The organism is Enterobacter cloacae complex sp. IR5412, assembly GCF_049237385.1.
Lineage (GTDB): Bacteria > Pseudomonadota > Gammaproteobacteria > Enterobacterales > Enterobacteriaceae > Enterobacter > Enterobacter intestinihominis.
Genome location: NZ_JBMKHQ010000018.1, coordinates 3938 through 86098 on the forward strand (window position 1 = coordinate 3938; position 82161 = coordinate 86098).

An 82161-nucleotide genomic window follows, 5' to 3' on the forward strand; every position below is an offset into this window, starting at 1 on the left:
CGCTGCCGACTCATACCAGGCCTGAATAGCTTCATCATCCAGCCAGAAAGTTATGGAGCCACGGTTGATGAGGGCTTTATTGTAGGTGGGCCAGTTGGTGATTTTGAACTTTTGCTTTGCCACGGAACGGTCTGCGTTGTCGGGAAGATGCGTGATCTGATCCTTCAACTCAGCAAAAGTTCGATTTATTCAACAAAGCCGCGGTGATGCTTACGGTATGGTGGTTATCAAGTTTTATCCTGATTAGCACCCTTAATGGCTATTTCGATAATCAGGACCGCGATTTTCTGACAGGTAAACTTCAGCTCACCGAAGAGTTTCTTAAAACAGAGACGTTCCGGAACAAAACGGATATTAAGTCATTATCAGAAAAAATAAACGATGCGATGGTAGGGCACAATGGTTTATTCATTTCTATAAAAAACATGGAAAATGAAAAAATTGTTGAACTCTATGCCAAAAATTCTGTTGTTCCAGCGGTCCTGCTTAATAAGTCGGGTGATATTCTCGACTATATGATCCAGACGGAAGAAAATAACACCGTGTACCGCAGTATCTCGCGGCGGGTTGCCGTGACGCCGGAACAGGGTAAAAGCAAACATGTCATCATTACGGTTGCCACGGATACTGGGTATCACACCCTGTTTATGGATAAGCTCAGTACCTGGCTGTTCTGGTTCAATATCGGTCTGGTCTTTATTTCTGTTTTTCTGGGCTGGCTGACCACACGTATTGGTCTGAAACCGCTACGGGAAATGACCAGTCTGGCTTCCTCCATGACCGTACACAGCCTGGATCAGCGTCTTAATCCCGATTTGGCTCCGCCGGAAATTTCTGAGACCATGCAGGAGTTCAATAACATGTTCGATCGCCTGGAGGGGTCATTCCGGAAACTGTCAGATTTCTCGTCTGACATCGCGCATGAGCTGCGCACAGCGGTCAGTAATCTGATGATGCAGACGCAGTTTGCACTGGCTAAGGAAAGGGATGTTTCGCATTACCGCGAAATCTTATTCGCTTACCTGGAAGAACTGAAAAGGTTGTCACGAATGACCAGTGATATGCTTTTTCTGGCACGTTCAGAGCATGGTCTGCTGCAGCTGGATAAACATGATGTGGATCTGGCCGCCGAACTGAATGAATTACGTGAGCTGTTCGAGCCTCTGGCAGACGAAACAGGAAAGACAATCACCGTTGAAGGAGAGGGCGTTGTTGCCGGAGACAGCGATATGCTGCGACGTGCTTTCAGTAACCTGCTTTCCAATGCAATCAAGTATTCTCCCGATAACACCTGTACAGCGATACACCTTGAGCGTGACAGTGACTGTGTGAACGTGATGATTACGAATACGATGTCCGGCCAGGTTCCCGCTAATCTGGAACGTTTGTTTGATCGGTTCTATCGAGCTGATTCATCAAGGGTCCACAACACGGAAGGCGCGGGGCTGGGATTATCAATTACAAGGTCGATCATTCATGCTCATGGCGGCGAGCTGTCAGCAGAACAGCAGGGGCGGGAAATTGTGTTCAGTGTGCGCCTGTTAATGGATTAATCCCGTTCTTCAGGAGAAACCTGGAAGGTGACAAAATTGTCATCATTCAGTCACGCGATAAACAGAGGCGGTTTTTTATAATCATACATAAATCAGGAGCAGAGTGATAACGCAATCGCCTGGTTCCTGGAGTGATGAATAACCCGCCCTGAGATCAAATGCTTTCTCTGTTATAAGCCGTTGATTGTTTGGGTATGAAAACACCGGAGACCCAACCATGAAAAAGATCCTTGTATCATTTGTTGCCATTATGGCTGTCGCTTCATCCGCCATGGCTGCAGAGACAATGAACATGCATGACCAGGTAAATAATGCCCAGGCACCCGCCCATCAGATGCAGTCAACCTCTGAAAAAAGCGCTGTTCAGGGAGACAGTATGACAATGATGGATATGAGCGGACACGATCAGGCTGCAATGTCCCATGAAATGATGCAAAACGGCAACGCTTCTGCCCACCAGGACATGGCGGAGATGCATAAAAAAATGATGAAAGGCAAACCAGGGGCCACCAACGAATCAGCAACGTCATTTTCAGAAATGAACGAGCATGAAAAAGCCGCTGTTGTGCACGAGAAGGCGAATAATGGTCAGTCTTCCGTTATTCATCAGCAGCAGGCTGAAAAGCATCGCAGCCAGATCACCCAGAATTAACCCGCAGCTCCACTTGTTAGACCCTCATTTGACGCCGAAGTCACTGGCTTACGCTCCCGTCCGGGAGCGTTTTTTTTATTCTTTCATTTATCATTGAGTCTTATGGGAATGGATTTAATCAGTTACTTAATCCCTGCCTCAGCAACAAGTCCCGGAAAGAGCAGCTTTATATTCCGGGTTTTTCTGCTCATAACCTCAACGGTGGCGCTTAGGATGTACTTTGTAAGTACCCAGAGTGTGTGTCATCAGTACCGGTGTTAATGCACCAGCCCATTCCAGCCATGTATACCCATGTAAATCCCAACAGCAGCAATCAGGGCGCTTGAAATATAGGGGGCTCTTCTGGCGATGGTATTGAAGCCACTCCAGCGTTTGGCGACCTGACGAACGCTGATCGCCGCACCCACTCCAACCGTTACGAGGGTCAATGCCAGGCCGATACTGAAACAAACAACCAGTGTGGCACCCAGCGTAAGCGCTTTAAGCTGAAGGCAGATCAACAATACAGTTATAGCTGCCGGGCAAGGGATAAGCCCTCCTGTCAGTCCAAATATCAGGATTTGCCCGTTGGTTACTTCTTTCCCGTCGAAGCGGCGTTTTATGTCATTGGCATGAGCCAGTTCGTGAGCGTCCTGATACTCTTTCGAATTCACATCCAGCCCATCAAGCTCAGAGTGGTCATGGTCATGGTCGTGTTCAGCGAACGCCACATCATAGTCATGGACATGACCACGATGTCCCAGAGACAGACGTACGTTGAAACTGTGAGGCTCAGGGATGGGAGATGTTGACTCCAGATAATCACCATGATCAACAAATTCAAAAGTCTGAGAGATCGTACTGTTTTCCCGAAGTGTGGTTAATGAGATATCTTCAGAAGCCCATCTTTGGCCACTAAGAGTGCGTAGCCGCCAGTGGGGAAGTTGTCCTTCTTCAAAAATGGACAGTTCAACTTTTCCATGGCCAGTATCGATCAACCTTGTTTCGTCATGGTGATGATGTTCATTCTCCTGCATTCCCTCCAGCCAGTTTTTCTCACCGCTCCAGGTTCGCCAGAACATCCAAAAAGCCGTACCAAGGATGATCACTGAAGAGACCATCTGTAGCCAGGGTTCGGCTGATTCTGCGGTAAATTTATTACTGATATACATCCCTCCAAAAGCAATCAGCCATACGACTGCAGTGTGCGACAATGTTGCCGCGACACCCAGCATCACGGCCTGACGTACGGTGCCTTTTATAGCAATGATGAATGCTGCCATCATTGTTTTGGAGTGCCCGGGCTCCAGTCCATGAAGCGCGCCAAGCAGAATGGCGCTGGGGATGAAAAACCATGCGTTGCCTTGCTGAAGAAGTGTCGTAAATTCGTTCATGAGAATCATTCTTGGTTATTAAGTGTAGGCCGGATTCTACTCCCCCCCAGTAAAATATACTACCCCCCAGTAGAATAACGCTGGTATAGTTACATAAAATATCCAGGAGAGTGAGAGCCCACATGTCACATACCATCCGCGATAAACAAAAACTGAAAGCACGTACAAGCAAGATCCAGGGGCAGGTTGCTGCGCTGAAAAAAATGCTTGATGAACCTCACGAATGTGCCGCTGTACTGCAACAAATAGCCGCCATACGTGGTGCCGTGAATGGTTTATTGCGTGAAGTGATTAAAGGACATTTGACTGAACATATTGTTCATGAAAGTGAAGAACAGAAACGAGAAGAAGACCTGGACGTTGTGCTGAAGGTTCTGGATTCTTACATCAAGTGACAGTTTGGCTAAAAGCCCTGAGCATTAATTTATCTAAATAACACGTTATCAAGTGACGGTTTTGGGCTGTTTGTAGCGGCATAGTGAGTTTGTTTAATCAATGAGCTTTAAGATGCCCCCCTTCATGCAAGGCAACGCGTACATTTCTGGTACATCTACTTCCCTTACTTTGCTCAGGGCAACCCACATTGTTAAAGCCTCTACTCGCTGACCATCAAAATCACCCAACGTCAGATAATGGAAAAAAATTTTGGATGACATTTTGAAACGTGTCCTCTGCTGTGAACGTCGAGAGATGCTACGCGAGAAAGGAGATGACCTACTTAGTATCCTGTTAAGTAGGTCTATCTGAAGAAGTAGACAACTTTAAAGTCTTTTTCATGTTAAAGGAGACAACTTTAATGTCTGTGTACACCTACCTTTGCTCAAATCAAAATGTTCTGACATACCAAAATGGAGTGTAAAATGACTCAAAACCAGGGTTCTGAGCCAGTACCGGCGAGCCGGACAGGGCAGCTCATCAGCGCCCGGGATATGGCCATGCAGAAATTCGAAGAAGGGATGCGGTTAATCTCGGAAGCGTCGGAACTGTGCGGTCTCTCTCTCTTCACCAGCAGAATTATGCAGCCCAACGCATTTGGTCTTCCGTCGTCACTGGATCGCACCATCGAGGAGGGGCGTAAGGAAATTGACCGTAAAACGTGGAAAAGGCTCTTTGAAGAAACAGGTATGGACCGGTACTGGAACCATAAGCAAAAAGAAGCCTTTAACGAATCCCTTCGTACGGATCCGCCCGTCGCTTCCCTGGAGATTGTTAAGGGAACATTACAGCATGCACTGGCTAACAGACGAGACACCCTTGCAGAAGGTTTCGTTGATGTTCTCAACAAGCTTGACCGAAGTTTCAAAAGCAATGCCAGGCAATATACAATGCCAAAAAAGCTTGTTCTTCGGGGGATTTTTCCTGGTGTGAACGTGCTGAGGTACAACGGTTTCTCGCAGGACAATCACTTTTGTTTACGCGACTTTGAGAATATTGTATGCATCTGTTCTGATACTCCAACACCTGCAACCGGCGGTGGGCTGAGTATGGTCGACAGGCTGACGGCCATGAGAAATACAGAATTCACAGGCGAGTTCAGTGATGAGAATGGCTGGCGGTGTCGCCTGTTTGAGAATGGAAACGTTCATATTTGCATCGACAGTATCTCGCTTCTGAATGCTCTGAACGATCTTATCAGCATATATTTTGCAAACCAGCTTCCGGCCGCAGGAAAAAAATGATGATTGAAAATGATAAAGAAAAAAGCCTGAACGATGCTACCCCGCCAGAGGTGCAGAATGACATCCGCAGCGAATCCACTGAAAAATCAAAGGAAATGGGTCGTTCAAGGTACTCATCTATCGCGATGATCGATTACTTCAATGCAATCGAACGTCTGTGCAAAGAGAAAGAAATTAACCCGGAAAATATCGATCTGAGCTTCAAAGTTCACTGGCTCAGAAACGCTGTTGGCGGCTCGTTTGCAAGGTCACAGGAGATGTTCGCGGAGTACCAGAAGTATGTTAAAGAGGTTCCTGAAGAGGCCCGTTACCTGGATATACCCGATGAGGTAAAGGTTGCACTCGGCGATATTATCTCGTACATCACCTGGCACTACCGTAGAAGCTATACCGCAATACAGAATGATAGTGTTAAAAAAGCTGAAGCACGTAGCATGCAGCTGGAGGAGGAGGTAACGCAGCTGTTACAGCGGCTTGAGCAAAGCGCTACCGATATGGATGAGCTGAAACTTGAGAATCAGGCACTACAGGGTCGATTAGAGATCCGGGACAGTACCGTCAAGGAGTTAGAAACAAGGCTGAATGTTGCCGAAGCAGAACTCGAAACCTGCCATCACCAGTTAGATAGCACACGGCATGAATTGAGCCTCGCACAGCAGTCAAATGACTCACTCTCCCAGCAACTGGCTGAACGTAAAACAGAGATCGCTGGTCACCTTGAATATCAAAAAAAGCTGAACGAAGAGATCAACACGCAGCGTTCTGATAACGCCGGTCTTTCCAGACAATGCGACCAGTTAAGTCAGACTGTGTCAGATACAAAGGCAGAGAGGGACAGGTTTGAACAGGAATTGATTGCTGCACAGAACCTTTGTACTGAGCTGAAAAGTGCACTGTCCGGGAAAGAGGGTGACCTGGTGGCGGTGAATGCCGAGCTTACTGAACTCCATAAACTAAACGAGTCGCTGAGCGCCGACCTGAATAAAGTAACTTTGGTCAGCCAGGGCTATGAAGCGGAAGTGGCTGAACAAAGCAATGAACTCAAAACGCTCCAGGCCAAAGTAATGAAGCTGGAAGCTACCCTGGAGGCGGAGAAAACAATCTCAGAATCCCTGAAAGGCACCATTGATACATTAACTGGTGCAATGGCAGGGGGAGGTACTGGAAAGTCAAAACAGCCGCGTAGCAGAAAAACATCATGATAAATGAAGCCAGGTTGATACACTTCTCTGCATCCCCTGGCACATAAGAACTTCTGCGGACATTCAGCCCGTCCGCAGGAGTTTTCGTCCTTCAGTCAACAAATGCACTACCTTTTTTGAGTCTCCACTTTCCAGAGCAGAAAACACGTTACCGATTCTACCAACAGCTTGTATCTGAGTGATAACCCCAGTCTTGTAATCATCTAGGATCCCTGACAGGAAAGCGTTCAGTTTTGTCTGTTCGCTTAGCGAAAGCATGTAGGACATTTTTTCTCCATTTTAAGCAGGTGTGTCAGTTGAAAGAGGTTTGCGTGATTCTGGAAAATGAGGCAGCACCATAGTTTCAGATGCTGTGGTCGCATCCCAGTGCCACCATCCATAAGGCCCATATTCACGGTTGTAATAATCTTTTTTGAGTTGCTTTCGGGCCAGATAAGCAGGAGTGGCCATACCAAATACTTCCATCGGGAACGGCTTATCGCTTTTTGTGTCGAGCAGGTAGAAGTCAGGGAACACCTCACTAATACTCGCATCATAACGCATGGGCTTAACGTACTGCCGGTGCTCTGCATCCAGCTTTTCTGCAACAACCGCCTCATAGGAGGAGTCCAGAGGTATCCAGTTCTCGCTAACGTGCATCAGCACAATTTGATGAGCTCTTACAGAAGGGCCTCTGCCGGTTACCGCAGCTGGTGACGTCAACGCAAAGACAACTATTTTCGCCCCGGATTTCCATGCTGCGTACTCCGATGAAAATCGTTTCTTTACGCTATCCCAATGGACTTCTGAATTGAAAAAAATCAGCGGTAGCCCCCCAAAATTCCGCAGGGGTAAAAATTTAAGTGGCTTCTCATGCTTTTCAGCATCGTAGCGAGGTAAAACTGACAGGAGCATGAGACGTTTATCACTCATCGCCTGTGATGAAAGACGCTGAATTTGCGACTGAGCGACAGGTTGTTTCGGGTCAGGTACACCAATGAATAAATGGTCACCTATGCAGGCTCTGCCGGTACGAATTTGTTTAGCGGTTTCAAGCAGACGATACCGTACCAGTGAATCGTTACGTTTCCCTGCCATTTTCGGGTACCAGACATTCAGACCAGACTCTGTCCACAAAAGACTAAGCAAGCCCAGGAGGGTCATTGAGGCCTGACCTCCTTCTGGTCGCTGAACATGGGGCAGGGGAGGCACTTCTGATTTTTCAGGAGGATCTTTCTCTGTCATACCGATACCGAGCCTTACAGCCATATCACCTTCGGTTGTAATCCGGACCACACCACTCGCATATCCTTTCAGGCCGGTATGCCGGGCATCAAGGGAGAAGAATACACAGGAAGGATCATGCTCAATGCCCGTGTTAGCGGCTTTGACGAGAATAAAGGCATCACCGTTCGGTAAAGCACGAACATAAAGTCGCTTTTCTCCTTTTCCACGACATCCGCAGGTGATGACTGATTTTTGACCTGAGGTGTGGTGTGCCTTTTTAAGAGCCGACTGCCACCCTTTAGCAAACTCATCCTGCGTTTGAAAGTCAGGTGAATACCTTTTGACGTTTGGATCGTCGTCGTAAGCAATCATCACTGCGAATTTTTGGCTCATAGTAGTCTCCTAAACAGGAAGTTTAATATCCCAACCAGAGCAACACTTCCTGAGCGTCATACTGTTCCTTTACGCCCATGTCGCTAAAGAATTCTTCGAAATCTGTTTCGGGAACGCAATGCCTGGACAGTTCTTGTAATGCTCGTTCTTTAGATACCGTCTCACCTTCAGCTGATTCGAAATACGTCATGGTTGACCTCTGACATTATTACAACAATCTTAAGCATTTAAATTGATGAAGGAGCTCAGGTCAGCTGACTTCGTCGTAAAACTGCCGCAAGCGCTGGGAGGCTGCAAATTCAATTCGTGACTTCAGCAGTTTGGCGACGGCCGCAAAGACATCAACGACCACGGAGTTCCCAAACTGTCTGTAAGCCTGTGTATTGGACACAGGGATACGGAAAACACTTTCCCCGGGTTTATCGAAGCCCATTAGCCTGCTGCATTCACGTGGCGTTAGCATGCGTGGCCGACGGTCCATGTTGTATGTGTTATGGAAATCAGTTTCTCCCAGTTCATGAGACCAGCCCCGATCAATAAGAATTTCAGATCCGTCTTTCATATAGCGGCTTGAGAGGGTTCTGGTGACACTATTAACATTGGAAGGATCTACTAGTCCAAAACCAAAACCATTGCCTTTTGCCGCATGTTTCTTTGCATAGTTGTATAAGTACTCCCAGAGTTTAGGGGAGAGGATGTATTTACTATCTACGCTCGGATCCAGTAAATCTGAGAGAGAAGGGCGCTTGTCCGGATAAAAGTCTTTAATGTCTCTCAGAGTAAAACCGTCTTTCAGACGTAGGTCGCGGCGAAAACCAATAAGGACGATACGTTCACGGTGCTGGGGTCGGAAATGACGGCCATCGATGACTTTAGGATCATCCGCGCCCGTGCTTTCGCTGTTTGCGACGTCGTAGCCAAGCTCATCGAGCGTTTTCATGATGATGTTAAAGGTATTACCCTTATCGTGACTCTTCAGATTTTTTACGTTTTCCAGAACAAAAATTGCAGGTTGTTTTGCCCGGATGATCCTGGCCACATCAAAGAAGAGCGTACCCTGAGTGTCGCACTCGAAACCGTGTTTGCGACCCATAGAGTTCTTTTTACTGACACCGGCGATGCTGAATGGCTGGCATGGAAATCCCGCAAGAAGAACATCATGATCCGGGATAGAGGCATCGATAAATTTGTATGCCTCGTCATCAGTAACCTCGGGCCGGTTGCTAAGAGTGATGTCACGGATGTCTGAATTGAAGCGGTGCTCGTTCTCATCGCAATACCAGTTCGCCCGGTAAGTACGGCTGGAATAAGTATTCCATTCGCTCGTGAAAAGACATTTACCACCGATGGCATCAAATCCGCTTCGCAGTCCACCTATCCCTGCAAACAGATCGATAAAGCTAAAGTGCCTGTCCTCATAATCAGCAGGTCGTGAAGGTATTAAAGTCTGTAGATAGCGTCCATCTGCGATACTCAGCTCACAATGCTCAGGTATGCATGTAACCTGACGTTTAAGGGATGCACGGGACCAATTACTGCCATTTTCATCATTTAATACCTGAGCCAGATATTTCAGGTCATAAATGGTCGAAGCTGTTAACAAAGTTTTGTGGATCAGAGATGGTGTTTTATCCACATCATTCAGGTCTGTCTCAAGATCATGAGTGTAACGTTTCATCCAAACTCTCTCAGGAATAATATCTTTGAGATAGATTAACACGCTTAATTTGGATTATTTTTTGGTTCAGGTTCTAAATTTATTGTGATTATTCTGCCTTTAAGTTGCAAAAAGATTGGTTTTAAGCCCGCCCATGAAATAATGACTTGTTAAAATACTGCCTGTAAATAGGCTTGTGGATACATGTCTGTACTCAACAAATCAAGGTGAAATGATGTTTTTTTTAACAAAGTTACTTTTGCCCATCATGATTGTTGTATTCCCAGTGGCGTCCTGGGGGAACTCAACAACTTTTGAGGCAAAGGTGGTTAAGATTGTTGACGGTGACACCATAACTGCGTTGGATGCTCAAAACACAACCATCAAAATACGGATGTATGGTATAGACGCTCCTGAATCTAAACAGGCTTTTGGCCAAAAAGCAAAACAGGCCTTAACCACAGCTATAGCAACTAAAATCGTTACCGTGATAGACCATGGTACGGATATCTATGGCCGTATGTTAGGTACCATCTGGTTAGATGGATATGATATCAATGCCTCTATGGTGGACAGTGGATATGCGTGGGTTTATCGGTTCGAAGATAACGCCATTGTCCCTGGCTATATCAAATATGAATCCGCAGCACAAAAGGAGGCAAAAGGGTTATGGGCAGACACCAACCCTGTCCCACCATGGCAGTGGAGACAGGCAAACGAAAAGCCCAGAAAGGTGAAAGGGAAGAAATAACCATGATGAAAGAGCCTCATCCGTTACTTCAGTTGGTACTAAACGATTCCGGTCGTCTAACCATGCCTGTTTATTATAGAGATCAACAGTATTGCCCGACTTGCCTTACAAAGGTGTTGAAGAGTGAGGATGGAAGTTTGGCGCACCTCGGGGAAATAAATCAAAATACATGTAGACCTTCTATTTCAGTAGTTGTGACAAAAGCAATTATTGAAATGTTATGTGACGGGGAAAAAATATTTGTAAATCCAATACGATACCGAGGCCGGGTGCTGGCACCCTCAGTAATTTTTTCTCCCGACACTCACACTTTCAAACCGTTTATAAATACAGACTATCAGCCTGTGGGAGCAAACTGGAAAAGTGAAAAGGGATATAAACTCGGTCTGTTTTATCTCAAAGATCGAGCCAACTCTATCAATAAAGAGGAATTTGATTTCATTGCCGTTATAGACCCTAAGGCAATGCAGAAAGAATTTATTTCGGCCTGGTCTGAGGTTGATGAAAAAAATCCATTGGAAACGCTGAAGCAGATCTTACGATCTAAAAACAACTCTTCTTTATGGGTAAAATGGCCTGGCAAAATTGAGCATGCGCAAAAAGGAAATTGCAACGAAAATTACTGGTTCGATTATCAATCTGATAATCAGGAAGTGAACTGTACGGTCTCTGTTGTAGGTATCGAAGGTAACAGTTCCGGTGAGACAATTTATAGATTGCAAACTTTGCTAAAGCGTAAGCTCAATGAATATCAACTGGTTCGGTCTTTAGGGACTATTATGCTTCTTGATAATACCGGGAATATGATTCCATCAAACCATCCTTATTTTGAAGTCATCTCAAAAGCATGTATAAATGGAGTGCGTGACTTTGTTCGTCAAAACCCGTGGGTAGTCTGACGGTCAACTATAAAGCATAATATAATTAGTAATAACAAGGAACAGACATGAATGAAAACTCAGTAATCTTAATAAGTTTATTTTGGTTTTTTTTTGGATCGAGTGTTGTAGCTGGTTTTATGGATGCATCATTATATTGCTGGATTTTTGCAGCCATAAGCGCATTGTTTCTTCTTTCGGTGATACAAACACCAAAGGAGTTAACGGTATCTATTCTTCTTGCGGTACTTATGGCAAGCTCCGCAGGTGTTTTCATTCTGGCTTATAAAGTCAAAACGAATGTCGTTTCACCAATCTATCTCTTAAAAAAGCCTACTGCATACATGGCTGAAATAGATAACCGAAGGATTCATGGTTACTAAATATTTTGCAATTGCATCATTTGACGGTCCGGGTTTATTTACCCACAGCATCGACTAATTCAAGAGGTTACATATGATAGTTTCAGAAGCAATTTTTTATTCTTCTATTATTTCCTGGGTTCTTTATTGGTGGTTTATTGGAAATATTACTAAAAAGGTAGGGATGCTTGTTGTTCCACTCACGCTTACCTTCGGATGTTACATTTATGCAATTCATTTGGATGATTCCGAACAGCAAACCAATTTACGTTGGGAGCAGATCGGTTTTATTACCTTTATAATTGTGATAATGTGGGCAGGAAAGTTTGTGATGAAAAGACTATCTGAATGATGATCTAATCCACACTTTTCGATATCTTAGAAAAGTAACTTTGTGAGCAAACAGTCATATGACATGCAAAACGCTGATCTCAAAGACAGATGATGGATACACATTTAGCATTTCACCTTACGAAGACGGGTACCGCTTATCAGTCTCGCCTGAAAATCGTCACAATGGTACCCAAAGCTTTGACGGCTGGTTCCCACGTTTTTTTTCCGAACCACAGTATGCCAAATCATCTTTAACTAAGTTTCTCGGTGAGTCCTTAGTATGGGAAGAAGATTCAAGTAATGCTCTATGAGATTACTTATTATAAATTTTTCTATTAATCTCCATGGAGTGATATATGAATTTGGCCTATTTTTTATTTTTGTCTATAACTGTTATGCTTACGAGCTTTATTATTAAATCACTTGTCGTATTGGTAAAGTTCAAATTACTTCGTGATGAACGTCTCGAATATACCAGCAATAAAAATATTGATGAGATGTACGATTTAATGAATGCGAAGGAAGAAATCCTCATAAGGCATCATAAGCAGATGTTGGCATTGCATCTTTCACTATTAATATTCGTTCTATTTATTGCTTACATTTACTAAAAATAATTTTATTCAACATTTCAACAAAGGGTTTTCAATGGAAAGCTTCGAAACTGAACAAATGATTCAATATGCTTTCTACATAAATATCGTAATAACGACTGGTTTGGCATGGTTTTGCTTGCGGTCAGGATTGCATTACAATTTTTTCAGAAAAGCAGAGAGTGCCAGAACAAAAGGGCTGAGTAGTACCTCTACTGAACACGGTCCAGCAATTGTGAGAATAAAGAAGCTACAAGCATTAGTAGATTTTATTAGTAACTGTGCTTTTCTAATCCTTTCAATTGGCACAGCTTATATTTTGTATTTTTGGATCCACAGTTAACTCATACAAGGTAACTTCGGCAAATAACAACTTCTAATGCAGGACTTTAATAACTATAACGGATGCTACATGAAAAACGACAGTTTAATTACGCGGTATAAAATACTTAAAGGCGAACGCGATGAGTCTATCTTCACCATAATAATCGCGCTAGTAGTAAAGCTGGGGCTGGTAGCCCTGGCATTCTATCTGTTGCTTGGTTCCACGATTGATTGGTCAAGCTGGAAAACCTATGCCGCCATGTTGATCTTTGGAGCATTTCTCTAAAAGGATGACCACGGCAATACCAGGTCAGACAACAAGGTCGTTAGCATGATCGTTGGAAGCAACGGAAGCACCTTGAAAAAGGTCGGCAGCACTATAAAATCCATCAGCAATGCACACAAATAAACTACTGGTATCTTAAAATGAAAGTGAAAGAGTTGATCGCCATGCTGAACGAAAGAGACCCTGAGGCAATTGTTCTGATTTCCGGCTATGAAACGATCGGCGGCACGGAAGTCGCAGAAGCTGATTTGCTCATTGATATGCAGTCAATATGCTTAGAACAGGCTGATAATCTCACAGGAAACCGTAAAGTTGTTTCTTCCGGTGGTGAAGATTCAGTTTGGTTAGGCTGGAAAGATGATTACCGTACAAAGGTGTTTTTAGAAGATGCCCAAATTCCTGATCAAGATGAATGACGGTCAGCGTTGGCTTCAAAGGCAATCTATCAGTACGTGAAACGTAAATGTTAAAAAATAACCACATATGAATCAATAACTTATGTCAAAGCTAAGTAGAGATGTCCGGGGTGGGGCAAAGTTCAAATGTCCTTTGATAATATTGAATTCCTGGATAAAAATCGCATCTTAACCTCTTCGTTTGAGTACCTTGTTGGGTTGACCCCGTATTCGCTTTATTTGTAGTATTGGGCTGCTTTGAAGTGTTTCATGTTCAAACGCGACGTGTTCTGTAAGTTCTTCCTGACAACAGAGCCGACAATATATACACATCCGCTATGGAGAATCTGACAACCGCTATGCGTATTACGCCACCCTGAGTTTTTCCTTCCTCTGTCGTACTGAGCAAGCCTCAGCACGCACTCAATAACATCCCGTCTGCGGATGTGCTTTACCGTACGTAAAAATGTAGCCCTCCAGGGCTGACTGTATCTAAAAACTGAGAAATTACTATGTTGCTGTCCTCGACGCGTAAGGACTGGCTGGGTAACGTCCGTGGTGACGTTCTGGCCGGTATTGTTGTCGCGCTCGCACTCATTCCAGAAGCGATCGCCTTTTCCATTATCGCCGGTGTTGATCCCCAGGTGGGCCTCTACTCGGCGTTCTGTATTCCTCTCGTTATGGCCTTCTTTGGCGGACGTCCGGCGATGATTTCGTCCTCCACCGGTGCAATGGCTCTCCTGATGGTGACGCTGGTGAAAGATCATGGCTTACAGTATTTACTGGCTGCCTCCATACTGACCGGGGTATTCCAGCTGATAGCCGGATATCTGAAGCTTGGCGGGCTGATGCGTTTTGTTTCACGCTCAGTGGTCACGGGGTTTGTTAATGCACTGGCAATACTGATTTTTATGGCCCAGTTGCCTGAGCTGACCAATGTGACATGGCATGTTTATGCCATGACTGCGGCAGGGCTGGGGATCATCTATCTCTTCCCTTATATCAACAAAACCATTCCTTCACCGCTTGTGTGCATCGTGGTGCTGACTGGGATTGCCATGTGGCTGCATCTGGATGTGCGAACCGTCGGGGATATGGGGAAACTTCCCGACAGTCTGCCGGTCTTCCTGCTCCCGGACGTGCCTTTAAATCTTCAGACGCTGCTCATCATCCTGCCATATTCTGCGGGGCTTGCGGTGGTTGGCCTGCTTGAGTCGATGATGACCGCCACTATCGTGGATGACATGACCGACACGCCAAGCGACAAAAACAGGGAGTGCAAAGCTCAGGGCATCGCGAACATCTGCACATCCTTTATCGGAGGAATGGCAGGCTGCGCGATGATTGGGCAATCTGTTATCAACGTAAAATCCGGTGGACGCGGACGACTTTCAACCCTCACGGCGGGCGTGGTGCTGCTTTGCCTGATTGTGTTCCTGCGCAACTGGGTCTCCCAAATTCCGATGGCAGCGCTGGTCGCGGTGATGATTATGGTTTCCATCGGGACATTCTCCTGGCGCTCCATTGCCAACCTGCGGACACACCCCCTTTCAACCAGCGTGGTCATGCTTGCCACCGTCGCGGTTGTGGTGGCAACACATAATCTGGCCTTCGGTGTGCTGACCGGTGTACTGATTGCTTCGCTCAATTTTGCCACTAAAGTATCCCGGTTCATGCGTGTAACCTCAGTTCTGGAGGGGACGAGCCGGACGTATACCGTCACCGGCCAGGTATTCTTTGCATCAGCAGACCGCTTTACGAGCCACTTTGATTTCCGTGAAGCGATTGAGAATGTGGTGATAGACGTTTCACATGCCCATTTCTGGGACATCACGTCCGTCAGCGCCCTGGATAAGGTGGTCATTAAGTTCCGTAGAGAGGGCGCCGGGGTTGAAATACGTGGGATGAATGAAGCCACCCGCACCATCGTTGACCGGTTTGGTGTTCACGATAAACCTGAAGAAGTCGAAAAACTGATGGGCGGTCATTAACAGACTGGAGGGAAAACTATGAATAATACTGTTACAGCCTGTGTGGACGGTTCACTTTCAACGCGGTCAGTGTGTGAATATGCGGCGTGGGCAGCCCGCACTTTGCAATCACAGCTAGCACTGTTGCACGTTATCGAAAAAGACAGCACCCCGGTAGTGTCAGACCTGACCGGCACTCTCGGCATAGACAGTCAGCAATTGCTGACCGATGAGCTGGTAGAAATTGAAGGGCAACGTAATCGCCTGCTGATGGCCCAGGGGAAAGCAATACTGGAAAGTTGTGCTGAACTGCTTCAAAAACAGGGAAGCCCGGATGTGCTTTTGATGCAAAAACACGGTACACCGGATGAAGTTCTGGCAGAGCTGAGCGACCTTCGTCTCATGGTGCTGGGGCGTCGGGGTAGCCAGCATCCGGTAGGCTCTCATCTGGAAAGCGTTATTCGTCTGCAAAAGAAACCCCTACTGGTTGTTCCGGAGAACTACTCAGTGCCTTCCAGAGTCATGCTGGCTTATGATGGCAGTGAAGAAAGCAGGAGTAACCTGGAACGTCTGACGATGAGTCCCTTACTCAGGGGGCTGGAGTGCCACCTTGTCATGGTAAACGGTAAGAAGGAAGAGCTGCTGACCGCACAGCAAATTTTACGTGACGCGGATATAGAAAACAGCACAACACATCTTACCGGGCAATCAGTCGGGGACGCGCTTATTCGTTACGCCGAGGAAAATGCTGTCGATCTGATAGTGATGGGGGCCTACGGTCATTCCAGGTTGCGGCAGTTCTTTATCGGTAGTCATACCTCCGAAATGCTGCAAAAGACGCAACAACCGCTTCTTATCCTCCGTTAGCACTGATTATCTTAAATAAAAAAGGGCGAGTTCTCTCGCCCTTCGTCACAAGAACACGTTTAGTTCAGCCGGTTACCTTTTTCATCAACTACCTTCTCACCGTCCTCTTTCGTGAACGCGCTTTTCTGCGCATCGGGAAGAATATCCAGCACGACTTCAGAAGGGCGGCATAGCCGGGTACCCAGCGGCGTTACCACGATAGGGCGATTGATCAGAACAGGGTGCTGCAACATAAAATCGATTAACTGCTCGTCAGTAAAGCGGTCTTCCGCCAGCCCTAACGCTTCAAAAGGTTCGACATTCTTACGCAGCAGCGCTCGTACCGTGATCCCCATATCCGCAATGAGTTTTACCAGCTCAGCTCGTGATGGTGGGGTTTCAAGATAATGAATAACGGTCGGCTCTGTACCGCTGTTGCGGATCATTTCAAGGGTATTGCGTGACGTGCCGCAGGCCGGGTTGTGATAAATGGTAATGTTGCTCATATCAGTATCTCATTACAAAGTGAAAGACAGACGAAGCGCCAGTGCTGCAAGCGTGACAAACAGCACGGGGATTGTCATGACAATGCCCACCCGGAAGTAATATCCCCAGGTAATTTTGATATTTTTCTGCGACAGAACGTGCAGCCACAGTAACGTTGCCAGACTGCCGATAGGGGTAATTTTTGGCCCCAGGTCGCTGCCGATGACGTTGGCGTAAATCATCGCTTCTTTGATAACACCGGTCGCTGTGCTGCCATCAATCGACAGCGCCCCGACCAGCACGGTCGGCATATTGTTCATCACTGATGACAGGAAGGCCGTCAGGAAGCCCGTACCCAGCGTTGCCGCCCACAATCCCTGCTCTGCCAGCTGATTCAGCAAGGAAGAGAGATAGTGGGTCAGACCGGCATTTCGTAAGCCGTAGACCACCAGGTACATCCCCAGCGAGAAGATAACGATTTGCCAGGGCGCACCACGCAGCACCTTACCGGTGTTAATGGCATGCCCTTTTTTCGCAACAGCAAACAGAAGCAATGCACCAGCGGCTGCGACCAAACTGACCGGTACGCCCAGCGGCTCCAGTCCGAAGAATCCCACCAGAAGCAACACCAGAACCAGCCAGCCGGTTTTAAAGGTATTCACATCACGTATAGCGTCTTTCGGTTCTTTCAACAGAGAAACGTCGTAAACGGCGGGAATGTCCTTACGGAAAAACAGATGCAGCATCACCAGCGTAGCCGCAATCGCGGCCAGGTTAACCGGGACCATCACGGCGGCATATTCTGAGAAACCAAGCTTAAAGAAATCCGCCGAGACGATATTCACCAGGTTTGAGACAATCAGTGGCAGGCTTGCCGTGTCAGCGATAAACCCTGCGGCCATGATAAACGCTAAGGTTGCTCCCCGGCTGAATCCCAGCGCCAGCAGCATCGCGATAACGATAGGTGTCAGGATCAGTGCCGCACCGTCGTTGGCAAACAGTGCCGCAACCATCGCACCAAGCAGGACGATCCAGGTGAAGAGCAGCCGCCCCCGGCCATTCCCCCAACGGGCAACGTGCAGCGCGGCCCATTCAAAGAAGCCGGATTCGTCGAGCAGAAGACTGATGATGATCACGGCGATAAAGGTGGCGGTCGCATTCCACACTATCTGCCAGACCACCGGAATATCCCCCAGATGAACGACGCCAGTCAGCAATGCCAGAATTGCGCCCAGTGAGGCACTCCAGCCAATCCCCAGCCCTCTGGGTTGCCAGATAACCAGGACGAGCGTGAATAAAAAGATAGCACCAGCCAGTAACATCAGAAACTCCATTCACATTTGTTTATTCGGATATATATATCGCCATCAGCAGGAGACAGATGCCACGCTACTGAGCTTGTTGCGTATGTTTTCTCGTTCACAGTTCCAGGCTGTATCAATAATACCCGCAGCCCATGCTGGCATGTGTGGCGACAGTCGGTAATGCACCCATTTTCCTTCGCGACGGTCGATGACCAGCTCGGCTTCACGTAAAAGGGCCATATGGCGAGAAATTTTTGGCTGAGACTCTGCGGTTGCCGCACAGATGTCACAGACGCACATTTCACCGGACTCCCTGAGAAGCATCACGATAGTTGAACGGGTCTCGTCGGCGAGCAGTTTAAAAAGCTGAACAGGCTGTAGCATGCTTAACCTCGTAAAAAAATAACAATACATATGGTATTTCATATGTGATAACTTTTAAAGCATAGCTTATGAAATGGAGATTTTTTATGACCGACTTACCAGCAATCGAACCGGCTTATTTTGATGATGCGCTTGCCAGCAAACTTACGGGCAACAACGAAACCATGCCGCGAATTCTCATCCTGTACGGTTCAGTACGAGAGCGGTCCTACAGTCGTTTTGCAGCGGAAGAGGCCGGGCGGTTGCTGGCAAAGATGGGGGCTGAGGTGAAAATATTTAACCCATCCGGTCTGCCGTTACCCGATGATGCGCCCGAAAGTCACCCCAAAGTGCTTGAACTCCGCGAGCTGGTCAGGTGGTGTGACGGAATGGTCTGGAGTTCTCCGGAAAGACATGGCGCCATGAGCTCGGTGATGAAGGCCCAGATTGACTGGATACCCCTGAGTGAAGGTGCTGTTCGTCCTTCCCAGGGTAAAACGCTGGCCGTCATGCAGGTTTGTGGTGGTTCACAGTCGTTTAACACGGTCAATCAGATGCGGATACTTGGCCGCTGGATGCGGATGTTCACCATCCCCAATCAGTCGTCAGTGCCAAAGGCATGGCAGGAATTTGATGATGAAGGGCGCATGAAACCCTCACCCTGGTATGACAGGATTGTCGACGTTACCGAAGAGTTGTTCAAAATGACGTTACTCCTGAAAGGGCACACAGCCTACCTGTCCGACCGCTACAGCGAAAGGAAAGAGAGTCATCAGGAGCTCGCGGCACGGGTCAATCAGGCCAAAATCTGACAGCCAGGCATGCCCGGATGGATTACCGGGCTTTAAATCGGTTTCTTCCCAAATATCTCTTCAGAGCGTGACTGAAGTTTCACCAGGGCATTGAACATATCGTCCTGATCCAGGGAACGCTGGGATTTCTTCGTCGTGGGAGCTTTACGCCTGCGAGAAGGGCCGTCTCCGGATGGTACGGATTGCGACCGGTTATTATCCCGCTCGGCCTGGACCAGCTGCGCCATTTCCAGGGCCCGCCCCAGACGTTTGTTATCCACAATGGCCCCCTGATCGATTTCAGAAAGCTTGTCATAGGTGGAGTAGGGAAGTGATACGCCATTAAGCCGGAGCTCTTTATGTCCATCCGGGTAATGCCAGACATCGATGTATTTACCAATCGCCCGACGACTGAATTCGCTGTCTTCAATCAGATAAAGGACTTTGTCGTATTGCACTGTGAGTGATTTCGACACTTTACGAGCTTCATGCCAGTTAAATACCATATCAAGATCGTCATCGACATCCAGTTCCCGATGAACATCAAACGCCTGGCGAGGCGCTTTTGCGAAACGACGGTTGTAATCGTTCATGAACTCTTCGGCAAATGCGTTCGCAGCTTCCATGGAACTGATGCCCTGGAGCCTGAGCTCCTTGACCAGTCGGTCCTGAAGCGTCAGGTGCGCCCGTTCAACGCGGCCTTTGGCAGCACTGGTTTCTGCACAAATGGTCTGAATGTTCAGTTCATGCATCGCACGGCCAAACTGGGTATCGCCGTCGCCGCCGGTTGCATTTTTATTGTTGATCCTGAATACGCTGGCTTTGTCGCTGTACAGCGCAAGCGGTTTGCCATGTTTTTCAATATAGCCCCGGGTCGCTTCAAAATAGGTGAAAGTAGACTCAGATTTCACGAAAAGAAGCTGCATTAAACGACTGGTTGCGTCATCAACGTAAACCAGTGCCGTACACTTAGGTCCCCGATTTTCAAACCAGTGGTGGTCGCAGCCGTCGATTTGTATGAGTTCACCGGCACAGGCACGGCGGTAACGAGGTTGCTGAATTTTTGGCGCACGTTGCTTACGTGGGACCCACAGACTGGCCTGAGTCATCAGCTTACGGACGGTTTCTTTGGAAAGATGAACACCGTGCACCTCAGACAGTTTTTCACAGGCCAGCGTCGGACCGAAATCGTTATAGCGTTCGCGAATAATGTTCAGCGCGTATGCGGCCAGTCCCTGAGGCAACTGGTTGTTACTGGATTTACCACGACGGCGGCTGGTCATGCCAATCGGACCATCTTCACGATAACGCGCAAGCAGACGACGGCACTGACGGTCGGAGATACCAAGCCGCTGAGCTGCCATTTGTGTTGTCAGACGCCGGTCGATGACATCCTGAATGATTTTGAGTCGGTTAACTTCATCCAATGTGAAAAACTCCGCTGCGAGAGCCGTCATGGTAATCCTTACTTGATTATACACGCCGGACATCTTAACTTAGCCATTATCGGACATTACAACTTTGCTACTACAACTTATGTCAAAGCAAGTTTAAAATGTCACCTCTTTGTGCAAGATAGAAAGGGCACTTTCAGCCTATGTAATCATATTAATGTGACTGCTGCGTTATCCCACTCAACCAATTAATAAAGCAAAAGTTAAATATGAAAGACTGGAATAAAAATATAACGAAAACATCTTAATATGGAAATATCTGTGTCAACGGGATCTTTAGTTATTGAATATCTGGTTCTAAATAGGTTCTACATTCAACGGGAAGGGAAACCAAATATCTATATGTTTTTTATAAATACCATTACGTGGCAAACAACAATCTGCATATTTTTTTAAAGAATCTCCACATGGACAAATATTTTCTGGCGATAATACTCCATCATGTTCTTTCGCCTTAAATCTCCAGGTCGTAATATTGAAAATTTGATGTGGGGATTGTATGTATTTGACAACACTAATTAAAGTTGAATAGTTATAATGATCACCATCATTGGAGAAAAAAACACTACATTTGTTAACGGGATTACTAACTATGTCATAAGTAATTAATTCAAAATCGATCACTTCATCAAAGCAAAGAACTCCATTATAAAGTTTATTTTTAACATGACCACAATCATTAATAAAACTACGGGTTGTATTACATACTGAACATTTCACTTCTTTTATTATTTCACGAGAACTACCGAAGATTTTATATGGGAATAACGCCTGCCAATTACATACCATTCTCGCTAAGAAGTTAACACCATAGAAATTAACCTCAGGCAGAAACTCATTATTTTCTTTAATATGTATTAAATCTATTTCTATCCTTTCAAGTTCTACCCATGCTTCATAAAAATCACCTCTTGTAAGTAGATTAATGACTTGAATATATTTTAAATGGGCTAGTAAAATTGTTTTGTATAAAAACAATCTGTTTGATTCATTATTCAAGCTCAAGGATTGAGCTTTTTTTAACTCAGCATTAAGATAATCAAGAATAGCACTATCTTCTTGAGTAATACACATCCAACGCTTTAACTTTTCGTGAATATTCATAATATCTATATAGATTTTTATTTGATTTTGTTAATTACTTTTAAAACATCGTCTACTTTTCCAGAAACAGTGTATTTCACATGTTTTCCTGATTTATTTTTTTTAATTATAGAGACTTTAACGTCTATATCTCTAGTTCCAAAGTTATCAATTTTTTTCTGAATATAATTTGAAACAAGATTTACTAAAAAAGGTATCATTACTGATGTGGCAAAGAAAGTGCCTAACGCTAACGTTATACTGTTTAATTGCAGGTACGAAACACCATTAGAATCTCCGTACACTTTAACATTAGAATGTGATTGCTTGGTGAACTGGAAAAAATCCAGTGCATTACCTCCAGTAATTTTTGAACTATCAAAAACGATCGCAATCTCATCATCTTGAGGTTCATATGAAGAAATGATTTTTACCTCTTCATCTTCATCACTCATTTCACTCAAAGTAATGGGGTTCATTCTCAACTCCTTGTTTTATATTTTTACATTCAAATTTTACTATACGACTGGTTAATTGCTCCTGTCCAACACACACCAGAGTTCATATGCTTAGCATACAAGGGACCAATGCCAGTAGCGACAGGCTAGTGTGTCAAAAAACCACATGAAGATCAATCTCCTGCGGAAAATTTGGCCGCAATTAGTTTCATTGTCCTTTCCATGCCTTGATAAACTGTCGCATCTGTAATGTTTAACCTTGCGAGTTCCTTAAGTATTCTAGCTTTGTTTCTGATCACTATTTTTTCTACTTTAAACTCTTGCATAGCATCATCAGGGTTTGAAACTAAATCGGGATAAACAGCATTATTCCCAAATAATAAGAATGCACCTGACTGTGATGACATCCTTTCATTATTATTTCTTCCTTTAACGAAAATTAACCTTTCCAAATCTGATGGTATAATTACATCTTTAAAATAAGGTTTTTCATCTTTAATGTAATGTATGAGTTTTTGACAAGCTTCAGTTTTATTGAAAGCCTCCTTGTCCATTTTACAATCCAGCTGATCTTTCAGTGTTTGACTTAGCATTGATATATTTGATATGCAACTTACTGTATCAGAGTCAAAGAATTTTATACGATCCCTTTTTGTTTTGAAAATAATAACATGTCCATCAACCTCATTTGTATTTTCATTATTACTAATGTCGCAACAAGCGAAATACAGAGCGATTAGTGGATTTGATGTTATATCCAACAAACGAGTTGGTAGTCCGTAGTGTTGCATCCTTACTAACTTGTCTAGCATTGTTTTATCATCAACAAACTCAGTTGGCCTTGCTGTTAGGGCTTCACGGACTAAATTTGATTCACTGTGCAAATGCTTGAAGTTACCTTTTTTGTTTTTCCTGAAAACTGATGGAGCCAACTCGTAAGATACATCAGAATGTCCACGATAAAATATTTCTGCATCTTCTTCATGATCTTGTTCTAAAACACGCGCCATGAAACTTTGAACATTATCTATTATTGGGTAGTTATCAACTTCATCAGGAAGTGCTTCAGTAGGAGGAAGTGGTGTACTTCTTGTCGTTATATTTAGAAGTGCTAATGTTTGATTTAAATCACGTGCTTTTATTCCCCAGTGAGTCCGTTTCAGCCCATATGCACCTAATTCTAAAGCTGTTTGATATAACTCTTTGTTTATCACTACGACATCATCTTGTGAGTGAGTGATTCTGAAATCAAACTCAACATTTTTGTTAACTGTTCGTAGATTTGAAATTACACCAAGTCGCAAAGTAATGTATTCAACATTGTCTCGGGAATAAAGTTCTGACATAAAAAGCGTAGGTAATTTCTCAATATAAGATAATGCTTTATCATTCAAAGGCGTTAACTTCAACCGGATGTCATCAGAGGTGCCTTCTAACATACGTGATATAGGAAAATCACAACTCCCACTAACCCGTTCATACATGGGCCAATGTTCAAAATAGTCAGGTTCTCCGCCCATAATTAGATTAAACATTAAAACTAAATCCTTATATTTTACTTAATGAATTATTTACAATCCAATCAATTGCGCCAGAGGTGCGAATCCAAGGCTTTATATTATGATTCACATAATAAATGGCTTCATCCATTCCACCTAACGTGATATATCCACTGTTAGACTTGATCTGTAATCTGCACTTCGATAACAAGCCGGGGATGTGTCTATTAGAATCAATCGCAGCTTTAGCGATATCATCGGCATCCGGGGATGACTGTCGGTAGGCGAGTAGGGCGCGTGTATACTGAAAAAACGAACGCATATCCCCAGGATAATCGTCCAGTAGCAAGGCCAGATCATCCACCATTTCAAGCTCAAGGTAATAGTTCGCTAATAAATGACGAATCCCCTGGTTATCGTTCGGGTTGAGCTTCAGCATTTCGCGGCTATGAGCCATAGCCGGATAAAAATTACCAGACTCCCATAAGGCCTCAGCCAAAGCTGCTTTTGCTCTCATATATGGACGTGTTTCGACAAATCCCCAGAAACGTCCTGCGAACTCCTGAAAATCCTCGCCAAGTGCAATGCTGGCTGCGTACAAAGCAGTCTCCAGCTTCCCGATTTTTGACTCAGGAGGTTCTTGAGATATCTCGCAGTAGAATGAGTATGCGTCAGCACAGAGCGGGGATTTCTTGATAGCTTTTCTGATGAGTTTCAGCACAACTTCCAGGTCATCATTTTCCCAGGCATCGAACATGAACTCCTGAGCCGCAACCAGATCTAGATGTAATTGCTCAGAGCTGACAGCAGTTTTATACAAATCAACGCGCTTTGTAGTCGGGAATTTAATCATCTCAAGTATCCTTTTGGGGACTCACTGTTCCGGTACTTTGCAGCACTGATGGTCGATTCTATCGCTTTGAACTTGCCACAAACAAGCTCGGGTCTGCCAGAACGGGATTGATAGCCCGGAGCTGTTCCTGGATGCGCACCTGAGCCTTACGGCTGGGCGATTTTTTGCTTCGTTCCCGTTTGCCTTCGCTTTCCCGCTCATCCTGTTTTACCTGAGCCAGTCGGAGTACAGTCCCGAGACGTTTGTTATCAACAATCTGCCCCTGGTCGACACAGGCCAGCTTATCAAATGCCTGGCACTTAAGGCTCCGGTGCCCATAGAGGAAGGCGAGGGTGCCATCGGGATAATCCAGTACTTTAATTTTTTCACCGGCAAGACGGCTATTTTCTTCTGTGGTGTCCATGAGATAAAGGATCTTATCGTACTGGAAGGTCAGTGATTTCGACACGGTACGAACATCATGCCAGGCAAAGATGTCTCTTAATTCATCGGGGCTTTCCTGCACCGGACGATGCAAATCTTTGGGGAACTTAGCCGGTCGTGAAAACCGGCTGTTAAAGTCAGCGATGAAAGTGGCAAGCCAGGCATTTGCGGCCTCAATGCCGGTTATACCTTCCAGACGCATTTCTTTGATCAGCCGATCCTGAAGTGTCTGATTCGCACGTTCCACGCGGCCTTTAGCTTCAGAGCTGTTGGCACAAATAAGCTCGATTGCCAGGTCATAAAGCACACGTCCGAACTGGGTAACGGTGGTATTGCGTTTCTCCGGACCACTGACGCGAAATATTGCGTGTTTGTCACTGTACAGCGATACCGGCTTCCCATGCTGCTCGATGTATTCCCGGGTTGCCAGCATGTAGTCAAAGGCTGTTTCTGACTCGCTGAACCGCAAATGCATCAGACGCCCGGTGGCATCATCGATAAAGACCAGCAGGCAGCATTTTGGCGCACGGCCTTCAAACCAGTCATGGTGGGAGCCGTCGATCTGGATAAGTTCACCCAGACAATCACGCCGATGTCGGGGTTGATAAACCCGTGACTTACGGCGAGCATGCGGGACCCAGAGTCCGTCAGACGTCATCCAGTTGCGGACGGTCTCGATTGAAAGCCGGATATTATGGCGCTCTCTGAGTTTTTCTGCGGCCAGTGTGGGCCCAAAGTCACTGTAGTTTTCACGTATCAGCGTGAGTACTCGTAGTTTGAGAGATTCGGTCAACCGGCGGTTGCTGGGCTGGCCGCGTTTGCGGCTGACAAGTCCTTCAGCACCAGAAACTCGGTAACGATTGATAAGTCGTTGCGCCTGACGTTCTGAAATGCCAAGCTGTGATGCTGCATCACGACGGCGTAGACGCTTTTCACAAACTGCCTGTATCACCGGTAGGCGGTGGATCTCTTTATCTGACATGGTCACCAACATGCGTTGAGCCCCTTAGAATTGCATTCAGTTTAGCTTACTCTAAGGTGACGTTTCTATCTGGATAAAAAGTGACATTACTAAATGGTTCTAACAACTTAAGTGCGCATAATCAGGATTATGTAAGATCAGCGTTAAGTAGTCGATTTATTTGAAAGTGACGTCGTCTTTAAGTTAAAATCACCTATAATCAATACCTACTGGAGCAGCTCATGGCTGACACCTACCTCCCCCCGGGCTTTAAAAAATGCAAATCATGTCAGCAAGTTAAACCCTTTGAACAGTTTGGAAAAGAGCTCAAGGGCAAGTTTGGCCTCAAGAGTAAATGCCGAGCGTGTATTAGCGAGAAAAACAAAACGTACGCAGCAGGCCCAGGGGCCGAAGTAAAGACGCAAAATAATAGGACCTACCAGGCAGAAAACAAGACTGAGCTCGCGGAGAAAATGCGCGTTAAGCGTGCGAAAGAAAAATTTGGTGATCGCTATAATTCCTACCTCGCTTCTTTAGAGTCCATGAAAAAACTCAAATAATGTAATCGCCAACGGAGGAATAATGAATGTACATCTGAAATATGATACGATAAAGCACTATCACTTTGATTGGCTAACGCCTGCTGGCGACTATCCTAATTCAGCGGTTATGCTCGTAGGTTTCCGTGATGGGCGCTGGATTATTGTTCAAGAGTTCGGAAATGATTATAGCTGCTTCGAGGGCGTTCTGAAGAATGGTGATGATCTTAATACGGAGCCTAAATTCTATTCCGACTTAGAAAGCGTAGCGGTTGCTGCTTTTGGCATGATGAAGCAGATATATCCCCAGTACCAAGATAGCACGTTAGAAGAATTCCTCGCTGGATAAAATATTCTAGAAACCAAACTCGCCTTATTCGAAGGAAACTGACTATGTATAGAAAGGTTTTAGCTCTTTCAGCCTTACTGATTTCTGCTTGTTCCACCGATAATCCTCATAAACAAAGTATGCACCACAATGATTTTGAGCTTTCGGACTCAGCTGTAAAAATTCAAATCAAGTCTGGAAATAAGACAATCTCCGGCTCAGGTACTTGGATCGATGAACAACATATTCTTACAGCTTCACATTTATGGCTTGATGCAAGCAAGGATTATAGTCTAAGTATAATAACAAGGAATGGGAGCCAACCAGCAACAGTTATCAATATTGATGATCCTAAGAACCGGGACCTCGCTCTTTTAAAAGTAGAAAAAAATACTATTGTCAAAGCCCCACCTAATTGGAAGCTTCCAGTATGTGATAATGTTCTAGCTCCAGGTGAGTCTGTTTGGGTTCTATCGGGAATGTATAATACGCTTTCAAATACGTATGCTTCCCCCGACTCAACCTACTATTATAAAGGAATAGTTGGTTCTGATGGTTTGACTGCTTTTTATCAAAATGGAGTTAGTGGAAGCGCTGTGTTAAACCAATCTAAGAGTTGCTTATATGGTGTTGTGAGTCAACAAGACATTAAAAAGATCAATGTCTATCAGATATATATTACGAAGATTACTACAAATGAAATTATACGCGGATTCATAGGTTATAAAAATAATTAAATGAGCGTAATCTTACAACAGGCAATTCCGACGTTATCTGCGTTGGTCTACCTATCTGAACCTTTAAAAGGAACGTCTATCATGTATAAACTTTTACCCGCAATACTAGTCTTTCTTTCGGTGTTCCTTGGACTAATCGCTCTACTCAGTGCTATCAAAAATGGTTCTGATGAATTGGCGGTATTCCTCATTACACTTTCGGCGTGGTTCGCTGCTTTAAGTAAGTTTTATTCACTTAAACTGTATAAAAATAGTTAGCCTGTGAATCCAAATACAGTTGACAAGTATCCAGCACTGCCCCCGTGATTTATTCAGGTTAGAAGCATTCCCGGAGTGCAGGCTGGGATTAGAAAAGTTACTTTTCTTACGATGTACCAACCAATAGGGCACGACTTATCGTAATGCCTAATTACATATTACCTGTTTAAGTCGATCTAATAATTTCATTGGAGCAGACATGTCCCCGGAATTGGTATCAGGCATTGCACGAGTGGCGCATGAAAAGCTACTTTCAGTTTTGACGGAGTGCGGCACAAAGAAGACGAAAGGCACATGCCTTTTTGCAAGCTATCTTGTATGTTATTTAGCAAAAACTAAAGGTCTAGATGCTGTTGTTCGTGGGGGTAACGGTGCAGATGATGGCGGTATATTTACAGAGAGTGGTGGCTTTGGCCATTATTGGTGTGAATTGAACTTCGAAGAAGTGCAATATTATATTGACATCACTTCCGAGCAGTTTGGGTTTCATCCATACATAGTGAAACGCGTCAACGATATAACAGGATGGCCACGATATATTCCTGGTGATCAGGAAACGGTCGATAGTCATTTAGAACAATTATTACGCGACGGCTATACAGAATAGGCTGCGTATACACTATCGCAGCCTTTCAGGCTCTTAACCCTTGTGACCAGTTAACGGAACCACTCAGGATGACGCTGCCGATCAACGTTGATAACCTGCGAATTAAATTCAACGACATCCGCTGGAGTAAGCATTAATTCATCAGGATTTACAATAAATGGTCTTAAAACCACTTCGCCACCGTCTTCTTTTGCACCGTAGATATTAATAAGAAAGTGCAGTCGTTGATTTCCGTCAGCATTGCGTTGCCATTCTCTAAAAGTCAAAGTCTGTTTAATATAGTTTGTTAAAAGAAATGCGAATTCAGATTCTTCCGTTTGTGAGATACCGTTTTTGTTAGACATTTTTTTTAGTATCTTTCCGAGCATGGATACACAGGCATCTAGGGAAGGTGCGAATAAGCAGGTCATTTCTTCCCAAGCTGACTCGCTGATTAAAATTTCGCGGATCTGGGCCGATTTTTTTCCCGCAAACACATCGAATCAGCCTATTTAGGCTATTTTTTCCACCATTTCTGGCGTTATTTCCGGTTTTTACTGAGATCTCTCCCACTGACGTATCATTTGGTCCACCCGAAACAGGTTGGCCAGGGTGAATAACATCGCCAGTTGGTTATCGTTTTTCAGCAGCCCCTTGTATCTGGCTTTCACGAAGCCGAACTGCCGCTTGATGATGCGAAACGGGTGCTCCACCTTGGCACGGATGCTGGCTTTCATGTATTCGATGTTGATGGCCGTTTTGTTCTTGCGCGGATGCTGCTTCAAGGTTTTTACCTTGCCGGGACGCTCGGCGATCAGCCAGTCCACATCCACCTCGGCCAGCTCCTCGCGCTGTGGCGCTCCTTGGTAGCCGGCATCGGCTGAGACAAATTGCTCCTCTCCATGAAGCAGATTACCCAGCTGATTGAGGTCATGCTCGTTGGCCGCGGTGGTGACTAGGCTGTGGGTCAGGCCACTCTTGGCATCGACACCAATGTGGGCCTTCATGCCAAAGTGCCACTGATTGCCTTTCTTGGTCTGATGCATCTCCGGATCGCGTTGCTGCTCTTTGTTCTTGCTAGAGCTGGGTGCCTCAATGATGGTGGCATCCACCAAAGTGCCTTGGGTCATCATGACGCCTGCTTCGGCCAGCCAGCGATTGATGGTCTTGAACAATTGACGGGCCAGTTGATGCTGCTCGAGCAGGTGGCGGAAATTCATGATGGTGGTGCGATCCGGCAGGGCGCTATCCAGGGATAATCGGGCAAACAGGCGCATGGAGGCGATTTCGTACAGGGCATCTTCCATGGCACCGTCGCTCAGGTTGTACCAATGCTGCATGCAGTGAATACGCAGCATGGTCTCCAGCGGATAGGGCCGTCGGCCATTGCCCGCCTTGGGATAAAACGGCTCGATGACAGCGGTCATATTCTGCCATGGCAGAATCTGCTCCATGCGGGAGAGGAAAATCTCTTTTCGGGTCTGACGGCGCTTAGTGCTGAATTCACTATCGGCGAAGGTGAGTTAATGGCTCATGATGTCCCTCTGGGATGCGCTCCGGATGAATATGATGATCTCATATCAGGAACTTGTTCGCACCTTCCCTAGACTTAACGATGTTAAAATTTTGGTTGTATTAAAATCCTCCTGCGAAAGTGAAATCATCCATGTATTATCTTTATGATAGTCGGTGATATAAATAAAATGAGATGTAAAAGGCGTTGAGTGATTGAACTCTCCTAAGTTCCATCCATACTGTCTCACTGTATTTGAGCTAAGTTCTTTGTCGGTAATGTTCATAATTCATACCTTTCGATAAAGTCTGTAATGATAATTAGCTATCTCAAAGGCCCAGAACAACTCTTGAAATAACCTCACTCGAAGAATTTATCATATTGAACACCCCTACCTAATAACCTTGCCGACTTAATAAATCACAATAGCCCTCCCCTGTCATTTTAAAACGCTACTTGAATTTTTGATAGCTTATAGTTGTTTTACGTTCTTTGTGATACTCATATGTCATCTTCTCTTTCCAGTACCAATCTTGTAAATCCTGCAAGTCTAGCCCATTTTTCTCACGTATGCTTTCGTGTAATTCGCTAAGCGCGAGTTTATCATTAGGTTTATAAATGGCTAATTTTTCTTCAAATAAATCCAGCCAACGTTTCCCCATCTTTCGACGCAAAACAAACACCATCGTGATAATTGTACTGAAATGCACAGCAATTAGTTCCAACTTATGCGATTGCTGACCAGATAAAATTACTATTGTAACAACAGGGATGGCCGTATATAAAGCAATCAAAGCGACCATAAGTTGATATGGTTTTTCCCGTATTACCATGTCCATGGGTAAACCAGAGGACGCTACTGCTTGCCAAAATCTTAAATACCTTCCGATGGACTTAAACCTTTTCCCGTTTTTATGCATAAACCTGTTTTTATTTACTATCATGTTAGACCTCTATTTTTCTGTAATTCTAGAAGAATGTTACCTTAACCCTTAACAGGGATAACACCGCATGTATTATCTCCATAATCAAAGCGCAGGGCCGGTAATAAAAAGTACCATACCATCGATGTGTAGTTCGTTCAGTGCATCCCTGTCCGTGGATAGCTTTCTAATGTTGTCAGGAGTTGCATCAATCGGGTATAAATCTTGCGTCAGTTTGACGAGATTCTTCTCAGTGCAGGTAAGACCGCCTTCAGCGAGAGTGCGCAGGTAATCACTAAACACGACTTCTTTTTCATCAGAGGTAAGTCGCTCGAAGTACCCCATATGTTCGGACGTGAAATTCTCATCTGCAATACTTCTCACTACTGAGATGATATCCGACCTTATGACCAACTCCCGCACCGCAGCATAAAAAATCCTGCCGTAATGTCCTGACACGTTTTCCTTTGCGAGCCACCAGCGCTCATCCGTGGTAACGGGTACTGTGGTCGGGGATGCCAGTAGCAGAACGGGGCTTAAACCGGATCGCGATAACCCTTCAGCAAAAGCTTCTTCAGGAAGACTGCTAACAGGCTTGCCTTGATAACGTGCTTCTACCATCTATGCTTCTCCTTTCTGATGTAGGCATGACTGCCTTCTATTTAAGCAATCAGTAAACCGGATTGAGCTGAGCAACGTTATCCTTCTCCCATCATTGCTTGCCACTTTTACCATAAGCGCCAAACAATTAGCCCCATTATTCCGGTTGTAAACTGAACCTTAACACTAACCAGTATGAATCGGTCATCTGGGGCAAAGTGTCCACCGGGTTGAAGTAGCCAGGTTGTTAGCGGCGGATGGAAAGCCAGTACGAATCCGTAAACTATAAAAGCCAAGCTCAGTAAAAGAAGGAGCATGCGCCCAATACGTTTGAGTTGATAAGATAAACTCGCGCTAGTTTTTCGTGGGGGTACGATATGGTCTTTCAACACTGTCTCCTTGCCAGCAAATGCCGAAGCGCTGGCATAAAGATTAAACAATTTTTATGCCAGTTACTCCGGCGAGATGGGTGATAATCCTCGTTGCCATCATAAAGCCTTATCTCTTTCAAATTTGAGCGATAAGGGGTCTTTGAGCCTGTAATGGCTTTTTGTTTGATGTTTTGATGGCACCTGCCCCCGCGTTTTACCATGACCGAAGTACATAGCGGCTCACACCTTCTGCTGGCTGTTGCCACTCGCTATTCTCCGTTGACGGTCTGAGGCGCGTCGAGCCCCGGGAGATGTTTTTCATCGCCTGCTCAAGAGTGTCCATCCTGTAGGTTTTGATGTTCACCCCTTCTTCAGAAATAGGCCCCAGCAGTTCCGTAACCTCACGCTCACCCTGATAAATATCGACCCACTGTGTAATATTCACCTTATCACCATTCGCATCAATGCCACGTCGGTTAAAGTGGTCAATTTCAAACTCACACACGGTTACCGGTACCAGCCCCTCCGGGCGCGGATACCCGAGTATTTCATCAAAACCAGGTTCCCCTTCATCAGTGACCAGATCAGGCGTCAAATAGAGTTTTCCGTTACGGGAAAAATGCGCAACATGGCAGGACCACTGGTCATTTAACATCGTTGGCATGCTTGTGAACATTCCTGAATACCACCGTCTGGCATTATCAACTGATTTGGTGACGAGGATTTCATCTGGTACTTCCCCGTTGTCCATGGTGTAAAAACTGAGAGACAGAGCGGTATTTCTGCGTGAAAGTAGCTTTTCTTTATTGACCTCTTTATTTTCAAATTTGGACAGGTATTCCTCAAGGAACAGCGCCTGCAACTCGGGTGTCGGCGCTTTCTGATAAAACCAGTCGGCCAGGTCTTTAGTGCCAATATAGATGAGGCTGGCTTTACCTTTTTCGCTCTTGACCGCAACAGGAGCCATTAGGCTTACTTGCTGTACGTACTCACTGGTTTCATTGATACTTTCATAGGCCTCAATCCACTGGCCAAGCAGATTGGTGTAAATCACCGGATCGTTCAGCTTTAAAAACTGCTTAAGAGCCTGAGCGCCACGGGAGCATGTATCAAAATAACGCTGCTTCTCTTCGAAGCTTTTGAAAGCAGTCTTTTTGCCCGACCATGTGGCCACCAGCTGTTCATCTTCGAACAGGGTGTTTTCAGCTGGTAAGAAGTGTTTCATTTTCGCAAAACGTTGATGAGTGACGTTTAAGACATTTCGGGATGTAGCAAGTACCATTCGATGAACCCAGGCATGCCCTTCCATCCGGTTGTCGCATTCAAAATTTGCTGGTGCGGCATATGCAACAAGTTTCCCTGAAGCATTTACCGATAACCTGACCAGCTCATAGCCTTTGCTGCTAATAAAATTACGAACCCCGGGAAGATGTTTGAGCCCCACATCAGCGAGCATATAGAGCTGGTTCAGGAGCTCTTTGGAGCCCTTCTCTGTACTCATGGCAGCTTCCAGCGTCGCCCCCCTGTTATCAGCTCGCCAGGCTACAATGCATCGATCTATCAACTCTGATCTCAGATTAGGCTGGCCAATATTTCCATCGGCCAGAGCCTGGCTCAGCATCTGCCGGTAAGGTTCTTCTGCCTCACGCTCGGCACGAATATAATTTAAAGCCATCTTGAAGAAGCGAATGTAAAACAGGTGATTAGACCTGAATTTACGTCTGTGAATGTACCATTCGAGCTCCTCCGCTTTAATGGTATCCATGCACAGGAAACCCAGTTCAGCATCATTCCTGCTGGACTCCTTAAATAAAGACAAATTCACCTTACAATTGAAATCTCGATCCGTTGAGTATCTGTTTACTGTTGCGTTGACACAGATATCGTCTCCCTGACGGAATGCAATAACCGGCTCATAGTTTTTATGGGTTCTCCCAAGCCATTTATAGCCAGAGTAGCTGTTGTCTTCCTGAACTGCTCCTGGTGCTGTCACTGGGTTCATCAACGAATCCCAGTTGCACATTACCCGGGATCCGGACTGAAGGCATGAGTTTGCCTGTTCAAGATAACTTTGCAGAGACGGCCGTGTCTCAGCCATACCCAAAAGGCCAGAACCGTCTTTGTCGTGCAGAAATTGGAAGTACCGTTCCTGGAACTCAAGGCTCAGAAAACTGTAAGGGGTATTGGTATCATAGAAATCACCAAATAGTTTGAGCCGGTGATCGAGGCCGCAGATAAGGATCAGGAAACGACGGTAGTGAAGTGCCATAAGATCATGCTGCTTCAGTCGGTCGGTATAACTGACGTCCTCAAACTTTATGGTGCTGCCATCAATCCCCTGGAAATGTGCTTCCTGTTCGCTGGCGGAAGGGAATAGCTGCGAAGCCCCAAGATGGCTTTCTACCGAAGAGTAAACCTGATGAATATTTTGACCGTCCCGGACCAGAAGGAATACAACCCGGTTCCTGTCATTGCGGACATGATTTTCCCAGGGATCGCGGTAATCGATATAACGTCGTGTTGTGGCCATACATACGATGGAACGTTCGGACGGAAAAATCTGCTCCACCAGCCCGGGGCTGGTTCGTAAAGTTTCATGAAATTTTTCCATATCAGAGAAGTCGAACCAGCTATCGAGATCGCACCATACGGCCAGCTCTTCATCCACCATCAGCTTTGCCTGAACGACCTGGAGCGGGAGGTGTGATGGAGCGGATTCACCCTTCACGATATTCACTACCTCAACGTCTTTGCCGGTATACAGTTCCAGACTGCCAACGCCATCGTGGATTTTCTTCACATATTCCATGGCTTCTTCTGTAGTGGCCAGACTTGCCGCTGCAACTTCCTCGAAATAGGGCAGCATTCTTTTGCTGGCATTAGCGATTGCCTGCGTTCGTTGTGTGATGATTTTGCTGATGGCTGTGCTGATCTGCCCTTCTTTTAAGGCCGCTTCTCTGATTTGTTCAATGCGGGTATCTGAAATACCAGAGGACAGAGCATTTTGAACTGATCCAATCGCCAGTGAGGTTACCGCCTGCTGCTCTTGTGGGGGCACTAACGCAACGCTAAGGCCCGTCACAGGGTTTTCACGGTCATCTGTACCTAATTGCTCAATCGCAAGGTCACGGAGCCCCTGAGCATCGCTCACGAGGGCTGTAAGCGATGCCTGTAGGCTATTCACTTCTTCCTGAGCTTGTCTGAGTTCAGCATCCCGGATTACCTTATGGTCGGGTTCAAATACAAAACTGGACAGAAAATCCTTAACCAGGAAGCGATGCTCTCGCATTTCTTTGCCACGTTCCCTACGGTTGCCGCTGCTGTCTTCAGTGACAATAGCTACAGTCTGACCGTAAACGCGGGGATGGGCGCGTAGAATCACTGTGTGCAGCTTATCTTCAACGTAACGCAAAGACGTAATGAGCAGCGTATCCCCTGCCACAATACCCTCTTCAGGGATGCTGTCAGTGGACGTCCAGTACTGACCCGCCAGCAAAGAATGAAATCGCTCTAAACGGTCAATGTTATTTTTGCTGACCAGGTCACCCATATACCTTTCCTTCCAGATTCGTATGTTAGGTGAATCATACCAGATTGCACTTACCGTCTAATAACTCAAAAAACACCAACTTCGGCATTCACTAGAAATGAATCCGTCCACTATTATTCATTAATTAAATAGATTCTTAGATATGAATAGCGCATTGCTTTTAAAGCAGGTTTCGCAAAGGGTTAAAAAAGGCTTCTTAAGTGAAGCCTTTAATAATAAATGCTACTTATCTTCAGAGGGATACATTTCCCAGTATTTATTACGTACATTAACAAGGCAATGGTCTGCTGTTTCTGAAGCGCCTTTGTCGCGGTTTACAAAGGCTTCTGCAACTTCATCCAACTTATCCGGTACCGTATTTAATGGTAATGCCTGCTTCAGGTTGGTGGTTACCAGTTCCTTTGCTTTATCATGATTAAGTTCAGTTCGGATGCTTGCATCTTTACAAATATCATCAACCTTACCATCAAGAATAATGTTTGGGATAGGTTCGTTTTCAACTTTATGTGTAGTATTAGCAGAGGAGCCAAAAGCGACTGACATCATCGCACACAGCAGAATATTTTTTAATTTCATAGTTCACTCCATTATGACTATTGATATCTACTTATGAAGTATTAGTTATATCATGTTTGCCGTCAAAACATAGAACCCACTGTTTTGACTTTAAACATATCATGCTACAACGTTTTTTTGCACGTGACTTTAGTAGGCATGATTTATGAGGTTTCAGCAGGACGTCAGATTGTTGTCGATCCAGTATTGATGCAAGCCTACCGTCCATTTCTTCGATAAGGCCGAAAGTAAAAGCGCTAAACCACAGCAGTTACCAGGAGTAAAAATTCGTATGGGATCTGGAGAACCGACTTTAACACTCATAATGAACTCCAGAATGTTGCCATGGCATAGACTATTTCTAAGCCTGACGATATCTGCTTCAGGTTTTTTACCAGCGTCTATCTTTGCCAACATATTCTTCTCGGCTGGAAATGACAGTAATTCTATCGGCATCCCTTCCTGCTTAGCCTTTCGCATTAAAGCGTTACTCATTACTGACGTACCATCTAAGTCCACCAGTACAGGAACTGACTGCTGAACGTTAACAGTTGATTTCAACTTCAGCGTAACCCTGAGTGATGTTTCGATCCCATTCAGAAAGCTCGTACAGGCCGGTAACCATAGACCATGATGCAGCGCCTCGGTTGCTTGTTTAAAAAACCAGTCAATCACGGGGACAGTGCAATGCTCATAATAGTGATTTACCTCGCTGAACCTTGCCATATAAGCATCGTACTCAGCCTGGTCTTCAGGAGATAAAAAATTTGGTGGGAGGAGCATCAGAATCCTTTCATCCTAGCTTGTATACCTTCTTCGTAGGCCAGCTCGCCATTATCGGTAAAAGATGGTTTTTGATGTTTATGATAAAGCTTAATTTTTCGTCAGGCTTGATAGCGTTACCGGAGAGATTTGATCTTTTCTCTTCAACTCGCAATACTGTTTATACATACAGTACAAGAATTCGAGTGTAGCTATGTCTGTTATCCTTGAGCACATTAGCAACAAGCCTTACGAAATGGCACCTTTTTTCAGTGATTTACTAAGCTGTGGAGTGATGAGTCCGTGCGCCGGGCATGAAGATAATGAATTAAATTTGCATGAATATGTAGTCCGCAACCGCCCCTCAACCTTCTTTGTCAGGGCGGCGGGCCTCAGTATGATCAATGCCGGTATCAATGATGGAGCAATACTGGTTGTGGATCGGTCTTTAACAGCACGACACGGCTCTATCGTCGTTGCGCTGGTGGATGGAGAGTTTACGGTAAAGATCTTACACACGTATCCTGAGCTGCTTTTGATGCCTTCTAATCCAGCCTATAAGCCGATACGTGTAAATCCTGAATCCCTTGAGATATGGGGCGTCGTCACCTTTGCACTGAATCAGTTCAGCCATGTACATGCACGTTGATATTAACGGAGCCTATGCGGCATTTGAGTGTGCGATGGATCCCAAGCTGTCAAAAAAGCCGCTCATCATAGCCAGCAATAACGATTCGTCCGTCATTGCAATGAATAAACTGGCTAAAAGCGTTGGTATTAAGCGTGGGACCCCAATTTTTAAGTGCAGGGATTTGATTCAGCAACACCGGATCGAAGTCCGGAGCTCTAACTTTACTTTGTATGAAGACTACTCAAATCGCTTCCATGAAACGCTGGAAAGCTTCGCGCCTCAATCGAGTCGATATAGCATAGATGAAAATTTCATGTTATTGAAAAACATGAACAAGATAATAGATTATGAAGATTACGGCCGGTTGATCAGAAGTACACTTCTTCATAATCTGTCCCTTACCTGTGGTGTGGGTTGTTCAAGCACCAAAACCCTCGCTAAATTATGCACCTATGCGAGCAAACGATGGGCAGCTACAGGCGGGGTTGTAGTTTTGACTGATCAGGCCAGGATCAGGAAGCTCCTGAGCCTGATCAGTACCAGAGAAATATGGGGTATTGGTCGAAAGATTAGTGAACGCCTGTCGGCTTTCGGGATCATCACTGCCGGTGATTTTTATAATAGCGACGTTCGCTTTTTACGTAAAAGCTTTGGCGTTGAAATCGAGCGTACCTGGCGGGAACTGCATGGCGAACCATGTTTCCGGCTGCACGAGTCTCCTCCTGTCAGGCAACAGATTATCGTTTCCAGAAGTTTTGGTCAGCGCCTTAATGAGATAGGCAAGCTACATGAGGCAGTTTCATTTTTTACCGCCCGGGCGGCAGAGCAGCTGCGCAAGGATGGCTCGTGGACCCGTCAAATCACAGTCTTCATTCAGAGTAGCAATTATGCGCAAGGTGAAAACCGCTACAGCAATTGTGGTATCGAGCCGCTTACCGCTACACAGGACACCCGCGATCTGGTTGATGCAGCCATGACCATCCTGAACCGCATTTACAGACCCGGGATAGCGTATGCGAAAGCAGGGGTAATGCTCTCCGCTATGACTGACGGCACAGAGCAACTCAGCCTGTTTGATACTCGCCCGGCCAGGCCTGGCAGTCAGGCACTGATGAAAGTTATGGACCGGTTCAATAAAGAAAAGCGCGGAGCTCTGTTTTTACTGGGGGAAGGCATTCAACAGGATTTTCGTATGAAGCAGGCCATGCTATCACCGAGATATACGACCCGCTGGGATGAATTACTCGTTGTAAAAGCGTAGCGGCCATGACCGGCATGGCCGTACTCATCAAATGTGAAAGTAACTTTAGGCCCCGCGAGCTTTTTCGATTGCGCCCTGCAAAGTTGCTGCGTCCATAGCCCCGGGGATAAATGTGGTAGTCGCCGCATTCGGCTTTTTCATATTCATAATGATGAAACCGGGTGTGCCGGTGATCCCGAGCGCTTCGCCCAGCTGCATATTGCCGGAGATCACGTTTTCATACCGGTTTTTTTCCCTGTCAGAAAACGTGCTGTTAAACCCTGACTTTTCCACCACAGTATTAAAGTCAGTGAGTTCGAATTTGCGTTGAGAGGTCATGAAGGTATGAGCCACAGCCATCAGGTTGTTGTGGTACTTACGATAGGCTTCAGCACCGAAATTCTGATAGACGTGCAGACCCGTAGCGGCCCCCATGGCAGATACAGGTTTTGAACCGGCAAAAATCGGGAATTCTTTAAAGAAGAATTTTACATCTTTGCTCTGATTCATTACCGATTCAACAACAGGTGTAACCCGCATGCAGTAAATACACTGATAGTCGAAGAACTCGATTACCGCGACGTCGGCGTCATCAGGGCCGATGTTTGGCGTCTCCTTGGTATCCAGCAGAGCTGGCGCATATGGAATTATTCGTTCCACTGAGGCACTCACGTTCTGATTTTCCAGCGCCTTACCTGCTTCCACTAAATAATGGGGATTTTTTACCAGGTAAGTAGCGGCAATTTTGCCAATTTCTTCCTCACTGAGCACCTTCGGTTTAAAATAAGTTGCCGTGATTAACGCCGAGGCAGCGGTAGCAATAACCGCAGAAATTAAAATCGTGGCCATCGGTTTTAAATAAAATTCTTTAGACATAGCTACCTTTATGCTTTTCAGCCTGTTAGTTATTAACCTGCGATGGATTATACTGGCCCGGTAAATCGGAATTATTCGTGAAACAATGCTTTTTGGAGATTAAAGGATGATTAGGCAGGGCTTTATACTCACAACCGCAATGCTTTTGAGTGGATGCGGATATCATTTCGCAAACCAGGTAGATGCGTACGATCTAATGCCTCGTCCTGTTACAAATAAAAGGTTTCAGATAGTCCCTCCGGACGAAAGTATTCAGTCCAGAATGTTTTCAGGCCGTTTTGCTGATGGATTAGCAAAAAAAGGAGTCATTATTTCCACTCACCAGCCAGATTATGTGCTCAGGTTCCGAATCAGCAGCTCACAGGAGAACATGCAGTATAGCGAGCAGCTTCTTACTGGGGTGACAGGCTACGTTGTAGATAAAAAGACAACGAGAACTGACAAGCATGGCGAATTGCATACTGACTATGACTACAAGCCAGTCGATGGGGTAATAGGCACTGAGACGATGTCGCAGATGCACTATATGCGACAGCTGGATGTCGAGGTATACCCGTCAGCGAAAGGAGCAAAGCAGGTTCTGAAAGTGAGTATGCAAAGCAATGCACCTGTGCCGTCAGACAGCATTGCTTATTCAGCAATGATCGACGCCTTTACTGATAAATTTGATGCGCCGCTGCGTTCCGGAAATTATGTTGCAGTGATCCCCTGGAACTGAAAGCAGACGGCGGGAAGAGAATGTTCAAAAGTGACTTTTGGACACGCACATTAACGTGGCTATCGCCCTCCCCCATTAAAATCATAAAGTCGGTAAAGATCGCCCATCGTGATGGAATTGGGCTTATTAATGAACAGATACTGTAACTGTTCTTTATGTTGAGTACTGGCAGCTGCATTCATAAGCACTTCCAGGTAGAACTTGTAGCCTATGCTTCGCTCTGAATACATATACTGGAACTGCATCAGTAAAATGCCTGACATAACATACAACAGCAGCAGACTGAGTAATACAGTGCTATCAGGCTGTTCCAGTGCCATACTGACATACCCTGAACCCAGAATGCACAGAAGCCACCCCGTCATTAGAGCAGGCACCCTACGACTCAGACGTTTATAACAACGTTTTATTACGGGATCCCGGAGATACTTTTTGTCAGGTATCCCCGTTGCTCTGATGACGAAGCTACTGAGTATCGACATCTTTTTTCCTTCTGGACGCTCTCAGTCAATAAATCAGGCCAGGCGCTCATTGAAAGCTACCACGAGCTGCGAATCGGGATTTTTTACCAGTTCGGGCCGGATAACTTTTAGTTGCCTCGTTGGGGCGAGCTCATCTGTAGGCCTGATGGTGGTATTACCCGGCCCCTTGCGGGTACTGTCGGTGTTTACCTTGAGCTTTTTATTTCCCAGGTAGCTTTCCATCTTTTTAGAGATGGTGTCACCTGTGGTCGCAACACCAGAGAGTTCCTTTAGATGTTCACCTTTATCCATTTGTACCGATGACATCAGAAATCCGATTCCGGGATCGTTTTCCGTTCCACAGGCTCCGTACTGACATTGTGCAGCGAAAACGGGCTGTACACCTACAGCAACCAGCATTAACGTACTCAGTAAAGTAGATTTCATACACACCTCTTACAGTCGGAAAAGTTACTTTTGCGCAGCGCCCATTTGGGTCACCAGGTTTTCCGGGCTCAGCCACCCCGTAAATAACTGCGGTTTGCCGCTTAGTGTCACCATGGTAGGAGTACCTTGCAGCGGGATTGTTGAGGCCACCTGGAAATGCGATTTGATAATGTTTAAGCAAGCCTCATCAGGACGTCCTTCCGGGATAGTTGAAACCGGATTCATCGCTGCATCCAGAGCTTCGTTTGGCTTTGCTGAACACCAGATTTTGGCCATGTTCCCGGCTACTACCGAGTTCAGTCCTGCACGTGGGAATGCAAGAAACTTAATCGAAATACCGGCATCAAGATAAGACTTCAGATCATGATGCAGTTTTTGGCAGTATCCACAGGTTATATCGGTAAAGATAGCAAGCCGGTATTTTTCGTTTGGTGATTTGTAGTCGATGGATTTTGTTTTGGATGCGAATTCCCGGACGCCCATTAAAATGGCCTGCTCAGTGGTGTTTACCACATCTTTACCTTTCACGTGGAATAAGCTTCCGGTAAAAATGTAATCTCCGTCTTTGCTCACGTAACTTACCCCCTCCCTGGAAATCACCGTAAAAATATCTTTTACTGGCGAGGGTTCGACGTGCTCGATTGAAAGCCCAATGGCTTTGAGCTTATCCCGGGCTGCATCTGGCAGTACCATTGTATTAACCGGCTCGGCATTCATCGTGAAGGCGGTACTTAATGAAAGAAGTAATACCGATGCCTTAATAATTTTTTTCATTTCCGCTCCTTAAATCGAGCACTAATATTATCACGCCCCAAAATTCCAGAATTTTGCTTAAACGCTTAAATCAACGGGTAAAGCCGAAAGAAAGTCGATAGATATATGGGAGAATAGATAAAACGTAGATTCAGTGGAGAAATCGTTGTGTTTACACCACCAGCAGATGATGTGAAACCTATTCCCGTTCCTGATGAGATTTACACTCAGTGCATTACGGATGCCGCCCGCTACTTCGGAATTGATGCTGAACTGGTTTTTACGTTGTTTGACAATGAAGGCGGTAAGGTTGGTACTTTCAGCAGGAATACTAACGGCACTTATGATATTGGCCCAATGCAGATCAACTCATCCAATCTACCTGAAATAAAAAAGCATTTCCCGACGGTAACGTGGCGGGTTCTGGCTTACGATGCTTGCGCAAGTTTCTGGGTTGGAACATGGTGGCTCTATAGAAAAATTGTTGATCGCAAGGGCAATGTGTTTGAAGGGATTGCAGATTACAACAGCAAAACCCCAAAGGTACGTGCAAAGTACATATTTAACTTCATGGTAAAGTACAATCGCCGGATCCAGCAGCGTAACGGGATGGGTGAGCTTTATCAATGGACCCAGCAACCTCCTCGATACAATGGCCATATAGCTAAAAATGTCCCGGAGCAAAACCCGACTCCTGTTGTTAAATAAATACAACCCGATATTACAGAAGATCATCGAGTGGCTTGGGTAAACCACCACAAATATTTCACACTGACTCAGGAGTAATATATTGTCTTCTTCTGCAAGAAATTTATTTAAGATTCTCTCTTCTTTCTTGATCCAGAAAAACCCTCATCATGAAGAAGTATGTGTTCATGAAGAAACAACAGCTGGTTTATGGGCCCCTCTCCCTGATTCGCATGTCGTGCTTTTCTTAGATTTCGATGGGGTTTGCCACAGGTGTAAAAATGAAACCTTTGAGCGAATGCCACTGTTAGAGAAATTGCTGGATAACTGCCCTGCCATGGTGATTGTTATCTCCAGCTCATGGCGTGAGTGCGCTAATACAAGTTATCTGAAATCTCTGTTCCGGGTGCCTTATAGAGACAAAATCATAGGTGCAACCGGTTCGGTATATTTAAAACACGGACAGACTGGTGTGCGGGCTGCCGAGTGTGAGGACTTTGTCTTTTCACATCGAGTTAAAGCATTTATCTGCCTTGATGACGACGAATCATTATTTCCGGCCGGTTATCCGCATTTGCACAAAACCGATTATTACACGGGCCTCACCGAATCTGACCTTGCAGCTCTTAACGCAAGGTACCATCAGCTCATGGGACGCTGATGAACAAAGTAACTTTCCTTTTACCCTGTCACTGCTGATCTCGTACGCCCATCCACTTTAGGATTGATTGTTTTATACCATACGCAATAATGTCTCATATGAATTCGACAAGAAAGGGACATTATGCTGCATCACTGTCAGGCTAAGTCACTGGATGACATATACCTTGAGGATATTCCCCACATCATACATCCGGCCACGGCGGTACATGACCTCGAAGATACCGCCCTGCCAAACCGGATTATTCAGGAATGGAATTTACCGCAGGGATATACACAGTTTGTCAGCCGGTATCACCAGTTCCACCATCAACGCCCCTGGCTCGCTTACCGCGATACGCTTGACGACATCAGATACGGTAAGATCGTTCTGCTTAGAAAAGACATAACCGGCAATGCCGGGCCGGGGGTTATATCAAATGGCAACCTACGCAATGACCTGCCCCTGTCCCTCTTTACCCGTCTGCGCGATATCATCTCTCGTCAGTTGAAACGCCCGGGGTATTACGTTCGATCAACGACACCAGCACAGCACGCCCAATCAACAAAAACCATTAATTCCAAAGCGGCTGGTCGTCTTCTCGCAGCTGGCGGGCTTTATAATGGAAATGTGGAGGGATTTCGACATACGGCTGAACAACTTGGCGGCGAAGCTGTTGAAGGCTATGACCAGGTATTGAACGAAACAACTTCAGGTATGCTGGTTGCAGCGGCTTCACTTCTGGTTATCCGAAATCCAAGGTCTGCGGATGAATTGACAAGTTATCTCGGCAAGTACAAAAAAGCACACGTTTTGCTCGATGATATGAATGTTAGCGAATTGAACTACATGCGCCGAGACAGAGCTGAATATTTAGCTCTCCGTGGACAATTCAACAATACTGTACGCCCTAACTTCCTTAAATCACTTTCAGACCACCCAGATGCCCTGGCTACGTTTGAACCTAACGATTTGATGAAACTTGCAACAGGCAAGGTCCCCTCTGGGTGGCAGGTTCACCACAAGATCCCTCTTGATGATGGTGGCACAAACGCTATAGACAACCTGGTACTTATTCAGAATTCACCATACCATTCAGCACTGTCGAAAGCACAATCCATCATTACGAAGGATCTACCGTATAATTCAAGCACCAAAGTTCTATGGCCATCGCCGAACGGTGTTATCTACCCGGTAGGAAAGTAAGAGGCGCTCATGAAAGATTTAACTCAACTACTCAGCAGCTTAAAGAGGTTGATGGTTGCAGATCACTACCCTTTAGCCAGCCCGGTAGCCCCGGAAGTCTTGAAAGACTTAATCTGCAATCCGCCTCCAGTGGAGTGGGCAGATCACAAAAAGAGCGCCTATATAGATATACAGAAACTCATTAAAACCAGGCTTGATTATGCCCAAGTGTTTAATGCTATGGATGGTTTTGAGTACAACGGACTTACGTTTTATAACCTTGTTCAGGCAGAGAACGAAAATCTATTGTGGTCAAATATTTACATACGCAACTTTGAAGCACGAGACAATGAAATCTACGTTGACCCAAATCTCACTGATAAGGTGTTAATCGGAGAAGATGGCATGTCACTTTTCGCTTATAGTTTTGCAGACGACTGCTTTCAGATAAGAGACAAAGCATCTACTGATTATGTTATTGAATCTCATACAGAGTTTGATAGATTTTTGTCTTCACTGATTCAAACCGTCAGTTGAATGTTCCGCAAGAGCGGTACTTCTGAAAAAAAGGCCGCAAACACATACTTTGCGGCCTTAATTGTTTAGCAGTAATTTACAATCTATTGATAGTCATTTCAGGAGGTTATATTCAACCTCCCTTATTTTTTATTTTCATTAAGCCACTGATCCGCTTTATCGACACGTGACTGGTAAGGCTCATTTGTGTTGCTCAGCTCTGACTTCATGTACTGAATGAATTCATCTGCTTTCTGAGGCCCAAAGCGTGGGTCATCCGTCAATTGCTGCCGGATAGCCCTTTCAGAGTTCTGCGCTGCATTCGCATAAGTCGAAACGCCGTCGCTGCTAATACTCTGATACCGGTCACTTACAGCTGCGACGCCATCAGACATCTGCATGTGATTAAGGACTTTACCCTGGAGAGAATCAGGCATATTTGCAGGGTTAGAGGCATCATTTGCTATCGATGTCTGGGTTTGAAGGATGCCCGCTCCCGTAAGCATCTCATTTACCGGTTTCGCCCCAACGCTGGTTAGCGTATCCGAAACAAATTGCTGGCCCCCGAGTAGCGCACCAGAAATCGCGCCCCGCTCAGTGTTGGCCTCTATCTTTTCCCCAACCAAGCGATCTGTGACGGTCTGAGTGCGGTTACCAACGAGACCACCGCCCGACCCACCTTCTCCCAGGTTTGCCCGTACGACTGACTCAAGTGAACCATCAGCTCTGTTATGAGTGTTGAAACTGCTATGGATGCTCTTAACGTCATTCATACTCCAGTTAACGTTATAGTTACCCAGTTCATTAAGGATCTTCTGGGTATCCGCTTTGAGCTGCTCTCTTTCGGCACCGGTAGCCATGGTGCTGGCACCATAGGTAAAGACAGCTTGCTGTGCCAATTCAGCTCGCTTATCGTCCCGGCTTAAGTTCGGGTTGTTGGCAACACGACTAAAGTAGTTATCAGTGTTATTAGATAAGCCACGAACTTGCCCGCTCTGATACATACTGTTCAAAGCAGTGGCTCGTTGATCCATTCCATCACCAACCACCCGACCTCCAACCTTTTCCAGATCGTTAAATGTGCCTTCTGCATTTCTGACATCCTGACCCGAATTGACGACTTTCTCTACACCCTGATTATTCAGTACAGGTCCATTCTTTTCGAGAGAATTAAGCACATTCCTTTCTTCATCAGAATAAGTGCGGCCCACGTTGTTGTTATGTATTCCCTGAATATCGCCTTTGCCCGCGTTATCAAGGTTATACGGAGTAAAGCCAGCTTCACTTTTTCCAGGGACATGCTGTGTCGCGTCCTGAGCGTTGGAGGAAAGACCGAGTTTAGCCTGCGAATCTACACTTCCACCCAGTTCCCCTACGCGTGACGCACTCATCACGCCAGACGTATTTACGCTGTCAGGAGTTCTATCCTGTGCCTGAGTGATAGTATTAATTCCTGACCCGTCACCTGAAATTCTGTCGAGCTGATTGGTGATAGGTAGCAGCTGCTGTGCATTACCACCGAAGTCGGAAACCAGACTTTTAAGCAGGCTGGAGGTTTCACGGAGATCCTGTTTATTACTTTCGGCCGTCTCTCCCCGGGCGGTATCAATCGCAATTTTTTGCTCACTGAAATCTCGGGTTGCAGCCACAAGCGCGTCAGTACGTTGAAGCTGCGATCCAAGCTGATTACTGGCCTTGAAGGTATCGTTATAGGAGTTGAATTTCTCCATAAACGCATTCTCATCCAGCCCATTCTTACGAGCAAAATTCCTTACATCATCATCACTGAAGTTTTTGTTGCGAATAGAATCGGAGAACCTGTCCAGGTTAATGCTTTGTTTAGAATCAAGGCTCATTCCACTATTGGAGCTTGCGTTAGTCGAAACCGATGTAGAAATATTTTGCGCCATCGTCTGTGTCGCCTGGTTCATTTTCGACGATGCTTCTTTAAACGCATTAGTATTGGATATCTGATCGCTGCTTACCTGAGACGCCGCTTTACTGAACTGGTCAGTTAACGCAGAATCCTGGCTAAGCTGATTCGTGATTGCTTTTGAAAGGTCATTTGAAAGCGAGTCACTGCCTGTATTGGTCTTAGATGCACCGCTACTCAATTGCCCTGCTACAGCCGCTTTCAGCCCGGCTCCATTGCCAGTTCCAACACCTCCATTAAGCCCAGCGTTGAGAATAACATTTGAAGCAATGCTGGCCATCTGAGACGCACTCACCCCATGTTTCGTTGCAATACCTTCTGCTACAGAGGCACCAATCTTATCCGAGATCTGCTTCATTGTTTGCAGGTTGGTTGAGAACTGCTGGCTCGACTGTCCTGACCTTCCAATTTCGCTCATCTGACTGTAACCAGCCTGGAATGAATTACTTGCCGCACTCATAACTGATGAGGTTACAGCTGATCCTTGTCCCTGGCTGTTAGCGATACTTGAACCAGCATTCCACATTCCAAGACGGAAATTACTTGAATCAACTGCGCCGCCATCGCTGTATCCCTGACCGGTACTGGTTAAGGCGGTTCGTGTCACGTCACCAAATGAAGATTTACCGCTGTTAGGGCCATCCCATACTTTGGGCGTTACATGACCAGTATCCACCGGCGCATCGGGGGTCACTCCCTTAACCGCATTCATCATCGGGTGAATCGACTGTGTCATCAGGAATAATGTGAGTACCGGAATCAGAGCATAGAGGGCGGAAGCAACAGACAGGTATGAACTGTATGTTTCCGCAAGCCCTGGGAGTCCCATCCACGTGACGGCATTATTCTGGCTGTTGAGGGTGCTCCAGGTATCCAAGTCGGCCGTCGCGACTTTCTTCACATACGCGTTGACCATTACTGCCGTAAGCGGCCACATATTCACGAAGAGGATAAGTTGCAAATATTTCGCCGCAGCGGCAACACCATTACCACCTAACGCCAGCAGCATAAGCAAAGCAAATGGAGCAACCATATAAGCAAACATTTCAAGGAATGCGATTGCTGCTCCCGACAGTTGTAACCACAACTGGCCCTGTGAAGCCATTGTGTTGGTTCGCTTCAGAGAAGCCTCAAACAACTGCATATCGGAAGCCAGACCGAGTGGGGTCTTATATTTGCTTGCGCCATTTCTGAGCTCATTCATAATGAACAGGTTCAGGGTGGCGTCATACGAACCAATAGCCTTACCGTACATACCATTTGCTGACGCCATAACATCAGTAAAGCTTGCGCCGGTAGGTGCACCATTTGCTTCGTCTGGAGTAAGGATGCCGTTTGTCTGTCCTATAAGGGAAATAGTCTGGCGAGCTTCAGCTGTACTGGTAACCTGTTTCACAGTTGACCAGACCTCATCACACGTACCAGATTTTGAACCGTTAGCGCCAACAATACTGGCAGAGGCATTCTTCAGTGCGCCTTTCATCGCCTGATTAATCCGGTCCATGCTATCTGCCAGATTAGCTGAGAAAATATCGTTAAAAATAGTTTCTTTACCGGCAATATTTGCGCTTGAGTTTTGGGTAGCCTTCAGGCAGTTGTATGCAAGAGACTGAACGGTAGCACATACGTTCATTGGCCCTAGCCCGCTGGCCGGTTCAGGAAATGCGGAACAGTAGCCCTGGCTATCGCCGCCCCATTGCAAAAACTTCACGAATCGGATCATCGGACCGAGGGTGATGTCATCGTCCAGAGTTGTTGCAGACAGGTCCACCGGAGAAAGCGGATCAAACGCTGTTTTATAATCCTTCAGCAAACCCTGGCTTAAGTTAGTGGTGACGGTTGCCATCGCAGCAATAAAAATTGGAATTCCGTCGACGTTTCTGACCTCTCCCGACTTTACAGATTCAATAGTTACATCCACTCGAACCATTGCCATCATGAAAAGGATCAACCCCAAAAACCAGGAGAAAAACGGTAATTCATTTTTGGTCGGAGCCTGAAGCCATAGCCACGTTTTATAGAATAGGCTCACACCTGCTACAACGGCGGCCGTGGTCAGGAACTCTTTTACACCAGTATATTGAGAAAAGATCAGGGCAATACCGGTAAAAGCCGACCAGACAAAATCAATATCACCCAGGGTATATATGTTGTAATCCATGTCAGACCTCAGTTACGTGTGCCACGAATACTTTCAGTGAAAGCCTTCCGTTGCAGGCGACGGTTATCCCAGGTTGAAATGACGTCCGAGCTGGTACCGACCTGGCTGTGCGATAGCTCATAGGCGGCTTTAACCTGTTTTGAGAGATTGTCTGTTAATCGGTTGAGATCATCCCTTTTACCCGACAGCGACTCACTCGGTATGCTCATGGTTGAAATTTTGGCCTCAACCTGGCGCAACATGTTGATTACGAGGCTCGTCGCAGCAATAGTGCTGATGTCCTGAATGTATGCGTACCCTTCCGGTGCTTCGAATGTTTGCAAAGAGTCGATAATGGTCGGGATGCCGATATAGGAGATAATGCGTAATTCATCATCTGAAACACGAACGTCGTTGATGATTTTTTTCTGTACGTTTAAAAGAAGATCAGAAATGGTATCCTTCAATCCCTTAAAACCACCGTCATTAACTTCTGACATGACAAGGCACTGAGCCTTTCGTGGGGATGATGGATCTGGTGCCGGAGAACACTTGAGCATTTTAATTGATCCGCCAGCTGGTGGCCCCATGATGTAATCCGTGACAGTCATGGTAGACGGGCGGACTTCCATTCCCGCTTTTTCGCCTTTGCTATCCCAGTTGATAATGACAGTACCTACGAGAGACATAAGTTGTTCTGCCAGTTTATAACCGGATAACTCCGTTACCCCTCCGATGTTCATCGTTCCCTTATCAATATCCATGAACGACATATAGAAGAGGTTACCACTGAATTTTTCAGCGAACTCTTCGGGATCCTTTGCTTTAACCTGAGAAGTGACAGCTTCAGGTGACTTTGTCATCGATGAGCCAAAATCAGGAATAAGACCATTAATCGATCCCAGAATTGAGGCTGGTCCAGAGCTAACTGAGTTAGCGAACTGGCTTGGCGTACCCACGTTTTCAGAAAGGAAAGAGTAAGTTGCATTGCATGAATCTTTCGCAAATTTATTTAGCGCTTGCAGTTTGTTTTGGATGTCATTAATCGTTGCAGCACAGTCAGCACAAATAGCTGAAACAGCAACGTTAAAAGCATAGATAGCCGCACCCTGGGCAATACCACGGGCCACCTGCACAAGCTGGTCCCCGTTGATCATGCTGAAGGACCCAAGAAAAACGTCAATACCGTTACAACCGACAGAAGCTTTTGGAAACGACATGGAAACAAGGTTGGTATTAACGTTTGTTGTTCGGTAAGACATTGACCCGCCAACTATGCCTGTACGGGTTGCTGTGGAAAAGGTGGCCGGGCTGGTAGACGTCATCATGCCATTGAAAATGTTACGCATTGCGTTGTCTGCATTTGCAGTCGGGGCTAAAATTGCAGCACAAACAGAAAGAGACAAAAGTAACTTTTTGAAGTTGAAAACGGCATTACTGCGCATAAGTGCCTCCAAAACTGCCGCCAGCATTGAGATAATTGACCGGATCGGCCGTAGGCATGTCATAGCCTTCGAGTTTTTGGTCCATTATTTTTTGAAGTAGGAATGGGTCTGATTCCATTTCGGATTTATTAACGGTAATAACGCCATCATCGCCGATGGTATATTGCCTTTTAATATCTAGAGTTGACTGGAACGAAGCGTCATCGATCAGATTCATGCCCTTCGCGGCAAGTATAATAGTGTTCTTTAATTCATCAGCGGAGATCATGCCTTCACTAATGCGCTGAGCTGATGTCCCATCCTTTGAAACCAGGAAAATTGTAGGTACCTCTCGAATTTTAAATTGATCAATAATTTGTGCGTTGGGGATGTTAAAATCCTGAAAAAGGCCATTATGCAATGGCCTTCCATCCATACTGATTGGAAGAATATCTACCGAATAATAGTTCTGCATAAATTGAAGTATTTGGCTTTCTTCGTGGCAAAACTGGCAAGTACTCTGGAAAAAGAAAAATAAACCTGACTTAGTAAAGATATCTTTCATTACCGTTTGCTGATTTTTTTCAACAACAGTGCGGTGAGCATCCAGTGCCACCTTTTCCACTGGTTGCCTGCGTTTTTCAGACATCATCGGGTTTTTAAGAAAATAATCTTTTGATTTGTCAGAAAAACGCGTACTGATATCCAGCATTAACCTTTGCGCCGTGTAATAACGTGATAGATTTTCTGCGGTAGGGTTATCCATTGCCTGCGTTAACAGTCGAGGCATATTCTCTTTTAGCCATTTTGAATTTAAATCTACCATTTCCTCTTTTGAAGGCGAGCTAGCAGCACCGGTTGGTGGCAAAACCTCTTCTTCTTCAGCTTCGCTTTTTTTAGCAGGATCGTCATACCAGAAGAAACCCTTCTTATAAGCCTGGCCAGATACAAAGGGCGTATCTTTTATTAGGGGTTGCTCAGGGCTGGCGTGGGCACCAGTAATTACCAAAGACATAAGCAAAACCATCTTTGAAGGCGCTAATGCAATACGAGTCATAGACCGTTCTCCTTTTCTGATGCGGTTATGATGGCATACAAAAAAAAGGTTAGAGCTCGTATAGCATGGTCGTTTTTATGTTGAAAAGGACGGAAAAGGAGTGCTGACTAAGAAGATAGTCTCGGTGATGGAAAGATCATCCATCTTGCACGTTGTCAAAAATCCGGTGTAACAAAAACATGGTTTTATCGAATATCTAAAAGCAAATATTGCTTTGAAAACAGGTGTATTTAGAGCTGAAAAAAATCATCACAAGTAATGCTGTTTCTATATTTCAAAAAAGGAATAGCTAAGGATCAAAGAAGCGAACTTAGACAAGAATATAAAATATATTAATTGAAAGCGATTAAGAAGTCGTCATGCATAGAAGGTTTTGAGAACCTAAGTAGTTTTACGTTTTCAACAGAAAAAAAGGTGCACATTTTTGGAACGAAGAAAAACTGAATAAAGAAAAATCAAATTATATCTTTACTTGTCAAGAGTTGATATTTAAGTTGTAACTAATATTTGATTGTAAAGCAAACAACAGAATTTGACTTAAGTCAATATTTAGATTCAGACAAGGCAAGTTTCGCGATATCTTTTTTAAATTTAATCTAATTCTTCTTGAGAATACCTCTCTATGGCTGAAGCAGTTGAAGATAATCTGCAACGTGGACAATGAGCATCATTTGTCACTGGCACAATGTATGGGCGTTTACATTTTTCGCAGGCACCTAGTTCTTCAATTTCTTTCATAGAAGTAAGGATTTCTATTATTTTATTAACTTCCGGTGCGCATACAAAGTATCCCAGATTATGAAGGACACTCATTATTCGGTTGAAGTCAATTTGCCGAAAACTCGCTTCCGGATTTATTGGATCAAAACCAAAATAGTTAACTGCGACATCAATAACAGCAGAAAAGGCTCGGCGGTTATCTGTGCGTTTGCTCCAGCCCCGGATACCTTTTTTGAGTTTTGTTTTTGCACCAGGCTCAAAATCGATATTTTCAGCAACATGATTACCGTACAAAATTCGTATTGTATTTTTATTTGCCCCAAGCGACATAGTTCTTGCTGCTCGCAATAGAGCATTAGCTTTTGTTTGATCGACCTTTGCCATATCAATAATCCTTTAACATAACTTTATTTGTTAAAGTGTTGAACACATCCTGACGGTGACTGGTGAACATAGTGTCATAACGTAATAGTTCCATCAAATCATCACTAACTTTTCCTAACCGGATGTCAGCAGACAATTCATAAGCCCAGGCAAAAACTTTCGTTTTAAGTGAAACACTCTCTTCAATATGCCCTTGTGAGAAAGCAATTGTACGTGGGAAAAGAACGACATCGTTAATTGTTTTTAACGATGAATAACCAATGTCTTTAATAGCATCAGCTGTAGTTGGTTTTAAACCAAAGAAAATACTTACAAACTCTGGTGCGAGCATTGAGATAAAGAACACCTGCATAAAGTAGTCATTCTGTATATCAACACATTTAGAACGCAACTCATGAATCTTCTTGGGATTATAGATATCCACTGTACCATTCAGAAAAGTCACTTTTTCACCGGCATCGTAAATACCATAGTCAATATCATTTGTATCATATTCACGAATTACATTGGAATCACCGTCCAAGACCGCAGAAAAAAACCTCTCCCATGTAATTTCCTTTCCGAGTGTACGCGGAACCAAAAAACTACCTGGACGTGTTTCCACTTCAAAAGCTAAATCAGCGGCTGTACTAAATCCTTTCCCAAATAGGCGACGCTGGAGAAGAGGAGTCCCAGTTTGATATGCAGAAGATCCATGCACAGGCAATAACATTAAAAATGCACGGTAACTACGAATAAGCGAAATCTCAGTGCGGAAAAGTTTACCGAGTAAGCTACGAGTTAAATTATCAGATTCTGACATGTGCTGATTGTCCTTGCGCCATTACAATTGTTCAAATCTTCAACATGGATTTTTTGTTAGGTGTTCGGTAGGGTGAAAAGTAACTTTTAGTATTTTCTTAAGGCTTGAATAAGCCTTAAATCTATCCCTTCAACCACACCGCTTACTTGTAACACTTTTTAACCAAACTAACCAGAATTTTATCAAAAATTCCTGCGCATGCTAACGAAATGTGAAGCGATTAAAAAAAAACCTAAATCCAGCCCCTCCCAACGTTGGATTAGAATAACGACGTCTTTCACTGACCGTCATAAACTGACATTTTTACTTTTCATCAACCTCATGCTTACATAGGATCACTAAACAAAGAAAAGTGACCCTATGAATGCCTCACATAGGGTCACTTATGTTTGAAAAGTGACCCTATGTAATGTCGTCATAGGGTCACTTTTTATAAAAGTGTCACTATGGACAAAGTTCCATAGGGTCATTTTTTTTGGAAAAGTGGCACTAGATATATGTATAACTTTAATAGAGCAATGCACATTATCAAAAGCAATAATCCACAATGGTCATTCTGTCAAAAGTAACTTTAGGGGGTAGCGATGGAAGTGAGGCTAAACTCGCTGTTACTGTTTCTGAAGGCCCCTCCCGAATGGGGGAAACAGCGAGTGCATTACATCTGTTCAATTCCCTCATCAAAGAGCATTCAAAAATCTTCTGTTCGTGAAAAAAAACGGAAATTTCCTCCGGTATAGTAATTTCACATCAGGAGGCGTCATGAGTAATTCAAATCTTATAAGTTCTATAGAGCTAACACGTAAAAATTTACGTGCTCAGATTGAAGGTTTGCGTGTTGAGGCTGAAGATCTCATTACAAAATACTGGATCAAGTGGAAGGAACGAAACCACCAAGAGATTAACCTTACCCGACATAGCAAAGTTCCAAAGAGGGAGTACCTGGGTTCTTACGCACCAAAAGTTGAGCTAATTGGTAATGCCAGAAAAGTAACGATCACTTGGCATCAGTTCAGCCCTTATAAAACAAGAGCGCCTAGCCACATGTCAAAACGGGTGCAACCAATGAAAAGTGGAAAATATTCTAAGAACTGTTTTGTAAACCATGCCAGCTGGGAATACGAAATGATTTCTGAAACGGAAGCATTGCTGGAGCCTTACAGAGAAATGCTTGAGCTCTATCATTCAGCATATATCGAACTTGGACGAAAAATCCGTCAATACTCAAAAACTAAGGTGGCACAATGAACGACGCAATTATCACGGACAATGAGCGTATTAACATTGAACCAAAAGATGTAATGGTAAAAGGTTCAAATAAAAAGCAAGGCGTAAACGCTCAAACTTCTACTCAACGTAGACCAGAGCACCAGGGTATGGCCAAAGTTATTATTAACCCCGGCACCCCAGACTTTAACCGGTTTTTAACTGCCAGAAATGGAGCAGTCATCAGAGGTTTTGATGATGTGAGTATCGCTATTTCCTCTCTCTTTAAAACGGTTGATGCAGTTAAACATCCTGACCTTGTTCAGGCTATTCAGGATTGGTTCAACGAGCTGCATGAAGAAAACAATAAGATGAAAGAAAATCTTGTTGCTTATATTAAGTCAATTGAGTTCGACAAGAATGACTCATTCATGTCATCAACTCAGTTTGTACCTTTCAGTTTTGAACCAGTACAACTCAACTTCAATAACCACAACACCATGAGGTTTTACAAGTACATCTTCGAGATGAACCAGCTCATGAACACAATGTATGAGTACAACTCATTGGGTTTACTGGCTGTAAGCGACTATCCGGTTATGTCTCACAACATTATAAAGAGTATTAATTTATATGTTGAGAATGTGAAAAAGACTCTGAATGTTTCTCGCCGTAAGGATGGGCCATACAGTCCAGCAGAGTTCATCACCAAAGTAATGCAATATAAAAGTGTGCAGGCATACATTGCAGCCGAACTGTCAGGCAAACGTCGATAAGGTATGATGATGAATTTCAGGGCGCTGTATTTATGTATTAAACGGATTTTGGGGATATTCTCATCTCAGGAGAATGATGCAACCTCTGTAATGATTGAGGATATATCAAGCCTCTCTCCTTTTGCGCAGATTCTAGGAGATCAGAAGTACACTGTTCCTGATCATCCAAATCCAGAAGTCCTGAAATTCATCGAGTATCCAACTCGTCCGACGGGCATACAGACATTTAATGAACAGTCAATCCTGTCTCTGTATCGGGAAAAGCTGCACTCAATTTCAATGATGTTAGCTATCAGCGATAGCGACATCAGGGACGATGCATATACATTTACTAATTTAGTTTTAAAGCCCTTGGTTGAATATGTTCGCTGGATACATCTTTTGCCAGCTTCCGAAAATCATCATCATAATGGTATTGGTGGGTTACTTTCTCACAGCCTGGAAGTGGCCATACTCTCTTTAAAAAATGCGCATCACTCAGAACTGAGACCAATCGGATATCAAGATGAAGAAGTAGTCCGTAGAAAAGTATATCTCTATGCTGCGTTTATCTGTGGTTTAGTCCATGATGCCGGAAAGGTTTACGATCTCGACATTGTAAGCCTGAATTTAGCTAGTCCGATCATTTGGACGCCAAGCTCACAAAGTCTTCTTGACTGGGCACGTGAAAATGACGTGGTTGAATACGAAATCCACTGGCGAAAGCGTATTCATAATCAACATAATATCTGGTCCAGCGTTTTCCTTGAGCGAATCCTAAACCCGGTATGTCTTGCATTTTTGGATCGGGTAAATAAAGAACGTGTTTATTCAAAAATGATCACCGCCCTAAACGTTTATACTGATGGGAATGACTTTTTGTCTAAATGCGTGAGGACCGCTGATTTCTATTCTACTGGTACAGACCTTAATGTTTTACGTGACCCTATCATGGGTCTGCGTTCTAATGATGCAGCAGCAAGGGCCATTAGTACCATCAAGCACAACTTTACCAGTATCAATATCAACAATTACAATGCTAAGCCTATGCACATCATTATCGTAAATGGTGAGGTATACCTTAACGAGAACGCATTCCTTGATTTTGTTCTCAATGATTTCGAATTACATAAATATAACTTCCCTCAGGGAGAGGCTGGTAAGACCGTATTGGTAGAATCCCTAGTTCAACGTGGTTACGTCGAGCCCTATGATGATGAGCGTGTCGTTCACTACTTCATTCCGGGTATCTATTCGGAAAACGAAATATCAAACATCTTTAGAAATGGGATAGGGAAACTAGAATTCTATAACCTTCTTAAGCTAAGGTGGATTGGTTTAATCTTTGATTCTTATAAAATCCCTGACTCAGTGCCGGGTCTTTTTAGCGTTAATGCCAATAAAGACTTTATTTACATTGACGAGCAAAAAACAGTTACTGAATACAGAAGACCAGTGCCCGGTCGGGACGTTATAACTAAAATTACTGATACTGTTGAGACGGCTGTTCTTAAGGTTAATGATTTAGGCCGCTCCTCTGCCTCTATTGATGTTGATATACATTCTAAGAAAAATGAAGGCTCATCCGACGATTTTGAGAAGAAAGCCGAAAGTGATAATGAAATTGATAATGACACGCAGATAGTTAAATCTGAGGGTGAGGAAGCAGCTGATCCTGTCATTCCTGATATAGAAGAAAGTGAAGATGAATCGGCAAAGGACACGGAATCCCATGTCCTGGTCAACCAACTTCATGAACTCCTTTTAAGCGCTCCACTTTCCAATGACTATATAGTGTGTGTTGATGCTGTCCCCTACCTCAACATAGATACCACTATGGCATTGCTGCCGGGATTAGATGAAAAAGCATTCAGTGAAGAGCCCTATTTCCAACTGACATTCAGAGAAGGCTCTCTCGATGGAATGTGGATAGTAAGGGACATTGACGATCTGCGTTTAGTCCAGCTCGGCGATAACTGCGCCGGGTTCCAGCTCACCTATCATGAGCCAAGAAGGCCAACAACTTTAAAGTCACTTTTCAATACTTCTATGTATCAGGCATTAGTGATTAATGATGAGTCTTCTGTTGAAAACTCTGCCCCACGTCCAAAGCAAACGCTTGAGCTGCCTCCCCCACGTGTAAATGCAGTCGAAGAACATTCTGGCGACGTGGAATATCATGGAACCGATAGTGCATCCGCGACTGGTCCGCTGAAAACTGAGGCTGTGGAATATGAACATTATCAACATCTTTTTGAGAAAGAAGATGAAGAGCATGAGATCATTGATTATACCGATTTCTCACAGCTTAGTGTTTCTCGGCCAGAAGTCGGTAGTTGTGCAACAAGCTCTTCGGTCCATAATGAAAAGCTTCTCTCCGAGCCGTCAGAATTACCAGAACTTAACCGAGAACAGAACGCTGATCCCCAGGGTACGAATGAACGCTCTATGGATGTTTCTGTAGGACAAGAAAACTCAGAACCAGATACTGAGGGTAACTGCCCACCACCAGCTGAAGTTGTGTATTCCCAGACCGAAGCAGCCGCAACCAGTGTGATGGCAAGTGAAGAGCCCGCCTTACCTCCTGTACTTGAAGAATCAAATGGAGAGCATGCGCCCACAGACGCTAAGGGGCATCATCTTTCGCCAGCACTGGCCAGACTGTTCGCCCCAACAGCACCGGTAGAAAAACAAAATCCCAAGCGCAACCGGAATAAATCATCGGACAAAGCAGAAGTACAAAAACCAGCATCACCTGTTTCTGGTCACAATCTGAACAGTAAAGTCTTTGCATCTACTGAATCAGACCAAAATGGTGAATTCTCGCTTATAAGCGAAGGTGACGTTACAGAGCTTGAATTTGTAGAAATTGCGTTAGTACTGCATCAAATTCTGTCCAAAATGGAGGTGGCGTTTAAAAGAAAGCGCAAAAACAGATTTATGGTAAGTACTCCTAATACTCTCTATCTGACCCAATCTTGCGTGGAAAAATTTGGGTCGCAGTTAGAGGCTCAAGATCTTTTCAATAAGCTTCCTCAGTACCTCGTTAATTCTGGTGCTGTGATCAATACAAAATGCCATGCATTTAACATGCCTACTTTGCTGGCCGCATCAGACCGGGCGAAAGTGGACATTGAACGAATTATCAATAACCTGAAAGAGGCTGGGAACCTATAATGTCAGATTCGAAGAGGACTAACCTCCATGCACAAGAGAATTTTTATCGGCCTATTCTTGAGTATCGTAGTGCCTCAATACTTTTGATTTGTTCGGTTTCTATGCTTTATATGGGACTTTCTTCAGACGGACTGGACATCGCCCCAATAGTTCTGTTCACCTCAATATTGCTTTTTTTGCTGTGCCTTTATCGTTGCAAAACAGCAGCGCCATTTTTGATGGCTCATTGGCGTGTATTCAAGCGACATTTCATGTTCGTTAGTCTTGATTCACTGCGTGTAATTAACAAAAGTAACTTTTTCTCCAATGAGCGAAAGTATCGTCAACTGGTTCAGGATTATCAAAATAAAAATAAGGATATACCCGAGCGAAAGTCCTATTTTTGTGATGGGTTTGAGTGGGGTCCGGAACATGCGGATCGGGCATATCAAATAGCTAACCTCTCCAGTGATAAACGTGAGATCGAGTTGCCATTCGTCTTCAACCCAATTAAGAGACATTTTGACGCAATGGCTCGTAAGATGGGCGGCAGCAATGCAATTTTTGCTGTGGAACGTAGGGAACCCATATTTGTAACTGAAGACAATTGGTTTGGTCATACTCTGATAACCGGAAACGTGGGTACCGGGAAAACGGTGCTACAGCGTTTACTAAGCATTAGCATGCTTCATCTTGGTCATGTTGTTGTTGTCATAGATCCAAAGAACGATGCAGAGTGGCGAGAATCTCTAATGGAAGAGGCTAAGACCCTCGGTCTTCCTTTCTATAAATTTCATCCTGGCCAGCCAGCATCTTCGGTCTGTATTGATGTCTGCAACACCTATACTAATGTTTCTGACCTAACATCTCGTCTTTTGAGCTTGGTGACAGTTCCCGGTGAGGTTAACCCATTCGTTCAGTATGCCAAGGCTCTCGTTTCCAATGTGATTTCCGGGCTTTCTTACATAGAGAAAAAGCCTTCTATTTATCTGATTCACAAGAACATGAAAAGCCACATGTCTATTGTGAATCTTACAGTCAAGGTAATGGAGTCATGTTACGCGAGATATTATGGTTACGATGTCTGGACCGAAAAAGTTAAGTACGTCGCTAACGATACCTTGCCGGTACGTTTCAAGCGTCTCGCTGAATGGTTTACGGCTCATTTCATGAATTACGAGGGGTCCGAACAAATAGACTGGTTAGATACTGTTTCCCAGCTTATTGATTACTCAATGTCCGACCCAGAGCATATGGCTAAAATGACCGCAGGTATTATGCCTGTTTTCGATATGCTCATTGAAAAACCTTTAAATGAGCTTTTATCTCCTAACCCGAACTCAGTATCATCAAGAGAAATTGTAACAAGCGAAGGGATGTTCAGCACTGGCGGGGTGCTATACATTTCGCTTGATGGCCTTTCAAACCCCGATACAGCAGCTGCTATTTCTCAATTAATAATGTCAGATCTGACCTCCTGTGCCGGTAGTCGCTACAACGCTCAAGATGGTGATATGTCAGCTAATTCCAGGATAAGTATTTTTGTTGATGAGGCACACTCAGCCATTAACAACCCTATGATTAACCTTCTGGCGCAGGGTCGTGCAGCGAAAATTGCACTGTTTATTTGCACCCAAACCATCTCCGACTTTATTGCTGCGGCAAGTGTTGAAACTGCCAATCGAATTACGGGGCTCTGCAACAATTATATAAGCTTGCGAGTCAACGATACTCCTACTCAGACGCTTGTTGTAGAGAACTTTGGTAAGAGTGCGATAAGCACAAATATGGTCACTTATACGACCGGTTCAGAAACATCTTTGCCGCATAATAACTTCTCAGGTTCAATCTCAGAAAGAAAGCAGACAACTTTAGAAGAGAGTATTCCAAAGGATCTCTTGGGTCAGGTCCCTATGTTTCACATAGTTGCCAGGCTTCAAGATGGCAGGAAGGTTGTAGGCCAAATCCCTATTGCTGTTGCTGAGAAACAAATGAAGCCAAACACAACTCTGTCGGAAATGCTTTTCAAGAAGGCCGGAAAAGTTACTTTGCGTCAAAATCTCGATATCAAAAATCTTAATAAATTTCTAAGGAAGTTGCATTGATGGATGAAAAAATTGTCCTGACGCGCCAGCAAATTTTAAGCTCTGCACTAAAAGTCAGCAAATGTCGCTCGCTCGTAAAAAGGCGCTTTCAGTCTTTGGGTTTAAAGTACGCAGATTCTCAGGAAGTTCGAGATCGGCTAACTATGATAGAAAAAAACGCGTTTCATCATTTGGGAAAATTTTGTCAGAGCAACGATATCGATTCCCTATTCTCCATGGCAAATACCCTGTCTGAGCTTTTCCTTTTAAAGGGAGAGTTGATCACGACTGATCCCTTTGGGGACCGTGAAACCAGCTACTGGTCGGTACCACAAGGATCATGCCATGAATGGATTCAATCACTGACCACCAGCGAAGGTCCTGAACGTAAATTCGTTAGTTTCCGTATTTCTTTCGATAACAATGACGTACGGTGTGATCTTGTAAAAAAGAATGCCCGTATGCTTGGTTGTTATCTTTTGCCTTATTTCGTCGATTTAACACGCACGGTGGGCGCATTCATTAATTTGCCAGGTAGTGTCTCTTTTAAACAAGTACAGCGCATCAAACCCCAGATTCATCCAGAAACAACACATAGTCATATAGTTACTATTGAGGACTCTCCCTTTCTTTCTCGGTTAAAATTTAAAATCATTACTGCCATAGATCAGCTTCCTGACCCTAATGGCCTTTATACAAACACCTTTAACAGCATTATTGACCGTGCACTGCTGACTCATCTCAAAACCGAACAGGAAAAAATAGATAGTCCAAGAGTCTGCAAAAATGTGATTTCGGCTTTTGCCGACTCAACTCTTTCTCTGCCGGTGTTTAACATCGGCCTAAACGAGCAGTACAGATACTGGACGCCGTGGGGCATCAACTTTATAGAATTTTCCCGCCAGGCCGCAAAAGCAAGGACCGCTGTATTTGTTCCTGATGTGGGACAGATCGAGTGGAAAAGCGCAGAGCATAAAGAACTGGCGGAGTTAAGCCTCATCGACCAAATCATACCTAAACAGTACCACTGGCTCCTGGGTATCCCGACGATGTGGCGTAACAACTATTGCAATCACGATCAGAGGCTAGCTCTTTTTCGTGAATGGAGGGAAAGCAATGGCTGCGGATAATACAAGCAGGGCAGCAGTGCTCAGAACAATGCTTTTTTTTGGCATGGTCATTTATTTTGGTTACAGCTTGGCTTTCCAGAATACTGAGGAGCTCAAATATCAGATTACTCAGGAGGTTAATGCAAGCCGGTCCATCATATCAAATGACCGTTGGAAGTCTGTCATTGCAAATAGTGAAGCGACTTTAAATTGGTTGGTACATGACTATAAGTTAATTGACTATCTGAATACTATTCTGATCCCTGACACCAAAAAACCAGCCAGAGGTATTAACATTGTTGCTGAAAAATTTACCTCTATTAATTACACTATGGCCAAAAACATACCCCTCTTACTTTATCAGTCCATTTTCCGGTGGAACTTAATCCTGGGGTGGCTAATCGTTTTTCTGCCCTATCTATTTGCCATGCTAGCAGATGGAATGTACCAGTGGAAATTGAAGAGGTACGTATTTGGTAAGGTTACAGTTCAGTTTTATCGTATTTGGTTTCGAGCATTTTGGGTGATCAGTGCTTTAACGATGGTCTACCTGGTCATGCCAAATATGTCACTATTTAACAATATCGCTCAACTTTTCCCACCAGTCGCTTTATTGATACTGGGAATTGCATTGAATCGCTTGTGGTCTAACTTTCAAAAACTCATGTAAAGGTGGTCAGATGTTAAGCAGTAAAAAAAGGAAGTCCCCTACAAATATCAAAGAATCGCTCAATGATAACGCTGACCGTTTTTATAAGATGTTTCGCATTCATACCACGGCAAAAGTTGCTATGTCGCTAATTGCCATGACCGCTGTAGGGTTTTCTTTCTACAATCTTTACGAACAATGGCAGGACGCTGAAGGGAAGAAAGACCATATAGCTGTAATACGGATTTCTGGCGAGATGGGTACCGGCTCGGAAACGGGCGATGGAACAGTGATCGCAACAGCTCTTGCCAAAGCTTACAATAATCCCCATGCCAAAGCAGTTATTATCGAGGCAGAGTCAGGTGGTGGTGGTCCCTCTGACGCCATCATTATTTACCGCCAGATAAACGCGCTTAAAAACCACCAGCCACAGATTGAACGCGTATCAGATGCCGGTGGCTCTCTTTCATCTGTAGCCGCTGACAAGAGTAACAAAACCGGGAGCACAGAACGTGGCGATGAAGCACGGTCGAAGCAAAACTCCCTCGAAGTACTCTCCAGCGGTACCGGTCGTTTTTTCTCTGATATCGCAGACTCATATAAACCAATCATCGTTAGTGTGAAAGGCATATGCGCATCCGCATGCTATTACGCGGTATCGCCCGCTGATGCAATTTATGCCGACAGTAATGCCCTGATCGGTTCTATCGGTGTGCGTATGGACCACTGGAATCTGTCAGAGATCATGAGCACAGTAGGCGTCAAGAATGAGCCCCTTACGGCCGGTGAGTTCAAAGATGCTCTTGACCCCTTCCACCCATTGTCCGATTCAACGAGGGAGTTCATGCAGAAGGAGATCCTGAACACGATGCATGAAAAATTTATAACTGATGTTGAACTTGGACGGGGTAAAAAGCTTCTCTCGCGTCATGATGCCGATGCTGTTTCTCTCTATTCAGGCCGTGTATGGCCAACACCTCAGGCAGTTAAGTACGGCCTGGTGGATGGAGATCTTACGTCAGTAGAGATCCGTACACGTCTTTCAAAAATGTACTCCACTGACACGTTCAAAAACTACAATGAGCCTCATCGTAATCTCCGTTCTGCACTCGGCATGCTGATGAGCCTGTCTTCAAATATTGAGAGCCTTACCGGTACCACTACCCGCTTAGTAGAATCTGTTAATGCCACCAGCTACCCCTCTGTGAGGTAACATGGATGCTTTCAATCTGCTGTGGAGCATTACGGGGGTAGCTTTCATTATCCTTATTTTCGTCGTGTTGCTGTGTCTGTTGGGATTTATGACCTCTGCCATAGCGGAACGGCGGACTGCAAAGGCAATTGAATCTGGGCTTCCTGAAGAAGCTCAGGGGCTACTTAGTGATCTCACCTTTCAGTTGTCGGCTCATAGCACTACGCAGGTTGATCACATTCTCGTAGCCCCACATGGTATATACGTCATAGAGCAGAAAAACTACGTAGGCAAGCTCTACGGTACTCTGGAGGAAAGCCACTGGCGGAAATGGACTCAGTCCCGAACCCTCAAGTTGCAGAACCCGTTTAAGCAAAACCAGGGGCACATCAGGGCTATTCAGTCTGCTCTTAAGGCTAGAGAACTGGAATGTATCAATGTCGTCATCATAAACGGACGTTGTAAGTTTGATGGCATCAAGCCGGAATGGTTATGTATGGGGATGGACGATTTTATCCATAAAGTCAAACAACGACGAGGGCTACGGTTGTTCACACCGGAGTCTGTTCAGCACATCTGTTCGGTGTTGAAGTCAACAAGGAAGTCGCCAGGGCTCTATACGGACCTTACTCATATTCATAACATAACGACAAAGTACAAAGCCCCGATGAAATTCGAGCAACGAGTAACATACATTCTGCTCAACTTTATCCATTATCTGTGGGCAAGTCTGTTCACTAAGCAGAAGCCTTAGCGCTCTATCATTGGTAAGGCTGTAAAATGTCTGCAAAAGGCCCCATCGGTAAATTGTTGGGGCTTTTTCTTTGCGTAGTTCTGATACGGTTTATCCTGTGGAGCATTATGGCCACCAGCCAGCTGGTGACTGGCCAACGCTTTGTATGACGTAGCCTACTCAGGGCAGGCTATTTTAGAGGGACCGATTTTTATCCGGGCTAATTTAGAAAGAGATAATTTGAACTTAGGCGGGCTGACCACCAGCAGAGAGGTAAATCACTAGCCGGTGATATTGACAGAAGTCGTCAGGGGTTTAACGCCGGAATATTTTGCCAGGCCTCCTGCAAGGTCTGCAAGACTTCTACAAGTGATAGTGACGGCCACAGGACTGTTTCCGTCATTATCACTCCAGGTGGCTCGCACTCTACTGGTACCAGAATTAAAACAACACGAGTTCCTTTTACCTGGTAGGCAAGGTTTACTGCCGGTTGGCGGTAGGAGGCCAGTACACCCTCACCATATTGAGCAGGGTTACTTGCCCAGTTCCGCACCATTGCATACACCTGAGGCATATACCGACTATCCAGATCCCCTTTGGGCCGTCTGAACGGCACGATTTCTTCTGAGCGGTAGGTGGTCGTTGTTGTATTGGTTGTCATCTTTGTCACCTCCCCTGTTCGTCCATTTAGAGTTTTAAGCTGCTTTACACATCACACTCAACTGATTATTTAAGCTGGTCATCGTCTCTGGCCAGCATAGCCCAACCATTCGCCTGGTTTTCGCGGGAGTAAGGATTCATTTCAAAATAACTATCTACCGCGTCGCTGTCCGCAACAGAACTGTTGTTAGCTCTCTTTGAACCCTGAACCACTACAGCATCAACCTCTGCGGCTTTCCCGTTGCGCTGTACCAGGATTTTAACCGTATTGGGCTTACGTCTTGCGAGCAGTTTGTTGGCGATAAAAAGCACAACAATCCAGGCCAAAAGCACGTATAAAAATGTATTCATAATGCCCTCCTTTGTATGTGATTATTATACCTGCTTCCATTGCAGGCCAAACAGGTTCGGTGCATGAAAAATAGACTTCTCTCCGGCGTATAGCAATCTACTTACTGATCTGTTTTCGTATCAAACTGTATGGCATAACCGAGGGGCGTACGTGGTGAGTCAGAAAGTTACTTTTCCGTAATAGTTAATTTCAGATCCTTCTTCCAGTTACGCTTCAGTATAAAACCGATACCCTCTAATTCAGCATCCTTCACGTTTAATACGCTTCACTTTAAGGCAGGGCTTTTCGGTTGAAATGAATTCTTTTTCCGGTTGCTGGACATGGGTTTCATCCTGATAGTTAAAGTTGCAGGCTATCAGTCACCACCACCACCTCCGTCACCTCCTCCACCGCCACCATCACAACCACCAGCTATGCTATTTTCACCATTACAATCACCTCCGAGGGGGTTCAAATGGCTGCTCCCCTGTAGATGGTGTCCTTGCCAGATCGAACCCGAACCAGCGCCTCCTGAGCGTCTTTGCTTGCCCTGAGGCAATTGTGCAGGCTCACCAGCACCGGCGGTACCAAAAATGTCCCGGGCAATTTTATAAAGAAGGTAAAAAGGTACGCCCAGCATCATAAAAAAGATTACTGAAAATATTACACGTTCCATTGATGATCTCCTGTCTTGTGAGAGACCAGTTATATCAGGGTGATTCAGTATTTCCGTTTAGAAAAGAGTACTAATTTGGCCCTGTTCGCTCTTAATTTGCCATCCGGGAAAAAGTCATAGGGATAGGCCTGCCAGAGTCAATAACTTCCAGTGATCTGGAGGAGACCCCGGCTCTCTGAGCCCTCATGGATGGTACGGCTTTACCCCTTGTAAACAGATTCACGTTCCGCAGGACAAACATCGACTACTGACGTCTCATATTTGCTGACGCTAATCCGACGTCTCATTGCCGTCTGCTTGTTTTCTTTAAAGGGTGTATTAGACGAATATCAAATCGGAATGGTAGGGGATGTGTGGGCACCATGCCCGGCCCTCTTTGAGCATCTGAGAGATTGGAGACCTAGCCGGGTAAGATAGCTACTTTCTTACGGGTTACCCTTCAAATCCAAAGACGAAACGGACGCTGCCGTTCTCCACGTGGAGACGCTTTACTTCTTCGACAAATTCCTGGATCACCTCTCCGGCGTTATCGGGTGGTATGGCTGACAAAATTTCTTCCGAAGTCAGCCATGAGTATGAATGTTCACCGAATAAATCATCATCTTCGGACGGTATATCATCAGGTAATCCGCGTAATGCGTGGATAAAAACTGCTGATGTGCTCGCCCTTTCACGATCTACATCAAATCCGAGCCAGGCAAAGTGGAGATATGATCGGTCCCCTTTATAATTGCTTGATAAATTAATCCATTTACCAGGCTTTTCTTCCCTTTGAAATCGCCAGCAGATATCAACGCCCATTAAGAAACTCCATTACTATCGTTCGTATGAGATAACTATCATTTCAGAATACTATGACTTCTTCCCGTATAGAACTAATCGCTCACGCCATTTAGCTACTTACTTTTTTTACGTACGCTTGCAGCGCAGTACCTTGAGAGAAGTAAGTAAGACTGGGCGAAGCCAACCGGTTCCGCCACCTCGCTCACCGGCTTTTAGGCGTAAGCACTGAAGTCAGCCTCCATGCTAACTGGCGAGCCTGCGAAAGTCAGACTCGTTGTTATAAAGCGGCATATCGTAAGCAGTGTCTGAAATGAACATTCGGATCTGCTCAAGCGTCATGCCACAATGAAAACGGGTTACGCTCACATTGGCCCGGGGGAAGTCAGCACAAAATGCATTCAAAACATTCTCATGGACAATACCAATGTTGATTAACGCAGCTGGCCCGTTGTCACGGAAAGATACGACACGGAATCCCCCATACCAGCCTGACTGGGAGAAAAATGAAAATGCACTCGTTGCCAGACCATTAGACAGGTCATAGCGCAATTTCCCGCTCAGAGACTGGCTGTCTCTGCTGTACACGCGATTAATGAAAATGCCGGGACCAACTTCTACCGGCTGCTTGTTGCTTGCTAAACACGGAAAGCCCACCAGCGAAACCTCCCTTTCTCCTAACCAGTTTACCTGATACCCGGCAGTGAGAAAGTCAGTCAGTTCTACGCCAGAAAGAGCATTAATGGCCGCAATATCGGTATCCAAAATATTTACGTTTTTCATATTCATCTCATCTATATTCTAAAGTGCGTTTTTTGTCTATCAGCCCGAGGATTGAAAATTTGAATATTTAATGTGACAGAAAAATACCTGTCACCTTTTCAAAAACTGCCTGCAATTGAATATCGAGAGAGTCCATTTTAAAATCCACCAGCTCAGCTTTATTATCGCAAACCGAATAAAAATAGGAGTCAAATGCGTCTGTATCTTCATCTTTAAAAATACGGAAGGAATTAATTTTATTATGCCCTTCAAATTCGGCATGAATACCATAGCGAACCGAGCCGTCATCGAACTGAACAACCCGTCGTACAGAATTAATCCGGACGTACTGTTTTAAGGCCCTCGCGAAATCGGCATTTAACGCCAACGCTCGTAAGATTGAATCAGCGGTTTCATTCTGCTTTTTACGATCATATTCAAACATCCCACAGCCGGTGTTACGAAAGACCGGCTGAAGAGCATTAACCAGGTTGAAGGAATCCACGTTTCTGTCGTTTCTGTACATGAGATATCTCCTGCCCCTCCGCTATACGAAGGGGCTTGATAGGGTTACTGCCAGGCTGCGATCACTTCTTCGCACTGGAAATGAGATAAGCACTGCTGGAGTAAAAGGGCCAGCACCGCTGTGTTAGGGACGCGATTGTTACACCACGCGTTGAATAGCAGCTGCCATGGACCGGCATAATACCCGGCCAGTTTCTTTTTTTGTTTATCTGTGCAGCAGCTGGAAATGGCCTGCTGATAAAGGCTTTCATTCTCGGCACCAGAGCGTTGTTGCAGTGCCTGATAAATATAGGAGTAGACAGAATCGGAGCAATTAGATGCATAGGCCAGATTGGTTTTCATAATACCTCCTGTGTTTTTGGGTATTATATAAAACTCCGACCTACTGGCTAATAACCCACACTGTAATTTCTTTTAAAAACACAATAAATTTTCAAAATTGGACCAGTGTGGATTTAAGCGAGCAGTTTAAATCTTTATGAACTAGCTTTCAAAGAGGTTGGTTTTTCGGGAAGTTTTTTGCCAGACCAGCATGTTGGTTTTTTTTCTGTAGTGCAGATTAGCTGGTACCTGCCCCTTCTTACCTCTTTGAGCAATGACTGTTTGAAATATGGTAAGCCCAGTTCAAAAACCCAGTAACGACCGTCTGCAAAAACGACTGAATTTTCAACGCCATCCGAAGCCACCAAGGATGCATCATTAAGTAGACGTTCTTCATAATGAAATGGTAATGAAAATGTCAGATATAACGCACAAAGTACAAAGATTCCTGTGAGACTAACTGCCAGTGAACCACAATAACCAGAATAAACATTTAAATTTCTTTTGATAAATTTCTCATGCAAGATTACAAGCAGACAGAATACACAAGCTACCAGCCCAAATCCTACATGCAGATAAAACTGTCTTATTTCATCATTCCAGACGATGTTGTCCCATTTCGTGCTTAAGATTGAACCCAACAAGGAGATAATAAAAGCGGCAATTTGAGAACTGATAAAGTAGGAGAAAGCTGACTTTGAAGTTATTTTTTTCATAGAAACAGGAACCTCTTTACCTCGTTCCTGATCAGAGAAAAGACACAAAACGCACCATGCGCAAAAAACTGCAAGTCCAGATGCAATAATCTCGCGTAAAAACATATTAAACGTTTCCGATAATGAATAAGTAATTACCATATCCTCTCCGTAAGTCTACATATAATTCAGACGTGACAAATAATTAAAGGCATTGCTATTCTATCATTATGCATTGCGTTTAAAATCATTTCTAATTCAGCAGAGTAGCGATACAGGCATTTCGCTATCCTAAAATCTGGTAGCTTTCCATTTCCTTGCTGAGATAAATCAAAATAATTCTATTTATTGCCTATTCGGATGCTGCAAAACCTTATAAATCCGGATGTATATCACTTAACAGTGAACCATTCGGTGACTTGCTCTCCGTGAGGTCCACCGGGTTTATCCAGTAGGGAACATTCTGCTTTTACCGTTTACTGCATACGCGAGCAGGAATTCTGTTGCAGTTCTGCATTTGCCTGCTTTTCCAGTGCTGTCATAACCCGGCGGAGCATCGCCAGAGCCTGAACAGGCGAGCTCCCAAACTGCACTTTCACTTCATCCGTATCATGATCCTGAATCAGGTCGAGGATGTTCACTTCGATCCCTGCCCCGTTTTCATCTTTTGCCGTGCACTGAATACTTACCCGGGTCACCGAATCCGTCAGGACTGGCAGTGGGTTAGTCTTGTCTACGTTGATAAAAGCCTTCTTCATTGCCCTGTTTCCCCTTGTCCTGAAAAAGTTACCGACCCGTCCGGATGGAGGGGTCGGTCAGAAAATCATGCCTGTCCCTTATTCATCTTCTCAGCATGCTTACGCAGGTACTCTTTCAGGTCAGCATGAGCATTGATGATATCGTTCATTTCATCATTGGTCAGAACAAGCGTGTAAGTATCAGTGCTGACAGATTCACCTTCTTTAAGCTTGGCTTCTTCAGCAATACGTTCAAAAATCGGGATCGCGGTGTCGGCAATGACGGTCACGGTCTTTTTGTTCAGAACGCTGGACATGGATGGTGCTTTACCTGCCGGGTTCTGTTTAGGAGCGCTGTCCTTTGGAGCCGGAGCTGGTTCCTGTACCGGTGGCGTAACCAGCGTCTCTGTATTGCTTTCATCATTCAGTTGATCCGGTACCGGGGTGTTAACGGTAGCATTACCTGCCGGTTGCTCATCACCGGAGTTTTCCGGAGTCTGCGGATCTGCCATGCGCTCTTCTACCTTGGCAGCTTTGACGAATTTCAGCGTGTTTTTCGTCGCTTTACCATAGATGGAGATCGCCTTGTTGATGTTATCTACCGCATCCTCACCGCTGTACATATACTCGTCCAGCGCAACGTACATGCTCACCTGATCGCTCACAAGCATGGTCTGTAGTTCAGAAGGCAGGTCCAGTACGCGAACCATCTGGCGAAGATGCTGCTCTGATTTACCACGTTTTTTTGCCAGTTCCGCAAAGGTCTTAGGCTCTTCTTTATCTTCAACAAGACGCTTAATTGAAAGCGCTTCAGCTACGACAGACAGCGCCAGGTTGGAGTTGCCGGTCAGGGTGAAGAGTTCTGCTTTTGAAGCGCTACCGCGAAACTCTTCGCAGCGAATACGAGTAATGCGTTCACGCCCTTCTGCTTCCAGCTGGCGGTTTGCAATAGCGATGGAACGGATACGGCAAGCCCCCTGACGCAGTACAGGTACGCCATTAACCATCTGAACAACGATAGGCGTCACGCTGAACGGGTCTTCCATGTAGGCATCGGCCAGGCTGTTCAGGTGTTCCACAACGTGAGGCATTGAATAGTAGAGCTCGCCCATACCGGCCGTGCGGGTGTTAAAGCCTTCCTGCTCTACAACAACCGAAGGGTCAATGATAAGGCCGTTACCTTTACGGGCACCGTTACCAGTGCGTTCCAGGTAACCACGAAGGCTGATTTCGTTGCTGTTGTTTTTTACTTCAGTTTCGATTGCGGACATTTTTGTTCTCTCTTTTGGTTGGTTGTTTAACTGCGCTACAACACAACAATACCAGGTTCGACATTTTTTCTAATAGGTTGCACAGAAGAAAAAGTAACTTTTCTTAAAAAAAATTCCTGAGACAATACTACTCGATCCGTCCGTTTTAAATCTTCACAACAGTGGGCCGTTTTTACGTTTAAGCAAAATAGCTGGTTCAGAAGGTGAGTCGGAGAGAAAAGTTACTTTTCCGGTTGTCTGGGCCAGTGATGAGAGAGTGGCAGGACAGGAATGGCTAAACCGGTGCGGGTCTCTTGTAAGTCGCAGGGGATTGAGGAGATATAGAGGTAAACCGGTACGTTCAGTTTTTGGATTGAGCCGGGCTTTTGGCCCGGGCTTAAGGAAGCGGAAATTTGAACGAACTGGCAGGTAATGATTTATGCCGCCGACAGCTGGCCGTCAGTGCTTTGCTGTTCTGGTTTGACAGTTGGGGGATAACCGGCAGTTAGCCGCTGGCATTCCGCATCACAGAAAGCCCTGAGGTTGCTGAAGACGGACTCCATGAAATCAGCATGAGCATACGAGTCTACAGGACGTGTCTTGTTATCTTTCATCTTGTTCTCCTCAATCATTATTAAAACCAGCGGATTTAGTTCCTGGCGCTCCATCTGCTGACCGGCTTTCCCAGAGAGCAGCGATGTGTCGGGTTCTGTTTCTCATTTTATCGTTTTCATCGGGCCCATCCGGCCGTATAAGAGACCGATTTGGCATGTTTAAGAAACGTACTGGCGACATTAAAAGCTGAGGTTGGCTTTGGAATAAAAGGATACTTTTCCCGTTTGTCAGGTCTTTCGCTACCGCTGCACGATGATTCTGTCAGGCATTCTGCGCCCTCCTTGGCTGTACATCTTGAAACAAGCGGTGGGATGTTCCCTTCCCCCTGCTCACCGCAGAATAATTGGCAAGTCCCGACGGTCGTTCCGTACGAGCCGGGTCCAAATAATGAATAAATACAACGCCACTTCAATTGTATTGACAATAGAAGTTAGGAGGATCATAGTGTCATTCATGGTGCGGCTTTCGCACCACCGCCCCGGCGGTACCGGGCAGAACTGGAGTACCTCATGAAACTTTCCCGTCAGACGACTTCTGATACTTCTGTTGATGGCCGTTCACGCGCATATGCCTGGGGCCGTGTCCATTATTTCATTATCGAACATGCACCAATGGCTGAGCTGGTCGCTATTGACGAGCTGCTGGAAAAAGCTGGCTGGAGCAATGACGGCTGTCCGAACTATGAGAAAGATGACGAGTTTGGTAATGCTGGTTACAGCTGTGGTTACTGGATCGATATTGACAGCGTGGGAAGCTTCAAGGCTGACTACAAACGTCTTAAGGGTGAGATTAGTGCGCATATCGCCTCAAAGGCGGCAGAGGTGGAGATCCGCGTACTGGACTCGATGTCCGACAAAGAATGTAAAGATGTTGCCTCGGTGGCATGTACTGTTCGCCGTGACTTACGTACGCAGTCCGAATCGCTTCATTCACTGCGTACTATCGTAACGGTTGATCATTACAATCCCTATGTGATCACCAGCCGCCCGCTGAGCATTTCCGCCTGGACACTTATCCACGACTGTCTGAAAACCGGCACCATCAATGACGTCTGTTCACGGTTGAGTTCATTAATCCTGCACTCTGAAGCCGCGATTGCCCGTTGTAAGGGAAGCTCCGACTACTCTTCGGAACACGCTCAGCTATCGTTTTTTGCTGGTAACGACTATGTCACCAGACGCACCCTTGTTGATGCAGCTCACGAAGAGGCTCTGCGAATGAACCGCCGCTTTGATGAACGTATTGCAATGAACGCGGATTCTGATGCCAGAAGGCTCCAGTGCGAATTCAACCTGAGCAACCATGTCGTACAGCGTCGGACCGTTGAATCTGCTCATATCCAGGCAATCAACGAAGACGTCACCCGTTCACAGGCGGAACCACGCTGCCCTGGAAAGCTTCTTCTGAAAATGACCAGTCATGAGGAAGTGCGGGACTCACTGAGCACCTGTTAGTCCAGCGACACCCCCTGCGGCTCTACTACCGGGCCGCAGTCTGCTCCGGCCAGATGGTGCCAGTGGCGTAATGAATTTGTTTAATAAGGCTGAGTATGATGAATAAAGAACAACTAATCGACAAACTGGAACGCGTGGTATGTGGTCAGTACTCCTACGAAATGCAGGAGCTTGCGTATTCGGCCCTCTGCTGCATTAAAGGCACCCCGGACGACTGCGCTAAGTTCCCTGTTACGCGTCCGCTGCCTGACACCTTAGTGGACGTATGGGACGAGATCGGGCAATACCTTGGCACAGGCAAAGCCATTGAAACTCGCAGTTGCGGCGTTTCGCTTCTGCTTCATGGACACTGCTACGATTCAAATCATGTGCTGTACTGGCGCAATGCTGGCGCACTTCCAGCAGCTTGCGATACGCCACTGGCTGGTGGGTCTCGCAAACTGTTCACCTGCTCAGCCTGTGGAGTGGACGGTCTGGATGAACCACCTGAAACCAGTTGCCACTGCTGCACAGAGGGGGCCCACTGGATTGAGAGCAGGCTCTTCACCTCCGGGCAGGCAGACCCTGAAGAATTTAGACCCGTGGCGGTCGTGAAAGAGTGTGCAGGCTCAACGCCGGATGATCGGCTCATCTGGAGCGTGATTGAACAGCTCAACGGCGAACTGGCGGAAGGCGATAAACTATTTAAGCGACGCTGACAGATCACGTCAGCATTTATATCAGACGAACTCCAGAATAATTTAAAGCAACCATGAACATGAAAAAGCCCAAAGCTGCATTACAGAATGCCATGAAAGAAGATGTGCCAGCTGTGACACAGATTCAGATGCGATCTACGGTTTCCAGAAAGGTTCGCTATGTAAAACAGGCAAATCGAGAGGGTCTGAAATTATCTGAGTGGATGTCGCGGCATCTCGACGCTGTCTGTGATACCGCAGATGAGATTCATAAAGGCAAACGCTCAACTCCGGTTGCGCCTGGGAAGATTCCCCCTGAGGTATACCAGGTGATATACGATCAGTGCGGCGGGTTCGTGGAGTGTGATGCTAATGCCCAGGTAATCTGGGAAGCCTGCCGTGATGCCATTCTTAACGGAGACAAAGGGTAAACGGCAGGTATCGCCTGTCATTTTTACCCTTGTGAGGAAAATCCTGATGAACCATGAGAGCCGAACTGTATACCTGAACACGGCCATTGAGGCCCTGTTGAAAGCTGAGGCGGCTCTGAACGAGCTGGCATTAGCCTATGTACTCAAACCAGGTGAAAAGGCAAGCGCATGCCATCCCCGAACCGGTACGCTTTCCACAGCTTCCCAGGTAAGAAAACTTCGCCGTGTTCTAGAAAAAAACAAGTTATGACGGCCCTTATACGCTGGCATAATGTACCGTGCTTCGCTCATCCCAGCAGTATGGGTTTTAAACTCTTCCATTTTTAAGAGTACGGGAAGAGCCTTATTATTGTCGCATACCCTACGGATGCATTGCAGTTCAAACCGCTGTTCGGTGCAATTATTGCTGTATCCGGCGGATTTGAAAATGACAGAAATAGTGATGTAAAGCTCCGCCATTAAAGAAATGCCCCGTAGTTTGGCGAATCAACTTTCTGAATTATCTCGATGAACACCATTTAAGGAAATCGAATGTGTGATTTTTGCAGGGCTGACGAAAATTACTTTCATATGGCAGAATGCGTGTATGACCAACTGGTTAAAGAGTATCCCGTAATGTGGCTGCGGGATTCAACCCGGATCGGGGCCTGCTACCTCTGTCGAGAACTGCTGTCGCCGGAGGGGATGGTCCTGGCGATGCAGAGCGCTTTCCCTGCGAAGGGATGGCGGCTGCGTATTTGGTACAATGAAACCATTGACGAAGAGATAGAACCGCAGCGTGGAGACTGTATTGAGCTGTCCTCCAGGGCGGACGCTCTGCTGTCCTTCATGTCGTTCCAGGAAAAGGTTTAGCGCTGCGGCCCCCCTCACAAAAAGGCGCTTTCCGCGACAAATCTGGTACGACCGGACAACGTTGAGTCAATTCTTGCTTCCCCGCAGAAGAATCCCTATGAAGTAAAGTAGAGGTAGGCATTACGCCCACCAGCAAACCTGATAACTGTTCTTTGCGTAACATCCTCAAACTTCTGGTGCCTTCGTAGACTGCGATGCGAATGCCCATGAGCTGAATTCACCGTATCATTTGACCGGATGCAGCGAGAACAGAAATGACAATGTTTGAACGATTTGCCAGACGGCCATAAAACTCTACTGGGTACAGAATAAGGACTGACCGCAATGGCTACGTTCTATGAGCTACCGACCAGTGAGAAGTCCATTGTTTCCGGTACGTGCCCGGACGAGCACCGGTGAAATTTTTCCCGACTGGATTACGCTAAGGCTTTTGAACGGTTTGCGTGAAGTGGGACTCTTTGGGTCTGGTTCTTGATTTATACAAAAGGCTATATGCCACAAGACGGGAGGAAAAAAGGGTTTCCCCGACTGGAGAAACCCTTTCAAAAGGTGCCGATGGCATACTAATCCACACCCCGAAAAGAGGGGGTTGCCCCCCTCTTTGTCAGCTACTTACCGGATTCGTAGGCCAGGATAGCAGATACCTCCCTTGTTCCGTCTTTCATCCGCAACTCGCAAAGCGAGTTTCGTGTGAGCCAGGTGAATATCAACAGCGTTAAACAAACTATTAATATGCACAAAACAATGGGTTGGTTCGGCATTTTCATGGCCTTCTTCTCCTGTCAACGCAAAGCAGAAGTGTCACCATCGGTGCGAAACAGAGATGTCATGCTTTGGTTCAGAGAATGCGTTTGACCGCCTCGCTATATACTTCCGAGCGTTCTCTTTTCCCAACAGAAATCACGAAAACGACAACTTTCTCGTCTATAACCTGGTATACAAGGCGATAGCCTGAAGACCGGAGCTTAATCTTGTAACAATCAGGCATACCACGGAGCTTGTTTGCTTCAATCCGGGGTGACTCAAGTACTTCAACCAGCTTCTTTTTCAACTGTTCACGTACCGTCGAGCCCAGCTTTCGCCATTCCTTTAGTGCCCGCTCGTCAAAATCCAGAAAATACGCCATCAGAGTTCATCCAGCGTCACACGTACTGGCTTAGGATTACGAAGTCGTTCTTTCACTATCTCCACAAGTTCAGCATCTTCATCACTCAGGAGTGTCTGTTTGAACGGCAAGCGTTCATTGTCAGCGATATACTCGAGCATGAGACGAAGCGCTTCAGAAGGAGTTACGCCCATTTTTTCAAGCGCGGCGTAAGAACGCGCTTTAAGTTCATCGTCAATACGTAGGTTAATGCTACCCATGTCTTACACCCCTTGTAATTACAAATGTCATTACAAGTATCGCACTACAACATGCTTAGGGCAAGTCACGAAGTAAGTCAGAAAGTAGTCGTAAGAACGGTGATCACTGTCCGCTTTGTGCCAGAAGCGGACTTTTTAAAAATATTGCGTGCCCAACAATTGGGCGCAGGTCACATCAAGTACCCTCAGAATTATAGAGAATACCTGAAATTTTTGTAGAGCGAGGTTTGTTACCCTGCCCGACCAGCGACATGTGGTTAGTTTAGTGATCAGAAATGTCGAGCGTTTGGTCGTTCATTGACGCGGGATCTTCCAACGGTTCCACATGAGTGGTGATATGGATAAAAGGCAGTGCGGTGCGGATATCATTCTCTATACGCTCGGCCCAGTCGTGCCCATATTGAACAGTCCATCGCCCAGGAACTAGGATGTGCATTGTCATAAACGCCCGCCCGCCAGCCTGGCGTGTACGTAGTGCATGGAAATCAAGCCCCTGTTCACGATATCCTGCCAGCAGTGACTCGATTTTTTTGAGTTCTTCCGTGGGTAGCGATACGTCCATCAGACCTGCAGCTGAACGACTCATAAGCTGATAACCAGTCCAAACGATGTTGGCTGCGACCAGCAATGCAACGATCGGATCGACCCAAAACCAGCCGGTCAGATAAACCAGTCCGACACCAAAAATGACACCGACCGACGTCCAGACATCGGTCAGCAGGTGATGAGCATCTGCCTCAAGAGTGATAGAGTTGTGCTGCCTGCCAGCCCTTAACAAAATGCGAGCCGTCACAAAATTAAGGATTGATGCGACTGTTGAAACCAGTAATCCGAGACCAATCTCCTCAAGCGGCTGTGGAGTTAACATCCGCTCAACTGCGGTATAGGCGATACTGGCTGCCGCCAATAGGATCAGAAATCCTTCGAAAGCACTCGAGAAATATTCGGCTTTGCCGTGCCCATATGCATGGTTCTCATCGGCCGGAAGCGCAGCCAAGGTCAGCATCCAGAGCGCCATTAGGGCTCCTGCGAGGTTAACTACGGATTCGATGGCATCAGATAGCAGACCGACCGAACCGGTCATTTTCCACGCCACACCTTTGAGTCCGATAGTGGCAATAGCCGTGGCAATGGAAAGCCAAGCGTAGTGCGTCAGCGGACGAGGTAACCCTTTTGTTTTAGTCATTATTAACTTCCTAAAATAGGACGACTAACTCACATTTCTATCCATGATAGATAATTAAACAATCATTTCGCCATGAATATTTTTTCGTTTTTATTAAATTTAATTAAAAAGTCTCTGCAAGTGCTGTTTCATCTTCTAGTAAACTAAATTTTATTTTTAGGGTTTTCTTCAACTTGAAGTAATATTATCTCACAACAGATTAGTCACTTAGGTTAACTGAGCGGCTTTTATATTTTTCAATTAAAATATGCAAAACTCCCATTGCACCATGTGCATAAAAATAGACCTCAATGAAAGTAGTAAAGAACTTATGCCAGTGGATTACTGTTTCAGCCAGATTTGACTGCATGGTATTCAACAAGAACCATAGGCCACCTGAAAGTGCTACAATTAGCAATGCTAGAACTCCAAATCCTTGGATTGTACTGGCAATACCTCCCGAATGTGCATCGGGCAGTCGGAAACTAGTCAACGTTTTTATATCTTGCTTAATACCACTAAAGTCAAGCCCTACCCATGAAAAATAATAAGTAAAACCTCTTTGAGTAAGCATCCAACTTAACATAATAAAACCACAAATAATCAGTCCTAACCCTGAAATAATGTGCATCCAGGTTATAACTCCTTCAAGACTATGTTCACCAATTGCTTCGGTCTCTGTCAGATTAGAGTTAATAATTTGTGATAATATTAGAAATGCCACAATGATGTGAAGAATACGAAAAAAAGGAGCGTAATCATGGGGTAATAGATTCCAGAGTCGCAATTTCATTAATGAGTCCTTAGTAAATTTATCGATGATCTTAATCATACAAAAGAATTATTAGGATAACCTTAATTCTTAAAATTGCAGCAGGCATTAGTTCACCTCTGATATGGCCACTTGCGAAATGGGAATGGTAACTGTTATTACTATGTGTTTACTTGCTGTTCTTGTTACGCAGCCCCTTAAACACATTACTTTCAAATATGATTTCCTGCTGGGTTTAAATATGTGTCTTTCTATAGTGCGGCAACCTATTTTTACACCAACTCATGAATTAAATAAGAATCATAAATTAAATGAGAGGTTTAATTCTCTTGCTTAACGCGATGATATTAAATGGAAATTTTAATTTTTGTAATTTATTAAACAGTTAGAATGAGACATGGTAAATACGATCTTCCTTTAGATAATTCTGATAGCACTTTTTCTACTGGGCAGTCTGCAATGTCCGCTTCACGCCCTGAGACATTCGACAAGCTTTTTATGGCTTCAGTAAGGGCGAGTGTCTCGCTTCGAGAGCCAGCAAATATTTCGCTTCGTCATAACAGGTTCTGGCCTTCCAGCAGCGGTAAATGATCCTTATCCATTTGAACGCCAGTGCCCGGATCGCAGACTGATGAGATTTGCCCTTTTCTCTAAGGCCCTGATAATACAGTTTGGCCCAGTATGATGAATTAACCGTCTTGGCAGCCCATTCAACAAAGGTCTGCCTGACGAACTTGGCACATTGCCATCGCCAGTGAACCCATGATTTTTGGCCGCTTCGTTCGGTCACCGGTGCTATACCTGCGTAGTTTTGAATTTCTTCAGCGCTGTTAAACCGGTCACGATTATCACCAAGTGCAGCAAGCATCCGTGGGCCCATGCACGGTCCCATGCCCGGAAGTGATTTGAACAGCCCCGCATCTGGCAATGTGTCAAACAGCGTTTCGATTCGTTCGTCATAGGTTTTGATGATTTCACTCACGACTTTAATTTGTGTCGCCAGTGCTGCTGCCATCAAAGCATTAGCCTCTATAACACTCGGGTCTGTAGTCAATGGGATCGCATTATCAATACTCGCAACACGTTGCTCGGTAAGGGCCATAGCGCGACCACCTTTGGCATTCAGAAAGTTGCGGATCGTGTCGCGTCTGGCTCGTTTCAGTTGTTGCAGACTGGGCCACCGGATAATCAGCTCACACAACAGTAAGCTACCCCGATGTGAGAACCACTCCAGTGGCTGAGGATAATACTGTTTAAGCGTGTTGATTATCCGGTTCACAAAGCGTCGTTTATCTTCAACCAACTGACGACGTTGCTCAACCAGTTGCTGAAGTAAGCGAATATCCGCATTGTCGGGTTCAATAGCTTTTATCTTCTGGGGGTAACGCAGCATTAACTCTAATGCCAGCTCGGCATCCTGCGGATCATCTTTAGCGCCGCTGGGCGAGAAGGCTTGCCGATAACGAGCCAGGGACAATGCGTGGACGGGGAAAACGGTGATAAAGGGGTATTTTTGAAGAGCATATACCACGGGGCCCTTCTTCAGTTCGAGAGCTATTGCGATTCTACCTTTTACTTTCTGGTGTAACTCAGTAAGCCAGGCATCAAGCGCTTCTGCTGTATGTTCAATCACATCGAATACGCGTTCACCGTTTTTAAACTGAACACAGACATCGTGTTTTTTATCAGCCCAGTCCAGACCAACGTGCGCAGCAAATTGATTAGTCACAGTCATCACCAACTCCTTTTTATCGGGGATTGGTATGCATTCCACGCTCTTCGAAAGAAATATAGCCAGCAGTTTATCTGCATGCCCTGAGTATTCGTTAGCGAACGTGGAGCACCTACTGGCTCGAAAGAAAAGCGGCGATCATCACATGATTCTCGCTCAATATTCGTAACCAGTAAGCGCATACCCTGAATCACTTCAAAGTGTAATTCTCAGGGTACGAATGACTATATCTCGCTCTTAGCGGACATTAGCATAGGCTATTTACCATAACGCCGCATTACGCGTACCGCTCAGACGGCCTGAGCGCGTTTCTGACGTGTCCCCGTTAAAAACAGTAACAAACCACCCGAAAATGCACGCCAGAAACGCTACGTAAGAATCTATCCTATGACTGGATATGCACTCAACTGAATAACGCCTGGTTTCAGTCCATTTTATCGGGATCAGCCTTCTTTCTGGGTAATTTAGGGGGCTTCACTTGCTGATTACTTTGCGTGCGGCGCGTGAGCCAAGGATGGTCAGCTTTAGGTTTTACGTAGAATTTTGAGCGTAAATCAAAACGGGCATTATCCACACGTTCATGGACACTTTTTTCATCATCCAGTGGTATAGGCTCCGGGCCATCAACATATTTTTCCCATCCCAACGCTTTCCCATCATACAGAACCTTAATTTCACCGTTAAAGCTTTCGCATACCGTGACAACCGAATGCCGAAGTCGATATCCCCGGCCTTCACTGCGAATCTGAAACGCACTGCTTTTGTACTGGAAAGTGAGATTTTTGGAGAGAACGCGCTTCGCCTGGAGGCTGAAGATATAACCCAGTTCCTCTTCAGAATGGTGTACATCAAGATGGGCGTTATCAGCAATACGAGGCGGCGTAGCAAACCGGTTGTTATAGGCTTCAATAAAGGTCGGCAACCATGCGTTTGCTGTTTCAATATCACTGATACCCTGAAGCCGCATTTCTTTGACCAGCCTGTCCTGCAGTGTCTGATTGGCACGCTCTACCCGCCCTTTTGCCTGCGGGCTGTTGGCATGGATTGGCTCGATGCCCAGTGTCTTTATCGCACGTGTGAACTGAGTCAACTCTCCTTCCCGCTCCGGGTTATTTACTCTGAATATACTGTGTCTGTCAGAATAGAGAGCCAGTGGTACGCCATGATCATTAAGGTAACCCCGGAGGGTTTCCATGTAAGCCCGGGTTGTTTCTGCAGGAGCGAATCGTAGCGCCATCAGAGCGCTGGTAGCATCATCGATAAAGACTATCAGTGTGCATTTGGGGCCCCGACCTTCAAACCAGTCATGAGGCGAGCCATCAATCTGGATGAGTTCACCGTAGGATGGGCGCCGCATCCGGCGCTGATAAATTCGGGCAAACTTACGACGACGTTCGCGCCATATGCCCTCCTCTACCATCCACTTCCTGAGAGTTTCAATGGATAAACACAAGCCGTGTATCTCGCGCAATTTTTCGCACGCAAGCGTAGGTCCAAAATCAGCGTAGCGGCCTTTGAGGAGTGAAATTACTGTTGCTCTGAATTCGGTAGAAAAGGAATTATTGGGACGCTTTCCACGTCGGCGGGAAACTAGACCAGAAGGCCCTTCATTTCTATACCGTTGCACCAGACGTTTAACCTGCCGAATAGAAATGCCAATGCGTGCCGCAGCTTGTTCCTGAGTAATATGGCGATTAAGTGACTCCTGAATAATGTGAAGTCGGTCGAGTTCCTTATGACTCATCGTAACAGTCTCTTTGATCATGAAAAATCCCCCAGAGAATTGTCTGGGGACATTTTAGAATGGTTCAAAGGGGACATTACAGCTTGGTGTTAACAATGGCCTTCTTCTCCTTGCATTTAAGCAGGCAAGAGGCTACTCTGAATGTGACTAGCATACAGGGGCCTCGGTTGTACTGACCCCAAAAAGTTGGACAGTTAAACACGAGGCACATAGGTCTGGGTTCGATATTCAATTGGACTCAGACCTTTTAATTTCAGGCTAATTCTTCTGCT

Annotated in this window: 87 protein-coding genes and 2 pseudogenes; 39 read left to right on the top strand and 50 right to left on the bottom strand. The window is 45.3% G+C overall.

What is annotated here, in order from left to right; all coding sequences use genetic code 11:
• Positions 1–168 (bottom strand): annotated as a pseudogene (locus ACOTX2_RS22360) (IS5/IS1182 family transposase); the annotation flags it as partial.
• Positions 169–206: 38 nt separating this feature from the next.
• Between ACOTX2_RS22360 and pcoS the strand changes: the two are divergent.
• Together pcoS and ACOTX2_RS22370 are read left to right on the top strand one after the other, a co-directional pair.
• Positions 207–1553 (top strand): copper resistance membrane spanning protein PcoS, encoded by a 1347-nt coding sequence (gene pcoS, locus ACOTX2_RS22365; RefSeq protein WP_004248839.1) that lies wholly within the window; start codon positions 207–209, stop codon positions 1551–1553.
• A 217-nt stretch (positions 1554–1770) separates the two neighbouring features.
• The gene (locus ACOTX2_RS22370) at positions 1771–2205 is read left to right on the top strand and encodes a hypothetical protein (protein WP_000723070.1); all 435 of its coding nucleotides are present in this window, start codon (positions 1771–1773) and stop codon (positions 2203–2205) included.
• 257 nt (positions 2206–2462) lie between these two features.
• Here ACOTX2_RS22370 and ACOTX2_RS22375 read toward each other — a convergent pair whose 3' ends face one another.
• Positions 2463–3578 carry a nickel/cobalt efflux protein RcnA gene (locus tag ACOTX2_RS22375; protein ID WP_001572377.1) on the bottom strand — a complete coding sequence of 372 codons (1116 nt, stop codon included), beginning with the start codon at positions 3576–3578 and terminating at the stop codon, positions 2463–2465.
• Positions 3579–3700: 122 nt separating this feature from the next.
• On the opposite strand from ACOTX2_RS22375, the gene rcnR reads away from it, so the two are divergent.
• The 3 genes from rcnR (at position 3701) to ACOTX2_RS22390 (ending at position 6459) form a co-directional block, all read left to right on the top strand.
• Positions 3701–3973, top strand: a complete 273-nt coding sequence (rcnR, locus tag ACOTX2_RS22380) for a Ni(II)/Co(II)-binding transcriptional repressor RcnR (RefSeq protein ID WP_000019951.1) — start codon at positions 3701–3703, stop codon at positions 3971–3973.
• A 465-nt stretch (positions 3974–4438) separates the two neighbouring features.
• Positions 4439–5257 carry a DUF4942 domain-containing protein gene (locus tag ACOTX2_RS22385; protein WP_044704764.1) on the top strand — a complete coding sequence of 273 codons (819 nt, stop codon included), beginning with the start codon at positions 4439–4441 and terminating at the stop codon, positions 5255–5257.
• On the top strand, positions 5254–6459 hold the full coding sequence (locus tag ACOTX2_RS22390) for a hypothetical protein (protein ID WP_001572381.1): 1206 nt from the start codon (positions 5254–5256) through the stop codon (positions 6457–6459). The genes ACOTX2_RS22385 and ACOTX2_RS22390 overlap by 4 nt, the downstream gene beginning before the upstream one ends.
• A 279-nt stretch (positions 6460–6738) precedes the next feature.
• Here ACOTX2_RS22390 and ACOTX2_RS22395 read toward each other — a convergent pair whose 3' ends face one another.
• The 3 genes from ACOTX2_RS22395 to ACOTX2_RS22405 are packed head-to-tail and all read right to left on the bottom strand — an operon-like array spanning position 6739 to position 9736.
• Positions 6739–8058, bottom strand: coding sequence for a DUF1173 family protein (locus tag ACOTX2_RS22395; protein WP_000078514.1), 1320 nt, complete (start codon positions 8056–8058; stop codon positions 6739–6741).
• Positions 8059–8080: 22 nt separating this feature from the next.
• Positions 8081–8248 (bottom strand): hypothetical protein, encoded by a 168-nt coding sequence (locus ACOTX2_RS22400; RefSeq protein WP_000220758.1) that lies wholly within the window; start codon positions 8246–8248, stop codon positions 8081–8083.
• A 60-nt stretch (positions 8249–8308) separates the two neighbouring features.
• Entirely contained in the window at positions 8309–9736 is a 1428-nt protein-coding gene (locus tag ACOTX2_RS22405; protein ID WP_000833382.1) for a DNA cytosine methyltransferase, read from the bottom strand.
• 214 nt (positions 9737–9950) lie between these two features.
• Between ACOTX2_RS22405 and ACOTX2_RS22410 the strand changes: the two genes are divergently transcribed.
• The 8 genes from ACOTX2_RS22410 to ACOTX2_RS22445 all read left to right on the top strand — a co-directional run bounded on the left by ACOTX2_RS22410 (position 9951) and on the right by ACOTX2_RS22445 (position 16474).
• On the top strand, positions 9951–10466 hold the full coding sequence (locus ACOTX2_RS22410) for a thermonuclease family protein (RefSeq protein ID WP_031942328.1): 516 nt from the start codon (positions 9951–9953) through the stop codon (positions 10464–10466).
• A 2-nt stretch (positions 10467–10468) separates the two neighbouring features.
• Positions 10469–11365 carry a hypothetical protein gene (locus ACOTX2_RS22415; RefSeq protein WP_000975181.1) on the top strand — a complete coding sequence of 299 codons (897 nt, stop codon included), beginning with the start codon at positions 10469–10471 and terminating at the stop codon, positions 11363–11365.
• 47 nt (positions 11366–11412) lie between these two features.
• Complete coding sequence (locus tag ACOTX2_RS22420; RefSeq protein ID WP_001005009.1) at positions 11413–11727, top strand: hypothetical protein; 315 nt, start codon at positions 11413–11415, stop codon at positions 11725–11727.
• Between the two features lie 73 nt (positions 11728–11800).
• Positions 11801–12058, top strand: coding sequence for a hypothetical protein (locus tag ACOTX2_RS22425; protein WP_000637193.1), 258 nt, complete (start codon positions 11801–11803; stop codon positions 12056–12058).
• Positions 12059–13044: 986 nt separating this feature from the next.
• Complete coding sequence (locus ACOTX2_RS22430; RefSeq protein ID WP_001371914.1) at positions 13045–13242, top strand: hypothetical protein; 198 nt, start codon at positions 13045–13047, stop codon at positions 13240–13242.
• Positions 13243–13382: 140 nt separating this feature from the next.
• Positions 13383–13658 carry a hypothetical protein gene (locus ACOTX2_RS22435; protein ID WP_000864986.1) on the top strand — a complete coding sequence of 92 codons (276 nt, stop codon included), beginning with the start codon at positions 13383–13385 and terminating at the stop codon, positions 13656–13658.
• A gap of 491 nt (positions 13659–14149) precedes the next feature.
• Positions 14150–15628, top strand: coding sequence for a SulP family inorganic anion transporter (locus ACOTX2_RS22440; RefSeq protein WP_000927306.1), 1479 nt, complete (start codon positions 14150–14152; stop codon positions 15626–15628).
• An 18-nt stretch (positions 15629–15646) separates the two neighbouring features.
• The gene (locus tag ACOTX2_RS22445; RefSeq protein WP_001066652.1) at positions 15647–16474 is read left to right on the top strand and encodes a universal stress protein; all 828 of its coding nucleotides are present in this window, start codon (positions 15647–15649) and stop codon (positions 16472–16474) included.
• A 59-nt stretch (positions 16475–16533) separates the two neighbouring features.
• On the opposite strand, the gene arsC is transcribed toward ACOTX2_RS22445, so the two are convergent.
• The 3 genes from arsC to ACOTX2_RS22460 are packed head-to-tail and all read right to left on the bottom strand — an operon-like array spanning position 16534 to position 18627.
• On the bottom strand, positions 16534–16959 hold the full coding sequence (arsC, locus tag ACOTX2_RS22450) for a glutaredoxin-dependent arsenate reductase (RefSeq protein WP_000065802.1): 426 nt from the start codon (positions 16957–16959) through the stop codon (positions 16534–16536).
• A 12-nt stretch (positions 16960–16971) separates the two neighbouring features.
• Positions 16972–18261, bottom strand: coding sequence for an arsenic transporter (locus ACOTX2_RS22455; protein ID WP_000922628.1), 1290 nt, complete (start codon positions 18259–18261; stop codon positions 16972–16974).
• A gap of 45 nt (positions 18262–18306) precedes the next feature.
• On the bottom strand, positions 18307–18627 hold the full coding sequence (locus tag ACOTX2_RS22460) for a transcriptional regulator (RefSeq protein ID WP_000941305.1): 321 nt from the start codon (positions 18625–18627) through the stop codon (positions 18307–18309).
• Positions 18628–18713: 86 nt separating this feature from the next.
• Here ACOTX2_RS22460 and arsH point away from each other — a divergent pair, with 86 nt between their 5' ends.
• Positions 18714–19418 (top strand): arsenical resistance protein ArsH, encoded by a 705-nt coding sequence (gene arsH / locus ACOTX2_RS22465; RefSeq protein ID WP_000130816.1) that lies wholly within the window; start codon positions 18714–18716, stop codon positions 19416–19418.
• Between the two features lie 32 nt (positions 19419–19450).
• Here the strand turns inward: arsH and ACOTX2_RS22470 are convergent, their stop codons facing one another.
• From ACOTX2_RS22470 to ACOTX2_RS22495, 6 genes are all read right to left on the bottom strand, one after another.
• The gene (locus tag ACOTX2_RS22470; RefSeq protein ID WP_044704760.1) at positions 19451–20854 is read right to left on the bottom strand and encodes an ISNCY family transposase; all 1404 of its coding nucleotides are present in this window, start codon (positions 20852–20854) and stop codon (positions 19451–19453) included.
• A 294-nt stretch (positions 20855–21148) separates the two neighbouring features.
• Positions 21149–21955: a hypothetical protein gene (locus ACOTX2_RS22475; RefSeq protein ID WP_016239971.1), complete on the bottom strand. Its 807-nt coding sequence runs from the start codon at positions 21953–21955 to the stop codon at positions 21149–21151.
• 17 nt (positions 21956–21972) lie between these two features.
• Positions 21973–22413: a hypothetical protein gene (locus ACOTX2_RS22480; RefSeq protein ID WP_016239970.1), complete on the bottom strand. Its 441-nt coding sequence runs from the start codon at positions 22411–22413 to the stop codon at positions 21973–21975.
• A 152-nt stretch (positions 22414–22565) separates the two neighbouring features.
• Entirely contained in the window at positions 22566–23927 is a 1362-nt protein-coding gene (locus ACOTX2_RS22485; protein ID WP_000482601.1) for an FRG domain-containing protein, read from the bottom strand.
• Positions 23928–23940: 13 nt separating this feature from the next.
• Positions 23941–24744 carry a hypothetical protein gene (locus tag ACOTX2_RS22490; RefSeq protein ID WP_000589340.1) on the bottom strand — a complete coding sequence of 268 codons (804 nt, stop codon included), beginning with the start codon at positions 24742–24744 and terminating at the stop codon, positions 23941–23943.
• 58 nt (positions 24745–24802) lie between these two features.
• A complete protein-coding gene (locus ACOTX2_RS22495; RefSeq protein ID WP_076611902.1) occupies positions 24803–26149 on the bottom strand; it encodes an ISNCY-like element ISLad2 family transposase in 1347 nt (448 codons plus the stop codon).
• Positions 26150–26370: 221 nt separating this feature from the next.
• Here ACOTX2_RS22495 and ACOTX2_RS22500 point away from each other — a divergent pair, with 221 nt between their 5' ends.
• From ACOTX2_RS22500 to ACOTX2_RS22515, 4 genes are all read left to right on the top strand, one after another.
• Positions 26371–26688: a hypothetical protein gene (locus ACOTX2_RS22500; RefSeq protein ID WP_000785965.1), complete on the top strand. Its 318-nt coding sequence runs from the start codon at positions 26371–26373 to the stop codon at positions 26686–26688.
• 22 nt (positions 26689–26710) lie between these two features.
• Positions 26711–27016 carry a hypothetical protein gene (locus tag ACOTX2_RS22505; RefSeq protein WP_001100610.1) on the top strand — a complete coding sequence of 102 codons (306 nt, stop codon included), beginning with the start codon at positions 26711–26713 and terminating at the stop codon, positions 27014–27016.
• A gap of 44 nt (positions 27017–27060) precedes the next feature.
• Positions 27061–27732, top strand: a complete 672-nt coding sequence (locus tag ACOTX2_RS22510; RefSeq protein ID WP_000285959.1) for a S1 family peptidase — start codon at positions 27061–27063, stop codon at positions 27730–27732.
• A gap of 457 nt (positions 27733–28189) precedes the next feature.
• Complete coding sequence (locus tag ACOTX2_RS22515; protein ID WP_001371904.1) at positions 28190–28597, top strand: hypothetical protein; 408 nt, start codon at positions 28190–28192, stop codon at positions 28595–28597.
• A 50-nt stretch (positions 28598–28647) separates the two neighbouring features.
• Here the strand turns inward: ACOTX2_RS22515 and ACOTX2_RS22520 are convergent, their stop codons facing one another.
• From ACOTX2_RS22520 to ACOTX2_RS22555, 8 genes are all read right to left on the bottom strand, one after another.
• On the bottom strand, positions 28648–29037 hold the full coding sequence (locus ACOTX2_RS22520) for a hypothetical protein (protein WP_236689843.1): 390 nt from the start codon (positions 29035–29037) through the stop codon (positions 28648–28650).
• Positions 28934–29149 (bottom strand): hypothetical protein, encoded by a 216-nt coding sequence (locus ACOTX2_RS22525; RefSeq protein WP_122966916.1) that lies wholly within the window; start codon positions 29147–29149, stop codon positions 28934–28936. The genes ACOTX2_RS22520 and ACOTX2_RS22525 overlap by 104 nt, the downstream gene beginning before the upstream one ends.
• Positions 29131–30045: an IS5 family transposase gene (locus ACOTX2_RS22530; protein ID WP_100185530.1), complete on the bottom strand. Its 915-nt coding sequence runs from the start codon at positions 30043–30045 to the stop codon at positions 29131–29133. Before ACOTX2_RS22530 ends, ACOTX2_RS22525 begins: the two co-directional genes overlap by 19 nt.
• Positions 30046–30541: 496 nt before the next feature.
• Positions 30542–31033, bottom strand: coding sequence for a hypothetical protein (locus tag ACOTX2_RS22535; protein WP_000636790.1), 492 nt, complete (start codon positions 31031–31033; stop codon positions 30542–30544).
• Between the two features lie 84 nt (positions 31034–31117).
• Positions 31118–31633: a hypothetical protein gene (locus ACOTX2_RS22540; RefSeq protein ID WP_000228894.1), complete on the bottom strand. Its 516-nt coding sequence runs from the start codon at positions 31631–31633 to the stop codon at positions 31118–31120.
• A 564-nt stretch (positions 31634–32197) separates the two neighbouring features.
• Entirely contained in the window at positions 32198–35533 is a 3336-nt protein-coding gene (locus ACOTX2_RS22545; protein WP_000502666.1) for a hypothetical protein, read from the bottom strand.
• A 222-nt stretch (positions 35534–35755) separates the two neighbouring features.
• Positions 35756–36109 carry a hypothetical protein gene (locus ACOTX2_RS22550; RefSeq protein WP_000769182.1) on the bottom strand — a complete coding sequence of 118 codons (354 nt, stop codon included), beginning with the start codon at positions 36107–36109 and terminating at the stop codon, positions 35756–35758.
• Positions 36110–36262: 153 nt separating this feature from the next.
• A complete protein-coding gene (locus ACOTX2_RS22555) occupies positions 36263–36871 on the bottom strand; it encodes a hypothetical protein (protein ID WP_000926374.1) in 609 nt (202 codons plus the stop codon).
• A 193-nt stretch (positions 36872–37064) separates the two neighbouring features.
• Here ACOTX2_RS22555 and umuD point away from each other — a divergent pair, with 193 nt between their 5' ends.
• Positions 37065–37499, top strand: coding sequence for a translesion error-prone DNA polymerase V autoproteolytic subunit (umuD, locus tag ACOTX2_RS22560; RefSeq protein WP_000111290.1), 435 nt, complete (start codon positions 37065–37067; stop codon positions 37497–37499).
• Positions 37489–38742, top strand: a complete 1254-nt coding sequence (gene umuC / locus ACOTX2_RS22565) for a translesion error-prone DNA polymerase V subunit UmuC (RefSeq protein WP_001371894.1) — start codon at positions 37489–37491, stop codon at positions 38740–38742. The genes umuD and umuC overlap by 11 nt, the downstream gene beginning before the upstream one ends.
• 45 nt (positions 38743–38787) lie before the next feature.
• On the opposite strand, the gene ACOTX2_RS22570 is transcribed toward umuC, so the two are convergent.
• Positions 38788–39597: a DsbA family protein gene (locus ACOTX2_RS22570; protein ID WP_000031378.1), complete on the bottom strand. Its 810-nt coding sequence runs from the start codon at positions 39595–39597 to the stop codon at positions 38788–38790.
• Between the two features lie 262 nt (positions 39598–39859).
• Between ACOTX2_RS22570 and ACOTX2_RS22575 the strand changes: the two genes are divergently transcribed.
• On the top strand, positions 39860–40315 hold the full coding sequence (locus tag ACOTX2_RS22575; RefSeq protein WP_223230168.1) for a hypothetical protein: 456 nt from the start codon (positions 39860–39862) through the stop codon (positions 40313–40315).
• 59 nt (positions 40316–40374) lie between these two features.
• On the opposite strand, the gene ACOTX2_RS22580 is transcribed toward ACOTX2_RS22575, so the two are convergent.
• The 3 genes from ACOTX2_RS22580 to ACOTX2_RS22590 form a co-directional block, all read right to left on the bottom strand.
• Complete coding sequence (locus ACOTX2_RS22580) at positions 40375–40635, bottom strand: hypothetical protein (protein ID WP_001439466.1); 261 nt, start codon at positions 40633–40635, stop codon at positions 40375–40377.
• A 195-nt stretch (positions 40636–40830) separates the two neighbouring features.
• A complete protein-coding gene (locus tag ACOTX2_RS22585; RefSeq protein WP_000843243.1) occupies positions 40831–41223 on the bottom strand; it encodes a hypothetical protein in 393 nt (130 codons plus the stop codon).
• 24 nt (positions 41224–41247) lie between these two features.
• Entirely contained in the window at positions 41248–41997 is a 750-nt protein-coding gene (locus ACOTX2_RS22590) for a thioredoxin fold domain-containing protein (protein ID WP_000720274.1), read from the bottom strand.
• Between the two features lie 147 nt (positions 41998–42144).
• Here ACOTX2_RS22590 and ACOTX2_RS22595 point away from each other — a divergent pair, with 147 nt between their 5' ends.
• From ACOTX2_RS22595 to ACOTX2_RS22610, 4 genes are all read left to right on the top strand, one after another.
• Positions 42145–42684, top strand: coding sequence for a lytic transglycosylase domain-containing protein (locus ACOTX2_RS22595; RefSeq protein WP_000494968.1), 540 nt, complete (start codon positions 42145–42147; stop codon positions 42682–42684).
• Between the two features lie 82 nt (positions 42685–42766).
• The gene (locus ACOTX2_RS22600) at positions 42767–43324 is read left to right on the top strand and encodes an HAD domain-containing protein (RefSeq protein ID WP_001371950.1); all 558 of its coding nucleotides are present in this window, start codon (positions 42767–42769) and stop codon (positions 43322–43324) included.
• Between the two features lie 123 nt (positions 43325–43447).
• A complete protein-coding gene (locus ACOTX2_RS22605) occupies positions 43448–44509 on the top strand; it encodes an HNH endonuclease signature motif containing protein (protein ID WP_000902297.1) in 1062 nt (353 codons plus the stop codon).
• Positions 44510–44518: 9 nt separating this feature from the next.
• Positions 44519–45025 carry a YrhA family protein gene (locus ACOTX2_RS22610; protein ID WP_000654195.1) on the top strand — a complete coding sequence of 169 codons (507 nt, stop codon included), beginning with the start codon at positions 44519–44521 and terminating at the stop codon, positions 45023–45025.
• Positions 45026–45147: 122 nt separating this feature from the next.
• Here ACOTX2_RS22610 and ACOTX2_RS22615 read toward each other — a convergent pair whose 3' ends face one another.
• The 5 genes from ACOTX2_RS22615 to ACOTX2_RS22635 form a co-directional block, all read right to left on the bottom strand.
• Positions 45148–49098, bottom strand: coding sequence for a conjugal transfer protein TraG N-terminal domain-containing protein (locus ACOTX2_RS22615; RefSeq protein ID WP_000386160.1), 3951 nt, complete (start codon positions 49096–49098; stop codon positions 45148–45150).
• 8 nt (positions 49099–49106) lie between these two features.
• On the bottom strand, positions 49107–50522 hold the full coding sequence (gene trhH, locus ACOTX2_RS22620; protein ID WP_001257292.1) for an IncHI-type conjugal transfer protein TrhH: 1416 nt from the start codon (positions 50520–50522) through the stop codon (positions 49107–49109).
• Positions 50512–51558, bottom strand: coding sequence for a thioredoxin family protein (locus ACOTX2_RS22625; RefSeq protein WP_000196727.1), 1047 nt, complete (start codon positions 51556–51558; stop codon positions 50512–50514). Before ACOTX2_RS22625 ends, trhH begins: the two co-directional genes overlap by 11 nt.
• A gap of 591 nt (positions 51559–52149) precedes the next feature.
• Positions 52150–52662, bottom strand: a complete 513-nt coding sequence (locus ACOTX2_RS22630; RefSeq protein ID WP_001140952.1) for a hypothetical protein — start codon at positions 52660–52662, stop codon at positions 52150–52152.
• Between the two features lies 1 nt (position 52663).
• Positions 52664–53464 (bottom strand): hypothetical protein, encoded by an 801-nt coding sequence (locus ACOTX2_RS22635; protein WP_000004208.1) that lies wholly within the window; start codon positions 53462–53464, stop codon positions 52664–52666.
• Positions 53465–54223: 759 nt separating this feature from the next.
• Here ACOTX2_RS22635 and mobI point away from each other — a divergent pair.
• From mobI to ACOTX2_RS22675, 8 genes are read left to right on the top strand one after another with little or no spacing between them, the layout of a single operon-like run.
• Positions 54224–54709, top strand: coding sequence for a conjugative transfer protein MobI(A/C) (mobI, locus tag ACOTX2_RS22640; RefSeq protein ID WP_000071885.1), 486 nt, complete (start codon positions 54224–54226; stop codon positions 54707–54709).
• On the top strand, positions 54706–55443 hold the full coding sequence (locus ACOTX2_RS22645) for a hypothetical protein (RefSeq protein ID WP_000995978.1): 738 nt from the start codon (positions 54706–54708) through the stop codon (positions 55441–55443). The genes mobI and ACOTX2_RS22645 overlap by 4 nt, the downstream gene beginning before the upstream one ends.
• 9 nt (positions 55444–55452) lie before the next feature.
• Positions 55453–58599, top strand: coding sequence for a MobH family relaxase (mobH, locus tag ACOTX2_RS22650; RefSeq protein ID WP_001011152.1), 3147 nt, complete (start codon positions 55453–55455; stop codon positions 58597–58599).
• Complete coding sequence (gene traD / locus ACOTX2_RS22655; RefSeq protein ID WP_001284073.1) at positions 58599–60683, top strand: conjugative transfer system coupling protein TraD; 2085 nt, start codon at positions 58599–58601, stop codon at positions 60681–60683. The genes mobH and traD overlap by 1 nt, the downstream gene beginning before the upstream one ends.
• Complete coding sequence (locus tag ACOTX2_RS22660; RefSeq protein WP_000343600.1) at positions 60683–61792, top strand: hypothetical protein; 1110 nt, start codon at positions 60683–60685, stop codon at positions 61790–61792. Before traD ends, ACOTX2_RS22660 begins: the two co-directional genes overlap by 1 nt.
• Positions 61779–62441: a DUF4400 domain-containing protein gene (locus ACOTX2_RS22665; protein WP_000718549.1), complete on the top strand. Its 663-nt coding sequence runs from the start codon at positions 61779–61781 to the stop codon at positions 62439–62441. Before ACOTX2_RS22660 ends, ACOTX2_RS22665 begins: the two co-directional genes overlap by 14 nt.
• A gap of 10 nt (positions 62442–62451) precedes the next feature.
• Positions 62452–63633: a S49 family peptidase gene (locus tag ACOTX2_RS22670; protein WP_000952985.1), complete on the top strand. Its 1182-nt coding sequence runs from the start codon at positions 62452–62454 to the stop codon at positions 63631–63633.
• A gap of 1 nt (position 63634) precedes the next feature.
• Positions 63635–64366 (top strand): nuclease-related domain-containing protein, encoded by a 732-nt coding sequence (locus ACOTX2_RS22675; protein ID WP_000338612.1) that lies wholly within the window; start codon positions 63635–63637, stop codon positions 64364–64366.
• A gap of 286 nt (positions 64367–64652) precedes the next feature.
• Here the strand turns inward: ACOTX2_RS22675 and ACOTX2_RS22680 are convergent, their stop codons facing one another.
• The 11 genes from ACOTX2_RS22680 to ACOTX2_RS22730 form a co-directional block, all read right to left on the bottom strand.
• Positions 64653–65006 carry a hypothetical protein gene (locus ACOTX2_RS22680; protein WP_000210769.1) on the bottom strand — a complete coding sequence of 118 codons (354 nt, stop codon included), beginning with the start codon at positions 65004–65006 and terminating at the stop codon, positions 64653–64655.
• A gap of 65 nt (positions 65007–65071) precedes the next feature.
• Entirely contained in the window at positions 65072–65356 is a 285-nt protein-coding gene (locus tag ACOTX2_RS22685) for a hypothetical protein (protein ID WP_001091367.1), read from the bottom strand.
• A gap of 356 nt (positions 65357–65712) precedes the next feature.
• Positions 65713–66012, bottom strand: coding sequence for a hypothetical protein (locus ACOTX2_RS22690; protein ID WP_000442693.1), 300 nt, complete (start codon positions 66010–66012; stop codon positions 65713–65715).
• Between the two features lie 432 nt (positions 66013–66444).
• Entirely contained in the window at positions 66445–66813 is a 369-nt protein-coding gene (locus ACOTX2_RS22695) for a hypothetical protein (protein WP_000537761.1), read from the bottom strand.
• A 225-nt stretch (positions 66814–67038) separates the two neighbouring features.
• Positions 67039–67575: a hypothetical protein gene (locus ACOTX2_RS22700; protein ID WP_000800251.1), complete on the bottom strand. Its 537-nt coding sequence runs from the start codon at positions 67573–67575 to the stop codon at positions 67039–67041.
• Between the two features lie 67 nt (positions 67576–67642).
• A complete protein-coding gene (locus tag ACOTX2_RS22705; RefSeq protein ID WP_000286108.1) occupies positions 67643–68080 on the bottom strand; it encodes a hypothetical protein in 438 nt (145 codons plus the stop codon).
• A 44-nt stretch (positions 68081–68124) separates the two neighbouring features.
• Positions 68125–68421 (bottom strand): hypothetical protein, encoded by a 297-nt coding sequence (locus tag ACOTX2_RS22710; protein ID WP_000856246.1) that lies wholly within the window; start codon positions 68419–68421, stop codon positions 68125–68127.
• A 134-nt stretch (positions 68422–68555) separates the two neighbouring features.
• Complete coding sequence (locus ACOTX2_RS22715; RefSeq protein ID WP_000237191.1) at positions 68556–69257, bottom strand: hypothetical protein; 702 nt, start codon at positions 69255–69257, stop codon at positions 68556–68558.
• A 314-nt stretch (positions 69258–69571) separates the two neighbouring features.
• Positions 69572–69853, bottom strand: a complete 282-nt coding sequence (locus ACOTX2_RS22720) for a hypothetical protein (protein ID WP_000708863.1) — start codon at positions 69851–69853, stop codon at positions 69572–69574.
• Between the two features lie 65 nt (positions 69854–69918).
• Positions 69919–71103 (bottom strand): hypothetical protein, encoded by a 1185-nt coding sequence (locus ACOTX2_RS22725; protein WP_001272971.1) that lies wholly within the window; start codon positions 71101–71103, stop codon positions 69919–69921.
• 416 nt (positions 71104–71519) lie between these two features.
• On the bottom strand, positions 71520–71696 hold the full coding sequence (locus tag ACOTX2_RS22730; protein ID WP_001371930.1) for a hypothetical protein: 177 nt from the start codon (positions 71694–71696) through the stop codon (positions 71520–71522).
• Positions 71697–72206: 510 nt separating this feature from the next.
• On the opposite strand from ACOTX2_RS22730, the gene ACOTX2_RS22735 reads away from it, so the two are divergent.
• The 5 genes from ACOTX2_RS22735 to ACOTX2_RS22755 all read left to right on the top strand — a co-directional run bounded on the left by ACOTX2_RS22735 (position 72207) and on the right by ACOTX2_RS22755 (position 75111).
• Positions 72207–73151, top strand: coding sequence for a DUF5417 domain-containing protein (locus ACOTX2_RS22735; protein WP_000778029.1), 945 nt, complete (start codon positions 72207–72209; stop codon positions 73149–73151).
• 98 nt (positions 73152–73249) lie between these two features.
• On the top strand, positions 73250–73849 hold the full coding sequence (locus ACOTX2_RS22740; protein ID WP_001031420.1) for a hypothetical protein: 600 nt from the start codon (positions 73250–73252) through the stop codon (positions 73847–73849).
• Between the two features lie 59 nt (positions 73850–73908).
• On the top strand, positions 73909–74259 hold the full coding sequence (locus ACOTX2_RS22745) for a hypothetical protein (protein ID WP_000743059.1): 351 nt from the start codon (positions 73909–73911) through the stop codon (positions 74257–74259).
• Between the two features lie 46 nt (positions 74260–74305).
• The gene (locus ACOTX2_RS22750) at positions 74306–74509 is read left to right on the top strand and encodes a hypothetical protein (RefSeq protein ID WP_001015183.1); all 204 of its coding nucleotides are present in this window, start codon (positions 74306–74308) and stop codon (positions 74507–74509) included.
• 281 nt (positions 74510–74790) lie between these two features.
• On the top strand, positions 74791–75111 hold the full coding sequence (locus ACOTX2_RS22755) for a hypothetical protein (RefSeq protein ID WP_000332796.1): 321 nt from the start codon (positions 74791–74793) through the stop codon (positions 75109–75111).
• Positions 75112–75719: 608 nt separating this feature from the next.
• On the opposite strand, the gene ACOTX2_RS22760 is transcribed toward ACOTX2_RS22755, so the two are convergent.
• From ACOTX2_RS22760 to relB, 3 genes are all read right to left on the bottom strand, one after another.
• The gene (locus ACOTX2_RS22760) at positions 75720–75878 is read right to left on the bottom strand and encodes a type I toxin-antitoxin system Hok family toxin (protein ID WP_001447866.1); all 159 of its coding nucleotides are present in this window, start codon (positions 75876–75878) and stop codon (positions 75720–75722) included.
• Between the two features lie 71 nt (positions 75879–75949).
• Positions 75950–76237, bottom strand: coding sequence for a type II toxin-antitoxin system mRNA interferase RelE (gene relE / locus ACOTX2_RS22765; protein WP_000323025.1), 288 nt, complete (start codon positions 76235–76237; stop codon positions 75950–75952).
• On the bottom strand, positions 76237–76476 hold the full coding sequence (gene relB / locus ACOTX2_RS22770; protein ID WP_000534858.1) for a type II toxin-antitoxin system antitoxin RelB: 240 nt from the start codon (positions 76474–76476) through the stop codon (positions 76237–76239). The genes relE and relB overlap by 1 nt, the downstream gene beginning before the upstream one ends.
• 24 nt (positions 76477–76500) lie before the next feature.
• On the opposite strand from relB, the pseudogene ACOTX2_RS22775 reads away from it, so the two are divergent.
• A pseudogene (locus ACOTX2_RS22775) lies at positions 76501–76617 on the top strand (hypothetical protein); the annotation flags it as partial.
• Positions 76618–76738: 121 nt separating this feature from the next.
• Here the strand turns inward: ACOTX2_RS22775 and ACOTX2_RS22780 are convergent.
• From ACOTX2_RS22780 to ACOTX2_RS22800, 5 genes are all read right to left on the bottom strand, one after another.
• Positions 76739–77662 (bottom strand): cation diffusion facilitator family transporter, encoded by a 924-nt coding sequence (locus tag ACOTX2_RS22780; protein WP_000167917.1) that lies wholly within the window; start codon positions 77660–77662, stop codon positions 76739–76741.
• Positions 77663–77861: 199 nt separating this feature from the next.
• Positions 77862–78434 carry a cytochrome b/b6 domain-containing protein gene (locus ACOTX2_RS22785; protein WP_001515348.1) on the bottom strand — a complete coding sequence of 191 codons (573 nt, stop codon included), beginning with the start codon at positions 78432–78434 and terminating at the stop codon, positions 77862–77864.
• 475 nt (positions 78435–78909) lie between these two features.
• Positions 78910–80148 (bottom strand): IS110-like element ISEsa2 family transposase, encoded by a 1239-nt coding sequence (locus ACOTX2_RS22790; RefSeq protein WP_000219087.1) that lies wholly within the window; start codon positions 80146–80148, stop codon positions 78910–78912.
• Positions 80149–80569: 421 nt separating this feature from the next.
• Positions 80570–81910, bottom strand: a complete 1341-nt coding sequence (locus tag ACOTX2_RS22795; RefSeq protein ID WP_000589001.1) for an ISNCY family transposase — start codon at positions 81908–81910, stop codon at positions 80570–80572.
• Positions 81911–82083: 173 nt separating this feature from the next.
• A partial coding sequence (locus tag ACOTX2_RS22800) for an IS3 family transposase (RefSeq protein ID WP_323053678.1) occupies positions 82084–82161 on the bottom strand: 78 nt, incomplete at its 5' end.

Bases quoted from the DNA above. Each gene is read 5' to 3' on its own strand.
- pcoS (WP_004248839.1), top strand. From the start codon at position 207: ATGCTTACGGTATGGTGGTTATCAAGTTTTATCCTGATTAGCACCCTT.
- ACOTX2_RS22370 (WP_000723070.1), top strand. From the start codon at position 1,771: ATGAAAAAGATCCTTGTATCATTTGTTGCCATTATGGCTGTCGCTTCA.
- ACOTX2_RS22375 (WP_001572377.1), bottom strand. From the start codon at position 3,578: ATGAACGAATTTACGACACTTCTTCAGCAAGGCAACGCATGGTTTTTC.
- rcnR (WP_000019951.1), top strand. From the start codon at position 3,701: ATGTCACATACCATCCGCGATAAACAAAAACTGAAAGCACGTACAAGC.
- ACOTX2_RS22385 (WP_044704764.1), top strand. From the start codon at position 4,439: ATGACTCAAAACCAGGGTTCTGAGCCAGTACCGGCGAGCCGGACAGGG.
- ACOTX2_RS22390 (WP_001572381.1), top strand. From the start codon at position 5,254: ATGATGATTGAAAATGATAAAGAAAAAAGCCTGAACGATGCTACCCCG.
- ACOTX2_RS22395 (WP_000078514.1), bottom strand. From the start codon at position 8,058: ATGAGCCAAAAATTCGCAGTGATGATTGCTTACGACGACGATCCAAAC.
- ACOTX2_RS22400 (WP_000220758.1), bottom strand. From the start codon at position 8,248: ATGACGTATTTCGAATCAGCTGAAGGTGAGACGGTATCTAAAGAACGA.
- ACOTX2_RS22405 (WP_000833382.1), bottom strand. From the start codon at position 9,736: ATGAAACGTTACACTCATGATCTTGAGACAGACCTGAATGATGTGGAT.
- ACOTX2_RS22410 (WP_031942328.1), top strand. From the start codon at position 9,951: ATGTTTTTTTTAACAAAGTTACTTTTGCCCATCATGATTGTTGTATTC.
- ACOTX2_RS22415 (WP_000975181.1), top strand. From the start codon at position 10,469: ATGATGAAAGAGCCTCATCCGTTACTTCAGTTGGTACTAAACGATTCC.
- ACOTX2_RS22420 (WP_001005009.1), top strand. From the start codon at position 11,413: ATGAATGAAAACTCAGTAATCTTAATAAGTTTATTTTGGTTTTTTTTT.
- ACOTX2_RS22425 (WP_000637193.1), top strand. From the start codon at position 11,801: ATGATAGTTTCAGAAGCAATTTTTTATTCTTCTATTATTTCCTGGGTT.
- ACOTX2_RS22430 (WP_001371914.1), top strand. From the start codon at position 13,045: ATGAAAAACGACAGTTTAATTACGCGGTATAAAATACTTAAAGGCGAA.
- ACOTX2_RS22435 (WP_000864986.1), top strand. From the start codon at position 13,383: ATGAAAGTGAAAGAGTTGATCGCCATGCTGAACGAAAGAGACCCTGAG.
- ACOTX2_RS22440 (WP_000927306.1), top strand. From the start codon at position 14,150: ATGTTGCTGTCCTCGACGCGTAAGGACTGGCTGGGTAACGTCCGTGGT.
- ACOTX2_RS22445 (WP_001066652.1), top strand. From the start codon at position 15,647: ATGAATAATACTGTTACAGCCTGTGTGGACGGTTCACTTTCAACGCGG.
- arsC (WP_000065802.1), bottom strand. From the start codon at position 16,959: ATGAGCAACATTACCATTTATCACAACCCGGCCTGCGGCACGTCACGC.
- ACOTX2_RS22455 (WP_000922628.1), bottom strand. From the start codon at position 18,261: ATGTTACTGGCTGGTGCTATCTTTTTATTCACGCTCGTCCTGGTTATC.
- ACOTX2_RS22460 (WP_000941305.1), bottom strand. From the start codon at position 18,627: ATGCTACAGCCTGTTCAGCTTTTTAAACTGCTCGCCGACGAGACCCGT.
- arsH (WP_000130816.1), top strand. From the start codon at position 18,714: ATGACCGACTTACCAGCAATCGAACCGGCTTATTTTGATGATGCGCTT.
- ACOTX2_RS22470 (WP_044704760.1), bottom strand. From the start codon at position 20,854: ATGACGGCTCTCGCAGCGGAGTTTTTCACATTGGATGAAGTTAACCGA.
- ACOTX2_RS22475 (WP_016239971.1), bottom strand. From the start codon at position 21,955: ATGAATATTCACGAAAAGTTAAAGCGTTGGATGTGTATTACTCAAGAA.
- ACOTX2_RS22480 (WP_016239970.1), bottom strand. From the start codon at position 22,413: ATGAACCCCATTACTTTGAGTGAAATGAGTGATGAAGATGAAGAGGTA.
- ACOTX2_RS22485 (WP_000482601.1), bottom strand. From the start codon at position 23,927: ATGTTTAATCTAATTATGGGCGGAGAACCTGACTATTTTGAACATTGG.
- ACOTX2_RS22490 (WP_000589340.1), bottom strand. From the start codon at position 24,744: ATGATTAAATTCCCGACTACAAAGCGCGTTGATTTGTATAAAACTGCT.
- ACOTX2_RS22495 (WP_076611902.1), bottom strand. From the start codon at position 26,149: ATGTCAGATAAAGAGATCCACCGCCTACCGGTGATACAGGCAGTTTGT.
- ACOTX2_RS22500 (WP_000785965.1), top strand. From the start codon at position 26,371: ATGGCTGACACCTACCTCCCCCCGGGCTTTAAAAAATGCAAATCATGT.
- ACOTX2_RS22505 (WP_001100610.1), top strand. From the start codon at position 26,711: ATGAATGTACATCTGAAATATGATACGATAAAGCACTATCACTTTGAT.
- ACOTX2_RS22510 (WP_000285959.1), top strand. From the start codon at position 27,061: ATGTATAGAAAGGTTTTAGCTCTTTCAGCCTTACTGATTTCTGCTTGT.
- ACOTX2_RS22515 (WP_001371904.1), top strand. From the start codon at position 28,190: ATGTCCCCGGAATTGGTATCAGGCATTGCACGAGTGGCGCATGAAAAG.
- ACOTX2_RS22535 (WP_000636790.1), bottom strand. From the start codon at position 31,033: ATGATAGTAAATAAAAACAGGTTTATGCATAAAAACGGGAAAAGGTTT.
- ACOTX2_RS22540 (WP_000228894.1), bottom strand. From the start codon at position 31,633: ATGGTAGAAGCACGTTATCAAGGCAAGCCTGTTAGCAGTCTTCCTGAA.
- ACOTX2_RS22545 (WP_000502666.1), bottom strand. From the start codon at position 35,533: ATGGGTGACCTGGTCAGCAAAAATAACATTGACCGTTTAGAGCGATTT.
- ACOTX2_RS22550 (WP_000769182.1), bottom strand. From the start codon at position 36,109: ATGAAATTAAAAAATATTCTGCTGTGTGCGATGATGTCAGTCGCTTTT.
- ACOTX2_RS22555 (WP_000926374.1), bottom strand. From the start codon at position 36,871: ATGCTCCTCCCACCAAATTTTTTATCTCCTGAAGACCAGGCTGAGTAC.
- umuD (WP_000111290.1), top strand. From the start codon at position 37,065: ATGTCTGTTATCCTTGAGCACATTAGCAACAAGCCTTACGAAATGGCA.
- umuC (WP_001371894.1), top strand. From the start codon at position 37,489: ATGCACGTTGATATTAACGGAGCCTATGCGGCATTTGAGTGTGCGATG.
- ACOTX2_RS22570 (WP_000031378.1), bottom strand. From the start codon at position 39,597: ATGTCTAAAGAATTTTATTTAAAACCGATGGCCACGATTTTAATTTCT.
- ACOTX2_RS22575 (WP_223230168.1), top strand. From the start codon at position 39,860: ATGTTTTCAGGCCGTTTTGCTGATGGATTAGCAAAAAAAGGAGTCATT.
- ACOTX2_RS22580 (WP_001439466.1), bottom strand. From the start codon at position 40,635: ATGGCACTGGAACAGCCTGATAGCACTGTATTACTCAGTCTGCTGCTG.
- ACOTX2_RS22585 (WP_000843243.1), bottom strand. From the start codon at position 41,223: ATGAAATCTACTTTACTGAGTACGTTAATGCTGGTTGCTGTAGGTGTA.
- ACOTX2_RS22590 (WP_000720274.1), bottom strand. From the start codon at position 41,997: ATGAAAAAAATTATTAAGGCATCGGTATTACTTCTTTCATTAAGTACC.
- ACOTX2_RS22605 (WP_000902297.1), top strand. From the start codon at position 43,448: ATGCTGCATCACTGTCAGGCTAAGTCACTGGATGACATATACCTTGAG.
- ACOTX2_RS22610 (WP_000654195.1), top strand. From the start codon at position 44,519: ATGAAAGATTTAACTCAACTACTCAGCAGCTTAAAGAGGTTGATGGTT.
- ACOTX2_RS22615 (WP_000386160.1), bottom strand. From the start codon at position 49,098: ATGGATTACAACATATATACCCTGGGTGATATTGATTTTGTCTGGTCG.
- trhH (WP_001257292.1), bottom strand. From the start codon at position 50,522: ATGCGCAGTAATGCCGTTTTCAACTTCAAAAAGTTACTTTTGTCTCTT.
- ACOTX2_RS22625 (WP_000196727.1), bottom strand. From the start codon at position 51,558: ATGACTCGTATTGCATTAGCGCCTTCAAAGATGGTTTTGCTTATGTCT.
- ACOTX2_RS22630 (WP_001140952.1), bottom strand. From the start codon at position 52,662: ATGGCAAAGGTCGATCAAACAAAAGCTAATGCTCTATTGCGAGCAGCA.
- ACOTX2_RS22635 (WP_000004208.1), bottom strand. From the start codon at position 53,464: ATGTCAGAATCTGATAATTTAACTCGTAGCTTACTCGGTAAACTTTTC.
- mobI (WP_000071885.1), top strand. From the start codon at position 54,224: ATGAGTAATTCAAATCTTATAAGTTCTATAGAGCTAACACGTAAAAAT.
- ACOTX2_RS22645 (WP_000995978.1), top strand. From the start codon at position 54,706: ATGAACGACGCAATTATCACGGACAATGAGCGTATTAACATTGAACCA.
- mobH (WP_001011152.1), top strand. From the start codon at position 55,453: ATGAATTTCAGGGCGCTGTATTTATGTATTAAACGGATTTTGGGGATA.
- traD (WP_001284073.1), top strand. From the start codon at position 58,599: ATGTCAGATTCGAAGAGGACTAACCTCCATGCACAAGAGAATTTTTAT.
- ACOTX2_RS22660 (WP_000343600.1), top strand. From the start codon at position 60,683: ATGGATGAAAAAATTGTCCTGACGCGCCAGCAAATTTTAAGCTCTGCA.
- ACOTX2_RS22665 (WP_000718549.1), top strand. From the start codon at position 61,779: ATGGCTGCGGATAATACAAGCAGGGCAGCAGTGCTCAGAACAATGCTT.
- ACOTX2_RS22670 (WP_000952985.1), top strand. From the start codon at position 62,452: ATGTTAAGCAGTAAAAAAAGGAAGTCCCCTACAAATATCAAAGAATCG.
- ACOTX2_RS22675 (WP_000338612.1), top strand. From the start codon at position 63,635: ATGGATGCTTTCAATCTGCTGTGGAGCATTACGGGGGTAGCTTTCATT.
- ACOTX2_RS22680 (WP_000210769.1), bottom strand. From the start codon at position 65,006: ATGACAACCAATACAACAACGACCACCTACCGCTCAGAAGAAATCGTG.
- ACOTX2_RS22685 (WP_001091367.1), bottom strand. From the start codon at position 65,356: ATGAATACATTTTTATACGTGCTTTTGGCCTGGATTGTTGTGCTTTTT.
- ACOTX2_RS22690 (WP_000442693.1), bottom strand. From the start codon at position 66,012: ATGGAACGTGTAATATTTTCAGTAATCTTTTTTATGATGCTGGGCGTA.
- ACOTX2_RS22695 (WP_000537761.1), bottom strand. From the start codon at position 66,813: ATGGGCGTTGATATCTGCTGGCGATTTCAAAGGGAAGAAAAGCCTGGT.
- ACOTX2_RS22700 (WP_000800251.1), bottom strand. From the start codon at position 67,575: ATGAAAAACGTAAATATTTTGGATACCGATATTGCGGCCATTAATGCT.
- ACOTX2_RS22705 (WP_000286108.1), bottom strand. From the start codon at position 68,080: ATGTACAGAAACGACAGAAACGTGGATTCCTTCAACCTGGTTAATGCT.
- ACOTX2_RS22710 (WP_000856246.1), bottom strand. From the start codon at position 68,421: ATGAAAACCAATCTGGCCTATGCATCTAATTGCTCCGATTCTGTCTAC.
- ACOTX2_RS22715 (WP_000237191.1), bottom strand. From the start codon at position 69,257: ATGGTAATTACTTATTCATTATCGGAAACGTTTAATATGTTTTTACGC.
- ACOTX2_RS22720 (WP_000708863.1), bottom strand. From the start codon at position 69,853: ATGAAGAAGGCTTTTATCAACGTAGACAAGACTAACCCACTGCCAGTC.
- ACOTX2_RS22725 (WP_001272971.1), bottom strand. From the start codon at position 71,103: ATGTCCGCAATCGAAACTGAAGTAAAAAACAACAGCAACGAAATCAGC.
- ACOTX2_RS22730 (WP_001371930.1), bottom strand. From the start codon at position 71,696: ATGAAAGATAACAAGACACGTCCTGTAGACTCGTATGCTCATGCTGAT.
- ACOTX2_RS22735 (WP_000778029.1), top strand. From the start codon at position 72,207: ATGAAACTTTCCCGTCAGACGACTTCTGATACTTCTGTTGATGGCCGT.
- ACOTX2_RS22740 (WP_001031420.1), top strand. From the start codon at position 73,250: ATGAATAAAGAACAACTAATCGACAAACTGGAACGCGTGGTATGTGGT.
- ACOTX2_RS22745 (WP_000743059.1), top strand. From the start codon at position 73,909: ATGAAAAAGCCCAAAGCTGCATTACAGAATGCCATGAAAGAAGATGTG.
- ACOTX2_RS22750 (WP_001015183.1), top strand. From the start codon at position 74,306: ATGAACCATGAGAGCCGAACTGTATACCTGAACACGGCCATTGAGGCC.
- ACOTX2_RS22755 (WP_000332796.1), top strand. From the start codon at position 74,791: ATGTGTGATTTTTGCAGGGCTGACGAAAATTACTTTCATATGGCAGAA.
- ACOTX2_RS22760 (WP_001447866.1), bottom strand. From the start codon at position 75,878: ATGAAAATGCCGAACCAACCCATTGTTTTGTGCATATTAATAGTTTGT.
- relE (WP_000323025.1), bottom strand. From the start codon at position 76,237: ATGGCGTATTTTCTGGATTTTGACGAGCGGGCACTAAAGGAATGGCGA.
- relB (WP_000534858.1), bottom strand. From the start codon at position 76,476: ATGGGTAGCATTAACCTACGTATTGACGATGAACTTAAAGCGCGTTCT.
- ACOTX2_RS22780 (WP_000167917.1), bottom strand. From the start codon at position 77,662: ATGACTAAAACAAAAGGGTTACCTCGTCCGCTGACGCACTACGCTTGG.
- ACOTX2_RS22785 (WP_001515348.1), bottom strand. From the start codon at position 78,434: ATGAAATTGCGACTCTGGAATCTATTACCCCATGATTACGCTCCTTTT.
- ACOTX2_RS22790 (WP_000219087.1), bottom strand. From the start codon at position 80,148: ATGACTGTGACTAATCAATTTGCTGCGCACGTTGGTCTGGACTGGGCT.
- ACOTX2_RS22795 (WP_000589001.1), bottom strand. From the start codon at position 81,910: ATGATCAAAGAGACTGTTACGATGAGTCATAAGGAACTCGACCGACTT.